General features: G+C 55.4%; 106 protein-coding genes, 7 tRNA genes and 1 other RNA gene (1 of these 114 cut by a window edge). 37 read left to right on the forward strand and 77 right to left on the reverse strand.

Going from position 1 to position 115,343, the window contains the following annotated elements; genetic code table 11:
* Together rcsC and gyrA are read right to left on the reverse strand one after the other, a co-directional pair.
* Positions 1-1,664, reverse strand: partial view of a two-component system sensor histidine kinase RcsC gene (gene rcsC, locus BY447_RS04890; protein WP_013358559.1) — the 5' portion only. The gene continues 1,189 nt to the left of window position 1, outside the view; only the first 1,664 of its 2,853 coding nucleotides appear in the window; it begins with the start codon at positions 1,662-1,664; the stop codon falls past the left edge of the window.
* A gap of 423 nt (positions 1,665-2,087) precedes the next feature.
* Positions 2,088-4,760 carry a DNA topoisomerase (ATP-hydrolyzing) subunit A gene (gyrA, locus tag BY447_RS04895; protein WP_013358560.1) on the reverse strand — a complete coding sequence of 891 codons (2,673 nt, stop codon included), beginning with the start codon at positions 4,758-4,760 and terminating at the stop codon, positions 2,088-2,090.
* Positions 4,761-4,937: 177 nt separating this feature from the next.
* Here gyrA and ubiG point away from each other — a divergent pair, with 177 nt between their 5' ends.
* The 4 genes from ubiG to yfaE all read left to right on the forward strand — a co-directional run bounded on the left by ubiG (position 4,938) and on the right by yfaE (position 9,942).
* Complete coding sequence (gene ubiG / locus BY447_RS04900) at positions 4,938-5,663, forward strand: bifunctional 2-polyprenyl-6-hydroxyphenol methylase/3-demethylubiquinol 3-O-methyltransferase UbiG (RefSeq protein WP_013358561.1); 726 nt, start codon at positions 4,938-4,940, stop codon at positions 5,661-5,663.
* A gap of 527 nt (positions 5,664-6,190) precedes the next feature.
* Positions 6,191-8,476, forward strand: coding sequence for a class 1a ribonucleoside-diphosphate reductase subunit alpha (gene nrdA / locus BY447_RS04905; protein ID WP_013358562.1), 2,286 nt, complete (start codon positions 6,191-6,193; stop codon positions 8,474-8,476).
* A 72-nt stretch (positions 8,477-8,548) separates the two neighbouring features.
* On the forward strand, positions 8,549-9,679 hold the full coding sequence (gene nrdB, locus BY447_RS04910) for a class Ia ribonucleoside-diphosphate reductase subunit beta (protein WP_110330673.1): 1,131 nt from the start codon (positions 8,549-8,551) through the stop codon (positions 9,677-9,679).
* A 2-nt stretch (positions 9,680-9,681) separates the two neighbouring features.
* Positions 9,682-9,942 carry a class I ribonucleotide reductase maintenance protein YfaE gene (yfaE, locus tag BY447_RS04915; protein ID WP_013358564.1) on the forward strand — a complete coding sequence of 87 codons (261 nt, stop codon included), beginning with the start codon at positions 9,682-9,684 and terminating at the stop codon, positions 9,940-9,942.
* A 274-nt stretch (positions 9,943-10,216) separates the two neighbouring features.
* On the opposite strand, the gene BY447_RS04920 is transcribed toward yfaE, so the two are convergent.
* Positions 10,217-11,413 carry a nicotinamide mononucleotide deamidase-related protein YfaY gene (locus tag BY447_RS04920; RefSeq protein ID WP_095706859.1) on the reverse strand — a complete coding sequence of 399 codons (1,197 nt, stop codon included), beginning with the start codon at positions 11,411-11,413 and terminating at the stop codon, positions 10,217-10,219.
* Positions 11,414-11,659: 246 nt separating this feature from the next.
* Entirely contained in the window at positions 11,660-11,971 is a 312-nt protein-coding gene (gene elaB / locus BY447_RS04925) for a stress response protein ElaB (protein WP_013358566.1), read from the reverse strand.
* Positions 11,972-12,306: 335 nt separating this feature from the next.
* Between elaB and BY447_RS04930 the strand changes: the two genes are divergently transcribed.
* The gene (locus BY447_RS04930) at positions 12,307-13,965 is read left to right on the forward strand and encodes a glucan biosynthesis protein D (protein ID WP_013358567.1); all 1,659 of its coding nucleotides are present in this window, start codon (positions 12,307-12,309) and stop codon (positions 13,963-13,965) included.
* 32 nt (positions 13,966-13,997) lie between these two features.
* On the opposite strand, the gene BY447_RS04935 is transcribed toward BY447_RS04930, so the two are convergent.
* From BY447_RS04935 to lrhA, 15 genes are all read right to left on the reverse strand, one after another.
* The gene (locus BY447_RS04935; protein WP_110330674.1) at positions 13,998-14,456 is read right to left on the reverse strand and encodes a GNAT family N-acetyltransferase; all 459 of its coding nucleotides are present in this window, start codon (positions 14,454-14,456) and stop codon (positions 13,998-14,000) included.
* Between the two features lie 130 nt (positions 14,457-14,586).
* Positions 14,587-16,044, reverse strand: a complete 1,458-nt coding sequence (gene nuoN / locus BY447_RS04940) for an NADH-quinone oxidoreductase subunit NuoN (protein WP_110330675.1) — start codon at positions 16,042-16,044, stop codon at positions 14,587-14,589.
* A gap of 6 nt (positions 16,045-16,050) precedes the next feature.
* Positions 16,051-17,571 (reverse strand): NADH-quinone oxidoreductase subunit M, encoded by a 1,521-nt coding sequence (gene nuoM, locus BY447_RS04945; protein ID WP_033733363.1) that lies wholly within the window; start codon positions 17,569-17,571, stop codon positions 16,051-16,053.
* A 210-nt stretch (positions 17,572-17,781) separates the two neighbouring features.
* A complete protein-coding gene (gene nuoL, locus BY447_RS04950) occupies positions 17,782-19,617 on the reverse strand; it encodes an NADH-quinone oxidoreductase subunit L (protein WP_061063000.1) in 1,836 nt (611 codons plus the stop codon).
* Positions 19,614-19,916, reverse strand: a complete 303-nt coding sequence (gene nuoK, locus BY447_RS04955) for an NADH-quinone oxidoreductase subunit NuoK (RefSeq protein ID WP_003854236.1) — start codon at positions 19,914-19,916, stop codon at positions 19,614-19,616. Before nuoK ends, nuoL begins: the two co-directional genes overlap by 4 nt.
* Positions 19,913-20,464: an NADH-quinone oxidoreductase subunit J gene (gene nuoJ / locus BY447_RS04960; RefSeq protein ID WP_003854237.1), complete on the reverse strand. Its 552-nt coding sequence runs from the start codon at positions 20,462-20,464 to the stop codon at positions 19,913-19,915. The genes nuoK and nuoJ overlap by 4 nt, the downstream gene beginning before the upstream one ends.
* A 10-nt stretch (positions 20,465-20,474) precedes the next feature.
* Positions 20,475-21,017, reverse strand: a complete 543-nt coding sequence (nuoI, locus tag BY447_RS04965) for an NADH-quinone oxidoreductase subunit NuoI (protein WP_003854239.1) — start codon at positions 21,015-21,017, stop codon at positions 20,475-20,477.
* An 11-nt stretch (positions 21,018-21,028) separates the two neighbouring features.
* On the reverse strand, positions 21,029-22,006 hold the full coding sequence (gene nuoH / locus BY447_RS04970) for an NADH-quinone oxidoreductase subunit NuoH (RefSeq protein WP_003854240.1): 978 nt from the start codon (positions 22,004-22,006) through the stop codon (positions 21,029-21,031).
* Positions 22,003-24,726, reverse strand: a complete 2,724-nt coding sequence (nuoG, locus tag BY447_RS04975) for an NADH-quinone oxidoreductase subunit NuoG (protein WP_110330676.1) — start codon at positions 24,724-24,726, stop codon at positions 22,003-22,005. The genes nuoH and nuoG overlap by 4 nt, the downstream gene beginning before the upstream one ends.
* Before the next feature lie 112 nt (positions 24,727-24,838).
* The gene (nuoF, locus tag BY447_RS04980; protein ID WP_175501446.1) at positions 24,839-26,179 is read right to left on the reverse strand and encodes an NADH-quinone oxidoreductase subunit NuoF; all 1,341 of its coding nucleotides are present in this window, start codon (positions 26,177-26,179) and stop codon (positions 24,839-24,841) included.
* Between the two features lie 2 nt (positions 26,180-26,181).
* Positions 26,182-26,697, reverse strand: coding sequence for an NADH-quinone oxidoreductase subunit NuoE (nuoE, locus tag BY447_RS04985; protein ID WP_033783731.1), 516 nt, complete (start codon positions 26,695-26,697; stop codon positions 26,182-26,184).
* Positions 26,698-26,699: 2 nt separating this feature from the next.
* Positions 26,700-28,499, reverse strand: a complete 1,800-nt coding sequence (gene nuoC, locus BY447_RS04990) for an NADH-quinone oxidoreductase subunit C/D (RefSeq protein WP_013358573.1) — start codon at positions 28,497-28,499, stop codon at positions 26,700-26,702.
* Between the two features lie 113 nt (positions 28,500-28,612).
* Positions 28,613-29,290 (reverse strand): NuoB/complex I 20 kDa subunit family protein, encoded by a 678-nt coding sequence (locus BY447_RS04995; protein WP_013358574.1) that lies wholly within the window; start codon positions 29,288-29,290, stop codon positions 28,613-28,615.
* A 15-nt stretch (positions 29,291-29,305) separates the two neighbouring features.
* Positions 29,306-29,749, reverse strand: a complete 444-nt coding sequence (locus BY447_RS05000; RefSeq protein ID WP_010258058.1) for an NADH-quinone oxidoreductase subunit A — start codon at positions 29,747-29,749, stop codon at positions 29,306-29,308.
* A gap of 638 nt (positions 29,750-30,387) precedes the next feature.
* Positions 30,388-31,311 (reverse strand): transcriptional regulator LrhA, encoded by a 924-nt coding sequence (gene lrhA / locus BY447_RS05005; protein WP_013358575.1) that lies wholly within the window; start codon positions 31,309-31,311, stop codon positions 30,388-30,390.
* A gap of 963 nt (positions 31,312-32,274) precedes the next feature.
* Between lrhA and BY447_RS05010 the strand changes: the two genes are divergently transcribed.
* Both BY447_RS05010 and yfbR read left to right on the forward strand, forming a co-directional pair.
* The gene (locus BY447_RS05010) at positions 32,275-33,492 is read left to right on the forward strand and encodes a pyridoxal phosphate-dependent aminotransferase (RefSeq protein WP_033733369.1); all 1,218 of its coding nucleotides are present in this window, start codon (positions 32,275-32,277) and stop codon (positions 33,490-33,492) included.
* A 69-nt stretch (positions 33,493-33,561) separates the two neighbouring features.
* A complete protein-coding gene (gene yfbR / locus BY447_RS05015) occupies positions 33,562-34,161 on the forward strand; it encodes a 5'-deoxynucleotidase (protein WP_013358577.1) in 600 nt (199 codons plus the stop codon).
* A 29-nt stretch (positions 34,162-34,190) separates the two neighbouring features.
* On the opposite strand, the gene BY447_RS05020 is transcribed toward yfbR, so the two are convergent.
* The 3 genes from BY447_RS05020 to yfbV all read right to left on the reverse strand — a co-directional run bounded on the left by BY447_RS05020 (position 34,191) and on the right by yfbV (position 35,956).
* Complete coding sequence (locus BY447_RS05020) at positions 34,191-34,850, reverse strand: sugar phosphatase (protein ID WP_110331912.1); 660 nt, start codon at positions 34,848-34,850, stop codon at positions 34,191-34,193.
* Between the two features lie 13 nt (positions 34,851-34,863).
* Positions 34,864-35,358, reverse strand: coding sequence for a YfbU family protein (locus BY447_RS05025; protein WP_033783734.1), 495 nt, complete (start codon positions 35,356-35,358; stop codon positions 34,864-34,866).
* Positions 35,359-35,503: 145 nt separating this feature from the next.
* Positions 35,504-35,956 (reverse strand): terminus macrodomain insulation protein YfbV, encoded by a 453-nt coding sequence (gene yfbV, locus BY447_RS05030; protein ID WP_033783735.1) that lies wholly within the window; start codon positions 35,954-35,956, stop codon positions 35,504-35,506.
* A gap of 337 nt (positions 35,957-36,293) precedes the next feature.
* On the opposite strand from yfbV, the gene ackA reads away from it, so the two are divergent.
* Positions 36,294-37,496 (forward strand): acetate kinase, encoded by a 1,203-nt coding sequence (gene ackA, locus BY447_RS05035; RefSeq protein ID WP_033733374.1) that lies wholly within the window; start codon positions 36,294-36,296, stop codon positions 37,494-37,496.
* An 86-nt stretch (positions 37,497-37,582) separates the two neighbouring features.
* The gene (gene pta, locus BY447_RS05040) at positions 37,583-39,712 is read left to right on the forward strand and encodes a phosphate acetyltransferase (RefSeq protein ID WP_033733375.1); all 2,130 of its coding nucleotides are present in this window, start codon (positions 37,583-37,585) and stop codon (positions 39,710-39,712) included.
* Between the two features lie 109 nt (positions 39,713-39,821).
* On the opposite strand, the gene yfcD is transcribed toward pta, so the two are convergent.
* Complete coding sequence (yfcD, locus tag BY447_RS05045) at positions 39,822-40,346, reverse strand: NUDIX hydrolase YfcD (protein WP_003854255.1); 525 nt, start codon at positions 40,344-40,346, stop codon at positions 39,822-39,824.
* A 108-nt stretch (positions 40,347-40,454) separates the two neighbouring features.
* A complete protein-coding gene (gene yfcF / locus BY447_RS05050) occupies positions 40,455-41,096 on the reverse strand; it encodes a glutathione transferase (protein WP_013358583.1) in 642 nt (213 codons plus the stop codon).
* Positions 41,097-41,278: 182 nt separating this feature from the next.
* Here yfcF and BY447_RS05055 point away from each other — a divergent pair, with 182 nt between their 5' ends.
* A complete protein-coding gene (locus BY447_RS05055; protein ID WP_110330677.1) occupies positions 41,279-42,178 on the forward strand; it encodes a TIGR01777 family oxidoreductase in 900 nt (299 codons plus the stop codon).
* Positions 42,179-42,213: 35 nt separating this feature from the next.
* Here the strand turns inward: BY447_RS05055 and hisP are convergent, their stop codons facing one another.
* From hisP to BY447_RS05130, 15 genes are all read right to left on the reverse strand, one after another.
* A complete protein-coding gene (gene hisP / locus BY447_RS05060; RefSeq protein WP_013358585.1) occupies positions 42,214-42,987 on the reverse strand; it encodes a histidine ABC transporter ATP-binding protein HisP in 774 nt (257 codons plus the stop codon).
* An 8-nt stretch (positions 42,988-42,995) separates the two neighbouring features.
* Entirely contained in the window at positions 42,996-43,712 is a 717-nt protein-coding gene (locus BY447_RS05065) for an ABC transporter permease (RefSeq protein WP_013358586.1), read from the reverse strand.
* The gene (locus BY447_RS05070; protein WP_110330678.1) at positions 43,705-44,394 is read right to left on the reverse strand and encodes a histidine ABC transporter permease HisQ; all 690 of its coding nucleotides are present in this window, start codon (positions 44,392-44,394) and stop codon (positions 43,705-43,707) included. The genes BY447_RS05065 and BY447_RS05070 overlap by 8 nt, the downstream gene beginning before the upstream one ends.
* Before the next feature lie 179 nt (positions 44,395-44,573).
* On the reverse strand, positions 44,574-45,356 hold the full coding sequence (gene argT, locus BY447_RS05075) for a lysine/arginine/ornithine ABC transporter substrate-binding protein ArgT (protein WP_110330679.1): 783 nt from the start codon (positions 45,354-45,356) through the stop codon (positions 44,574-44,576).
* 259 nt (positions 45,357-45,615) lie between these two features.
* Complete coding sequence (locus BY447_RS05080) at positions 45,616-46,185, reverse strand: UbiX family flavin prenyltransferase (protein ID WP_013358589.1); 570 nt, start codon at positions 46,183-46,185, stop codon at positions 45,616-45,618.
* A gap of 113 nt (positions 46,186-46,298) precedes the next feature.
* Entirely contained in the window at positions 46,299-47,816 is a 1,518-nt protein-coding gene (gene purF / locus BY447_RS05085) for an amidophosphoribosyltransferase (protein ID WP_110330680.1), read from the reverse strand.
* Positions 47,817-47,853: 37 nt separating this feature from the next.
* On the reverse strand, positions 47,854-48,339 hold the full coding sequence (gene cvpA, locus BY447_RS05090) for a colicin V production protein (RefSeq protein ID WP_003854265.1): 486 nt from the start codon (positions 48,337-48,339) through the stop codon (positions 47,854-47,856).
* Positions 48,340-48,603: 264 nt separating this feature from the next.
* Entirely contained in the window at positions 48,604-49,386 is a 783-nt protein-coding gene (dedD, locus tag BY447_RS05095; RefSeq protein ID WP_110330681.1) for a cell division protein DedD, read from the reverse strand.
* The gene (folC, locus tag BY447_RS05100) at positions 49,376-50,644 is read right to left on the reverse strand and encodes a bifunctional tetrahydrofolate synthase/dihydrofolate synthase (protein ID WP_110330682.1); all 1,269 of its coding nucleotides are present in this window, start codon (positions 50,642-50,644) and stop codon (positions 49,376-49,378) included. The genes dedD and folC overlap by 11 nt, the downstream gene beginning before the upstream one ends.
* A 94-nt stretch (positions 50,645-50,738) precedes the next feature.
* Positions 50,739-51,653 carry an acetyl-CoA carboxylase, carboxyltransferase subunit beta gene (gene accD, locus BY447_RS05105; protein ID WP_013358592.1) on the reverse strand — a complete coding sequence of 305 codons (915 nt, stop codon included), beginning with the start codon at positions 51,651-51,653 and terminating at the stop codon, positions 50,739-50,741.
* A gap of 144 nt (positions 51,654-51,797) precedes the next feature.
* Positions 51,798-52,460 (reverse strand): DedA family protein, encoded by a 663-nt coding sequence (locus BY447_RS05110; RefSeq protein ID WP_013358593.1) that lies wholly within the window; start codon positions 52,458-52,460, stop codon positions 51,798-51,800.
* 29 nt (positions 52,461-52,489) lie between these two features.
* Positions 52,490-53,293, reverse strand: a complete 804-nt coding sequence (gene truA, locus BY447_RS05115; protein WP_013358594.1) for a tRNA pseudouridine(38-40) synthase TruA — start codon at positions 53,291-53,293, stop codon at positions 52,490-52,492.
* Between the two features lie 2 nt (positions 53,294-53,295).
* Positions 53,296-54,303, reverse strand: coding sequence for an aspartate-semialdehyde dehydrogenase (locus tag BY447_RS05120; RefSeq protein WP_013358595.1), 1,008 nt, complete (start codon positions 54,301-54,303; stop codon positions 53,296-53,298).
* 174 nt (positions 54,304-54,477) lie between these two features.
* A complete protein-coding gene (gene pdxB / locus BY447_RS05125) occupies positions 54,478-55,611 on the reverse strand; it encodes a 4-phosphoerythronate dehydrogenase PdxB (RefSeq protein WP_110330683.1) in 1,134 nt (377 codons plus the stop codon).
* 55 nt (positions 55,612-55,666) lie between these two features.
* Positions 55,667-56,446, reverse strand: a complete 780-nt coding sequence (locus BY447_RS05130) for an AraC family transcriptional regulator (protein ID WP_013358598.1) — start codon at positions 56,444-56,446, stop codon at positions 55,667-55,669.
* A gap of 108 nt (positions 56,447-56,554) precedes the next feature.
* Between BY447_RS05130 and BY447_RS05135 the strand changes: the two genes are divergently transcribed.
* Together BY447_RS05135 and flk are read left to right on the forward strand one after the other, a co-directional pair.
* Positions 56,555-57,454, forward strand: a complete 900-nt coding sequence (locus BY447_RS05135) for a DMT family transporter (protein WP_013358599.1) — start codon at positions 56,555-56,557, stop codon at positions 57,452-57,454.
* A gap of 213 nt (positions 57,455-57,667) precedes the next feature.
* Positions 57,668-58,714, forward strand: coding sequence for a flagella biosynthesis regulator Flk (flk, locus tag BY447_RS05140; RefSeq protein WP_110330684.1), 1,047 nt, complete (start codon positions 57,668-57,670; stop codon positions 58,712-58,714).
* Between the two features lies 1 nt (position 58,715).
* Here the strand turns inward: flk and BY447_RS05145 are convergent, their stop codons facing one another.
* Positions 58,716-59,159 carry a rhodanese-like domain-containing protein gene (locus BY447_RS05145; RefSeq protein ID WP_110330685.1) on the reverse strand — a complete coding sequence of 148 codons (444 nt, stop codon included), beginning with the start codon at positions 59,157-59,159 and terminating at the stop codon, positions 58,716-58,718.
* A gap of 87 nt (positions 59,160-59,246) precedes the next feature.
* Here BY447_RS05145 and BY447_RS05150 point away from each other — a divergent pair, with 87 nt between their 5' ends.
* Entirely contained in the window at positions 59,247-60,671 is a 1,425-nt protein-coding gene (locus BY447_RS05150; protein WP_110330686.1) for a PLP-dependent aminotransferase family protein, read from the forward strand.
* An 85-nt stretch (positions 60,672-60,756) separates the two neighbouring features.
* Here BY447_RS05150 and fabB read toward each other — a convergent pair whose 3' ends face one another.
* Positions 60,757-61,977 (reverse strand): beta-ketoacyl-ACP synthase I, encoded by a 1,221-nt coding sequence (fabB, locus tag BY447_RS05155; RefSeq protein WP_013358603.1) that lies wholly within the window; start codon positions 61,975-61,977, stop codon positions 60,757-60,759.
* A 154-nt stretch (positions 61,978-62,131) separates the two neighbouring features.
* On the opposite strand from fabB, the gene mnmC reads away from it, so the two are divergent.
* Positions 62,132-64,138 (forward strand): bifunctional tRNA (5-methylaminomethyl-2-thiouridine)(34)-methyltransferase MnmD/FAD-dependent 5-carboxymethylaminomethyl-2-thiouridine(34) oxidoreductase MnmC, encoded by a 2,007-nt coding sequence (gene mnmC, locus BY447_RS05160; RefSeq protein WP_110330687.1) that lies wholly within the window; start codon positions 62,132-62,134, stop codon positions 64,136-64,138.
* 33 nt (positions 64,139-64,171) lie between these two features.
* On the opposite strand, the gene BY447_RS05165 is transcribed toward mnmC, so the two are convergent.
* Genes BY447_RS05165 through prmB form a run of 6 tightly spaced genes read right to left on the reverse strand, consistent with a single transcriptional unit; the run spans position 64,172 to position 68,758 of the window.
* Positions 64,172-64,456, reverse strand: a complete 285-nt coding sequence (locus BY447_RS05165; protein WP_003854283.1) for a YfcL family protein — start codon at positions 64,454-64,456, stop codon at positions 64,172-64,174.
* Between the two features lie 32 nt (positions 64,457-64,488).
* Positions 64,489-65,034 (reverse strand): elongation factor P hydroxylase, encoded by a 546-nt coding sequence (locus BY447_RS05170; protein WP_041457001.1) that lies wholly within the window; start codon positions 65,032-65,034, stop codon positions 64,489-64,491.
* A gap of 19 nt (positions 65,035-65,053) precedes the next feature.
* The gene (locus tag BY447_RS05175; RefSeq protein ID WP_013358606.1) at positions 65,054-65,857 is read right to left on the reverse strand and encodes a sulfite exporter TauE/SafE family protein; all 804 of its coding nucleotides are present in this window, start codon (positions 65,855-65,857) and stop codon (positions 65,054-65,056) included.
* 8 nt (positions 65,858-65,865) lie between these two features.
* Complete coding sequence (gene mepA / locus BY447_RS05180) at positions 65,866-66,690, reverse strand: penicillin-insensitive murein endopeptidase (protein ID WP_098052724.1); 825 nt, start codon at positions 66,688-66,690, stop codon at positions 65,866-65,868.
* 4 nt (positions 66,691-66,694) lie between these two features.
* Positions 66,695-67,780 carry a chorismate synthase gene (gene aroC, locus BY447_RS05185; RefSeq protein ID WP_013358608.1) on the reverse strand — a complete coding sequence of 362 codons (1,086 nt, stop codon included), beginning with the start codon at positions 67,778-67,780 and terminating at the stop codon, positions 66,695-66,697.
* Positions 67,781-67,825: 45 nt separating this feature from the next.
* On the reverse strand, positions 67,826-68,758 hold the full coding sequence (gene prmB, locus BY447_RS05190) for a 50S ribosomal protein L3 N(5)-glutamine methyltransferase (RefSeq protein WP_033783751.1): 933 nt from the start codon (positions 68,756-68,758) through the stop codon (positions 67,826-67,828).
* Positions 68,759-68,917: 159 nt separating this feature from the next.
* Between prmB and smrB the strand changes: the two genes are divergently transcribed.
* Complete coding sequence (gene smrB / locus BY447_RS05195; RefSeq protein WP_013358610.1) at positions 68,918-69,466, forward strand: endonuclease SmrB; 549 nt, start codon at positions 68,918-68,920, stop codon at positions 69,464-69,466.
* A gap of 28 nt (positions 69,467-69,494) precedes the next feature.
* On the opposite strand, the gene sixA is transcribed toward smrB, so the two are convergent.
* The 4 genes from sixA to BY447_RS05215 form a co-directional block, all read right to left on the reverse strand.
* Entirely contained in the window at positions 69,495-69,977 is a 483-nt protein-coding gene (gene sixA, locus BY447_RS05200; protein WP_013358611.1) for a phosphohistidine phosphatase SixA, read from the reverse strand.
* 224 nt (positions 69,978-70,201) lie between these two features.
* Entirely contained in the window at positions 70,202-72,298 is a 2,097-nt protein-coding gene (gene fadJ / locus BY447_RS05205) for a fatty acid oxidation complex subunit alpha FadJ (protein WP_110330688.1), read from the reverse strand.
* The gene (gene fadI / locus BY447_RS05210; protein WP_013358614.1) at positions 72,298-73,608 is read right to left on the reverse strand and encodes an acetyl-CoA C-acyltransferase FadI; all 1,311 of its coding nucleotides are present in this window, start codon (positions 73,606-73,608) and stop codon (positions 72,298-72,300) included. Before fadI ends, fadJ begins: the two co-directional genes overlap by 1 nt.
* Positions 73,609-73,766: 158 nt before the next feature.
* Entirely contained in the window at positions 73,767-74,063 is a 297-nt protein-coding gene (locus tag BY447_RS05215) for a YfcZ/YiiS family protein (protein ID WP_081093852.1), read from the reverse strand.
* Between the two features lie 358 nt (positions 74,064-74,421).
* Between BY447_RS05215 and fadL the strand changes: the two genes are divergently transcribed.
* Complete coding sequence (gene fadL, locus BY447_RS05220; protein WP_013358616.1) at positions 74,422-75,705, forward strand: long-chain fatty acid transporter FadL; 1,284 nt, start codon at positions 74,422-74,424, stop codon at positions 75,703-75,705.
* A gap of 62 nt (positions 75,706-75,767) precedes the next feature.
* On the opposite strand, the gene mlaA is transcribed toward fadL, so the two are convergent.
* From mlaA to ccmA, 10 genes are all read right to left on the reverse strand, one after another.
* Positions 75,768-76,532, reverse strand: coding sequence for a phospholipid-binding lipoprotein MlaA (mlaA, locus tag BY447_RS05225; RefSeq protein ID WP_013358617.1), 765 nt, complete (start codon positions 76,530-76,532; stop codon positions 75,768-75,770).
* A 147-nt stretch (positions 76,533-76,679) separates the two neighbouring features.
* Positions 76,680-77,891, reverse strand: a complete 1,212-nt coding sequence (ccmI, locus tag BY447_RS05230) for a c-type cytochrome biogenesis protein CcmI (RefSeq protein ID WP_110330689.1) — start codon at positions 77,889-77,891, stop codon at positions 76,680-76,682.
* The gene (locus BY447_RS05235) at positions 77,891-78,343 is read right to left on the reverse strand and encodes a cytochrome c-type biogenesis protein (RefSeq protein WP_013358619.1); all 453 of its coding nucleotides are present in this window, start codon (positions 78,341-78,343) and stop codon (positions 77,891-77,893) included. Before BY447_RS05235 ends, ccmI begins: the two co-directional genes overlap by 1 nt.
* A complete protein-coding gene (locus tag BY447_RS05240) occupies positions 78,340-78,897 on the reverse strand; it encodes a DsbE family thiol:disulfide interchange protein (RefSeq protein WP_013358620.1) in 558 nt (185 codons plus the stop codon). Before BY447_RS05240 ends, BY447_RS05235 begins: the two co-directional genes overlap by 4 nt.
* Positions 78,894-80,852, reverse strand: coding sequence for a heme lyase CcmF/NrfE family subunit (locus BY447_RS05245; protein WP_110330690.1), 1,959 nt, complete (start codon positions 80,850-80,852; stop codon positions 78,894-78,896). The genes BY447_RS05240 and BY447_RS05245 overlap by 4 nt, the downstream gene beginning before the upstream one ends.
* Positions 80,849-81,334: a cytochrome c maturation protein CcmE gene (gene ccmE, locus BY447_RS05250; RefSeq protein WP_013358622.1), complete on the reverse strand. Its 486-nt coding sequence runs from the start codon at positions 81,332-81,334 to the stop codon at positions 80,849-80,851. The genes BY447_RS05245 and ccmE overlap by 4 nt, the downstream gene beginning before the upstream one ends.
* The gene (ccmD, locus tag BY447_RS05255) at positions 81,331-81,564 is read right to left on the reverse strand and encodes a heme exporter protein CcmD (protein ID WP_110330691.1); all 234 of its coding nucleotides are present in this window, start codon (positions 81,562-81,564) and stop codon (positions 81,331-81,333) included. The genes ccmE and ccmD overlap by 4 nt, the downstream gene beginning before the upstream one ends.
* Positions 81,561-82,301 (reverse strand): heme ABC transporter permease, encoded by a 741-nt coding sequence (locus BY447_RS05260; RefSeq protein ID WP_013358624.1) that lies wholly within the window; start codon positions 82,299-82,301, stop codon positions 81,561-81,563. The genes ccmD and BY447_RS05260 overlap by 4 nt, the downstream gene beginning before the upstream one ends.
* Positions 82,302-82,367: 66 nt before the next feature.
* The gene (ccmB, locus tag BY447_RS05265) at positions 82,368-83,027 is read right to left on the reverse strand and encodes a heme exporter protein CcmB (protein WP_033733419.1); all 660 of its coding nucleotides are present in this window, start codon (positions 83,025-83,027) and stop codon (positions 82,368-82,370) included.
* A complete protein-coding gene (gene ccmA, locus BY447_RS05270; RefSeq protein ID WP_110330692.1) occupies positions 83,027-83,644 on the reverse strand; it encodes a cytochrome c biogenesis heme-transporting ATPase CcmA in 618 nt (205 codons plus the stop codon). The genes ccmB and ccmA overlap by 1 nt, the downstream gene beginning before the upstream one ends.
* Positions 83,645-83,886: 242 nt before the next feature.
* Here ccmA and BY447_RS05275 point away from each other — a divergent pair, with 242 nt between their 5' ends.
* From BY447_RS05275 to BY447_RS05285, 3 genes are all read left to right on the forward strand, one after another.
* Positions 83,887-84,822, forward strand: coding sequence for a formate/nitrite transporter family protein (locus tag BY447_RS05275; protein ID WP_013358627.1), 936 nt, complete (start codon positions 83,887-83,889; stop codon positions 84,820-84,822).
* 292 nt (positions 84,823-85,114) lie between these two features.
* Positions 85,115-85,189 (forward strand) — tRNA-Arg (locus BY447_RS05280).
* A 465-nt stretch (positions 85,190-85,654) separates the two neighbouring features.
* Positions 85,655-85,981: a hypothetical protein gene (locus BY447_RS05285; protein ID WP_146210985.1), complete on the forward strand. Its 327-nt coding sequence runs from the start codon at positions 85,655-85,657 to the stop codon at positions 85,979-85,981.
* On the opposite strand, the gene BY447_RS05290 is transcribed toward BY447_RS05285, so the two are convergent.
* The gene (locus tag BY447_RS05290; RefSeq protein WP_110330694.1) at positions 85,969-86,760 is read right to left on the reverse strand and encodes a DUF4225 domain-containing protein; all 792 of its coding nucleotides are present in this window, start codon (positions 86,758-86,760) and stop codon (positions 85,969-85,971) included. The two genes, BY447_RS05285 and BY447_RS05290, sit on opposite strands and share 13 nt — an antisense overlap.
* A gap of 82 nt (positions 86,761-86,842) precedes the next feature.
* On the opposite strand from BY447_RS05290, the gene BY447_RS05295 reads away from it, so the two are divergent.
* Entirely contained in the window at positions 86,843-87,325 is a 483-nt protein-coding gene (locus tag BY447_RS05295) for an Hcp family type VI secretion system effector (protein WP_110330695.1), read from the forward strand.
* A 309-nt stretch (positions 87,326-87,634) separates the two neighbouring features.
* Here BY447_RS05295 and BY447_RS05300 read toward each other — a convergent pair whose 3' ends face one another.
* Positions 87,635-88,504, reverse strand: a complete 870-nt coding sequence (locus tag BY447_RS05300) for a helix-turn-helix domain-containing protein (protein WP_110330696.1) — start codon at positions 88,502-88,504, stop codon at positions 87,635-87,637.
* Positions 88,505-88,682: 178 nt separating this feature from the next.
* Here BY447_RS05300 and BY447_RS05305 point away from each other — a divergent pair, with 178 nt between their 5' ends.
* Positions 88,683-89,582, forward strand: coding sequence for a DMT family transporter (locus BY447_RS05305; protein ID WP_110331913.1), 900 nt, complete (start codon positions 88,683-88,685; stop codon positions 89,580-89,582).
* 36 nt (positions 89,583-89,618) lie between these two features.
* Here BY447_RS05305 and BY447_RS05310 read toward each other — a convergent pair whose 3' ends face one another.
* A complete protein-coding gene (locus tag BY447_RS05310) occupies positions 89,619-89,852 on the reverse strand; it encodes a hypothetical protein (RefSeq protein WP_033733431.1) in 234 nt (77 codons plus the stop codon).
* A 295-nt stretch (positions 89,853-90,147) separates the two neighbouring features.
* Between BY447_RS05310 and BY447_RS05315 the strand changes: the two genes are divergently transcribed.
* On the forward strand, positions 90,148-91,374 hold the full coding sequence (locus tag BY447_RS05315; RefSeq protein ID WP_110330697.1) for an OFA family MFS transporter: 1,227 nt from the start codon (positions 90,148-90,150) through the stop codon (positions 91,372-91,374).
* A gap of 47 nt (positions 91,375-91,421) precedes the next feature.
* Here BY447_RS05315 and BY447_RS05320 read toward each other — a convergent pair whose 3' ends face one another.
* From BY447_RS05320 to BY447_RS05340, 5 genes are all read right to left on the reverse strand, one after another.
* Complete coding sequence (locus BY447_RS05320) at positions 91,422-92,297, reverse strand: SMP-30/gluconolactonase/LRE family protein (RefSeq protein WP_110330698.1); 876 nt, start codon at positions 92,295-92,297, stop codon at positions 91,422-91,424.
* 512 nt (positions 92,298-92,809) lie between these two features.
* Entirely contained in the window at positions 92,810-93,091 is a 282-nt protein-coding gene (locus BY447_RS05325; protein WP_033783799.1) for a lipoprotein, read from the reverse strand.
* A gap of 264 nt (positions 93,092-93,355) precedes the next feature.
* The gene (locus BY447_RS05330) at positions 93,356-94,162 is read right to left on the reverse strand and encodes a hypothetical protein (protein ID WP_110330699.1); all 807 of its coding nucleotides are present in this window, start codon (positions 94,160-94,162) and stop codon (positions 93,356-93,358) included.
* Between the two features lie 9 nt (positions 94,163-94,171).
* Positions 94,172-94,624: a universal stress protein gene (locus BY447_RS05335; protein ID WP_013358635.1), complete on the reverse strand. Its 453-nt coding sequence runs from the start codon at positions 94,622-94,624 to the stop codon at positions 94,172-94,174.
* Between the two features lie 7 nt (positions 94,625-94,631).
* A complete protein-coding gene (locus BY447_RS05340; protein WP_010257875.1) occupies positions 94,632-95,417 on the reverse strand; it encodes an IclR family transcriptional regulator in 786 nt (261 codons plus the stop codon).
* A 149-nt stretch (positions 95,418-95,566) separates the two neighbouring features.
* Here BY447_RS05340 and BY447_RS05345 point away from each other — a divergent pair, with 149 nt between their 5' ends.
* The 3 genes from BY447_RS05345 to ypdK all read left to right on the forward strand — a co-directional run bounded on the left by BY447_RS05345 (position 95,567) and on the right by ypdK (position 98,472).
* Entirely contained in the window at positions 95,567-97,165 is a 1,599-nt protein-coding gene (locus tag BY447_RS05345; RefSeq protein ID WP_110330700.1) for an MFS transporter, read from the forward strand.
* A gap of 2 nt (positions 97,166-97,167) precedes the next feature.
* Positions 97,168-98,196, forward strand: coding sequence for an HlyD family secretion protein (locus tag BY447_RS05350; RefSeq protein ID WP_107319993.1), 1,029 nt, complete (start codon positions 97,168-97,170; stop codon positions 98,194-98,196).
* 201 nt (positions 98,197-98,397) lie between these two features.
* Complete coding sequence (ypdK, locus tag BY447_RS05355; protein ID WP_099257831.1) at positions 98,398-98,472, forward strand: membrane protein YpdK; 75 nt, start codon at positions 98,398-98,400, stop codon at positions 98,470-98,472.
* Positions 98,473-98,523: 51 nt separating this feature from the next.
* Here ypdK and alaC read toward each other — a convergent pair whose 3' ends face one another.
* Together alaC and BY447_RS05365 are read right to left on the reverse strand one after the other, a co-directional pair.
* Positions 98,524-99,756, reverse strand: coding sequence for an alanine transaminase (alaC, locus tag BY447_RS05360; RefSeq protein WP_110330701.1), 1,233 nt, complete (start codon positions 99,754-99,756; stop codon positions 98,524-98,526).
* Positions 99,757-99,872: 116 nt separating this feature from the next.
* Positions 99,873-100,397 carry a GNAT family N-acetyltransferase gene (locus BY447_RS05365; RefSeq protein WP_110331914.1) on the reverse strand — a complete coding sequence of 175 codons (525 nt, stop codon included), beginning with the start codon at positions 100,395-100,397 and terminating at the stop codon, positions 99,873-99,875.
* A gap of 277 nt (positions 100,398-100,674) precedes the next feature.
* On the opposite strand from BY447_RS05365, the gene BY447_RS05370 reads away from it, so the two are divergent.
* Positions 100,675-102,345, forward strand: a complete 1,671-nt coding sequence (locus tag BY447_RS05370) for a LytS/YhcK type 5TM receptor domain-containing protein (protein ID WP_110330702.1) — start codon at positions 100,675-100,677, stop codon at positions 102,343-102,345.
* The gene (locus tag BY447_RS05375; RefSeq protein WP_003848909.1) at positions 102,342-103,070 is read left to right on the forward strand and encodes a LytR/AlgR family response regulator transcription factor; all 729 of its coding nucleotides are present in this window, start codon (positions 102,342-102,344) and stop codon (positions 103,068-103,070) included. Before BY447_RS05370 ends, BY447_RS05375 begins: the two co-directional genes overlap by 4 nt.
* Before the next feature lie 133 nt (positions 103,071-103,203).
* Here the strand turns inward: BY447_RS05375 and glk are convergent, their stop codons facing one another.
* Together glk and ipdC are read right to left on the reverse strand one after the other, a co-directional pair.
* Entirely contained in the window at positions 103,204-104,169 is a 966-nt protein-coding gene (gene glk / locus BY447_RS05380) for a glucokinase (RefSeq protein WP_013358641.1), read from the reverse strand.
* Between the two features lie 160 nt (positions 104,170-104,329).
* Positions 104,330-105,982 (reverse strand): indolepyruvate decarboxylase, encoded by a 1,653-nt coding sequence (ipdC, locus tag BY447_RS05385; RefSeq protein ID WP_110330703.1) that lies wholly within the window; start codon positions 105,980-105,982, stop codon positions 104,330-104,332.
* Between the two features lie 219 nt (positions 105,983-106,201).
* Here ipdC and mgrA point away from each other — a divergent pair, with 219 nt between their 5' ends.
* Both mgrA and BY447_RS05395 read left to right on the forward strand, forming a co-directional pair.
* The gene (gene mgrA / locus BY447_RS05390; RefSeq protein ID WP_110330704.1) at positions 106,202-107,191 is read left to right on the forward strand and encodes an L-glyceraldehyde 3-phosphate reductase; all 990 of its coding nucleotides are present in this window, start codon (positions 106,202-106,204) and stop codon (positions 107,189-107,191) included.
* 170 nt (positions 107,192-107,361) lie between these two features.
* On the forward strand, positions 107,362-107,766 hold the full coding sequence (locus BY447_RS05395) for a DUF2502 domain-containing protein (RefSeq protein WP_033783810.1): 405 nt from the start codon (positions 107,362-107,364) through the stop codon (positions 107,764-107,766).
* Between the two features lie 47 nt (positions 107,767-107,813).
* Here BY447_RS05395 and BY447_RS05400 read toward each other — a convergent pair whose 3' ends face one another.
* A complete protein-coding gene (locus BY447_RS05400) occupies positions 107,814-109,055 on the reverse strand; it encodes an Nramp family divalent metal transporter (protein WP_013358645.1) in 1,242 nt (413 codons plus the stop codon).
* A gap of 369 nt (positions 109,056-109,424) precedes the next feature.
* Here BY447_RS05400 and BY447_RS05405 point away from each other — a divergent pair, with 369 nt between their 5' ends.
* Entirely contained in the window at positions 109,425-110,615 is a 1,191-nt protein-coding gene (locus BY447_RS05405; RefSeq protein WP_013358646.1) for a NupC/NupG family nucleoside CNT transporter, read from the forward strand.
* 322 nt (positions 110,616-110,937) lie between these two features.
* Here BY447_RS05405 and BY447_RS05410 read toward each other — a convergent pair.
* Together BY447_RS05410 and BY447_RS05415 are read right to left on the reverse strand one after the other, a co-directional pair.
* Positions 110,938-111,013 (reverse strand) — tRNA-Ala (locus BY447_RS05410).
* 44 nt (positions 111,014-111,057) lie between these two features.
* A tRNA-Ala gene (locus tag BY447_RS05415) sits at positions 111,058-111,133 on the reverse strand.
* A 359-nt stretch (positions 111,134-111,492) separates the two neighbouring features.
* Here BY447_RS05415 and BY447_RS05420 point away from each other — a divergent pair.
* Together BY447_RS05420 and BY447_RS05425 are read left to right on the forward strand one after the other, a co-directional pair.
* On the forward strand, positions 111,493-112,281 hold the full coding sequence (locus BY447_RS05420) for a formate/nitrite transporter family protein (protein WP_013358647.1): 789 nt from the start codon (positions 111,493-111,495) through the stop codon (positions 112,279-112,281).
* A gap of 111 nt (positions 112,282-112,392) precedes the next feature.
* Positions 112,393-112,746, forward strand: a complete 354-nt coding sequence (locus BY447_RS05425) for a YfeC-like transcriptional regulator (RefSeq protein ID WP_013358648.1) — start codon at positions 112,393-112,395, stop codon at positions 112,744-112,746.
* A 35-nt stretch (positions 112,747-112,781) separates the two neighbouring features.
* On the opposite strand, the gene gltX is transcribed toward BY447_RS05425, so the two are convergent.
* On the reverse strand, positions 112,782-114,197 hold the full coding sequence (gene gltX / locus BY447_RS05430) for a glutamate--tRNA ligase (RefSeq protein WP_013358649.1): 1,416 nt from the start codon (positions 114,195-114,197) through the stop codon (positions 112,782-112,784).
* Between the two features lie 272 nt (positions 114,198-114,469).
* Here gltX and BY447_RS05435 point away from each other — a divergent pair.
* The 5 genes from BY447_RS05435 (at position 114,470) to BY447_RS05455 (ending at position 115,028) form a co-directional block, all read left to right on the forward strand.
* Positions 114,470-114,545: transfer RNA gene (locus tag BY447_RS05435), tRNA-Val, on the forward strand.
* 40 nt (positions 114,546-114,585) lie between these two features.
* Positions 114,586-114,661 (forward strand) — tRNA-Val (locus tag BY447_RS05440).
* Between the two features lie 34 nt (positions 114,662-114,695).
* Positions 114,696-114,771 (forward strand) — tRNA-Val (locus BY447_RS05445).
* Between the two features lie 4 nt (positions 114,772-114,775).
* Positions 114,776-114,851, forward strand: a tRNA-Lys gene (locus tag BY447_RS05450).
* 43 nt (positions 114,852-114,894) lie between these two features.
* A non-coding RNA gene (locus BY447_RS05455) (RtT sRNA) lies at positions 114,895-115,028 on the forward strand.
* The last annotated feature ends 315 nt before the right edge of the window (positions 115,029-115,343 follow it).

A 115,343-nucleotide genomic window follows, 5' to 3' on the forward strand; every position in this document is an offset into this window, starting at 1 on the left:
CCGACGATGTGGGTGACGATTTCGCGCGGTGCAAACGGACGTGGCTCGATTTTCAGCTGCTCGGACTCAATTTTCGAGAAGTCGAGAATATCGCTGATAATCTTCAGCAGCAGGCTGGAGGAGTTGTTCATCGCCGTCACCAGCGAGTCGATGCCGCTGGGCAGCTCTTTGGTCTGTAACAGGTCGAGATTACCGATAATGCCATACAGCGGCGTGCGCAGCTCGTGACTGACGGTAGCCAGGAACATCGATTTAGACTGGCTGGCCTGCTCTGCCGCGTGGGCCATCTCCTGCAGAGACTGCTCCATTCGTACGCGCGCCGAAACATCGACCAGCACGCAAATCGCCACGTTCTCATTACGATAGCGCGAATGCACAAAGCTGATCTGCAGGTTAGTATTACTGCCGGTCAGCACATCGACAAAGTTGACCTGCTGCCCGCCAATAATCTCATTCAGTCTCAGACGATCTTCCTGCGTCAGCAACGTCAGATAGTTGTGCGCCAGCTCGTTACTCAGAATATTGGTGCCGTCGCTGGTACGTAAGATACAGATCCCGACCGGCGCAGAGGCAACAATCTTACGGTTAAACTGCTCATGCTCTTCCAGCCGGTGCGCATTCTCCTCCGCCGGCAGGAACATCCGTCGCTCAAACACCCATGCGAGAGTAAACAGGATCACGGCGCTGAAAATATTAAGCAGCAGCGCATTGATAATCATCAGCTTAAGCTGATCCACCATGACGTCGGTGGGTATCGACCACACCACGTTAAGATCGGACGGCGGCAGCGGTTTCTTCAGCACCAGCTGACGATACCCATTCAGATAACCAAACCAGGTTTTATCATCCGGCAGATTATCCAGCGAGAAGCCCAGCCCGCCGCGCCGCGAGTTAAGCAGTGGACGGTAATTTTCGTCGGTAATAGACGCAATAATCGGCAGGCTGCCCGGCTGAATAAACTCATCCAGCCGGATGTTCTGCTCAACACCCAGCAGCGCCTGTAACTTATTGGCGACATAAACCGGCACTACCATATAGAAGGTGCCGACGCCGGGCTGCGCACTGCTATTGATCCAGTACATTGGATTGCGGCGATCTTCTTCGCTGCTATTGCGATAGCGCAGTACATTCTCACGCAGCGATTTCAGGCTGCGTTCCCGATCGGCATTACTGCTGCCAATGGTAAAGTCCGCCAGACACTGACTCTCGCCACCGATAAAGAACACCCGATTAAGCTCATATGACGAGGCGAAGTTGCTCTTCCAGTAATTGATGTAGTAGCTGAGGGAATCGAGCGAGTTGCGCCAGGTATTGCTCATTGAAGTACAGTCGCCATCCGAAAAGAGTGGCGTAAACTGCGGCTGCGTAGTTTTGCCCGGCATCATGCCGGTCAGCACATCCAGACCACTGCTGGCGTTGGTCAGGCGGTTCTCGGTGATATATTTCAGCTCACGCATCATGTCCGCCGAATGGCGCACATACCACTGAATCGTGCCGTAGTTGCTGGCGAACTCCTGCCGGACCTGCGTCTCTTTATTGTGCAGCACGCTGATGATGTAAAACGCCGTCAGAACAGCGCCCAGCGTCCAGATTAGCAGCGCCAGCGCGCGGAAAAGATAGCGCGAGATGCGAAGCGTAGTGCGGAAAGAGACAGGATATTTCAAAGGTAACTCGCAGTTGGCAAGGTTAGTCGCATCATCGATTTTTAATGCCCATACACTAGCTTTATCAGGCGAAAAAAGCCAGCCAGCCGCAGGCTTAGCGGAAGGTTTGGGAATCTTTTAAGATAGCGAAAGCAGCCAGCTATCAGTGAACAGGAAGGCTTGCGTACAGGCCTGCCCGTAAGAACTCAAAGCGACACCGTAATCCCAGCGAGAAAGGCTGGCTATGCCCGAAGAGCAAAGCGTCCACGCCACGGATGGCGTGGCCGATCCGCAGGGATGCGGGAATCCTTTGCGATCGGGCATAGCGGGTCTTTCGTCGGCTCCCGACTCACAGCCACCCACACCCGACCTCAAAAAAAACGGCAGGCCGGGTTTCCCCTGACCTGCCGTTTCTGCAACGAACCTCAGCTCACTTCAGACAAATTACTCTTCGTCTTCTGCTGCGTCGTCTTCGTCTTCAGCATCCGCTTCCGGTGCAATCTCTTCATCGTCGATCTCAGCTTCCGGCGCAATATCATCTTCACCTTCCGCCACGCTGCCGTCGATTGAATCCAGCTCTTCCTCTTCAACCGGCTCGGCAACACGCTGCAGTCCGACGACGTTCTCATCCTCAGCGGTACGAATCAGAATCACACCCTGGGTATTACGACCCACGACGCTCACTTCTGACACGCGGGTACGCACCAGCGTACCGGCATCGGTGATCATCATAATCTGATCGCCATCGACAACCTGAACCGCGCCAATCACCGGACCATTACGCTCGGTCACTTTGATTGAGATAACACCCTGCGTCGCACGCGACTTCGTCGGGTATTCGCTGTTGGCCGTACGCTTACCGTAACCATTCTGCGTCACGGTCATAATGGCACCTTCTTCACGCGGCACAATCAGCGACACCACACGATCGCCTTCAGCCAGCCTGATGCCGCGCACGCCAGAAGCGGTACGACCCATGGCACGAACTGCGGACTCTGCAAAGCGAACCACTTTACCGGCTGCGGAGAACAACATCGCTTCATCGTTGCCATTAGTCAGCGCCACGCCGATCAGCTCATCGTCATCACGCAGATTCACGGCAATAATACCGGCGCTGCGTGGACGGCTGAACTCTTTAAGCGCCGTCTTCTTCACGGTACCCAGCGCGGTCGCCATAAAGATATTGAAGCCTTCGGTATACTCACGTACCGGCAGAATCGCCGTAATACGCTCGTTAGCTTCCAGCGGCAGCAGGTTGACGATTGGACGTCCACGCGCGCCACGACTTGCTTCCGGCAGCTGATAAACCTTCATCCAGTACAGACGGCCACGGCTTGAGAAGCAAAGAATCGTGTCATGGGTATTGGCCACCAGCAGACGATCAATGAAGTCCTCTTCTTTGATACGCGCGGCTGACTTGCCTTTACCACCACGACGCTGCGCTTCATAGTCGCTCAGCGGCTGATACTTCACATAGCCCTGATGCGACAAGGTCACGACAACATCTTCCTGATTGATCAGGTCTTCGATATTAATATCGGCGGTGTTTGCGGTGATCTCGGTACGACGATCGTCACCAAACTGATCGCGCATCAGCTCCAGCTCTTCGCGGATCACTTCCATCAGACGCTCAGCGCTCGACAGAATGTGCAGCAACTCAGCGATCTGCTCCAGCAGCGCCTTATACTCATCCAGCAGCTTCTCGTGCTCAAGGCCGGTCAGTTTCTGCAGACGCAGATCCAGAATCGCCTGAGCCTGCTGCTCTGTCAGATAGTACTGCCCATCACGGATACCGTACTGCGGATCCAGCCACTCAGGACGCGCGGCGTCATCACCGGCACGCTCCAGCATCGCTGACACGTTACCGAGATCCCACGCCTGGGCAATCAGACCCGCTTTCGCTTCTGCCGGGTTTGGCGCACGACGAATTAGTTCGATGATCGGATCGATATTCGCCAGCGCAATCGCCAGACCTTCCAGGATATGCGCGCGGTCACGGGCCTTGCGCAGTTCAAAGATGGTACGACGCGTTACGACTTCACGACGATGGCGAACGAAGGCGTCCAGAATCTCCTTCAGCGCCATAATCTTCGGCTGGCCCTGATGCAGCGCCACCATATTGATACCAAACGAGGTCTGCAGCTGTGTCAGTGAATAGAGATTATTCAGGACCACTTCACCGACCGCATCACGCTTGATCTCAATCACGATGCGCATGCCGTCTTTATCAGACTCATCGCGCAGTGCGCTGATGCCTTCGACACGCTTCTCTTTCACCAGCTCCGCAATCTTCTCAATCAGGCGGGCTTTGTTCACCTGATACGGCAGCTCATGAATGATGATGGTCTCGCGGCCCGTTTTCGCATCGGCTTCCACTTCGCCACGCGCGCGAATGTAAATCTTGCCGCGTCCGGTGCGGTACGCTTCTTCGATGCCACGGCGACCATTGATAATGGCGGCGGTCGGGAAATCAGGCCCCGGAATGTGCTCCATCAGCGCTTCAATGCTGATGTTCTCATCTTCAATGTACGCCAGGCAGCCGTTGATCACTTCACGCAGGTTGTGCGGTGGAATGTTGGTTGCCATACCCACGGCGATACCGGACGAACCGTTCACCAGCAGGTTAGGGATTTTGGTTGGCAGAACTTCAGGGATCTGCTCAGTGCCGTCATAGTTCGGTACGAAATCGACGGTCTCTTTTTCCAGGTCAGCTAACAGGTCGTGGGCGATTTTCGACATGCGAATTTCGGTATAACGCATCGCTGCAGCGGAGTCGCCGTCGATGGAACCGAAGTTGCCTTGTCCGTCCACCAGCATGTAACGCAGGGAGAAAGGCTGGGCCATACGTACAATGGTATCGTAAACGGCAGAATCACCATGCGGGTGATATTTACCGATAACGTCACCGACAACGCGGGCAGATTTTTTATAGGGTTTGTTCCAGTCGTTACCCAGTACGCTCATCGCATAGAGTACGCGACGATGAACCGGCTTCAGGCCATCACGCACATCGGGTAAAGCTCGGCCAACGATGACCGACATGGCGTAACCGAGGTAAGAATTTTTTAATTCTTCTTCGATATTGACCGGTGTAATTTCTCTCGCAAGGTCGCTCATGGAGCCGCTATCCCTCTACTTAATCCCGGATTTTAAAGGTGCGAAAGTATATCACACTGCAATGCCCGGGTGAACGTTAACCACCGATATCGCCCGCTTTTCCTTACGCCTGAAAGGTGTGCCATCCGCGGTTAAGCGTTTATACTGTGGGCACATTTTGTCAGGAGTTACGATTCAATGAATGCACAACCGCAGAATCATCAGCAGAACGTCGATGCGCAGGAAATTGCCAAGTTTGAGGCGGTGGCCTCGCGCTGGTGGGATCTGGAGGGTGAATTTAAACCTCTGCACCGCATCAACCCGCTGCGCCTGGGCTATATCGCGCAGCACAGCAACGGTTTATTTGGTAAAACCGTGCTCGACGTGGGATGCGGCGGCGGCATTTTAGCGGAAAGCATGGCGCGTGAAGGCGCAGTGGTGACGGGCCTGGATATGGGCGCTGAACCGCTGGCCGTGGCACGCCTGCATGCCCTTGAGAGCGGCGTGACGCTGGACTACGTACAGCAGACCGTTGAAGAGCATGCCGAACAGCACGCCGGAAAATATGATGTGGTGACCTGCATGGAGATGCTGGAGCATGTGCCGGATCCGCGCTCGGTGATTCACGCCTGTGCGAAACTGGTCAAACCCGGCGGCGAAGTCTTTTTCTCAACGCTGAACCGCAACCCTAAAGCCTGGCTGCTGGCGATCTTTGGCGCAGAATATGTGCTCCGCATGCTGCCACGCGGTACGCATGACGTGAAGAAATTCATCCGCCCTTCCGAACTGCTGGGCTGGGTCGATGAAACGACGCTACGTGAACGTAATATCATCGGCCTGCACTACAATCCTGTGACCAACCGCTTCAAACTGGCCCCGGGTACGGATGTCAATTATATGGTGCACACGCATCGCGCGGTATAAGTGATTGGCCCGCCTGAATCAGGGCGGGCTTGCTCTTCCCTTTCCGCTTTTCATCGCCTGCTGACCCCGAAATCATCCGCAACAGAGGCATAGTGTTATCTGCCAGTGGGTTACGTCACACCCACTCTCTTCTGCCTCAGATTTCAGTCCGCGCCATCTGGCAACGCCCCGGGCAGGTAGTCTCTTTTCGCCTTTTTTCCTCCCCTGCAGGGCCGAAAAGGAAGGATTGAATAAGAAATACGCGTCCGATCAAAGTTAGAAAAAAAAGTGTGATCTGGTTGACATGTTGCCAGGCCTTACAAGGCATGGCCTAAGAATTTTCGCCAAAAATACAACCCCTCTATCCATCATTTTTTGCTCTTGTTAAGCGGCCGTAAAATACTAAAATAAGCCCCCATGTAGTTATGGTACTTCCCATCACCCCCAAGATGTAGTGTTTATCCACACATTATTCACAATGAATATGCTGTGCATAAGCCGGGATTTCTTTTAATTTTTGGATACTCACGCAAAGGTAAAAACGCGACATGAACCAGAGTCTGCTCGTTACTAAACGCGATGGCCGCCAGGAGCGCATTGACCTCGACAAAATTCACCGTGTGCTGGACTGGGCAGCTGAAGGGCTGAACAACGTCTCAGTTTCACAGGTGGAGCTGCGCTCCCACATTCAGTTCTATGATGGCATCAGAACCTCTGACATTCATGAGACCATCATCAAGGCCGCAGCAGACCTCATCTCTCGCGATGCCCCTGACTATCAGTACCTGGCTGCCCGCCTGGCGATCTTCCACCTGCGCAAAAAAGCGTATGGTCAGTTTGAGCCGCCGAAGCTTTATGACCAGGTCGTTAAGATGGTCGACATGGGCAAATACGATCGCCACCTGCTGGAAGATTACAGCCAGGAAGAGTTCGCACAGATGGACGAATTCCTCGACCACTGGCGTGACATGAACTTCTCCTACGCCGCGGTGAAGCAGCTGGAAGGCAAATATCTGGTCCAGAACCGCGTCTCGGGTGAAATCTACGAGAGCGCGCAGTTCCTCTACATTCTGGTTGCTGCCTGCCTGTTCTCTGGCTACCCGCGCGACACGCGTATGGATTACATCAAGCGTTTCTATGATGCGATCTCCACGTTTAAAATCTCGCTGCCGACGCCAATCATGTCGGGCGTGCGTACCCCGACACGTCAGTTCAGCTCCTGTGTGCTGATCGAGTGCGGCGATAGCCTGGACTCCATCAACGCCACCTCCAGTGCGATTGTGAAATATGTCTCTCAGCGTGCCGGTATCGGCATCAACGCCGGTCGTATCCGTGCGCTGGGCAGCCCGATTCGCGGTGGTGAAGCGTTCCACACCGGCTGTATCCCGTTCTATAAGCATTTCCAGACCGCAGTGAAGTCCTGTTCTCAGGGTGGCGTACGTGGCGGCGCAGCGACGCTGTTCTACCCGATGTGGCATCTGGAAATCGAAAGCCTGCTGGTGCTGAAAAACAACCGTGGCGTTGAAGGCAACCGCGTGCGTCACATGGACTACGGCGTTCAGCTCAACAAGCTGATGTATCAGCGCCTGCTGAAAGGCGAAGACATTACTCTGTTCAGTCCGTCTGACGTGCCTGGCCTCTATGATGCGTTCTTCGCCGATCAGGATGAGTTTGAGCGTCTCTACACCAAATATGAGCAGGATAAGAGCATCCGCCAGCAGCGTGTTAAAGCGGTCGATCTCTTCTCGCTGATGATGCAGGAACGTGCTTCAACTGGCCGTATCTACATTCAGAACGTCGATCACTGCAACACCCACAGCCCGTTTGATCCGCGCATCGCGCCGGTTCGCCAGTCTAACCTCTGCCTGGAAATCGCCCTGCCGACCAAACCGCTGGAAGATGTTAACGACGAAAACGGTGAGATCGCGCTTTGTACGCTTTCTGCGTTTAACCTCGGTGCCATCGAAAGCCTGGACGATCTGGAAGAGCTGGCTACCCTGGCGGTGCGTGCACTGGATGCCCTGCTCGACTATCAGGATTACCCGATTCCGGCTGCCCAGCGTGGTGCCATGGGTCGTCGTACCCTGGGTATCGGCGTCATCAACTACGCCTACTATCTGGCGAAGCACGGTGTGCGCTACTCCGATGGCAGTGCTAATGGCCTGACCCACAAAACCTTTGAAGCGATTCAGTACTACCTGTTGAAAGCGTCAAACGAGCTGGCAAAAGAGCAAGGTGCCTGCCCGTGGTTCAATGAAACCACCTATGCGCAGGGCATTCTGCCAATCGACACCTACAAGAAAGACCTGGACGCGATCAGCAACGAACCGCTGCATCTCGACTGGGAGAGTCTGCGTGAAGAGATTAAAACGCACGGCCTGCGCAACTCGACCCTGTCTGCGCTGATGCCGTCTGAGACCTCGTCGCAGATCTCCAATGCCACTAATGGCATTGAGCCGCCACGTGGCCACATCAGCATCAAAGCATCGAAAGATGGCATCCTGCGTCAGGTAGTGCCGGAGTATGAGCGTCTGAAAGATCAGTACGAGCTGCTGTGGGAAATGCCGAACAACGACGGCTACCTGCAACTGGTGGGTCTGATGCAGAAATTCATCGACCAGGCGATTTCGTCCAACACCAACTACGATCCGTCACGCTTTGCCAACGGCAAAGTGCCGATGAAACAGCTGCTGAAAGATCTGCTGACGGCGTACAAGTTCGGCGTGAAAACGCTCTACTATCAGAACACCCGTGACGGTGCGGAAGATGCGCAGGATGACCTGGCCCCTTCTATCCAGGATGATGGCTGCGAAAGCGGCGCCTGTAAGATCTAATGGTCAGGCGGGAGATTCTCCCGCCTCATTCATTTCACGAGGCCTGGCTTCGTCTACTTTTGGACAACTTTTATGGCTTACTCCACTTTCTCACAGAACAAAAATGATCAGCTGAAAGAGCCGATGTTTTTCGGTCAGTCAGTCAACGTGGCGCGCTTTGACCAGCAGAAATATGACATCTTTGAAAAGCTGATCGAAAAGCAGCTCTCCTTCTTCTGGCGTCCGGAAGAGGTGGACGTCTCGCGCGACCGTATCGACTACCAGGCGCTGCCGGACCACGAAAAGCATATCTTCATCAGTAACCTGAAGTATCAGACGCTGCTGGATTCGATTCAGGGTCGCAGCCCGAACGTTGCCCTGCTGCCGCTGATTTCCATTCCTGAACTGGAAACCTGGATTGAAACCTGGGCGTTCTCTGAGACGATTCACTCCCGTTCTTACACCCATATCATCCGTAACATCGTGAACGATCCGGCGGTGGTGTTTGACGACATCGTCACCAATGAGCAGATTCTGGCGCGTGCCCAGGATATCTCACGCTATTACGACGATCTGATCGAGATGACTAACTACTGGCATCAGCTGGGCGAAGGCACCCATCAGGTCAACGATAAAGAGGTTGTGGTCAGCCTGCGCGCCCTGAAGAAGCAGCTTTATATCTGTCTGATGAGCGTCAACGCGCTGGAAGCGATCCGTTTCTATGTCAGCTTCGCCTGTTCCTTCGCTTTCGCTGAGCGCGAGCTGATGGAAGGCAACGCCAAAATCATCAAGCTGATCGCCCGCGATGAAGCGCTGCACCTGACCGGCACCCAGCACATGCTGAACCTGCTGCGCAGCGGTGAAGACGATCCGGAAATGAAAGAGATTGCGGCAGAGTGCCGTGAAGAGTGCTTTGAGCTATTTAAGAAGGCGGCGCTGCAGGAGAAAGAGTGGGCAGAATATTTGTTCAGCGGCGGCTCGATGATCGGCCTGAACAAAGACATTCTCTGCCAGTACATTGAGTACATCACCAATATCCGTATGCAGGCGGTGGGTCTTGATCTGCCCTTCCAGACGCGCTCTAACCCGATTCCATGGATCAACTCCTGGCTGGTGTCTGACAACGTGCAGGTTGCGCCGCAGGAAGTGGAAGTGAGCTCTTATCTGGTCGGTCAGATCGACTCTGAAGTGGGCGCTAACGACTTCGACGACTTCCAGCTTTAATCATGAGCCGTGACGTTGTTATTCTGCGCACTTCCGGCACCCGGCTGGAATGCACAGACGAGCACACTAACCTGCTGACGCTGCTGGAAGCCAACAATCTCTGCGTGGAGTTTCAGTGCCGCGAAGGTTACTGCGGCTCCTGCCGGATGCGGCTGCTGAAAGGCGAAGTGCATTACCCACAGCGGCCGCTGGCCTTTGTGCAGCAGGATGAGATCCTGCCCTGCTGCTGCAAAGCTAAAGGCGAGATTGAGCTTGAGTTATAACTGAGGCGGCGTTCGTCAGATTGCTGCCCAGGTCAAATGCGGGTGAACCTGACAGCAATTGATCAGCCAGAAGCGCAGGGAACACGGTCAGAAGAGGAAAGCGTCCCACGCCATGGATGGCGTGGGTAGAGCAGGTCAGGGATGACGGGTTTTGCGTCTTTCCGATCTGACCGTGTTCCCTTCGCAGGCTCGGTCTGAAAGCCACCAAGGCTAAACTGGTCAGCATTCTGAAGTAAAACGGGCGCCTCAGGCGCCCGTTTTATTTTCACTGACATTACTGTCTGACAGTTTCAACCACATCAATCCAGCCGTGACCGGTGCTGACTTCACTGCCGTGCAACCAGCGACGCAGCATGTTCATCGCCATCATCGCCACCACCTTCTGCCGCGTTTCAAGGTTATAGCGACCGGTGCTGAACTTCACGCGCTGACCAAAACTGCCCTCTGGCGTATGCAACGCCACCGAAATCTCTTCCTGTTCCAGGCTGCCAACAGAGAGTGCCAGCGCTGCCTGCTGCTGCGCGGCAAGATCGCGGGTGCGGCTCACCTGCTGCTCCAGCGTCTCCTGCCGGGCAGGCAGGATGTCCGCGCCACGCAACGGCACGCTGGCGGCCGCCAGTTGCCAGTAAAGCAGACCGGCGGTGTATTGCTCGCTGACCGCCAGTTGTTCACCGCGCTGCTCCAGCTCGCGGGCCAGCAGTGCCGGCAGACCTTCGGTGCCTTCAAAAATGGTGCACTCCGCCAGAAGCAGACGCACCTGCTGCCACACCTGCTCCATCGCCACCCGCTGGCTGGCCGGACCGGTAAGCTTGATCTCGATGATTGGCATCGATGAGCGATACCCCATCACCACCCCTTCCGGCAGGGCGAGTGGCTCCAGTTCGGCGGCTATATCACTTTCACCGCGACCAAAGGTGGTCAGCCGCAGACAAACCGGCGGTTCGGGCGGCGAGAATTTTGTTTTCAGACGCGGAATGATCTGTTGCTCCACCATCACTTTAAATTCAGACGGCACGCCAGGCGTGAAGAACATCCAGCAGCGATTAAGTTGCAGGGCAAAGCCACAGGCGGTTCCGACCGGATTATCAATCAGCTCCGCATTGGCCGGGATTTCAGCCTGCTTGCGATTGCTGGCCGCCATCACCCGTCCACGGCTGGCGAACCAGGCTTCCATCTGCTCCAGCCACTCCTGCTGCATCGCCAGTTCAACCCCACAGGCGCGGGCTGCAGCCAGCGCACTCAGATCGTCACTGGTTGGCCCCAGACCGCCGTTGACGATCAGCACATCGGCTTCATGACTGCGCGCCTGCAGCGTAGCGATCAGCGACTCGAGTGAATCCCCTACCGTGGTGCGACTGGTCATGGGCAAACCCTGCTGGAACAGCATATCCGCCAGCCAGGCTGCATTGGTGTCGACGATTTGGCCATGCAGCACCTCATCCCCGGTTGACAGCATCTCTACTCTAATCACGTCGGATTCTCCTTTTCACGTTTGCTTCACTGTATGAAGTCCACCCGGGAAACACAATCGGCATGACCAGCGATTGTGATTGTTGCGGCTAAGGCAGCACGTTGCGCTTAAATGTCAAAGGGTTGAGCGGGATTCAATGGCGCAGATGAGTGAATTCAGGGCAGTAAGAAGTCAACAAAAACGGCGGGATTTCCCCGCCGTTTTTTTACTGCAGTTGTCTGCTACATCTGAATGAGCAGGTCGCGATTAGCGACGGGCCAGCAGCAGACCGAGCACCAGACCGGCAGTTGCGCCAATACCGACGCCCTGCCACGGTTTTTCATGCACGTAATCGTCAGCGCGGTAAGCCGCCTGCTTAGCGCGATAGTAATAGCTATCTGACGCCTGGCTGACACGGGATTTCACATCGTTCAGCGCCTGTTCGGCTTTGCTTTTGAGCTCAATGTATTTCTGATCGGCCGGATCGCCTGATGCCTTAAGCACTTCTTCCAGCGTTTCGGTCAGTAACGCAATATCGTCATCGAGGTTCGTTTCGAATTGATTTGTCTGGTTTACCATCGTTTCCTCCGTGTGAATTGCAAAGCAGTTCATTAACTATAGTCATAATCTGGCGCTCTGCTGTTTTCCTGATCCAGGAATCACCTGATTTTTCATCTGCTAAAGTTGCTCAGCTCAGGCGGTGCACCGTTTCACTGAGCAAAGAAGTGTAAGACGCCACGGCAACCGCCGAATTTCGCTTCGCTTCTTTGATTAATCTGATAAATTTTGTCGGGACTGAATTTTCCAGTAACCCTACTGTCGTACCCCTCTGTTGCCTGTGATTATCGGGCCATAAAAGTGCATTTGGCACAACAGTCACGACACCCTCGAACAGCTAAGGAATGATCTCTGGCATGAATCGAAGAATGTTTATGAAAGCGTCAATGGCCTTCTCCGCCGTCAGCGGCATGACCGGCCTGTCAACGCTGTTTGCGCAATCCGCATGGGCAGAAGATGGCATTGCTGACGGAACCGCCGTACGCTTCGATTTTGACGTACTGAAGAAAAACGCGGCCGCGCTGGCTAAAAAACCCTGGGGCGGTGCACCAGGCGCGCTGCCCGAGACGCTGGCTACACTGACCCCGCAGGCGTACAACGAAATTCAGTATGACGCTAACCACTCGCTGTGGAATAACCTGCCTGACCGTCAACTGGATGTGCAGTTCTTCCATGTTGGTATGGGCTTTAAGCGTCGCATCCGTATGTTCTCTGTTGACGGCGCAAGCCGCGAGGCGCGCGAAATTCATTTCCGCCCCGAGCTGTTCAACTACAACAACGCCCACGTGGATACAAAGCAGCTGGAGGGCAAAACTGACCTCGGCTTCGCCGGTTTCCGCGCCTTTAAAAAGCCGGAGCTGGCCCGTCGCGACATCGTCTCTTTCCTCGGCGCAAGCTACTTCCGTGCCGTTGACGATACCTTCCAGTACGGTCTCTCGGCGCGTGGCGTGGCGATTAACACTTTCAGCAACGGTCAGGAAGAGTTCCCGGACTTCACCGCCTTCTGGTTTGAAACGCCAAAAGCGGAAGATACCACTTTCACCTGTTACGCCCTGCTGGATGGTGCCAGCCTTACCGGTGCTTATAAGTTCATCATTCATTGCGAAGAGAAACGCGTGGTGATGGAAGTAGAAAACCACCTGTTTGCCCGTAAAGAGATCCGTCAGATCGGCATCTCGCCAATGACCAGCATGTTTAGCTGTGGCACCAACGAACGTCGCATGTGCAACACTTACCATCCACAGATCCACGACTCCGATCGTCTGGCAATGTGGACCGGTAAAGGCGAATGGATTGCCCGCCCGCTGAATAATCCGCAGCGTCTGCAGTTCAACGCCTATGAAGATGAGAATCCACGTGGCTTTGGCCTGCTGCAGCTGAATCACGACTTCAAAGATTACCAGGATGTGATTGGCTGGTATGACAAACGTCCGAGCCTGTGGGTTGAGCCGGTCGGCAAGTGGGGCAAAGGCGCGATCAACCTGATGGAGATCCCAACCACGGGTGAAACGCTGGATAACATCGTCTGCTTCTGGCAACCGGCGGAACCGGTCAAAGCGGGTAGTGAGCTGAACTTCTCCTACAAACTCTACTGGAGTGGTCTGCCGCCAGTGCGAAGCGGTCTGGCGCGTGTGGATGCCACCCGTACCGGTATCGGTGGCTTCCCGGAAGGCTGGGCGCCTGGCGAGCACTTCCCTGAAACCTGGTGCCGTCGCTTCGCCATCGATTTTATTGGTGGTGATCTGCAGGCTGCCGCGCCGAAAGGCATTGAGCCGGTGATTACTGTCTCATCCGGCAGCGTGAAGCAGGTTGAAATTCTGTATGTCGATCCGCTGAAGGGATACCGCATTCTGTTTGACTGGTATCCGAACAGTGATTCCACTCAGCCGGTGGAAATGCGTCTGTTCCTGCGTAGCAAGGATGAGACGCTGAGTGAAACGTGGCTTTATCAGTATTTCCCGCCTGCGCCGGATCAGCGCAAATATGTCGATGACCGTCAGATGACGGTGGGTTGATGGAAACAGGCGAGGCTCAGGCCTCGCCTTTTTTATAGCGCAGTTTTCACCATATCAATATGCGGAATGCCATCTTCCAGGTAGCTCTCCCCTGACGCCACAAAGCCATACTGCCCGTAAAAATTTTCCAGATGTGCCTGAGCGGAGAGAAACAGATCGTGACCCGGCCAGTGCAGCTGACAACGGCTGATCGCCTTCTCCATCAGACGGCTGCCCAGCCGCGCACCACGCACCCGATCGGACACAATCACCCGTCCGATTTTTACCGGGCTGGTCTTATCTTCCGGCGAGAGAAGTCGCGCATAGGCCACCAACTGGCCATCCGCTATCCCCAGCAGATGCCGGTTTCCTGCCTGCAAATCTTTGCCATCCACATCCTGATACGCGCACTGCTGTTCCACGACGAACACGGCACTGCGCAATGCCAGTAAGTCATAAAGTTCCCGGGCGGTGAGTTCGCTATGGTGTTTATCCTGCCAGTCAATGTTCATGGTCTCTCCTTGCTAATCACAACACGCTACATCAGAACGGTGTCGCCATCCAGCATCGGCAGGGTTACCTCGTCTTAAAGGTAAAAAAAATCAGGCCCGGAGGCCTGATTCATCAGTTGCAGATACCTGCTTACATCAGCGGCTGAGCCATCTGCACCAGTTTGATCAGCGGCTGCGGGTAAACCCCTAACAGCAGCACCAGAATGGCGGAGATCAGCACGACCACACCACCGGCCGTAAATGCCCAGTTAGCCGGGGTGTCACGGGTATGCAGTTCCGGCGGGCTGAGGTAGAGACTGACCGTCACGCGCAGATAGTAATAGAGGCCAATCGCGCTGCCCGCGACCACGGCACCGGTCAGCCACCACAGGTGAGCACTGACACCTGACGCGATAACGTAGAATTTACCGATAAAGCCCAGCGTCATCGGGATACCTGCCAGCGACAACATCATCACCGTCATGACCGCAGACAGGATAGGACGATGCCAGAACAGGCCACGATAGGAGTAGAGCGAGTCGGCATCCGGGCCACGATACGGGCTGGACATCAGGCTCACCACACCAAAGGCACCCAGGCTGCTGAACAGATAACCCGCCAGGTAAACACCCGAGGTTTCCAGCGACAGCTGATGATCTTTCACCGCAATCAGCGCGACCAGCAGATAACCGAGATGGGCGATAGAGGAGTAACCCAGCAGACGCTTGATGTTGCTCTGCGAAATCGCCATCAGGTTACCGAACAGAATCGACACAAACGCGATCATGGCCAGTACCGTTCGCACCGCTTCGCTGTCGGTCACTGGTGCGTACATAAACAGACGCATGATGACACCGAAGATGGCAATCTTGCTGGCGGTGGCCAGGAAGGTTGAAACCGGTGCAGGCGCCCCCTGATAAACATCGGGCGTCCAGAGGTGGAACGGAACCAACGACAGCTTGAAGCCCAGACCGATGATCATCATGCCCAGACCCACCAGCAGCAGTGGCTCGTGGATCATGCTGTCTGTCAGGCTCTGACCCAGCGCAACGAAGCTCAGGTTACCGGAATCAGCGTAGATCAGCGCAATGCCAAACAGCAGGAACGATGAGGCCGCCGCAGAAAGAATGGTGTATTTCAGCGCCGCTTCCAGCGAGCGTTTCTGGCGGAAAGCGTAACCAATCAGACCAAACAGCGGCAGCGACAACAGCTCAATGCCGATGAACAGCGAAGCCAGATGGTTAGCACTGGCCAGCACGATGCCACCCAGCGCCGCAATCAGCACCAGCAGGTAGAACTCATCTTTGTTGTCCGGGTAACCCGCCAGCCATGGATAGGCAAAGGTACAGGTCGCCAGACTCGCCAGCATTACCAGCGCGGTATAGAACATCGAATAGCCATCGACGCGCAGCAGCGGCGTGACATCCATTGCCCCGACCTGACCGACAAAGTAGAGCGAGAGCAGCGCCAGGTTCAGGCCAACTACCGTTAGCGTGGCGTTAACGAAGTGGTTGCGTCGCCAGGCAATGGACAGCATCACAACCACCACCGTCAATCCGACGATTAACAGCGGTAGCAACGCAATCAATTGGTGAGGAGTTATTGTCATGGCGAATTACGGCCTTGTAGTTGAAATTGAAGCGGTAAACCACTGCTGAATATTGCTCATGGCAGCGTGCGAAGTATCCAGAATCGGCTGTGGATAGACGCCCAGCAGCACCAGCAGCACCACCAGAACACCGATGGTCATAAACTCACGCGGTGACATGCCTGGCAGCGGATCTTTAGATTTCGCTTCGCCGTAGTAAGCGCGCTGCATCATCACCAGCGAGTAGACGGAGGCGAACACCAGACCAAAGGTTGCGATGACAATAATCATCGGCACCACCTGGAAGCTGCCGGTCAGAATCATAAATTCGCCGACGAAGTTACCGGTGCCCGGCATACCGAGGTTGGCAACCGCAAAGAACAGCGACAGGCCCGGAATCCATTTGATGCGCGACCACAGGCCACCCATCTGACGCATATCACGGGTATGCAGACGCTCATACAGCTGACCACACAGAATGAAGAGTGCCGCAGCGGACAGACCGTGTGCAATCATCTGGATCACTGCACCCTGCAGCGCCAGCTGGCTGCCGGTGTAGATGGCAATCAGCACAAAGCCCATGTGCGAAATCGAGGTATAGGCAATCAGACGTTTGATGTCGGTCTGCGAGAAGGCCATCCAGGCACCGTAGAAGATACCGATGATGCCTAACCACATGGCAATCGGCGCAAACTCGGCTGACGCGTTCGGGAACAGCGGCAGGCTGAAACGGAGTAAGCCGTAAGCCGCGGTTTTCAGCAGGATACCCGCCAGGTCAACAGAACCGGCCGTTGGAGCCTGACTGTGCGCATCCGGCAGCCAGCCGTGCAACGGTACTACCGGCATCTTGACCGCAAAGGCGATAAAGAAGCCCAGCATCAGAAGATATTCAACCCCGCTCGACATTGGCGTCTGCAGCAGCTGTTCGTAGTTGAATGTCCAGACGCCGGTCGCGTTGTAGTGAACAAACACCAGGCCCAGAATCGCAATCAGCATCACCAGACCCGAAGCCTGGGTATAGATGAAGAATTTGGTCGCGGCGGAGATACGGGTTTTACCGTCCGATGCTTTATGACCCCAGAGCGCGATGAGGAAGTACATCGGCACCAGCATCATTTCCCAGAAGAAGAAGAACAGGAACAGGTCGATGGAGAGGAACACACCGATTACGCCGCCCAGGATCCACATCAGATTCAGATGGAAGAAGCCCTGATACTTTGAAATCTCATTCCAGGAACAGAGCACCGCCATCAGACCGAGCAGACCGGTCAGCACCACCATCAGCAGCGAAAGGCCATCGATGGCTAAATGGAAGCTAATGCCGAAGCGTGGGATCCACGGAACGGAGAAACTTGACTGCCACTGCGGAATGCCCGCTGCCTGCGTCAGTGAATAGCCTCCCTGCAACCAGAGTTGCAGTGAAAGCGCCAACGTCAGCCCCATGGTGATCAGCGCGATCCAGCGTGGCACCTTCGCGCCAAGGCGCTCAGTGAGCCAGCAGATCAGACCGCCGACGAAGGGTATGATAATTAGCCAAGGTAATAACACGGCACACTTCCCTTTTCTTTGTCTTAGTTCGGGCTATCTTACTTGCCATTTTGATTCCCGGCAGTGCTCGCAATCCTCACATACCTCGGTATGCTCCGGTTGCTGCGCGCTGGCGGTAACCAAACTGGCTGCGACGATAACGCCCTTGCTCAGGACAATTTTTGACATTCTCAATGGGCAGATTAACTAACCTGCCCCGCTCATCAATCTTTAAATCACCAGCAGCAGAGCCAGCACCAGCACGGCACCCACGCTCATTGACGCCACGTACCAGCGCAGGTAGCCATTTTCACTGACCACCAGACCTTTGTTGGCAATGCGTGACAGCAGCGCAGGCAGGTTCATCAGACCATTCAGTGGGTCGCGCTTCAGCAGCCACGCAATACCCAGATAAGGTTTGACGAACACTTTATCGTAGAGCCAGTCGAAGCCCCAGGCCGCAAACCACCAGGTGCCGAAGAAGCGGCCTGGTGCACTGTTTGCGATACGGGTAACCAGCTCACGTTTGCCCAGCCACAGTGCGGCAGCGATCAGAATGCCGACAATCGCGACCACGCCCGAGGTGATTTCCAGTCCCACTTTGCCCGCTTCACCGAACTCATTGGCTGGCAGTACACCCGCCAGCGGTGGCGTAATCAGCGCACCAATAAAGGTGGAGAGCAGCAGCAGCACAATCAGCGGCAGATGATGGGTAATGCCTTTACCGGCGTGTGCATGAATTTTCTCTTCGCCATGGAACACGATGAAGATCATGCGGAAGGTATAGATAGAGGTCAGGAACGCCCCGACCAGACCCGCTACCATCAGATTGATGTGACCGTTAGCCAGCGCACCAAACAGAATTTCATCTTTACTGTAGAAGCCCGCCGTAATCAGCGGCAGTGCCGCCAGCGCCGCGCCACCGACCAGGAAGCAGGTATAGACCAGCGGAATGCTCTTACGCAGGCCACCCATTTTGAAGATGTTCTGTTCGTGATGGCAGGCCAGAATCACTGAACCCGAGGAGAGGAACAGTAATGCTTTAAAGAAGGCGTGCGTCATCAGATGGAAAATCGCCGCATCCCACGCCTGAACGCCCAGCGCCAGGAACATATAGCCAATCTGGCTCATGGTGGAGTATGCGAGAACACGTTTGATGTCGGTCTGCACCAGCGCAGCAAAGCCTGCCAGCACCAGGGTAATTGCCCCAATGATGCCGACCAGATGCAGCACTTCTGGCGTCAGCAGGAAGAGACCGTGGCTGCGGGCAATCAGGTAAACACCCGCCGTCACCATGGTCGCGGCGTGGATCAGCGCCGAAACCGGTGTCGGACCGGCCATCGCATCGGCCAGCCAGGTCTGTAACGGCAGCTGTGCCGATTTACCGACCGCGCCACCCAGCAGCATCAGCGTTGCCCACTGCAGCATATGGTTGTCTGCGGCAAAGTGCGCCGGAGCCAGTTCCATCATCTCGCGGAAATTCAGCGTGCCCAGCTCGTTGTAGAGAATGAACAGACCGAATGCCAGGAAGACGTCGCCGACACGGGTGATGATGAAGGCTTTCATCGCCGCTTTGCCGTTTTCCGGATTGCTGTAGTAGAAACCGATCAGCAGATAAGAACAGAGCCCTACCCCTTCCCAGCCCAGATACATCAGCATCAGGTTATCGGCCAGCACCAGAACCACCATGCTGGCGATAAACAGGTTGGTATAGGCGAAGAAACGGGAGTAGCCCTCTTCTCCACGCATGTACCAGGAGGCGAACATGTGAATGAAGAAGCCGACGCCGGTGACCACCGACAGCATGGTCAGCGACAGGCCATCCAGCGTCAGGTTCACCTTCATATCGAAGTTGCCGACATGCATCCAGGTCCAGAGTGACTGAGTATAAGCTTGCTGACCACTGGCGAAGAACTCGAAACCGATCAACGCCGTCGTCAGTGCTGCCAGACCCACCGATCCCATACCCACCGTGGCCGACAGGTTCTCTGACCAGCGACCGCGGGAAAACGCTAACAGCAGAAAGCCGATCAGCGGAAACAAGACAGTTAAATAGAGAAGATTCATCCGCGCATCTCGCTCACAGTATCAATGTTCAGCGTCTGACGACGACGATAGAGCTGAAGCAGCAGTGCCAGACCAATACTGGCTTCCGCTGCCGCCAGGCTGATAGCCAGGATATACATCACCTGTCCATCGGCCTGACCCCAGTAGCTCCCGGCAACCACCAGAGCTAAAGCGGCGGCGTTGATCATGATTTCAAGGCCGATCAGCATAAACAGCAGATTGCGGCGTATCACCAGCGACGTCAGTCCAAGGACAAACAGCACGGCAGCAAGAATCAATCCATGTTGTAACGGGATCATGCGTTCTCCTTTTTCACCTGAGCGGCGTCAGCATTACGGTTACTCAGGACTTCGCCCTGACGCTCTTCACGACCGATATGGAACGCCACGACCAGACCCGCCAGCAGCAGCATCGAAGCCAGTTCAACCGCCAGCACGTAAGGACCAAACAGACTGATGCCGACCGCTTTGGCGTCGATGATGGTGCCATCAATGCCCTGGTCATTGGCTGTCAGGATGGCGTAGATCATTACCACCAGCAGCAGTAATGAAACGATGCCCGGTCCAATCCATAGCGACGGACTGAGCCACTCACGCTCCTGCTTCTCGGTCTGTTTGCCCAGGTTCAGCATCATGACCACGAAGACGAACAGCACCATGATGGCCCCGGCGTAGACGATGATCTCCAGGGCACCGGCAAAATAGGCCCCCATCGAGAAGAAGACGCCCGCAATCGACAACAGCGAAACGATCAGGTACAGCAACGCATGTACCGGATTAGTGTGGGTAATGACGCGCAACGTCGTCAGCACCGCCACCAGTCCGCAAAGGTAAAACGCAAATTCCATGCCTTGCTCCTTAAGGTAATAAGCCTTTGACGTCGATAGGCTTGGCTTCGTTTTCCGCTTCGCCCTTATCTTTACCGTCAATCGCCATACCTGCCATGCGGTAGAAGTTGTACTCCGGATATTTACCCGGCCCCGAAATCAGCAGATCGTCCTTCTCATACACCAAATCCTGACGCTTAAACTCACCCAGTTCGAAATCCGGGGTCAGCTGAATCGCCGTGGTCGGACAGGCTTCCTCACACATGCCGCAGAAGATGCAGCGTGAGAAGTTGATGCGGAAGAACTCCGGATACCAGCGGCCATCTTTGGTTTCGGCTTTCTGCAGTGAAATACAGCCAACCGGACAGGCAACCGCACACAGGTTGCAGGCAACGCAACGCTCCTGGCCGTCCGGATCGCGGGTTAACACGATACGGCCACGATAGCGCGGTGGCAGATAAACCGGCTCTTCCGGGTACATCTGCGTTTCACGTTTGGCGAAGGCGTGCAGCCCGATCAGCCAGATACTGCGAACTGTCGTGCCGAAACCTACGACAATATCTTTCAAAGTCATTTGTTAACCCCTTACGGCGCTGTGTAGAGAATCACTGCGGCAGTCGCCAGCAGGTTCAACAGCGTCAACGGCAGACACACTTTCCAGCCGAATGACAGCACCTGGTCGTAGCGTGGACGCGGAAGCGCAGCACGGATCAGGATGAACATCATCATAAAGAACGCCGTTTTCAGGGCGAACCAGATGAACGGCGGCAGGAAAGGTCCATGCCAGCCACCAAAGAACAGCGTTACGATCAGCGCTGAAACGGTGGTGATCGCTACATATTCGCCGACAAAGAACAGGCCGAACTTCATACCGGCATATTCAATGTGGTAGCCGTCCGCCAGTTCCTGCTCCGCTTCTGGCTGGTCAAACGGATGACGGTGACACACCGCCACACCCGCAATACAGAAGGTCACAAAACCGAAGAACTGCGGAATGATGTTCCACAGATGTGTCTGGCTGTTGACGATATCGTTCATATTGAACGAGCCCGCCTGCGCTACCACACCCATCAGCGACAGACCCAGGAACACTTCGTAGCTCAGGGTCTGCGCCGAGGCGCGCATCGCACCCAGCAGCGAGTATTTGTTGTTACTCGACCAGCCAGCAAACAGCACCGCGTAGACCGCAAGGCCCGCCATCATCAGGAAGAACAGCAGACCGATATTCAGGTCTGTTACCATCCAGGTGGGCGAAACCGGCACGATAGCAAAGGCCAGCAGCAGTGAAACAAAGGCGATAACCGGCGCAAGGGTAAAGATAAAGCGGTCAGTAAACGGCGGGACCCAGTCCTCTTTGAAGAACATTTTAATCATGTCCGCCACCAGCTGCAGCGAGCCGCCCCAGCCTACGCGGTTTGGCCCGTAACGGTTCTGGAACAGGCCGAGCAGACGACGCTCGGCGAAGCTCATGAACGCGCCGCAGGCCACCACCACCAGCAGAATCACGATGGCTTTAACAATGGCCAGCAGAATGTCGATAACGTCCGGTGTTAACCAGCTCATTGCGCCGCCTCCTGCAGAGTGTCGATTTTACCGTTCGCCAGGAATGGTGGAACGCCCGGCATACCCAGCGGCAGACCAATCTGTCCCGCCTGCAGTGACGCCGAGAAACGGACCGGCAGACGCACTGTCTCACCGGCACAGCTGAACTCCACCGCCGCGCCATTGTTGACGCCCAGTTTTGCCGCATCCTCCGGGTTAATCACCAGCGCAGGCTCAGCCATGCGCTGCTGGAAGACCGGTGAACGCTGTGACATCTCTTCGCTGCCGAACAGCCGATATAAAGGTGCCACGCGCCACTGCGCATCACTGACAAAGGCTTTTGGTACAGTAGTGAACCACGGTAACTCACCTGCGCTGGCTTCAAACAGGCGCACGCCCGGATCGCCATGACGCAATTTGCCGCCCACTTCCGCCTGGAACTTGTTCCACGCCTGCGGTGAGTTCCAGCCTGGTGCCCAGGCAAACGGAATCTGTGAGCGCGGTGCAGAGGGCTGATTGTTACCTTCCATTGAGAAGGCGAACATCGTGTCCTGGTCCTGCGGCTGACGCGGTTCATGAACGCTGATATTCGCGCGCGCGGCAGTACGTCCACTGGCACGGATCGGAGAGCGTGACAGTTTCTGACCACGGATGCGGAAGCTGGCGTCAGGTGCGGCTTCTTTAATACCCGCGAGCTGTGGCAGACGGGTGACTACCGCATCGATCACATGATCGAGCTGCGTCCAGTCCACATGACGACTTTCCAGCGTGCTGTGCAGCGAGTGCAGCCAGCGCCAGCTTTCCAGCATCACAATGTTGTTGTCGTAATAGGCAGGGTCGTAAACCTGGAAGAAGCGCTGAGCGCGGCCTTCATGGTTAATCGAGGTGCCATCACTTTCAGCAAAGCTGGCGGTAGATAACACCAGACCCGCTTTCTCGAGCGTTGCAGTACGCTGATGATCAACCACAATCACGTTAGTGGTCTGAGCCAGTGCCGCATCTACCAGTGCTTTCGGCGCATGGCGATAAAGGTCATTTTCCAGCACCACCAGCGCATCGGCTTCACCGTTGCTCAGCTGCTCCAGCGCCTGCTCCAGCGGATTGCCGCCAATCATGCCCAGGCCGAAGCTGTTCGCGTGACCTGCCAGCAGAGTAATGCCGACATCTGCACCGCGTGCCTTCAGGGCTTTCGCCACGTTAGCCGCGGCTTCAATCACTGCGCTGCTGCCTGAGTGGGTACCGGAGATAATTAAGGGCTTTTTCGCGCCGGCCAGCGCCTGCACGACAACATCCATTTTCCCGCTGAGTTTGCTGTCGAAATCGGTGACCGCAGGTGCAGACTCATCCAGTGCACTGGCGATAGCGAAGCCGAGGCGCGCCTGATCTTCAACCGGCGCACGATAGCTCCATGCCGCGATATCATCCAGACGGGTTTCATCAACGTGGGTAACAAACAGCGGATGTTTGGCGTTCTGACCGATGTTCATGATGGCGGCGATCTGCCAGTCTGCGACTTTCTGCGCAGCGGCCATATCACGCGCTTTGCCTTTCACTGCCTGACGCACAGAGAGCGCCACGCGTGCGCCCACCTGTGTCAGGTCTTCACCCAGCACCAGCACCGCATCGTAGCTTTCAATTTCACGTAGCGATGGCGTATAGATACCGCCCTCGCGCAGGACGTTGAGCATCAGTTCAAGACGAGCCTGTTCGCCCGCTGCCATGCCGGTTGAGAAGTTCTCTGCACCCACCAGTTCACGCAGGGCGAAGTTACTTTCAATACTGGCGCGCGGCGAGCCGATACCGATCACTTTCTTCGCCTGACGCAGCAAATCTGCACCAGCGTTAACCGCCTGCTCTGCGTTCAGTGTGACCCAGTCGTTGCCGCGCAGCAGCATCGGCTGACGTGGGCGATCTTTACGGTTCACGTAGCCATAGCCAAAGCGGCCACGGTCACACAGGAAATAGTGATTTACAGTGCCGTTATAACGGTTTTCGATACGGCGTAACTCACCATAACGTTCACCCGGGCTGGTGTTACAGCCAACGCTGCACTGCTGGCAGATGCTCGGCGCAAACTGCATATCCCATTTACGGTTATAGCGTTCGGAGTGGGTTTTGTCGGTGAAGACGCCGGTCGGGCAGATTTCAACCAGGTTGCCGGAGAATTCGCTCTCCAGCGTGCCATCTTCCGGGCGACCAAAGTAGACGTTGTCGTGCGCGCCGTAGACACCCAGATCTTTGCCATCGGCATAATCTTTGTAGTAACGCACGCAGCGGTAACAGGCGATACAGCGGTTCATCTCATGGGAGATGAACGGGCCGAGATCCTGATTACGGTGGGTACGCTTAGTGAAGCGATAGCGGCGGAAGCTATGGCCGGTCATGACTGTCATATCCTGCAGGTGACAGTTACCGCCCTCTTCACACACCGGGCAGTCGTGCGGGTGGTTGGTCATCAGCCACTCCACCACGCTTTCGCGGAACTCTTTCGCTTCGCCATCATCGATGGAGATGAATGTGCCGTCAGAGGCCGGCGTCATGCAGGACATGACAAGACGGCCGCGGGTATCTTCGGCATTCTGGAATTGCTTTACCGCACACTGGCGGCAGGCCCCAACGCTTCCCAGCGCCGGATGCCAGCAAAAGTAAGGAATATCAAGGCCCAGAGAGAGACATGCCTGTAGCAGGTTGTCCGCTCCGTTCACATCATACTCTTTACCGTCTACATGAATTGTAGCCATAGTGACATGCTTCCGTAAGGCTCGTCAGAGACGAGCGTTAATCATATTCTTGCCCCGACGCACGACATTGTCGGGGCGGCGGCACCAGGCCTGTTCCGTGTGCTGCGGCGAATTACCAGCGCGCTTTCAGCAGGTTTGGCTGGATCCCGCCAATGGCGCGGGTATTGCCAAACACCTGCGGAGCCATGCCAGCTTCAAACTCTTCACGGAAATATTTAATCGCACTCTGCAGCGGCTCAACCGCACCCGGCGCATGCGCGCAGAAGGTTTTACCCGGGCCAAGCTGACGGCAAAGTTGCAGTAAGGTTTCGATGTCCCCTGGCTGACCCTGCTTCTGCTCCAGCGCACGCAGAATTTTCACGCTCCACGGCAGGCCATCGCGACACGGTGTACACCAGCCGCACGACTCTCGGGCAAAGAACTCTTCCAGGTTGCGCACCAGCGAGACCATATTGATTTCGTGATCGACCGCCATCGCCAGCGCGGTGCCGAGACGGCTGCCTGCTTTGCCGATGCTGGCAAACTCCATCGGCAGATCCAGATGCTGGTCGGTGAGGAAATCGGTGCCTGCGCCGCCCGGCTGCCAGGCTTTAAACTTCAGCCCATCACGCATGCCGCCCGCATAATCTTCCAGGATTTCACGCGCGGTGATACCGAATGGCAGCTCCCAGACGCCAGGATTTTTCACCCGTCCTGAGAAGCCCATCATTTTGGTACCGGCATCTTCGCTTTTAGAGATGTTTTTGTACCACTCCACGCCATTGGCCAGAATCGCCGGGACGTTGGAGAGGGTTTCCACGTTGTTCACGCAGGTCGGTTTGCCCCACGCGCCCGCACTTGCCGGGAATGGCGGCTTGGAACGCGGGTTAGCACGACGGCCTTCCAGTGAGTTAATCAGCGCCGTCTCTTCGCCGCAGATATAACGCCCTGCGCCGGTGTGGACGATCAGCTCAAAGTCGAAACCGGTGCCAAGAATATTTTTACCGAGATAACCCGCTTCCGTCGCTTCAGCAATCGCACGGCGCAGATGCACCGCGGCTTCAATGTATTCGCCACGTAAAAAGATATAGCCACGGTAAGCCTTCAGTGCAAAGGCACTGATCAGCATCCCTTCCACCAGCTGATGAGGCATCTGCTCCATCAGCAGGCGGTCTTTATAGGTGCCGGGTTCCATCTCATCGGCGTTACACAGCAGGTAACGGATGTTCATCGACTCATCTTTCGGCATCAGGCTCCACTTCAGACCGGTAGAGAAGCCAGCACCGCCACGCCCTTTCAGGCCGGAATCTTTCACTGCTGCGACGATTTCATCCTGTGACATGCTTTTCAGCGCTTTTTCCGCACCGGCATAGCCGTTTTTGCTGCGGTATTCATCAAGCCAGACAGGTTGCTTGTCGTCACGCATCCGCCAGGTCAGCGGATGGGTTTCAGCAGTACGAATGATCTGTTTAATTGTCATTGATACTGCTCCAGCAAAGAAGGGATGCCTTCCGGCGTCAGATGCACATGCGTGTCTTCATCCACCATCATCGTTGGGCCCTTGTCGCAGTTGCCCAGACAGCAGGTTGGCAGCAGCGTAAAGCGGCCATCAGCCGTGGTCTGACCCGGTTTGATATTGAGCTGCTGTTCCAGTGCGGACTGGATGCCCTGATAACCGGTGATGTGACAGACCACGCTGTCACAGTAACGGATCACATGACGACCCACCGGCTGACGAAAGATCTGGCTGTAAAACGTCGCCACACCTTCAACATCACTTGCCGGGATACCCAGGACTTCGGCAATCGCGTTGATCGCGCCGTCTGGCACCCAGCCGCGCTGTTTCTGCACGATCTTCAGCGCTTCAATCGAGGCTGCACGCGCATCTTCGTAGTGGTGTTTTTCGTGCTCAATAGCGTGATGCTCTTCCGCGCTCAGCACGAAGACCTCGTTAGGGTCGATCGTTTTAATGGCAATGTGTTGATCGTGCATAATTAGCGGTCCACGTCTGACATAACAAAATCGATACTACCCAGATATACGATCAGGTCGGATACCAGGCTGCCACGGATTACGGAAGGAATCTGCTGCAGATGCGGGAAGCTCGGCGTACGCACGCGGGTGCGGTAGCTCATGGTGCTGCCATCGCTGGTCAGGTAGTAGCTGTTGATCCCTTTCGTCGCTTCAATCATCTGGAACGATTCATTGGCTGGCATCACCGGTCCCCAGGACACCTGCAGGAAGTGGGTAATCAGCGTTTCAATGTGCTGCAGCGTGCGCTCTTTCGGTGGCGGCGTGGTCAGCGGGTGATCCGCTTTAAACGGCCCCTCTGGCATATTATTGAGACACTGCTCAAGAATACGCAGCGACTGCCACATCTCTTCCATCTTCAGCTGAACGCGGCTATACGCATCGCTGACGCCGTCGCCGACCGGGATTTCGAAATCGAAGTTTTCGTAGCCTGAATAGGGACGCCATTTACGCACGTCAAAGTCGAGACCCGTTGCACGCAGACCGGCACCGGTCGTGCCCCATGCCAGCGCCTCTTCCATGTTGTACGCAGCCACGCCTTTAGAACGACCAATCAGCACGGTGTTACGCAGTGCAGCTTTGTCATATTCCTTCAGACGCTTCGGCATCCAGTCCAGGAAGTCACGCAGCAGACGCTCCCAGCCACGCGGCAGGTCGTGTGCGACGCCACCGATGCGGAACCAGGCCGGATGCATACGGAAACCGGTAATGGCTTCAACTACGTCATAGATTTTCTGGCGATCGGTAAAGGCAAAGAACACCGGTGTCATGGCACCGACGTCCTGAATAAAGGTGGAGATATAGAGCAGATGGCTGTTGATGCGGAACAGCTCAGAGAGCATGACACGGATCACGTTAACGCGATCGGGCACCACGATACCGGCCAGTTTTTCCACTGCCAGCACGTACGGCATTTCGTTTACGCAACCGCCGAGGTATTCGATACGGTCTGTGTAAGGAATATAGCTGTGCCACGACTGACGTTCACCCATCTTTTCGGCACCACGATGGTGATAACCGATGTCAGGCACGCAGTCGACAATCTCTTCACCATCCAGCTGCAGAATGATGCGGAATGCACCGTGCGCCGACGGGTGGTTAGGCCCGAGGTTGAGGAACATGAAGTCTTCGTTGGTAGTACTGCGCTTCATGCCCCAGTCTTCGGGCTTAAAGGTCAGCGCCTCCATCTCTAAATCTTCTTTCTGCTTAGTCAGCGTGAAAGGATCGAATTCGGTGGCGCGCGCCGGGTAATCCTTACGCAGCGGATGGCCTTCCCAGGTCGACGGCATCATGATGCGGGTCAGGTGCGGGTGGCCATCAAAGGTAATACCAAACATCTCCCAGGTTTCACGCTCATACCAGTTGGCATTCGGGAAAAGACGGGTGATGGTCGGCAGATGCATGTCGTTTTCAGAGAGTGCCACCTTGAGCATGATGTCGCGGTTGCGCTCGATCGACAGCAGGTGGTAGAAAACGGAAAAATCCGCCGCAGGCAGGCCTGCACGGTGGGTACGTAAACGCTCATCCACGCCATGCAGGTCATACAGCATGACGTAAGGCTTGGGTAATTTACGCAGGAACTCGGTAATTTCCAGTATCTGTTCACGCTTAACCCAGACCACCGGAATGCCGGTGCGGGTTGGCTGTACAGTGAAGGCATCCGGCCCAAAACGGTTACGCAACTCGCCGATCACCGGGTCATCAAGGTGATCACGGGTTTGCCATAGAGGCTGAGCGAGATCTTGCGTGGTCAAATCTGTCATACGTTACTCACCATTCCGGCCTGGTCTCAGGCACTCAAATGAAGGCGTCAGGATGGGGCCATGCATTAAATTGTGATGTTCTGCTGCAGGCGCGGTTTTCCATCCATACGGTTTTAAACTTCGTCCGGGCTGCGCAGGTTTGTGACTGCGATGCGCTCTGAGCGTTTTCTTTCACGCTCTGAAGGCATGTTGGCGCGGTAAACGCCCTGGTCGCCAACAACCCACGAAAGCGGACGGCGCTCTTTGCCGATCGACTCCTGCAACAGCAGCAGTGCCTGCATGTAGGCTTCAGGACGTGGCGGGCAGCCAGGAATGTAAACATCGACCGGCAGGAATTTATCGACGCCCTGCACCACCGAATAGATGTCATACATGCCGCCCGAGTTGGCGCAGGCACCCATGGAAATCACCCATTTTGGTTCCAGCATTTGATCGTACAAACGCTGAATAACCGGGGCCATTTTAGTAAACGGCGTACCGGCAATAACCATGAAATCCGCCTGACGTGGCGAGGCGCGCATAACTTCCGCACCAAAACGCGCCACGTCGTGAACCGCGGTGAACGACGTTGTCATCTCTACGTAACAACAGGACAAGCCGAAGTTGTAGGGCCAGAGGGAGTTTTTACGTCCCCAGTTCACCATGTCATGCAGGGCATTTTCGAGTTTGCCCATATAAACGCTGCGATGAACGTGCTGCTCCAGCGGATCGCTGACGATTTCCTGCTTTTGCAGAGGATAACGGTCGTTCTCACCACCGTTCGGGTCTATGCGGGTGAGCGTATAGTCCATCTTATTGCCTCTCTTTTACTGCTTATGAGGATTGGTGTGGCTGACCGTAGTGGTTTTCACCACCACGCGACGACGAGCTGGCGCCCAGTCCAGTGCGCCAATGCGTACCAGATAGACCAGACCCGCCAGGAGCACCAAAATGAAAATTGCGGCTTCCACAAAGCCGATCCAACCGCTTTCACGGATTGAAGTCGCCCATGCGTATAAAAAGAGGGCTTCGACGTCGAAAATGACGAAAAACATCGCAACCAGATAAAATTTCGCCGACAGGCGGATATGGGTATCACCAACGGATTCGATGCCCGATTCGAATGGCGTGTCTTTGTAGCGGGCGCGCGCTCTGCCGCCAAGCAGCCATCCTCCGGTCAGCATGAAAGCACACAGGCCAAAGGCAATAACGATAAATACGATAAACGCCCAGTGCTGAGCGATGATTTCGGTGGTAGTTGACATACTCATTGCTTACTCATCAAAAGTGGCGCTGGCATCCTGCACGCGTTTCCCGCAGCAAACTGACCACATCGATTCAAGGGAAGGGTAAAAACCTTTTAAATGTTGCTGTTATCAGGTAATAAGCAGCCATTTTATGGGGTTTTTTACTCCTTTCTATAACCTTTTGTCAACTTTGACAAAAGTATCCAAACATTATTTCACACCTGCATCATATTATTAACAAATGATGCCCCGCTTTCCAGCTAAATCGCTTCAGTCTGTAGGGTTAATTTTAGTGTAGCGGGTATTCACATGCATGGATCGTGCATTTAACAAACATATTTTGACAGGTATCATCCTGTTTTCCTTCCCCTTCTCAGGGGTATTTTCTTGATCCAGAACACACTTCTGTCCTTTGTGCGCTAATTTTCTCCACTTCAAACAGCGATCCAGAACAAATGATTCGTTTTTTCGGTCTTTACGTTTCAGTTCATTGCAGGATGAAATTATTCAGGAGGGTAACGTCAGGGAGAAGAGCTGGTGAGGAGAGTCGGGCGAGGCGCAGACACAAAAAAGCCTCTCGTTCTGTTCAGGGAATGAGAGGCCTATTTATAAGCGTTTGTTAAGGCAACTATGCCTGTGTTGAGTACAACACGTTAGCGAAATTACTCTTCGTCATCCAGCAACAGCGTACCATCTGGATTATTGCTCAGGTTATACGGGTCGTTGGTGGACTGCATGGCGTTAAAGATAGCCAGTGCCAGCTCATTATCGCTGTCAGGATTGCGGCACAGCAGATATTGCGTATCCGGCAATACCGGCAGCCCTTCCGCCGCACCCATAACACGCAGTTCCGGGCTCATCATCTCTACCGGACGCGCTGTCACGCCCAGTCCCGCTTTCACCGCGGCGCGTACTGCAGCCAGTGTGGAAGCGACGTATGAGATACGCCACGGTATGCCAGCTTCATTGAGATGATCAATCGCCATATCGCGGTAAGGACTTGGCTCATCCAGCAGCACCAATGGAATAGCTTCGCCGCGCTGGAAGATATAATCCGCTGCGCAGTACCACAAGGTAGGTGAAGTACGCAGTACCTGATAGGTAAAGTTACCCGGGCTTGAGGTCGTCACAACCAGGTCCACTTCACCCTGATTGAGCATTTCCATCATAAACGGATTACGTTTAACCCGAACATCGATTGCCAGTTTCGGATAAACCGAGGTTACCCGGTTTAACAGGAAAGGCAGAATAGTGTCAGAGGTGTCATCAGAGGCACCAATGGTCAGCACGCCCTGAATATTACTGTACATCAGCGAAGTGCAGGCTTCGTCGTTGAAACGAAGGATTTTTCTGGCATAGCCTAAAAGCTGGATCCCGTGCTCTGTTAACAGCTTATTACGTCCATGTCTGGCAAACAGCTCTTTACCTACCAATTGTTCCAGACGCTGCATCTGCTGACTGACTGCTGACTGGGTTCTGCAGACCGCTGCAGCGGCCGCTGCAAAGGTATTCAAATCCGCAACGGCAACGAAAGTTCTCAGCAGATCGAGGTCGAGATTGAGTATCGGACGATTTGCATTAGTCATGTTTTTTCTTCACTTATAAGATTTTTACGAACTACTACCCTGGTGTTATTACAAGCTTATCAAAGTGATAAGCAGTAATGGTGCTTAATGACAGTCCTGTGTGAAGACTGACACAAAAAAAATTCATCTGGAACCGGCACTGCTGACTCAACTGAAAGGGTCACGGTGCTCTCAAGACAGATACAACTTCTGAACCGATGGCGCTGGGGTGCGCAAATGCAGGAAGCTGCGTAGTTGTCTTATTCCCACCAGAAATTATCGGGCGGGATAAAAATCGCACTTTTCAGGCCAGCAAGACGAAGCGGCTATGTGCATTAAATAATAAATTATACTTAATCATTTTTGACTTCAAAATGGAAATGATTTTGTGAAAAGCGCTGTAAATTTTGTGCTAAAGGCATTTCCGGACCCTTATGCCACATTATTGATCACTTTTTAAGCCTTCAGCGTTCCGAAATTTAGTGAAGAAGTGTTAAGTACTGCTCACAATCCTGATAAAAGCGTGCCAGAAACACCTCTTCATTTGGTACTTTTCCGGCGATCACAAGGCCTTAAACAGGCCACTCTTAAGCAGTGTTAAGGCGTAGTCGTTGCACGCGTCATAAAATTGTCCACAAAGTGAACGTTTATAAAATATCCTTTAACTATTTACCTGAGTGTATATTTCAGGTGCAAAGAAAAGCGTCCTTTCCATAACGTTCATATTTCATTTCACAATACCCAAGCCATATGTTGTCTCAGCCCCGCTTTAGATAGTTTAAAATATTCCTATATGCATCATTTCTGGTTTTATCAACCGCATCATGTACTGGTAAATATTTTTTACGCTACTCACCGTCTAAAAAGTTGTCGAACCCGCCAAAACGGGGCGGCACCCTTCATTTGTGAGCGGCAGGAGAGTACATTGTGCTGGTTCGATTTCAGTGGCAGCCAAAAAGGATTCTGCCCGTTAAGGCGGTAACAATGACTTTTCAAATAGATAAATCCGGAAAACTCGATAACGTCTGTTATGACATCCGTGGCCCGGTCCTGAAAGAGGCGAAGCGCCTCGAAGAAGAAGGCAATAAAGTTCTTAAGCTGAACATCGGCAATCCGGCGCCGTTTGGTTTCGAAGCACCGGATGAGATTCTGGTCGATGTGATTCGTAATCTTCCCAGCGCTCAGGGCTATTGCGACTCCAAGGGTCTCTATTCCGCCCGTAAAGCGATCATGCAGCACTATCAGGCGCGCGACATGCGTGATGTCACGGTAGAAGATATCTACATTGGCAACGGCGTTTCAGAGCTCATCGTGCAGGCGATGCAGGCGTTACTGAACAGCGGCGACGAAATGCTGGTGCCAGCGCCTGACTATCCGTTGTGGACGGCTGCGGTTTCCCTTTCCAGCGGAAAAGCGGTGCACTATCTGTGTGATGAGTCAGCAGGCTGGTTCCCTGATCTGGATGATATCCGCAGCAAGATCACCCCGCGTACCCGCGGTATCGTGATTATCAACCCGAATAACCCGACCGGTGCGGTCTACAGCAAAGAGCTGCTGTTAGAGGTGGTTGAGATTGCGCGTCAGCATAACCTGATTATTTTTGCCGATGAGATCTACGATAAGATCCTTTACGACGAGGCACAGCACCACTGCATCGCAGCCCTGGCCCCCGATCTGCTGACCGTGACCTTCAATGGCCTTTCTAAAACCTATCGTGTAGCCGGTTTCCGTCAGGGCTGGATGGTACTGAACGGGCCAAAGAAACATGCGAAAGGCTACATTGAAGGGCTGGAGATGCTCGCGTCTATGCGCCTGTGTGCCAACGTACCGGCCCAGCATGCCATCCAGACGGCGCTGGGCGGCTACCAGAGCATCAGCGAATTTATCATGCCTGGTGGTCGTCTTTATGAGCAGCGCCAGCGTGCCTGGGAATTGATCAACGATATTCCCGGCGTCAGCTGTGTGAAGCCGCAGGGCGCGCTCTACATGTTCCCGAAAATTGACGCCAAAAAATTCAATATTTTTGACGATCAAAAAATGGTGCTGGATTTTCTGCTTCAGGAGAAGGTGCTGCTGGTACAGGGTAGCGCGTTCAACTGGCCATGGCCCGATCACCTGCGCATTGTTACGCTGCCTCGTGTGGATGATCTGGAGATGGCGATTAATAAATTTGGTCGCTTCCTGCAAGGCTATCGCCAGTAATCACGCCCGCGTATACTGACGCTATTTGGGGAGAGCCTGTCTCTCCCCTGCCTGCTAACAGGAACGCTCATGACACAAAGCCACTTCTTTGCTCACCTCTCCCGTCTTAAGCTGATCAACCGCTGGCCACTGATGCGCAATGTGCGTACCGAGAATGTTTCTGAACACAGTCTGCAGGTCGCCATGGTGGCGCACGCGCTGGCCGTCATCAAAAACCTTAAATTCAGTGGCTCGCTTAACGCCGACCGCATCGCCATGCTGGCGCTTTATCATGACGCCAGCGAAGTGCTCACCGGCGATTTACCCACCCCGGTTAAGTATTACAACGCACAGATTGCCCACGAATATAAGAAAATCGAGAAGATTGCCCAGCAGAAACTGATTGAGATGCTGCCTGAAGAGTTTCAGGCGATCTATCGTCCGCTGATCGACGAGCATCTGCATAGCGAAGAGGAGCAGGCCGTGGTGAAACAGGCAGATGCACTCTGTGCCTATGTAAAATGTCTTGAGGAGCTGTCTGCCGGCAATAACGAATTTCTGCTGGCCAAAGCGCGGCTGGAAAAGACCCTGGCACAGCGGCGTTCGCCAGAGATGGATTACTTCGTTGAGGTGTTTATTCCAAGCTTCAGCCTGTCGCTGGATGAAATTTCGCAGGATACACCACTGTAAACCCGACGGCATGGCCGCCGGGCGGATCTTTAAGCCTGCTGGCTGAAGGTAAAGCTGCCGTCAGACTCACGGGTGACAACCAGAGACGCCAGTGAGTCGAGCCGAAGCGCCACCTCATCCAGCCGTGGTGTCTCTGCCGGGGCGTTGATGGCAATCACCGCACAGCCGGCGTTCAGGCCGGACAGAATACCGGCGGGTGCATCTTCTGCTACCACGCATGACGTCGCCGCTAACCCCAGCCTCTCTGCACCAAGCAGATAAGGATCGGGCTCAGGTTTGCCTTTAGCGACCTGCTCAGCGGTAATGAAGACGGCGGGCTTCGGTAATCCTGCGGCTTTGTGACGAGCATGAGCGACCGGCACAGAACCTGAAGTGACGATCGCCCAGGGAATCTGCAGTTCGTTCAGCCGGTTCAGCAGCGCATGGGCACCTGGCAGCGCCTGCACACCGTCGGTGTCTGCCGCTTCAGCCTGCTCCAGCGCGACAAACTCCGCCTGAATAGCCTCTTCCGACTGGCCTGCCATGAAATGACGCAGAGAGGTAATCGCCTGTTTGCCATGGATGAAATCCAGGATCTCATCAGCGTCGATACCATGACGGGCACCCCACTGGCTCCAGGCTCGTTCAACCGCTGGCAGTGAGTCCACCAGCGTGCCGTCTAAATCAAATAGAAAACCTCTGTAGGTCACGCGCTCCTCCTCATCAGGCATTAATCACTTGCGCAATTTCGTTTGCACTTAAATGGTACTGGCGCGGACAAGTCTGCCACAAAGCTAACATGCGTTGATACTTTTCCCACATCGGAGTCTGCGCGTTAAAACCGTGGGTACCGGAATCAAAGTGGGTATAACGCCCTTCGGTATTGACCATAAAACGGACGTAACCCAGCAGGCGTGCTTCCGTTGCTGCATCAAAGCCCAGAAAGGCGAGACGGCGCTCTTCCAGCTGACCTTTATCCTTCAGGTTTGACCAGGAGACGTGGAGCGCATGATGCATTTCCATTATATCGATCACGGTCCGGCAGATCGCTTCACTCAGTTCGCCAAACTCTTTATCCAGCTCGCGCATCTGCAACGCATAACCGCGTTCGATAATGGTCTGGTAACGGCGAAAACGTTCTGCATTTTCCGGCTCAAGCATGGCCATGATTTTGTACTGGTTGGTAAGAATCAGACGCTGCGCATGGGTCATTTCCATCATTCACTCCCGGTCAGAGACCGCTCAGTTAATCGACAATGGAGAAATGATTGCACAGCGTTAGCGACACGGAAATCGCCGTATCGCCTTTCTTTGATTTGGCCGCAGGTTAGCGGTAATTATTTTACCGCCAGCCCGGGAGGAGTCAGAGATCGTCCAGGAAAGTGCGGTCGAGTTGTTTAAACGCCCGCTTAAGCAGATCGGCCAGCGCCTGATAGGTCGGCTTGCCTTCAACCGGCGCTATCGCCTGCCCCGCTTCTTCCAGCCGGGCACGCACTTCATGAAACCAGTTAAGCAGCGTCGGCGGCAGCGGCGTGACTGAACGCTTGCCCAGCCACCACAATCCCTGCATCGGCAGGCTGCAGGCAAACATCGCCGTCGCCACGGCAGGACCTAACTGACCGCCCATCGCGATCTGCCAGGTCAGCGTAAAAATCGCCAGCGGTGGCATAAAGCGAATGGCGAAACGCGTTGCTGATGAAACGCGGTTTTCTGGGAACACCGGGGCCAGGCGCTTATCAGCAGGCCAGGTCTTCATATAGTGCTGGCCGCGCTGAAACATCCGAAACCAACTGGTACTGCCAGATTCATTCGCCATGGCTCACCTCAACTAATACTGCAAAAATTAAAAAATAGTTATAACCACACAACTTTACGTAACATCCTTCAATTATTTTTGTCTTTAAAGATGACTCCAGCTATTCTGACGCCGTTTTAACACCTTTCCGCACGCGGGATGCGCCGTTGGGAAGAGGCCTGAGCCATATTTCGACAAGGCAATCTTCAAATTTTCGCGTAAGATTGCTGAAATTTTTTGCGGAAATGCAGGTTTCTGTCTACCGCATGATGTTTGTCATTAATCTACCAGCTTTCATGGGCTACGCTGTTAGTCTGATTGCGTTTTATTTAGCCACTCTCAAAAAATAGGTACTTCCATGTCGAGTAAGTTAGTTCTGGTTCTGAACTGTGGCAGCTCTTCCCTGAAGTTTGCCATTCTCAACCCTGCCAGCGGTGAAGAGTTCCTGTCAGGCCTGGCGGAATGTTTCCACCTTCCTGAGGCCCGCATCAAATGGAAGCTGGAAGGCGAAAAACAGGAAGCGCCTCTGGGTGCTGGCGCAGCGCACAGCGAAGCGCTGAACTTTATTGTTAAAACCATTCTGGCACAAAAACCTGAGCTTTCGGCACAAATTGCTGCAATCGGCCATCGTATCGTTCATGGCGGCGAGAAGCTGACTCAGTCAGTCATCATTACTGAAGACGTGGTACAGGGCATCAAGGACGCCTCTTCTTTTGCACCGCTGCACAACCCGGCTCATCTGATCGGTATTGATGAAGCGATGAAAAACTTCCCACACCTGTCAGATAAGAATGTCGCGGTATTCGACACGGCTTTCCATCAGACAATGCCGGAAGAGTCTTACCTCTATGCGCTGCCGTACAAATTATATAAAGAGCATGGCGTTCGTCGCTATGGCGCGCATGGCACCAGCCATTTCTATGTGACTCACGAAGCCGCTAAAATGCTTAACAAGCCGCTTGAGTCACTGAACATTATCACCTGTCACCTCGGTAATGGTGGTTCAGTTTCTGCTATTCGTAACGGCGAGTGCGTAGACACCTCTATGGGTCTGACTCCGCTGGAAGGTCTGGTGATGGGAACCCGCAGTGGCGACATCGATCCGGCCATCATCTTCTTCCTGCACGATACGCTGGGTATGAGCGTTGACGCCATCAATAAACTGCTGACCAAAGAGTCTGGCCTGTTAGGGCTGACCGAAGTCACCAGCGACTGCCGCTACGTAGAAGACAACTACACCACCAAAGAAGATGCGAAGCGCGCAATGGATGTCTTCTGTCATCGCCTGGCGAAATATATCGGCAGCTACACCGCGCTGATGGATGGCCGTCTTGACGCCGTCGTGTTCACTGGCGGCATCGGTGAAAACGCCGCGATGGTCCGTGAACTTTCACTGAAAAAACTGGCACTGCTGGGCTTTGACGTCGACCACGAGCGCAACCTGGCAGCCCGTTTCGGCAAATCAGGCTACATCAATAAAGAAGGCACCCGCCCGGCGCTGGTGATTCCGACCAACGAAGAGCTGGTCATCGCCCAGGACGCCGCGCGTCTGACTGCGTAAAACACTTCTCTCCGTCAGCTCAGGCTGACGGAGTTGTTTCTGACACCCTGCCATTACTGAGAGGTTCAAACGTGTCACGTACAATTATGCTCATTCCGACCGGCACCAGCGTCGGCCTGACCAGCGTCAGCCTTGGCGTTATTCGCGCCATGGAGCGCAAAGGTGTTCGCCTTAGCGTCTTTAAGCCGATTGCTCAGCCACGTGCTGGCGGCGACACTCCGGATCAAACCACCACCATCATCCGTAAGAACTCCTCGATTCCTGCCGCTGAACCGCTGCAGATGTCGCGCGTTGAGTCACTGCTGGGTTCCAACCAGCAGGATGTACTGATGGAAGAGATCATCTCCCGATACCACGCCAACACCCAGGATGCGGAAGTGGTGCTGGTTGAAGGTCTGGTGCCGACCCGTAAGCATCAGTTCGCCAACGCGCTGAACTATGAAATCGCCAAAACCCTGAACGCGGAAATCGTCTTCGTGATGGCGCTGGGCAATGACTCTCCGGCGCAGCTGAAAGAGCGCATTGAGCTGACGCAAAGCAGCTTCGGCGGTCAGAAGAACAAAAACATCACTGGCGTGATCATCAACAAACTCAACGCGCCGGTCGACGATCAGGGACGTACCCGCCCTGACCTGTCAGAAATCTTTGATGATTCCTCAAAAGCCAGCATCGCCAACATTGATCCTAAGCAGCTGTTCTCAGACAGCCCGTTGCCCGTGCTGGGCTGCGTGCCGTGGAGCTTTGATCTGATAGCCACCCGCGCGATCGATATGTGCCGCCACCTGGATGCACGCATCATTAACGAAGGCGAGATTCAGACCCGCCGGGTTAAATCCGTTACCTTCTGCGCCCGCAGTATCCCGCACATGCTGGAGCATTTCCGTCCTGGCTCACTGCTGGTGACTTCGGCTGACCGTCCGGATGTGCTGGTCGCCGCCTGTCTGGCTGCGATGAACGGCATTGAGATTGGCGCAATCCTGCTGACCGGTAACTACGAGATTGACGATCGCATTGCCCGTCTCTGCGACCGTGCCTTCCAGACCGGCCTGCCGGTGTTTATGGTGAAAACCAATACCTGGCAGACCTCACTGAGCCTGCAGAGCTTTAATCTTGAAGTGCCTGCTGATGACACACAGCGCATCGAGAAAGTGCAGGAATATGTCGCCAGCTACATTAATGCAGAGTGGATTGAGTCACTGACCGCCACATCTGAGCGCAGCCGTCGCCTGTCACCACCTGCCTTCCGCTATCAGCTTACCGAGCTGGCACGTAAAGCGGGCAAACGCGTGGTACTGCCAGAGGGCGATGAGCCGCGTACGGTTAAAGCGGCCGCTATCTGTGCCGAGCGCGGTATTGCGACCTGCGTACTGTTAGGCAACCCGGAGGAGATTCAGCGTGTCGCTGCGGCTCAGGGTGTTGAACTGGGCAAAGGCGTTGAGATTGTAGACCCGGAACAGGTTCGCGAAAACTACGTGCCGCGTCTGGTTGAGTTGCGTAAGAGCAAAGGCATGACCGAAGTGGTTGCTCAGGAGCAGCTGGAAGATAATGTGGTACTTGGCACCATGATGCTGGAGAGCGGCGAAGTGGATGGCCTCGTGTCAGGTGCCGTTCACACCACGGCCAATACCATTCGTCCGCCGCTGCAGCTGATCAAAACCGCGCCTAACAGCTCACTGGTTTCCTCGGTGTTCTTTATGCTGCTGCCGGAGCAGGTGCTGGTTTACGGTGACTGCGCAATTAACCCGGATCCGACCGCGGAGCAGCTGGCTGAGATCGCTATCCAGTCAGCCGATTCTGCCAGCGCCTTTGGTATCGATCCGCGTGTTGCGATGATCTCCTACTCTACCGGCACGTCAGGTGCGGGCAGCGACGTTGAGAAAGTGCGTGAAGCAACGCGCATTGCGCAGGAGAAACGGCCTGATCTGGTGATCGATGGTCCGCTGCAGTATGACGCCGCGATCATGGAAGATGTGGCGAAATCCAAAGCGCCGAATTCTCAGGTTGCCGGCCGCGCTACTGTGTTTATCTTCCCGGATCTCAACACCGGTAACACCACCTACAAAGCGGTACAGCGTTCAGCCGATCTGATCTCCATCGGACCGATGCTGCAGGGTATGCGTAAGCCGGTCAACGACCTGTCTCGCGGTGCGCTGGTGGATGACATCGTTTATACCATCGCCCTGACGGCGATTCAGTCCCAGCAGGCTGAAGGCTAAGCGGCGGGTCATAACGAAAAAGGCATGCCCCAGAGCATGCCTTTTTTTCGCCGGTAACAAAGCGGCTCTGTCTGATGCGGATGAATAACCTGAAGTAAAATGCCTGTTTTCAGGCCCGGTTATCGCCGTTGCGGCTCATCCACAGAGAGAGCGCTTTCAGCGAATCGTCGGTGAACTCATCACAACGTGCGGTGATCTCATCGGGCGTCATCCAGATAATCTCATCGACTTCCGATTCCTGCATGGCGAATGGCCCGTGTGATACACAACTGAACAGACCGCCCCAGACACGACAGTGCTGATCTTCGAAGTAGAATTTGCCATGTTCAGCAAACGGCACCGCGGCAATCCCTAACTCCTCTTCTGCTTCACGTCGCGCAGATTCCAGCATATCTTCACCGCTCTGCACCACGCCGCCCGCGGTTGCGTCCAGTTTGCCCGGCATAAAATCTTTTATCTCGGTGCGACGCTGTACCAGAATCTTACCCATACCGTCATGAACCACAATATAGGTAGCGCGGTGACGCAGGCACTGAGCACGCATCTGCGCACGTGTCGCCTGAGCAACGACTTCATTCTCTTCGTTTACGATATCGACCCACTCGATGCCGTCACCCGCAGTTTGATCCACCATCAGTAACCCTTTCCTGTTTGGCGTACAGTTATGTACGCAGTTTGCCACGTCGTTATTTTTATGTGGCGTAAGGTAATCACTTCCGACAGCCTGAGCAAGCCCTGGCTGTTACCGATTTTTACCACTTTCTGCTAACCACAGTTGTACCGAGGCTCGCTGCCACTGAAACTCAGCATAATGCCGCAGGCGGACGGGCAAAGGATCGCCATGTAATACCAGTCGGTTAAGCATTACTGCCAGATCGGTATCTGCAATGGACCACTCACCAAACAGGTTCTGTTGCCCCTCAGGCAGCAGACGATCGACAGCGGTAACCAGTTTATCCACCGCCTGCTGCGCTGACGCAGTCAGTGGCGCAAAACGTTCACCGGCAAACAGCACTTCTGTGGGACGCTCCTGACGGATCCACAGGAAGTCACTGCGCAGCCAGGCCTGAATCTCACGGGCACGGGCGCGCTTTTCCCGGTCGCGCGGATAGAGGCGCTCAAATTCGGGTGCCGGAAAACGCTCTTCGAGATATTCGGTAATCGCCGAGGATTCGCTTAACAGGAAGTCATCAATCTGGAGAGTTGGCACGCGGCAGGTCAGCGACAGCTCGCGGTATGCTGCGGCGTATTGCTGATTCTGCGACAGATCGACACGTTTTAGCTGGAATGGGATCCCTTTTTCGGTAAGAGCAACATAGGCAGACATAGCGTAAGGACTGAAAAATGATGAATCTGACCAAAGAGTGATGGACGGATAATTCATCGGTTACCTCAATTGGCTGTCAGGGTTGCATCATGTTTACCGATTTTTTTTTGCGAAGGCAACGCTGAGCTGCTCCGATCTCTGCCACCGGAACGAGAAAGCGCGACGCGACTCACTCTGGAATGGCTCGACTCTTCTATGCTGAAAGGTGCAAATAACAAAAACATCAAGGGAGCCGCAACATGCACATTCTAATTACCGGTGGCACGGGACTGATTGGCCGTCACCTGATCCCGCGCCTGCAGCAGCTGGGGCATCAGATTAGCGTGGTGACACGTGACGTGGTCAGCGCGCGTGAAAAACTGGGCGAGAACGTCGCACTCTGGTCAGGCCTGGCGCAACAGTCGAATCTGGATAACATCGATGCGGTGATTAACCTGGCGGGAGAACCCATCGCCGACAAGCGCTGGACGGAGCCGCATAAACAGCAGCTGTGCGAAAGCCGCTGGCAGATCACTGAGCAGATCACCTCACTGATCAATGCCAGCGCTACGCCGCCCTCTGTATTGATCTCAGGTTCGGCAACCGGCTTTTATGGCAATACCGGCGATCTGGTGCTGACTGAAGAGGATCAGGGGCAGGATGAGTTTACGCATCAGCTCTGCGCCCGCTGGGAGCAGCTGGCGCTTGCAGCAGAAAGTGAGCGCACCCGCGTCTGCCTGCTGCGGACCGGCGTGGTGCTGGCCCCCGAAGGTGGCGCACTCAGCAAAATGAAGTTGCCCTTTAAGCTCGGCATCGGCGGACCTATCGGCAGTGGCAAGCAATATATGCCGTGGATCCACCTTGATGACATGCTTAACGCCATTATCTGGCTGCTGGAGCATGATGATCTGCGTGGTCCATTCAATATGGTCGCGCCTTACGCCGTGCGCAATGAGCAGTTTGCCGCCACGCTGGGCCAGGTTATGCACCGCCCGGCCTTTATGCGCACGCCAGCCAGCGCCATTAAACTGATGATGGGCGAATCGTCGGTGCTGGTGCTGGGAGGACAGCATGTGCTGCCAAAGCGGCTGGAAGCCTCAGGTTTTAGCTTCCGCTGGTACGATCTGCAACAGGCGTTGCAGGATGTGGTGAAGCATTAACCTGACGCCCGCGCCTGTCAGACGCGGGCGCTGGATTATTTCAGCGATCCCTTGAGGAACTGCTGTAAACGCGGGCTTTTCGGGCTGCCGAACACCTCCGAAGGTGGCCCCTGCTCTTCGATTTTACCCTGATGCAGGAAAATTACGTGGTTTGAGACATGGCGGGCAAACTCCATCTCATGCGTTACCACCACCATCGTTTTGCCTTCTTCCGCCAGCTTTTGCATGATGCGCAGCACTTCACCGACCAGTTCCGGATCCAGCGCCGAGGTCGGCTCATCAAACAGCAACACCTCCGGCTCCATCGCCAGTGCGCGCGCAATCGACACACGCTGCTGCTGACCCCCGGAGAGGTGCACCGGATACTTCGCCTGCGCCCGCGCATCAATGCCCACTTTATCGAGGTAGCGGATGGCCCGCTCACGCGCCTCCGCTTTGCTCAGCCCCAGCACCTGAATCGGCGCTTCCATGACGTTTTCCAGCACCGTCATGTGGCTCCAGAGATTGAAATGCTGGAACACCATGGTCAGACTGGTGCGCAATGCGCGCAACTGCTCTTTGTCAGCGACTTTCAGCTGACCATCTTTGTCACGGACCAGCGTAATGTGTTGGTTATTGACCACGATGGTGCCTTCACTCGGTTTTTCGAGGAAGTTGATGCAGCGTAAAAAGGTACTTTTCCCTGAACCGGACGATCCAATGATACTGATCACATCGCCCGCTTTCGCAGTTAACGAGACCCCTTTCAGCACTTCATGTTCACCGTAACGTTTATGCAATTCGGTGACGCTTAATTTATTGTCAGCCATAGTTCTACTCAATGCGATGAAGAGGGTTTCACGTGGGCCAGCCAGCGACGTTCCGCCAGGCGGAACAGGCTGATTAACACGTAAGAGATAATCAGGTACAACACTGCTGCCAGACCAAAGGCGGTAAACGGCTGATAAGTTGCTGAGTTAATATCTCGTGCCACTTTCAGCAGATCCGGCACCGTGGCGGTGAAGGCTAATGCCGTGGAGTGCAGCATCAGAATCACCTCGTTGCTGTAGACCGGCAGAGCCGTACGCAGCGCGGAAGGCAGGATAATGCAGCGATAGAGTTTGAAGGTGGAGAAGCCGTAAGCCCGCGCTGCCTCAATCTCACCGTGGGGTACCGAGCGAATCGCACCCGCAAAGATTTCCGTGGTGTAAGCGCAGGTATTGAGCGTAAAGGCGAGCAGCGTACAGTTCAGGCCGCTGCGGAAAAAGGCATTCAGCAGTTCTGTGCCTTTGACAATTTCCAGCGTATACATGCCGGAGTAGAAGACCAGCAGCTGCACATAGAGCGGCGTGCCGCGAAATACGTAGGTAAAGAGCCAGACCGGAAAGCTGATAAACCGGTTTGGCGAGACCCGGGCTATCGCCAGCAGAATGGCCAGACAGCCACCAATAGTGACTGAGAGAATTAACAGCCACAGGGTGATCGCCACACCGGTAAAACGGTAACCGTCCGTCCAGAGCAGCGATTTCCAGTATTCCTGAATAATCTCAATCATAACTCGCCCTCTTCACTCCGACCGTATAGCGACGGTTCAGCCACCACAACACGCCGTTCGACAGCGTGGTAAACACCAGATAGATCACACCGGCGACGATGGCGAAGTAGAACGGCTGCCAGGTACTTTTCCCCGCCAGCTGCGTCGCCTTCACCACATCTTCCAGTCCCAGCAGCGAAACCAGCGCGGTGGCTTTCAGGATCACCTGCCAGTTATTTCCGATGCCCGGCAGCGCATAGCGCATCATGGCCGGAAACAGAATGCGGCGGAACACCTGCGCGCCGGTAAAGCCAAACGCAGTGGCCGCTTCAATCTGCCCTTTTGGCACCGCCATAAAGGCGCCGCGGAATGTTTCGGTGAAATAGGCACCATAAATAAAGCCGAGCGTAATGATACCGGCGACCATCGGGTCGATATCAAACTGCGCCAGGCCCAGTGCGTCGGTAACCTGGTTGAGGACAATCTGCAGACCGTAGAAGATCAGCAGCATCAGTACGAGATCTGGCACGCCACGAATCAGCGTGGTGTAGCCTTCAAAAATCATCGCCAGTGGCCGGCTGCGCGACAGTTTCGCGCCTGCGCCAATCAGGCCCAGCAGCACTGCCAGCACGACGGAAGTGAGCGCCAGCTCCAGCGTCACCAGCGTGCCCCGAAGAATTACATCAGAATAGCCATACAGCATTGAGAGGGTCCTGTCGTGGGGTGAAAACGAAACGCTGCCCGCCAGCGAGACGGGCAGTTTAGCTTTACCTCTCCGTTGCAGATGCCATCCGCCATTAGCGGGTCGGCTCCGGTTTCTGCACCAGGCAGAACCGGCTCAGTCCCGGTAAAACGGACACAGAGGGTAAAGCGACAGGATGGTTAGTCGCCGTACACATTGAAATCGAAGTATTTCTTCGCAATCTTGTCGTAGGTGCCATCTTTACGCATGTCAGTAAAGGCTTTGTCGATGGCGGCTTTCAGTTCGCTGTCATCTTTACGCAGTCCCATCCCGGTTCCGACGCCAAAGATCTTGTCATCCTTCACCGAAGGACCGGCGAAGGCGTAGTTTTTACCCACCGGCTGCTTCAGGAAACCTTCGCTGGCCTGCACTTCATCCTGGAAGGCCGCATCAATACGACCGGCGTTCAGATCCTGATAAACCAGATCCTGGTTAGCATAAGGGGTGACGTTAACTCCTTTTGGCCGCCAGTTCTGATTGGCATAGGTTTCCTGCGTGGTGCCCTGCAGCAGACCGATGTTTTTGCCTTTCAATGACTCGATAGTCGGCTGAATTTTCGATCCCTTCGGTGCGACTAAACGCGCGTTAGCGGCGTAAAGTTTTTCCGAGAAGGCGATCTCTTCCTGACGTTTTGCCGTGATGGAAAGTGAGGAGATGATGGCATCAATTTTCTTCGCTTTCAGTGAAGGGATCAGCGCATCAAAGTCGCTTTCAACGTAGGTACATTGGGTATGAATGCGTTTACAGATTTCGTTAGCGAGGTCGATATCGAAGCCCACTAACTTGCCTTGCGCGTCTTTCGACTCAAACGGCGGGTAAGTTGGATCTGTGCCGATACGGATTGAACCCGGAACTGCCGCGAAGACGCTGGCAGCACTGGTTAAGCCCAGCATCAGGGAAAGAGCCAGAACACGCTTTTTCATAGATTACCCTCAAGTGAAGTGCTTTTTGTTATGTGGTTCGTGATGTGTTTGCGCAAAGTAATTTGCATGTTTCATGCCAGTTCTGCAAGTTATCCACGCCGTTAACGTGATGACAGACAGGCGAAAACGCTGTGTTTGTGAGGGGAATATAGCAGTGAAGTAAAAGAGAAAAAGCGACGTTGTTAACTTTTGGTGCGTCAAATGCACGAAGAGTGATCCCAGGCGCGCTTATGCACTAAATAAGTGCGCCAGCGGAACTTTATGCACCCTGCCAGCGCATAAAGAGATCTTCCGGTAATTCGATATCGAACTGATCGATTACCCGATTCACAGTCTGGTCGATGAGCTGATCGATGGTTTCAGGCCGATGATAAAACGCTGGCACGGGCGGCATGATAATGGCACCCAGTTCAGCCGCGGTGGTCATCATCCGCAGGTGGCCGACGTGCAGCGGGGTTTCGCGTACGCACAACACCAGCTTACGCTGCTCTTTTAATACCACATCAGCCGCACGGGTCAGCAATGAGTCACTGTAGCTGTGCACAATGCCTGAAAGCGTTTTCATCGAGCAGGGTAAAATCGCCATGCCCAGCGTTTTGAACGATCCCGACGAGATATTTGCTGCAATATCGCGCACGTCATGCACCACATCGGCCAGCGCCTGCACATCACGCAGCGAATAGTCGCTCTCCAGCCCCAGCGTCTGACGTGCCGCCTGGCTCATGACCAGATGCGTTTCTACCTCTTCTACCTGCTGCAACACCTGCAGCATGCGCACGCCATAGATCACCCCGCTTGCGCCAGAGATGCCAATGATGAGTCGTTTCATATTCCAACCTTATGTCAGCTAATGCGCCATCATACGCGGCCAGCGGGTTTCTGAAAACAAACAGGGCGGGATTGCTCCCGCCCTGTTCTATGCTGCCCGACTATGGATGGGTATCAGCCTTCGTTGTGCAGCTCAAGATTTTCGACTTCATTCTGGCGCTGAAGCGCTTTGGCATCATCATTACGCAGCGACTCCAGATACTCCAGATACTGCTGGTCGACATCTTTCGTCACGTAAATACCGTTGAATACCGAGCACTCAAATTGTGCAATGTCCGGATTCTCTTCACGCACCGCTTCGATCAGATCGTCGAGATCCTGGAAAATCAGTGCATCGGCTTTAATCAGCTGGCGAATCTCTTCCACTTCGCGGCCGTGCGCAATCAGTTCCGTGGCGCTCGGCATATCGATGCCGTAGACGTTCGGGAAACGAATTTCCGGTGCCGCTGAGGCCAGGTAAACGCGTTTTGCACCCGCTTCACGCGCCATCTCAATGATCTGCTCTGAAGTCGTACCGCGCACGATAGAGTCATCCACCAGCAGCACGTTTTTATCGCGGAATTCAGCGCGGTTCGCGTTGAGCTTACGGCGTACCGCGCTGCGACGTAACTGCTGTCCCGGCATGATAAAGGTACGGCCAACGTAGCGGTTTTTCACGAAGCCCTGACGATAAGGCTTGTCGAGAATACGGGCGATTTCCAGCGCGATATCGGTGGAGGTTTCCGGAATCGGAATCACGACATCAATATCCAGATCTTCCCATTCGCGGGCAATTTTCTCGCCCAGCTTGGTGCCCATGCGGACACGGGCGCTGTAGACGGAGATTTTGTCCAGGAAGGAATCCGGACGCGCAAAGTAGACATACTCGAACAGGCACGGATTGCTTTTCGGGTTTTCAGCACACTGGCGGGTCGAAAGCTGGCCGGCTTCAGTGACATAAACCGCTTCACCCGGTGCAACGTCACGGATGAACTCAAAGCCCAGCGTATCCAGCGCGACACTCTCGGAGGCGACCATATATTCGGTGCGGCCATCAGAGATAACGCGCTTGCCCAGCACCAGCGGACGGATGCCGTTAGGGTCGCGGAAGGCCACCATGCCGTGGCCGATAATCATCGCTACGACGGCGTAGGCACCGCGAACCTGCTGATGTACCGCAGCCACCGCAGCAAAAATGTTGTCAGCTTCCAGCGGATCGTTTTGAAAACGATCTAACTCCTGCGCAAAGATATTCAGCAGAATTTCAGAATCTGAGGTGGTATTAACGTGACGGCGACCCTTTTCGAACAGGTGCTTACGCAGCACATGGGCGTTGGTCAGGTTACCGTTGTGCGCCAGGGTGATGCCATACGGGGAGTTTACATAGAATGGCTGCGCTTCAGAGGCACTGGAGCTGCCCGCGGTGGGATAACGCGCGTGACCGATCCCCATATTGCCCTGCAGTCGCTGCATGTGGCGTGCTTCGAAAACGTCGCTGACCAGGCCGTTTGCCTTTCGCAGGCGAAAACATTTCAGCGCATCGATAGTACAAATGCCTGCGGCATCCTGCCCGCGGTGCTGGAGCACCGTTAACGCGTCATAGATCGACTGGTTGACCGGCATGAAACCGGTGATACCGACAATACCGCACATGTTGTCATTTCCTCATTTAGCCGCACACCCGGTCACATCACCGGGGTAAAAAACTCGACGTGCTTTTCAGGTAATCAAAGAACCACCTGATGATATAACTGAACTCGGGAATGAGTTGAGACTGTTGCCAGTCCGGACTTTTGGAAAAGCCAGTGAATGTATCAAGGAAGAACAGCAAAGCGGCTACGATCAGCACACCACGCAACGCCCCGAAACAGACGCCCAACACCCGGTCGGTTCCCGACAGGCCGGTTTTTTCCACCAGCGTGCCGATAACGTAGTTCACAATGGCGCCCACAATCAGGGTCGCCACAAACAGCACACCGATGGCGATACCGTTACGAACCAGTTCGTCGTCAAAACCTGTAAACCAGACTGCAAGGTAGGCGTAGTAATGACTGGCGACAAAAAACGCGCATCCCCAGGTAACGAGAGATAAGGCTTCCCGGACAAACCCACGAACCAGGCTGACCAGAGCCGAAAAACCAACTACCGCAATAATGACGTAATCAATCCAGATCATGAACTCTTCCAGCGCCAGCGCAATTGCACCCCTGCATCCAGTTCGGGGCGCATTCTAACAGAAAAAGAAAACGTTTGCGTAGCGGTTTTCTTTTTCTGCATCCATAAAAAAGGCGATGAAAAAAACCGCAATCGCCCCGGTGATTCTCAGCCGGACAGGCCGTTGAAAATCGTCACTATTTTATGCGGCAGTGCGCGTTAAGCGTACTGCCTGCCCGGCAAAAGACGCTGCCTGTTACTGCTATCGGCAGCGCCAATCGCCGGTTTAGCGGGCGCTGTACGGCTTAACGACACCGCCCAGTCCTGAGATGCTTTTCAGTTCACCCACCGCGCCTTGCATTTTAGCTTTCGAAGCATCAGGGCCAACGTAGATACGGGTAATCTGCCCCTGAACCGGCGTTGACGGCACGGTAAAGGCGCGATAGCCCGACAGCCGCAACTGCGCGACAATCTCATTTACTTTGCTGGCGTTCTTCAGCGCACCTAACTGCACCACATAAGCCTGCCCCGCCGGAGCCGTGGTCTCTGCCGCTTTTGGCGCTTCTTCCTGCTTCGGCTGCTCAACCGCTTTAGGTTGCTCAACTGGCTTCGGTTTAGGCTGCTCCACGACTTTTGGCTTCTGCTGTTCAACCGGCTTCTGCTTAGGCTGCTCGGTGGCCTTCGGTTTCTGCTGCTCTGCCGCTTTCGGCTTCGTCACCGTCTGCGCAGGCACAGACTGATGAACCGGCGGCGGCGAGACCACGACCGGATCGCTCTCTTCATCCGGCTGCGTCCGTCCCTGCTCCGCCGTGGCGCTGGTTTTACCATTGCCATTGCTGCTATTGACGGCACTGCCTGCGCCTTCCGGCGGCTGAGCGGGCAGCGACTGGGTTACCGGCGGCACCATTTCGCTGTCCTGCTGATCGTCAGGTTTCGGCACCAGCGGAATGGCGGCGAACTCCTCTTTGTAATGCTTTTTCTGACCATCCAGCAGCCCTGGCAGCACAATTACGCCAACGGCGACCAGAATAACGGTGCCGACTAAACGGTTCTGAAACTTACTTGCCACGTCCTTTCTCCGTTTCAATCGATTCCATGACCTGTGCCACCGTGTGGAATGAACCACAGACCAGCACAGTGTCCTGCGGCGCAGCCCGCTCGCGCGCCTGCTGCCAGGCGAGTTCAACCGAATTAAAGGCCTCGCCCTGCGGCAGCACATCAAGCAGCTGCTCTGCACTGGCACCGCGCGGACCGTCAAGCGGTGCACAGTACCAGGCATCAACCATTGGAGCCAATGCGGCGAGCGTTCCGGCGATATCTTTATCATGCAACATGCCTACCACGGCATGTACTTTGCCGCGTTTCGGCAGCGTCGCCAGACGCGACGCCAGATAACCTGCCGCGTGCGGGTTATGAGCGACATCCAGAATCACGCGCGGTGATTCACTTATCGTCTGGAACCGCCCTGGCAGCATCGCCAGCGGCAGGCTGGCACGAATCTGCATCTCACTGACCTCAAGCCCTGAGACCCGCAGCGCCACCAGCGCGGTCGCCGCGTTAGGCAGCGGCACCTGAAGCAGCGGAAGATCGTTCAGCTCGCCCTGCGCATCACGCAGCGACCAGCTTTCGGCCTGCGCATGCCAGGACCAGTCGCGGTTGCGCTGTAATAGCTGAGCGCCTTTTTCCTGTGCGACCACAGCGATGCTGTGTGGCATATCAGGTTCACCCACGACTGCCGGTTTCCCTGCCCGGAACACACCCGCTTTCTCGCGCCCGATGCTTTCGCGATCCGGGCCCAGCCAGTCGGTGTGATCCAGCGCGATGCTGGTGACCACGGCGACATCGGCATCCACGATGTTGGTGGCATCCAGTCGTCCGCCGAGGCCGACTTCGAGGATCACGACATCCAGTTGCGCCTGGCGGAACAGATTCAGCGCGGAGAGCGTGCCGAATTCGAAGTAGGTCAGCGAAATATCAGCCCGTCCGGCTTCAATCTCCGCAAAGCTGGCGCAGTGCTGCGCTTCACTCAGCTCCTCGCCCTGGACCCGGACGCGTTCGGTATAACGCACCAGATGCGGCGAGCTGTAGACGCCAACGCGGTAACCCGCAGCGATCAGCAGCGTTTCCAGGGTGCGACAGGTGGTGCCTTTGCCATTAGTACCGGCCACGGTAAAGACAAACGGAGCGGGTTTCAGCAGGTCGAGACGAAGTGCTACCTGACGAATACGGTCCAGACCCAGTTCGATGGCCTGAGTATGCAGGTGCTCAAGATAATAAAGCCACGTGGCCAAAGGCGACGTGGCTTGAGGAAGGTGAAGATTGTCCATATGTCCCGTTTTGCTTATTTATACCTGGCAGACTGGTGCTGCGGTATACGGTGCATTGGTAAGAGGCGCGACAGGCGCGCCTCTCTATCTCCTGTCAGGCCTCGTTGCTTTCCGATTCAGTCGTCGCGGGAGCGGACGGTTCACCGTCATGCAGCGGTGCCGGCAGGTTCATCATTTTAGCCAGCAGGCTTGCCAGTTTGTAGCGCATTTCCGGACGGCGGATGATCATATCAATCGCGCCCTTCTCAATCAGGAACTCACTGCGCTGGAAGCCCGGCGGCAGTTTTTCACGCACGGTCTGCTCGATAACGCGTGGGCCGGCAAAGCCGATGAGCGCTTTAGGCTCCGCGATGTTGAGGTCACCCAGCATGGCGAAACTGGCCGAAACACCGCCCATGGTCGGGTCAGTCAGCACGGAAATGTAGGGCAGACCGCGCTCGCGCATTTTGGCCAGAGCCGCACTGGTTTTCGCCATCTGCATCAGCGACTGCAGCGCTTCCTGCATACGGGCACCGCCGCTGGCGGAGAAGCAGATCAGCGGACAGTTATCTTCCAGCGCCTGCTCAACTGCACGTACAAAACGTGCACCGACGACAGAGCCCATTGAACCGCCCATAAAGGCAAATTCAAAAGCTGCCGCAACCACCGGCATACTGTGCAGCTGACCTTTCATCACGATCAGCGCATCTTTCTCGCCGGTATCTTTCTGTGCGGCGACCAGACGATCTTTGTACTTCTTGGAGTCGCGAAACTTCAGCAGATCTTTGGGTTCAAGTTCACTGCCAAGCTCAACCATCGTTCCCTGATCGAGGAAACTGCCGAGGCGCTCACGCGCGTGCATACGCATGTGGTGGTCACACTTCGGGCAAACCTCAAGATTACGCTCCAGCTCGGCGCGGTAGAGAACCTGGCCACAGCTGTCGCACTTGGTCCAGACCCCTTCCGGGATGCTGGCTTTGCGCGTTGGCGTCGTGGTGCTTTTATTAAGAATGCGTTCAATCCAGCTCATTGATGACCTTTCTGTTTAAAACTGACCTGGTCCAGTCGTCTTGATACTGCTGAAAACCGCTTCAGCAGACGGTAAATGTCGCTCATTAAACCACAACCTGTTCAGACTGTGGATAAAAATCTGGTCTTACCCCTGAGCGAAACCTTACGGCAGCTTCTGCTGCTTCGCCTGACGGCGATGACGCCAGACTTCAATTACACCCGGCAGAATCGAGACCAGGATAATGCCCACAATCAGCAGCTTCAGGTTTTCCTGCACCACCGGCAGATCGCCAAACAGGTAGCCGGCATAGGAGAACAGCAGCACCCATAACAGCGCACCGGTCACGTTGAACAGCGCGAAGTGGCGATAGGACATATGGCCCATACCGGCAACAAACGGCGCGAACGTGCGGACAATCGGCACAAAGCGCGCCAGGATAATGGTTTTTCCGCCGTGACGGGCATAAAACGCATGGGTTTTATCCAGATGGCTGCGACGGAAAATCTTCGAGTTCGGGTTACTGAACAACCGCTCGCCAAACAGGCGGCCAATGGTGTAGTTCACTGCATCGCCCAGTACCGCGGCCACTACTAACAGTGCCGCCATCACATGCACATTGAGATCGTTACCCGGCAGTGCAGCCAGTGCACCCGCCACAAACAGCAGCGAATCGCCTGGCAAGAATGGCGTCACAACCAGCCCGGTTTCGCAGAACAGAATCAGGAACAAAATAGCGTAAATCCAGATACCGTACTGTGCAACCAGCTCGGCCAGATGCACATCGATGTGCAGAATAAAATCGACCAGAAAATGGAGAAACTCCATAGCGCGCCCTTTTAAGTCCTGAAAGTGAATTAATCCGCGAGGAACAACGGTCCCATCAACGGCTGTGGTAACGCAAAGTGGGATGGGTAATCCACCGCCACCAGATACAACCCCTCTGCCCGGGCTGTGGCTGCGGCTAATGTCCGATCCTTCGCCGCCAGCAGCGTTGCCATCCATGACTCCGGCTTATTGCCGCAGCCTATCTCCATCAGGCTGCCCACGATATTGCGCACCATGTGATGCACAAACGCGTTGGCTTTAATATCCACAATCACGTAGGGACCCTGACGCGTCACGTTGAGGTGAATCACGTTGCGCCAGGGTGTGCGTGACTGGCACTGCACCGCGCGGAATGAGGTGAAATCATTCTCGCCTAACAGACATTGCCCGGCGCGCTGCATCTTCTCTGCATCCAGTGGATGGTAGAAGTGCGTCACGCCCTGCGCCAGCACCGCCGGACGCAGACGCTGATTGTAGATCAGGTAGCGATAGCGTCGGGCCGTGGCGCTGAAGCGGGCATGGAACTCATCCGGCACCGCTTTCACCCAGCGCACGGCAATATCTGCCGGCAGATTGGCGTTGACGCCCAGCGTCCATGCGCCATCAGGGCGCTGCGAGGTGGTTTCGAAATGGACCACCTGCCCCGTGCCGTGCACGCCCGCATCGGTGCGGCCAGCACAAAAAATGCTGACCGGATGATCGGCGACTTTCGACAGCGCGCGCTCTACCTTCTCCTGCACGCTGCGGACTTCATTCTGGCGCTGCCAGCCGTAGTAACGACTGCCGTCATACTCAATGCCGAGCGCCAGTTTTTGCGTCTGACCATCGGACATGCTTACAGATACTCCTGAACCAGTTTCTCAGCGGTTTTCACCGCCATTAGCGCGCCGCCAAAACGAATGTTGTCCGCCACTGACCAGAACTGCAGCAGCTCCGGAATACCGTAGTCGTTGCGCACTGCGCCGATGCTCAGTTCGCCGTTGCCAGAAGCATCCGTCACCGGCGTCGGCACGTCATCTTCTTCGCTCAGACGAATATCTGACGCCAGCGCCAGCTCGGCACGTGCTTCTTCCGCAGAGAGCGGGCGCAGATTTTCGATATGCACAATCTGCGCATTACCGTAGAACACCGGGGCCTGAACGCTGCTGACCGCAATCGGTAAGCCTTCGTCCTGCAGGACTTTGCGCACCTGATCAATCAGTCGGCGTTCACTTTCCACGCTGCCTTCTGCGTCGGCCTGTTGTGGCATCAGGTTAAACGCGAGCTGACGACCAAAGTGATGTTCATCAGCCGGAATACCATTCAGCAGGCGGGCACTTTCCCCCGCCAGCGCATCGACCGCCACTTTGCCGTAGCTGGAAACCGAGATCAGATTCGTCACCTGTAAACGGCTCAGCCCGGCAGCATCTACCAGCGGTTTAATTGCGGTCAGCAGCTGGCTCACCAGGTTGTCCGCCACGCTGATGATGTTGCGATTACGATAATCGGCCAGCACCTGCGGGTTCACATCCGGCACCACCAGCGGCACATCAGGTTCCAGCGCAAACAGCTCACTGCTGTCGATCACCAGACAACCCGCATTGGCCGCTTCATCGGCAAAACGTGCTGAGGCGTCACGGCCTGCCACAAAGAAGGCCAGCTGCGCCTGTGACCAGTCGAACGTCTCTGCATTGTCGACCCGCACCGAGCGGCCCTCGTAACGCTTGATTTCGCCCGCGCTGTTTTCGCTGGCCAGCAAATATAATTCACCAACCGGGAACTGGCGTTCCGCCAGCAGTTCCAGTACAGCGTTCCCTACTGCGCCTGTCGCGCCAAGTAGCGCAATATTCCAGCCGTCAGACATGTTGGTTTACTCCAGACAATGACATAAAAACAGAAGGCGGTGATATTCACCGCCCAGGGATTCAGATTTATCCCCCCCCGAAACCTGCCGCCACACTGGCAGGCATGGATTAGGCGCGTTTTCTGGTCACCGACTGATTCAGTGCAGAAAACGGTGCCATGCCTGCAGCGCCCGTTACTTCGGAGAGTAGATTGCGTTAAAGCCCAGCTGGTTCAGCATCTCAGCCGTTGAGGCGTCATCACAGTTGACCTGCAGCGAAGACCATTCGCGGCGCTCCAGATACTGCTTGCGCAGGCGATCAAACTCGCCGGGTTTCGCCGCCACTTTACGTAGCGGGGCATCATCGCGGCGCACATCATACACCAGATGCGCCAGGCGTTTCAGTGTTGGCTGATCCAGCGGGCCATTCAGGGTAATTTCACTGAATTCCGGCTCCGGCAGTAAGGTGCTGAGCGGCACCTCCTGCTGCTGACCGATAAAGTCACACCAGGCTTCAAAGACCTGGGTGGTGCCGCGTGCTTTGCCTTCCAGCGTGTAGCCCGCAATGTGCGGCGTGGCGATGTCGACCTTATCCAGCAGCGCCAGCGAGAGATCCGGCTCCGGCTCCCAGACGTCCAGCACCACGCTGAGGTCGTGGCGCATTTTCAGCACCTCCAGCAGCGCGCCGTTGTCCACGACCGGGCCGCGACAGGCGTTGATCAGGATGGTGTTGGGCTTCAGCACCATCAGCAGCGCGGCATCTGCCAGATGCCAGCTTTTGTAGGGGCCGTCTTTAAACAGCGGCGTGTGGAAGGTCAGAATATCTGCCTGCTCTGTCACCGCCTCCAGTGACAGGAAATCGCCTTCATCACCGCGATCGGCGCGTGGCGGATCGCACAGCAGGGTTTTGATGCCCCAGGCTTCCAGCCGCTTCTGCAGCCGCCCGCCAACGTTACCGACGCCGACAATGCCGACTGTGCGGTCACGCAGCTCAAAACCATCGCGCTCCGCCAGCAGCAGCAGCGCAGAGAAAACATATTCCACCACCGCGATGGCGTTACAGCCGGGAGCGGCAGAGAACGCAATGCCCGCCTGCTGCAGCCAGTTCTCGTCGATATGATCGGTGCCCGCCGTCGCGGTGCCGACAAATTTCACCGGCTTTCCAGCCAGCAGCGATTCATTCACCTGGGTGACAGAGCGCACCATCAGGCCATCGGCATCGGCCAGTTCAGCCACCGGCAGCGGACGCCCTGGCACCGCGATCACGTCGCCGGTGCGGCTGAATAACTCACGGGCATAAGGCATATTTTCATCGACCAGAATTTTCACCACGGCTTTCCTGTCTGTTACATGTGAGGCAATTATTCTGGCACAAAGCGACGCGTTAACCTAACCGCGCACGGTAGCGATCGGGCGTGGTGCCTGCCTGTTGCTGGAACATCACAATCAGCGCCGAGGCGGAACTGTATCCCAGCTCATGGGCGATACTCTGTACGCTTTCTCCCTGCTCCAGCAGCACGATGGCGCGCAGAAACCGCAGGCGCTGCCGCCACTCACCAAACGTCATATGCAGATGCTGCTGGCAGCGTCGCGCCAGCGTCCGTTCGGTGGTAAAGACCCGCGCCGCCCAGCCCGCCAGCGTGGTGTTATCGCCAGGATGCGCTTCCAGTGCATGTAACACCGGTGCGAGAAATTTATCCTGCGAGGTGGGCAGATAGCTCTCCTGCACCTGCGCCACCTGCAGGCGATCGCGCAACACCTCGCACAGCCGCCACTGCGCATCCGTTGCGGGTTGCTCGATTTGCTGCTCAGCGAAATCGTCCATGATGGCGTGTGCAATGGGATCCACCAGCATCAGACAGGCGCGCCGGGGTAAATCGGCGCAGAGCGAGGCCGCCAGATTAAAGGTGCGGAACTGCGCCTGACGATGGTTATAGCTACTGTGCAGCTGACCTGGCGGGATCCAGACCGGAATGTCGGCGGGCGTCAGCAAGCGCTCGCCCTCGACCTGCATCTCCAGCACGTGACTTTTCACCATGATCAGCTGGCCCCAGGCATGTGAATGTGGCAGATATTCGGTGCGGGCATTGGCCTGTTCATAGCGCATAAAGTAGCGTAGCTGCGGTGCATTCACTGGCGGCTGGTAGGTCACTTTCAGGCTCATTCTGTCCGCTCATTTGCTCATTTTGTCCGATATTAACTATCTGGATAAATCCGGACAAGCGTACACTGCGCCTCATTAATGGTGTGTGATGATGTATGGAGAGTCAGCATGTTTTTCCTGTACCCACTCTTTGCGGTGATGATCTGGTCGATCAACTCAATTGTCAGCAAACTGTCGGCCAGTGCGATCGATCCGGCAGCGATCTCCTTCTATCGCTGGCTGCTGGCGCTGCTGGTGCTGACCCCCTTTGTGCTGCCTGGGGTGTGGCGCATGCGTAAGATCATCAGACCGCACCTCTGGCGGCTGGCGATCCTTGGGCTGCTCGGCATGGTGCTCTATCAGAGCCTCGCCTATTACGCCGCGCACAGCGTCAGTGCGCTCTTTATGGGCATTATCGGCGCGCTGATCCCGCTGCTCACCGTGCTGCTGAGCGTGGTTATCCTGCGGATTGCGCCAACGCTCGGTATCCTGCTCGGCAGTGTCATCTCTTTTTGCGGGCTGGTGTGGCTGGTCAGTGAGGGTGACGTGATGCAACTGCTGAATCACGGGATGGGAAAAGGTGAACTGATGATGCTGGCCGCTTCCACCTCTTATGCGCTGTATGGCGTCCTGACCAAACGCTGGGCGCTGCCACTGCCAATCTGGCAGAGTCTCTATGTGCAGATCGTATTTGGCGTACTGCTGTTGCTGCCCGGCTTTTTACTGGCACCAGACGTGTCGCTAAACTGGCATAACCTGCCACTGGTGGCATTTGCCGGACTGTTCGCCTCCATCATCGCGCCCTTTTTATGGATCCATGGCGTGCAGCGCCTGGGGGCCAGTACCACCAGCATCTTTATGAATCTGACGCCACTGTTCACCGCGTTGATCGCCGTGCTGTTTCTGCATGAACAACTGCACAGTTATCACTGGATTGGCGGGGGTCTGACGCTGGGCGGTGTGATACTGGCGCAGCGGCTGCGTACACCTTTAACCCGGCATAAACCGGTAACTCAGCCACCATCCTGAATCGCACCCTCTGCGGATGACGGAAGATGGCTGCGGTGAGTAAAGATGCAGCTGAAGGTAGTAGTAAATAAAGGCGGCTGAGGTTCACAACTGAAGCGTAAATCTCGCGCCGAAACGCGAGTCCCCCGTGGGATTTCCCGGGGGGTTTTGCTATCATGGCCTATTCGTTTTCCGGCGCACCCCACGCTGTTCTGTTTTCCCAAGGAATCCGCCATGCAACCTCTCAGCGGCCCCGGTGCGCCGGTCGATCGTTCATCAGTCAATCCGCAAACCGGCGTGCCCCGTCACGGTTTTGTGGCGGGCGAACAACCTCTCTCCCCTGCCCAGCGCACGACGTTAGAGCGCCTGATCGTGCGTATCTTATCGCTCAGCAATCTTAAAGCGCCTGAACTCTGGGCGGGCGTCCGTCATGAAGTGGGTGTAAAGAGTGAAGCCGAGTTACAGTCGCGTCATTTTCCGGCGGCAGAACAGTATCTGAATAGTCGCCTGACACAGGCGCAGAACGGGCATGGCACCCGCCAGCTGATGACTCAGCTCACCGAGCTGCTGCCGAAAGGTAATAACCGCCAGGCCGTCAGCGATTTTATCCGTCAGCAGTTTGGTCAGACCGTTCTGAGCGCGCTGAGCCAGGATCAGCTGCGCCAGGTGCTGACGATGCTGCAGAACGGGCAGATGACAATTCCCCAGCCGCAGCAGATCCGCGTCAGCGATCGCACGCTGCTGCCTGCTGAGCACCATACCCTGAATCAGCAGGTGGTGCGCCTGGCCGCCGCCACCGGCGAATCCACCGGTAAGCTGTGGTCGGCGGCGCTGAAACTGGTGAATCTGACCAGCGGCGACCCGATCCCCTCACGCCACTTCCCGCTGCTGACACAATACCTGCAGGTGCGCCAGACGCTGAGTCAGCACAGTGCACCGACGCTGCAACTGCTGGAAGCATCTCTGAAGCAGCCGCTCGATCAGCAGGAACGGCAGCAGCTGGAGGATTACAGCCAGCAGCGTTTTCAGGCGACGCCGCAGATGGTTCTGACCACGGCACAGACGCAGGATCTGCTGAACTTCCTGTTCAGTCGTCGCGCTGACCGGGCAGAAAAACTTCTCGAGCAGCCGTTGGCACCCAGCGAGATTAAACCTCAGCCGATCTGGTCACCCTTTGTTGCATCGCTGCCGCCCGCGATACAGCCGCTGGCGCAGCGTCCCCTGCTGGGATTCTTTGTCGCACTGGTAGTCATCACCCTTTTACTCTGGCTGGTACTCTGAGTCAGCAGCCGCAGGATGCTATGGGCGCGGCGGCAGGCCATTCGCCCACTGCATCACCCCAGGTCAGCGGATGACCGTCACGTTTCCAGAAATCCAGCCCGCCAATTAACTCCTTCACCTGAAATCCCAGCGATGCCAGTTTCCAGGCCGCTTTCGTCGATCCGTTACAGCCAATGCCGTCACAATAGGTGACATACACTTTATTGCGATCGAGCCGCGCCGTCGTGGTGGCGTCCATCCCTCGATGCGGAAAGCTTATCGCACCGCAGATATGCCCGGCGCGATAAGCCTCCGGCGCACGGGCATCGATCACCACAATTTCTGGTGCCTGCCGGGCCAGATCTTCCGCCAGATCCCAGGCGTCGGTGTAATAAGCGAGTTTTGCCTGCAGATAGTCGAGGCTTTGCTGCGGCGTGGCGGCCGGAATCTGTAAAACCGATGACATAGCGATTCTCCTGTTGTGGTGAAGTCGCAGTTTACGGCAAAGTGGACTGCTTACTGATACCCATTATCCAGCAGGGTTAAGACCCATATGCCTTCACCACTGTTACAACTTTTCCAGCACCAGGCCAGTGGCGGCGTGCGAGAGCGGCTCTGCTCTACCCTGCGGCTGGCGATCAACCGTCACCATTTGCACGCCGGTCAGCAGTTACCCTCCAGCCGGCAGCTGGCGCAGGATCTGCAGGTGTCTCGTGTGACGGTGGAAGCCGCCTATGGCCAGCTGGAAAGTGAGGGCTACCTTCGACGCGAAACCGGTCGCGGCACCTTTGTCGCTATCATCATGCCCGCCAGTCCTTCAACCTTACCGGCCCGGCCTCAGCCCGCCCGCTTTTCGGCGCGGGGCCAGCAGGTGCTGGCAACCGGCGGCTGTCAGGATCCCCCTTTTCCGCATGCATTTGCCGCCGGTTCACCGGAGTTACGCGCTTTTCCTCACGACACCTGGCGACGCCTGAGCAACAGCGTGCAGCGTTCACTGGGCAGCGTGGCAATGGGATACGGCGATCCCTGCGGCTATCTGCCGTTACGCAGCGCACTCGCTGATTATCTGGCGCTCTCACGAGGCGTAACGTGCCAGCCGGAGCAGGTCATCATTCTGACCAGTTCACAACAGGCGCTGCAGTTGCTGGCGATGATGTTCGTCGATCCTGGTGATGAGGTATGGATGGAGGAACCAGGCTATCCCGGAGCACGTAATGCCTTTATGGCCGCAGGTGCACAAGTGCGCGGGATTGCGGTCAATGCCGAAGGTGCTATCCCTGCCAGCGGCAGTCCGAAGCTGATGTATCTGACGCCCTCGCATCATTATCCAACCGGCGTCACGCTCAGCCTGCCCCGGCGTCTGGCGTGGCTCGACTGGGCGCAGCGCAACCAGTGCTGGTTAATCGAAGATGACTACGACAGTGAGTTTCATTACGACGAACGGCCTGTTCCTGCGCTGCAGGGACTGGATCGTCAACAGCGGGTGATCACGCTGGGCACCTTCTCGAAATCGCTGTTTCCCTCTCTACGTCTGGCGTGGATGGTGGTGCCGCCCGCGCTGATTACGCCCATCGGTCAGGCACGCAGCGTGCTCGATGGGCATAGCGCCCTGCTGCCACAGGCCGTCACTGCCGCCTTCCTGCAGCAGGGACATTTCGCCAGCCATCTGCGGCTGATGCGTCAGCTCTATCGCAGCCGTCGCGATCGGTTACTTGAGCAGATTGAGCAGCGGCTCTCGCCATGGCTCACGCCGATAGCCAGCGGCGGTGGATTACAGCTGACGGTGAAATTGCAGAAGGATGAAGCGCGCTTAACCGCGCTGGCGGCACAAGAGGGTTTGCTGCTGCCGCGTCTCAGTCCGCTCTATGCCGGATCAGTGTCGCAGCAAGGCTGGATACTGGGCTTTGCCGCGCTGACGCCTGACGAGATTGTGGCAGGATGCGATACCTTGCTGCGGCTGCTGCTGCGGGAGGCTTAATACCGAGGGGTAAACGAGGTCACGCAGAGGAGCTGAAAAACAAAAAGGGCCGGCAAGCCGGCCCTTCAGCGTACTGACGTAATGATTATGCCTGATATTTACGCATGGTCAGGGTGGCGTTGGTGCCGCCGAAACCAAAGCTGTTAGACATCACGGTGGTCAGCTCTTTTTCCATCGGCGCAGTGACGATGTTCATACCGGTTGCAGCCGCATCCAGCGAGGTAATGTTGATGCTTGGCGCAATAAAACCATGCTCCAGCATCAGCAGCGAGTAGATCGCTTCCTGCACGCCAGCGGCACCCAGTGAGTGGCCGGTCATCGCTTTGGTCGCTGAGATGTAAGGCGTGTTATCGCCAAACACTTCACGAATCGCACCCAGCTCTTTCACATCACCTACCGGAGTAGAGGTTCCGTGGCTGTTCAGATAGTCGATTGGCGTATCGACACCGTGCATCGCCATCTTCATGCAGCGCACTGCGCCTTCACCTGATGGGGCGACCATGTCTGCACCGTCTGACGTCGCACCGTAACCAACGATTTCGGCATAGATGTGCGCACCACGTGCCAGCGCATGCTCCAGCTCTTCAACCACCACCATGCCGCCGCCACCGGCGATAACAAAGCCGTCGCGCTCATTGTCATAAGTACGTGACGCTTTCTCTGGCGTGTCGTTGTAACGGGTAGAGAGCGCGCCCATGGCGTCGAACTCACAGGCCATTTCCCAGCACAGCTCTTCGCCGCCGCCTGCAAAAACGATATCCTGTTTGCCGAGCTGAATCTGCTCAACGGCATTACCGATACAGTGCGCAGAGGTGGCACAGGCGGAGCTAATCGAGTAGTTTACGCCATGAATTTTGAATGGCGTGGCGAGGCAGGCAGAAACGCCAGAGGCCATCGCTTTGGTGACCACATAGGGGCCAACCGCTTTCAGGCCGCGTGGGCTGCGCATAGCATCCGCACCAAACACCTGGAAGCGTGGAGAACCGCCGCCTGAACCTGCAATCAGGCCCACACGTGGGTTGCTCTGATACATTTCAGTGGTGAGGCCGGAATCTTTAATCGCTTCTTCCATGGAAAGATAAGCATAGATGGACGCATCACTCATAAAACGCACAACTTTGCGATCGATGAGGCCGGTGGTATCTAATTTAACGTTACCCCAGACGTGACTACGCATGCCGGAATCTTTCATCTCTTCAGAAAAGGTGATGCCAGAGCGTCCTTCACGCAGAGATGACAGCACCTCTTGCTGGTTATTACCAATACTGGAAACGATCCCTAAGCCAGTAATCACAGCACGTTTCATTCAATCTTCCTCATCCACTTCTTCTTAATTGGCATGCACTCTAGCGTACACTTGTACGCCGAACAAGTCCGATCAGCTATTTCCTTTTGTAAATTTGCGTCATGTCACGTGGGTCGTTAGAATCGCGCCACTGCCTGAAAAACGAGCCTTTACCGTGAAATTAACCCCGGTTGAACATGCACAGCTAAACTGGAATGAACAGGGTACACCTGTTTCCCGAGCGTTTGGCGACGTCTATTTCTCTAATGACAATGGTCTGGAAGAGACACGCTATGTCTTCTTAGGCGGCAACGGTTTTCCCGGGCGTTTTGCAGCGCATCCGCGCGATCTGCTGATCGTGGCGGAAAGCGGTTTTGGCACCGGCCTCAACTTTCTGACGCTGTGGCAGGCGTTTGATGCGTTTCAGCGCGAACAGCCCGATGCCACGTTAAAACGTCTGCACTTCATCAGCTTTGAGAAATTTCCGTTAACCCGTGAAGACCTGGCTGCTGCGCAGCAGCACTGGCCGGAACTGGCTCCCTGGGCCGAAGCGCTGCAGGCGCAGTGGCCTGCGGCCCTGCCCGGCTGTCAGCGCCTGCTGTTTGACGGCGGACGCATCACGCTCGACCTGTGGCTCGGCGATATTAACCAGCTGATGGGAGAGCTGGATGAGAGCCTGCATCGTCAGGTGGATGCCTGGTTCCTGGATGGCTTCGCGCCGTCGAAGAACCCGGATATGTGGACGCCGGAACTGTTCGGCATGATGGCAAAGCTGGCGCGTCCACAAGGGACCTTCGCAACCTTTACCGCCGCAGGCATCGTCCGGCGCGGCCTGCAGGAGGCAGGCTTTACCGTCATCCGCCGCAAGGGATTTGGCCCGAAGCGCGAAATGCTGTGCGGACCATTGCAGGATGCGCCTCCGTTACCCAGCCCGCAGCCCTGGTATCATCGTCAATCTGCGGAGCAGCGTGATGTTGCCCTGATTGGCGGCGGCGTCGCCAGTGCCACTTTAGCGCTGGCGCTGCTACGTCGCGGCTGGCGGGTCACCCTTTACTGTGCCGACGAAGCCCCCGCGCTGGGCGCGTCCGGTAATCGTCAGGGCGCGCTCTATCCGCTGCTCAACCAGCACGACCCGGCGCTCGCCACCTTTTTCCCGGCGGCCTTCAGCTTCGCCCGTCGGCTCTACGATCAGTTAACCGTCACCTATGAGCATCACTGGAGCGGCGTGCTTCAACTGAGCTGGGATGAGAAAAGCCGTAAGAAGATTGATCAGATGCTGGCGATGGGCCTGCCCGAATCCATCGCTCGTGGCGTGGATGTCGCAGAGGCGGAGAAACTGGCAAATGTTGACCATGGCTGTAGCGGCATTTTCTACCCGGAAGGTGGCTGGCTCGCACCGGCCGAACTGACCACCGCGATGCTGGCTTATGGCGAAACCCAGGGCTTACGCATTCACTGGCTGCACCGGGTGAGCAGCCTTTCACGGGATGATGATCACTGGACGCTGACGTTCAGCGATAGCCCGGCGGTCCGTCATCCGACGGTGGTGCTGGCTAACGGACATGCGATGGCCGACGTTGCGCAGAGCGCCCCGCTGCCGACCTATCCGGTGGCCGGTCAGGTGAGCCATGTTCCGTCAACCCCGGGCCTCGACGCGCTGCAGACCGTGCTCTGTTACGACGGCTATCTGACGCCCGTCAGCCCGCAGTTCGGCACCCACTGTATTGGTGCCAGCTATCATCGTGGCGACACCACAACCGATTACCGGGAAGAGGATCAGCAGGAGAACCGCAGCCGACTGCTGGATTGCCTGCCTGACCGTCGCTGGGCAGAGAGCGTGGATGTCAGTATCGGCGAGGCGAGAATGGGTGTGCGCTGCGCCACGCGGGATCACCTGCCGATGGTGGGCGGCGTGCCGGATTATGACGCTACGCTTCTGCAGTACGCTGATTTACCGGCTCAGCTGGCCGCAAGTCACGATATCGCTGATGCACCCGATCTGGCGGGCCTGTATCTGTTTGGTGCGCTGGGATCGCGCGGCCTGTGCAGTGCGCCGCTGGCAGCCGAAGTGCTGGCAGCCCAGCTGACGGGCGAGCCGCAGCCGCTGGACGCGAGTACGCTGGCAGCGCTTAATCCGAATCGTTACTGGGTGAGGAAATTACTGAAGGGAAAAGCAGTTTAGCCGATGCTGAGGGCGGCACGCCGCCCTGCAACGTTATGCGGAGAGCTGGCGTGCCTGAACAAACAGGTTGTCCCACATTCCGACCACTAATGCCTGGTCGCGCGGTGAGAGTTCTCCGGCAGCGATAGCATTTTGCAGGCTGCGGGAGACCTGAATCTGCAGCGCTTCTGGCGTATGTTCGCCCAGTTGCTCCACTTCGGCCACAGCCAGTGTCAGATGCCCGCGCAGATAACCGCTGGCGAACAGCTCATCGTCACTGGCATGCTCGACCATGTCGTCAATCAGGGCCAGAATACGCGCTTCAAATTCTGCGATCATCTCAATTCCTCTATTAATAATGCCTTCCTGCATCACAGATCGTCCGGCCAGGGAAACTGCGACGCGGTGAGTGAAGGCCTGCCATAAAATTCCGCCAGAGCGGTAATAAAACGCGCGGGACGGTCGGGAATGCCCGACGTTAGATAGCTCATGACCTGAGCATGCACTTTACGCTGGAACGCAATGCGATCCGGCTCACAATCTCCGTCGAGATTGTCACAACTCACGTTGAAGGGAAAGCCTGCCGCCATACAAAACATCCACTCCAGTGCCTGCGGCTTCACTTCAACCGCTTCAAACTGACTCTGGGTCAGCGCATCGCGGCCATCCGGGCAGTACCAGTAGCCAAAATCGACCAGTTTGCGGCGTGCTTCACCGGCAATGCACCAGTGAGAGATCTCATGCAGGGCGCTGGCGTAAAAGCCGTGGGCAAAGACCACACGGTTCCACGGCGACTCCGCATCAGCAGGAAGATAGATCGGTTCATCGTCGCCTTTAATCAGGCGGGTCTGAAATTCATCGCTGAAGCAGCGATCAAACAGCGTGATCAGCTGTTCATAATGATGGGTCGGGTTCATGACGGTATCGCGTTTCAGGTTACGAATGCAGCGTGGCAAGCCAGGCCATAACTTCGCTGCCGTGGCTATCCCACAATAATTTAATGCTCATGACGGCAGAAACAATCACCACCATCGGGCGGATCAGTTTCTGTCCGCGGCTCAGCACCAGCCGTGCGCCCAGACGCGCACCACAGAAGGCACCGAGCATCATGATCAGACCGGTTCCCCACACCACTTTGCCGCCGAACATAAAGAACAGCAGGCTGCCCATGTTTGAGGTGAAGTTGAGTACCTTGGCATGCGCGGTCGCTTTGGCCAGGTTGTAGCCGCAGAGGGTAACGAAAGCCAGCGCATAAAACGAGCCTGCGCCCGGCCCGAAAAATCCGTCATAAAATCCCACTGCCCCGCCGCCCACCAGCGCATAAGGCAGGCCATGAAGGCGGCGCGCCTGATCGACTTCGCCCAGTTTTGGCATCAGCAGGAACCACAGGCCAATCGCGATTAAAAACAGCGGCAGCATCTGGCGCAGGAAGTCAGCCTGCAGGCGCTGAATCAGTATCGCGCCCAGAATGGACCCCAGCAGCGTCATGGCGATGTTCAGCCACTGCTCATTCAGATTGACCGCACCGCGCCGCACAAAGTAGAGGCTTGCGGAAAACGAGCCGCCGACCGATTGCAGTTTATTGGTCGCCAGCGCCTGCGCCGGAGAGAGGCCCGCTGCCAGCAGTGAAGGTACCGTCAGTAACCCCCCGCCACCGGCGATGGAGTCAATAAAACCAGCCAGCATGGCGATTAAAAACAGCAGCCCGACCAGTAGCGGGCTGACAACAAACCACTCCATGGAATCCCTTACAGTAGATGTTTATCCAGCAGAGCCTGACAGGCAGGCGGTAATGGCGGCGGCTCACGTTTCACCGGTGCGCCTGACCCAGGCTGTTTCGGCAGGAACCAGCTCTGCAACTCGGCGCCACAACCATCGCCAGCCGGCGGTGCGGGCTGATCTTCACAGCCGATACTGCCCGCCGGGCAGCGCAACCGAACATGCATGTGGGCACGATGCGCGAACCACGGGCGCACTTTCCGCAGCCAGTCGCGATCGTTACCCGCGTCTGCACAAAGCTGCTTTTTAATCGCCGGATTGACGAAGATACGCGTAACATCGTCGTCTTTTGCGGCCAGTTTAATCAGGCTGTCGATTTCCGGCTGCCAGTGACGCGCAATCACATTTTTATCGCCCGGCCCGACCAGATCCAGCGGCTGCGGCTTCAGCAGCTGCTGCGCGCTCCAGCGTGTTTTTGGCAGTTGCAGCCAGATATCGACATCCAGCCCGGTCTGATGACTGGCGTGACCGCTGCTGAAGCGCCCACCTGCGGCCATGCCCATATCGCCAATCAGCACGTTACCCAGTTGAAGATTATGCACCTGGGTGCTGAGCCGCTGAATAAACTGAATCAGATCGGGATGGCCAAAGAAGCGCCGCTGATCCTGACGCATCACCTGATAGTGCGGTGAATTCAGCGGCAGTGCCTGTGCGCCGACAATACAGCCGTTGGCAAAGCCACCAATTGACTGCGGTGCGCCGCTGATCGGCTGCTGAATCTGTTGCCACGGCGTTGCGGCCAGGCTGGAGGCGCTGATCAGCAGCGCACTCAGCGTAAGCAAAATAGCCTTCATGCCATCACCAGCGCGGTACAGAGCTGTTGACGTCACCGTTCTGCGCCCGCTGGCGCAGCAGATGATCCATTAGGACGATCGCCATCATCGCCTCGGCGATCGGCACAGCGCGGATCCCGACGCAGGGATCGTGGCGACCTTTAGTGATCATCTCCACCTCTTCGCCGTCGCGGGTAATGGTTTTACCTGGCACGGTGATGCTGGAGGTCGGTTTCATCGCCAGATTGGCACTGATGGTCTGCCCGCTGCTGATGCCGCCCAGAATGCCGCCCGCGTGGTTGCTCTGGAAACCATCGTGGCGGATCTCGTCACGATGCTGACTGCCGCGCTGGTTAACCACCGCAAAGCCGTCGCCAATTTCGACGCCTTTCACCGCATTGATGCTCATCAGCGCGTGCGCCAGATCGGCGTCCAGTCGGTCAAAGACCGGCTCGCCCAGGCCTGGCGGCACGTTGTCTGCCATAACCGTGACTTTGGCACCGATGGAGTCGCCCTCTTTTTTCAGGCCACGCATCAGTTCATCCAGCGCCTCGAGCTTGTCGGCATCCGGGCAGAAGAACGGGTTCTCTTCCACGATGCTCCAGTCTTTCAGCTCACAGGCGACATCACCAATCTGTGACAGATAGCCACGTACCACTACACCGTGTTTCATCTGCAGATATTTCTTGGCAATCGCACCAGCCGCTACACGCATCGCGGTTTCACGCGCCGATGAGCGGCCACCGCCACGATAGTCGCGCTGACCATATTTCTGCTCGTAGGTGTAATCAGCATGGCCCGGACGGAAGAGATCTTTGATGGCACCGTAATCCTGCGAGCGCTGATCGGTGTTCTCAATCAGCAGGCCGATCGAGGTGCCGGTGGTCACACCCTCAAAGACACCGGACAAAATTTTCACCTGATCCGGCTCGCGGCGCTGCGTGGTATAGCGCGACGTGCCAGGACGGCGGCGATCAAGGTCATGCTGAATATCTGCTTCAGTCAGCGGGATGCCTGGCGGCACACCGTCAACGATACAGCCCAGTGCCAGACCGTGGGACTCGCCAAAGGTCGTTACTCGAAAAAATTGCCCGATGCTGTTTCCGGCCATGCTGTTTCCTTGTCAGAGTTCGGCGGGCGAGGCTTCGCCCCACTTTTAGTCTTTGTAAAAAGAGAAATGGTGTTGTGCGTCGACAATCTGCTGGCGCGTCAGCGTGAAGACGCCGTCGCCGCCGTTGTCGAATTCCAGCCAGGTAAAGGGCACATCGGGATACTGCTCGATCATGTGCACCATGCTGTTGCCCACTTCGCAGACCAGTACGCCCTGCTCGCTAAGATAGTCGGGCGCGCAGGCCAGAATGCGGCGCACCAGCTTCAGGCCGTCGCTGCCCGCCGCCAGACCCAGCTCCGGTTCGTGGCGATATTCGTTCGGCAGATCGTCCATATCTTCCGCATCAACGTACGGCGGATTGGTGACGATCAGATCATATTTCAGCTGTGGCAGTTCGCGGAACAGGTCAGCACGAATCGGCGTCACCTGGTGGATGAGTCCATGCTCTTCAATGTTCTGTTCGGCTACCGCCAGCGCACCGGTGGAGATATCCACGGCGTCCACTTCGGCTTCCGGGAAGGCATAAGCGCAGGCAATCGCGATACAGCCGCTACCGGTACACATATCCAGAATATGACGCGGTGGTGTGCTGACCAGACCGGCAAAGCGGTTCTCAATCAGCTCGCCAATCGGTGAACGCGGTACCAGCACGCGCTCATCGACAAAGAATTCGTGCCCGCAGAACCAGGCTTTATTGGTCAGATAGGCGACAGGAATACGCTCGTTAACGCGACGGATGACACGCTCAACAATCAGCAGACGTTCGCTGGCGGTGAGACGCGCACTGCGCATATCTTCAGGAATATCCAGCGGCAGCCAGAGTGACGGCAGGACCAGTTGAACGGCTTCGTCCCAGGGATTGTCTGTGCCATGTCCGTACCAGATTCCGGCAGCGGAAAAGCGGCTTACCGCCCAGCGCAGCATGTCCTGAATGGTGTGCAGTTCGTTCACTGCCTCATCGACGAAAATTTTGTCCACGTAGCCCTCCGCAGGCCTTTTGCTAAATCGGCCAGTAGTGTGCCATGAAGCCGGGGAGAATTCAGCGCAGCAAGGTGAAAAAGCTGACATTTAATGACATTAATCGGTAAGGTATCGCCTATGCTGTGTAGCAAACTTTTTTTAGATAACTGACCCGTCATGAGTAAAAAAACACCCTTAAGCCCGGATGACCAGGCGCTGTTCCGACAGTTAATGACTGGCACACGTCAGTTGAAACAAGATACTTTCGTGCACAAATTACCGGTTAAAACCCGCGAACTGCCGGTAAAACGTCTGCTTTCAGAGCAGGCGGACAACAGCCATTACTTTTCGGATGAGTTTCAGCCGCTGCTCTCCACCGAAGGGGCCACCCGTTATGTGCGCGCCGATGTCAGCCACTTTGAGCTGAAAAAACTGCGTCGTGGCGACTATACGCCGGAGATTTTCCTCGATCTGCATGGCTTAACGCAGCAGCAGGCCAAGCAGGAACTGGGCGCACTGATCGCCGCCTGCCGCCGTGAACATCTGTTCTGCGCCAGCGTCATGACCGGTCATGGAAAGCATATCCTGAAGCAGCAGACGCCGCTGTGGCTGGCCCAGCACCCGTGGGTGATGGCTTTTCACCAGGCCCCGAAGCTGTTTGGCGGTGATGCCGCGCTGCTGGTTTTGATTGAGATTGAGGAGTGGCAACCGCCTGAGTTGCCCTGAAAGGGGCCGGAGGATCGGCCCACAGACGTCAGATCGCTTTCGCCAGCTTTTTGGGACTAACCTGCCACAGGAGTTTACCGGCATGCTGTGCCGGATCGAATTCCACGCAGGCAATAGCGGAAGTGGCAAACATAGGGGGGGCTTCCTGCGGGCACAGTTCAGAGACTAAATACCCCACCAGCGGTAGGTGAGAGATCACCAGTGCCGATTTCACGCCTTCATTTGCCAGGGTCTGCAGATAGCACCCGACCATTTCCGGATCGCCGCCCGGCGTTAACTCCGGCAGAACATCCTGGTTTTCCGGCAGTGGAAAAGCTTCACGCACGGTCGCGAGGGTTTGCTGCGCGCGTAAATAGGGACTCACCAGGACACGCTCTATGTCCGGCGTCTGGCTGTTGAGCCAGTTGGCCATCTGGCGTGATTCATTGCAGCCACATAAGGTTAAAGGCCTGACTGAATCACTGGCTGCTTCCAGAGCCGCATCGCCGTGACGCATGATAAAAACTTGCATAAAGCACCGCTGTTGTTTGTCGACATCGCCCGACGCCTGGCGCCTGACTCTTCACTCTGCGAATGAACGCTGTGTTTTACCCTAATGGCTTCAGTATAGTCAACCGGTTGTTTATTAAATAAGCGCTTCTCAGAATCATGCTGCGCCGCACACTCTGGCGGCGCTTTTCTAACCCGCTGAATCGGATTGGTTATTCCATTTACAGCAGAAATGTAAAATTTCGTCTACTTCCTGGTCGCTTCAATCAGTGCTTCGCAGGGCGTAAATCGCTCGCCATGCTGCTGCGTAAGGCGGGTTAATCGGTTGACCACCTCCGCCGCACCCAGTTTGTCCATATAGTGGAACGGCCCCCCCAGAAAAGGCGGAAAGCCGATACCAAACACCGCACCGATATCGCCATCGCGGGCACAGCGAATGACCTGCTCATCAAGGCAGCGGGCCGCCTCATTCAGCATCATCATCATGCAGCGTTCCGCAATCTGCGCTTCGCTCTGTCTGGCCTGCGGCGTGACTTTCAGCAACGTATACAATGAAGTGTCAGTTTTTTTTCGCTGCCAGCGCGGCTGGTCATAGCGATAGAAGCCTTTACTGTTTTTACGACCCTTGCGGCCATCTTTCAGCACCGCATCAAAAGCAGCGGGCGCGGCAAAGCGTTCACCATAAGCCTGATGCAGGATGGGACTGATTTTGCTGCCGACGTCGATGCCTACCTCATCCAGCAACTGAATCGGACCCACCGGAAAACCAGCCTTTACCAGCGCCCGATCGATATGGTCAATCGGCTCGCCCTCTAGCAGGCAACGCATCGCTTCATTTATATAGGGCGTCAGGATGCGGTTAACATAGAAGCCAGGCTTGTCCGCCACCACTATCGGCGTTTTGCCCTGGCTGCGCGCCAGCGCCACAATCGTCACCACCGTTGCGGTGGAGGTGTTCAGATGGGGAATCACTTCCACCAGCGGCATTTTATCGACCGGGCTGAAGTAGTGCAGCCCGATGACGTTCTGCGGACGCTGTGCTTTGGCGGCAATCTCTTCAATCGGCAGCGAAGAGGTGTTAGAAGCAAACAGCGTATGCGGCTGACAGTGGGCTTCCACTTCGCTGACCATCTGCTGCTTGAGTGCTAAATCTTCGAACACGGCTTCGATCACCACATCGCGCTGTGAGAAACCCTGATAATCGATGCCGCCCGTGATCCGGGCCATCTGCTGCTGACGCTGTGCCGGAGTGAGCTGGCGTCGTTTGACCTTTTTGCTCAGCAGTTCCCAGCTGGTTTTCAGCGCATGGTTAACGCCTTCCAGGCTGATATCTTTGATGCGCACCGGCAACCCGGCATTGATTGCGGTGACGCTGGCGATGCCACCGCCCATCAGACCGCCGCCGAGAATTGCGACACGCTTCACCGCAGCGGGTTCCGCCTCACCACCCCGCTCCTTCTTCATGGCGGTGGTCGCGAAAAAGATCCCGCGCAAAGCAACAGATTCCGGCGTCATCGCCAGTTCACCGAAGGCACGCGCTTCAGCATCATGTCCGGCCCGGCTGCCCTGCTCCAGCCCGATGCGCACCACCTCAATAACGCGGTTTGCTGCCGGATAGTTACCCTGAGTTTTGGCTGCAGTCTGCCGGGTCGCAAGCGCAAACAGCGCCTGACGGCCCACCGGACCGTGCAGCAGACGGTCGCGCAGCGGCAGCGTTCGACCGCTGACTTTGCCCTTTTTCACCCGTGCGATAGCCGTCTCCAGCAAAATCGCCTGAGGTACCGCGTCATCGACCACTCCCAGCTTACGTGCCTGTTTCGCCCGCAGCGTTTTGCCGGTCAGAATCAGCGGCAGCGCCTGCTGCACGCCAATTAACCGCGGCAGTCGCTGAGTGCCACCGGAGCCGGGCAGTAAGCCGAGTTGCACTTCCGGTAATCCGAGACGGGTTTTATCATCAAGCGAGCAGATGCGCGCATCGCAGGCCAGCGCCAGTTCCAGCCCGCCGCCCAGACAGGCACCATGGATTGCGGCCACTACCGGGAATGGCAGCGCATCAAGCGCAGCCATCACTTCCTGCCCCTGTTTTGCCAGCGCTTCGGCTTCCTGCGCGCTCTGACAACGATCAATCATGCTGATGTCGGCGCCCGCGATAAAGTTGTCCGCTTTGCCAGAAATCAGCACCAGTCCTGCCAGCTGAGGATCGCGTCGCGCCTCCGCAATGATGGCGGTAATCTGCCCGGCAAATTCTGCTTTCAGGGTGTTCATCTTCTCGCCAGGGACATCGATTGTGATGATGCCAACGTGATCCAGTCGCATCTTCAGGTGAAACGCATTCTGCTCCATTATTCGGCCTCCAGAACCATTGCCGCACCCAGACCGCCCGCCGCACACGCTGTGACCAGTCCTAACCCGCCACCGCGACGGCGTAATTCATTCAGCGTCTGGGTGATCATACGCGCGCCCGTGGCAGCAAAAGGATGACCATAGGCGATTGAACCACCCAGCACGTTAAAGCGCTCTTCATTCACTTCGCCCAGCGCATGCGGACGATTGAGCACCTCACGGGCAAAGCGCTCGTCGCGAAACAGTTGCAGATTGCTCAGCGTCTGGGCCGCAAACGCTTCGTGCATATCGATTAGCGTCAGATCGGACAGCGTAATCCCGGCGCGATCCAGCGCCAGCGGGGAGGAGTACGCCGGGCCCAGCAGCATATCCTGCTGTACACCAATCGCGGTAAACGCGTAGCTGCGCAGATAGCCCAGCGGCGTGACACCGAGTTCACGGGCGCGGCCTTCGCGCATCAGAATCACGGCGGCCGCACCGTCGGTGAGTGGCGTGCTGTTGGCCGCCGTGACGCTGCCGTGCTGACGATCAAACGCCGGGCGTAAGCGGGCATAATCCTCTGCTCTGGCGTTCATGCGGACGTTATTGTCCTGGTCGATAGCGGTTTTCCACGGCGGCACAAAGGCTGCCATCACTTCCTGATTGAGTACCCCGGATTGCCAGGCGCGGGCGGCATGCTGATGAGATCGCAGCGCCAGCGCATCCTGTGCCTCACGGGTGATGCCATGACTCTTTGCCATCTGCTCGGCGGTGTCACCCATGCGCAGGCCGGTTGAATACTCGGCCACCGCGGGCGGCACCGGCAGCAGATCGCGCGGACGCAGACGTTTAAGGATGTGCAGTTTTTGCCCAAGGCTGCGGGCTTTATTGAGATCCACCAGCGCGCGAGCCAGTGTTTTACTGACGCCGATTGGCAGCACTGAAGAGGAGTCTGCGCCTCCGGCAATGCCCGCAGATATCGTGCCAGCCAGCAGGCTTTCTGCCACATTCGCTACCGCCTGGAAACTGGTGGCGCAGGCACGGCTGACGCTATAGGCATCGGTGTGCACATCAAGTCCGCTGCTCAGTACAATTTCACGCGCAATGTTCGGCGCTTCCGGCATCTGCACCACCTGACCAAAGACCAGTTGCTCGATCACCTCAGCCGGCAGTTCACTGCGCGCCATTAATTCGCTGATTACCATCCGCCCCAGCTCAATGGCGGGAATGCCATGAAAGCCGGTCGCCTGGCGCAAAAAAGGGGTGCGTAACCCGTGGGTTATTGCGATGCGTTCACCATCACGCGTCAGCAGCGGCTGCGCTTTGCTCATTGTTCTCACCTGTGGCTGGGACTGGGGCATCATTGCCTGAAGAGGTCTGACCTGATCAGTGTTAACCACAAGCGGGTGAGCCGCCAATACCGGAAAGGAAAAAGTGCGAAGGGAAACACGAAAATGAAAAACGCCGCATTAACGCGGCGTTATGAGACTTAACGCAAACCGAGCTGAAAAATCATCGTTTCAGCCTGGCAGCTGAAAGTAAAATCGATGTCCAGCTGCACACCCTGATCCACTTCACTGAAGCGCGACTCAATCACACAGGGTTCCGATTCAACTTCACGTGCACGTTCGGTGAGGAGCGCTAATTTGGCTTCCGCATCGGCACGCTGAGCAAACCACTCCGACCAGCTGGCGGTGCAATCGGTATTATCCATTACCGTGCCCACATCAACACAACAGCAGGCTGCTGTTTCGGTCGCACTGCATTTTTTAATGGCATCAGTCATTTCATTCTCCTGACCAGCGATCTGGTGGGTTGAGCGATTTTATGACCGAAATTTTACCTGCTCGCGTAAAGATGCGCCATGTACACGGCGCTAAGTGACGAATATCACAATAAAAATTGATCCAGAACAAACTGGAATCGGTATGCTGTGCAGAATCAGGGCAGTTTTGTTATGCAGATCGAATTTTAAGCGATCAACCCTGAAATATTTTAAAAACAATATTGCAACATGCACACAGGTCGGACCTATACTCTCCGCACTGGTCTGATATGTGCGTTTTACATCAGTCCCTACAATCCGCCGTCCTTTGTTACGCGACGTTATAGCGTTAAATAATAATTCACATGAGGTTGTGGTCATGAACCATAAAAACCTGTTTGCAAAGTCAGCCGTGGCGGCTGCAGTGGCGCTTGTCTCTTCACACGTTTACGCAGCTGGATTTCAGTTAAATGAGTTTTCTACGATTGGTTTAGGTCGCGCATATTCAGGCGAAGGGGCAATGGGTGATACGGCGGCATCAGCCAGCCGTAACCCGGCGACGATGGCGTTGATGGATCGTCCGGAATTTTCTATCGGTGCGGTTTATATTGCGCCAGACGTCAATATCAGTGGTCGCAGTCCCAGCGGACGCAGCCTGGATGCTAATAATATTGCACCGAATCAGTGGGTCCCCAATATTCATTATGTTCAGCCCATCAACGATCAGTGGTGGATCGGCGCGTCTGCAACCTCTAACTATGGCTTAGCAACAGAGTTTAATAATGGTTACACCGCGGGGGGTTACGGCGGTAAAACCGATCTGGTAACCGGCAATTTTAATCTCAGCACCGCGTACCGCTTAAATGAACATTTTAGTTTTGGCGTCGGTTTTGATGCGGTTTATGCGAAAGCTAAAATTGAACGCTATGCCGGTGAGTCAGGCGCAAGACTGGGCGTTCCGGCTGATACGCAGGTTGCCCATCTGAAAGGCGATGAGTGGGGATATGGCTGGAACGCCGGTATTCTGTATGAAGTAGATGAGAATAACCGCTTCGGCTTTACCTATCGTTCCGAAGTGAAAGTCGACTTTGATGGCGATTACAAGAGCAGCCTTTCATCCCGGCTGAATGCGGTGAATAACCCGGAAGTATCAGGCGTGCCGTTTGGCACCAACGGCACCACCGTTCCAGGTGCATTAACCCTGAATCTGCCAGAGATGTGGGAAGTATCGGGCTGGCATAAAGTGGCTCCGCAGTGGGCGGTTCACTACAGCATGGCGTATACCAGCTGGAGCCAGTTCCAGGAGCTGAAAGCCACGGGTTCAAATGGCCAGACGCTATTCTATAAAGATGAAAGCTTCCGCGATGCTTATCGCATTGCCCTGGGCACCACCTATTCCTACGACAAGAACTGGACATTCCGCACCGGTATCGCGTTTGATGATAGCCCGGTACCGGCTGACAAGCGTTCTATCTCTATTCCGGACCAGGATCGTTTATGGCTGAGTGCCGGTACATCCTATGCCTTTAACGATGATGCCTCGGTCGATTTGGGCATCTCTTATATGCATGGCCAGAAAGTGACGGTGAAAGAAGGTCCTTATACCTTTACCTCTGAAGGTAAGGCCTGGCTTTACGGCGCGAACTTTAACTACAAGTTCTGATTGTCCGGCGGGATCAAAAAGGGCGACTATGATAAGTTGCCCTTTTTGTCACTGCGGATCGCTTACTGCGAATCGATATCCTTCAGGTCATCCTGAATCGCGGCTGCGTTAGGATTGTCTTCCGGCTTGAGCTTACCGCCACGCGCCAGGAAGTCGTGACGCTGGAAGTAGGCGTTACGGATAAAGGCGTATGGATCGCTCTGCTGTTTCAGGATGGCATCAGAATCCAGCAACTGAGCGCGGGTCTCGATACCTTCCAGCGTCCATTTACCAATCGACATTGGCCAGGTCAGCCAGCCGAGGATCGGATAGAGCGTATCAACATAGTCGCCGCCATCCTGACGAACCGTGAAGCTGCCGTAAGCAGGCAGTTCAACATAAGGCCCGTAGCCGACGCCATAGTGACCCAGCGTGGTACCGAAACGATGCGGCTCTTCACGCGCCAGTTCCGGGTTGGCTTTACCGGCAACGTCGATGAAACCGCCCAGTCCCAGCACGCTGTTCAGGAAGAAACGGGTAAAGTGAATGCCCGCATCACGTCCGTTACCGACCAGAATGGCGTTGACCATACTGGCTGGCTCTTCCAGGTTGCCGAGGAAATTGCTCAGGCCGGTACGTGCCGGGACCGGCACATAATCACGCCATGCGACAGCGACCGGACGAAGCACGTACGGATCCAGCACGTTGTAGTTAAAGTTAAACATCGTGCGGTTAAAGCCTTCGAATGGATCGCTGCGCTGCGCAGGATCGCTATTCGCCGGCTTTGAACTGGCACAACCCACCAGAAGGACGCTGGCCATAGCCAGGCTGGTCAGGCGATAATTCATTCCAATCTCCCTGTGCGGATGAAAAAGGTCAGCCCATCGTTCAGGTCACAGCCCTGTCGTATCGGCTTATCCGATGAGCATAGCTGACTTTGTGCCAGAGGCAGCAGGCAATGGCATGCATCATTTTAACGTTATCAATTTTGACGTTCAGGGTAGCTGCTTATTGATCTCCACCGCGATCGGCTGATGGCCATCCCAGGGCGTCACCGCGCTCAGACCCAGCCAGTCACCCGGCTGCGGATTGGCGCTGCCATCGCGGGAAATCCGCACCCGAACCTCAACCTGATGCTGCGCCGAAAGCAGGCGATCCGGCATCATGGCATTGCTGTCATCCAGCGTCAGCGACAGCGGGAAGTGGCTGAGCGGTATACGCTTAACCGCCACCGGTACCGGTGAATCCCCGTCAGAAACCGAAATATACAACACTCCGTCCTGAGGTAACATTTTTTCTGCCTCTGGCGTCAGCGTCACTGTCAGCGCCAGCTGACGACTCTGCTGCCCCGCATCACTTCGGGCCTTTTCAATGCTGCGGGCGATCATCGCGTGTCGCGAATCACCGGCAGGCAACAGACCCAGCAGGGTCTGCCATGCATCGATAGCCTGATCGTAGTGCTGCTGACCGTAAGCGTTATACGCCAGCAGGCTCAGCGTCCGCAGGTTTTGCGGATCCACTTTAAGCAATGATTGCAGCAGCAGTGATGCCTGACGGTTATCCTGCGGATCGGAGGATCTTGTCAGCACCTCTGCATAATCCTGCTTCAGAGCCAGATCGTTGGGCGAAAGCTGAAGTGCACGCTCAAAGGCCTGGCTGGCCATCTCCGCATTATTCAACACCATGCCGAGCCGTCCCAGCATCGTCCAGTCGGCCAGATTATCCGGTTCGGTTTGCAACGCGGTACGCAATCCGAGCTGTAAACGCGCCAGCTCCTCCATACTCAGCGGTTTCGCGCCGGGATCCATCAGGCGGGCACGTAGCTCAGGATACGCCTGCTGCACCTGCATCCAGCCGGTGAATTGTGCCAGGCCGCCGGTTTTCAGATAAGTGCCCAGCGAAACCGCAACCAGCACAATCAGGCCTGGCAGCAGAATCCAGCGGTTGCTGCTGTGTGATTGCAGCGTCTGTGCCGGCGGGATATCTGCCAGCAGCGTCTGCTGTAGCTCCCGTTCCATCAGCGGACGCTCAGCAACGACGCCCTGCGCTTCATCCTGCGCCAGCTCCTCTATCCGCTGGTGGTAGAAACGCTGATTAAGGCGATCGCGATCGCCTGCGCTGGCCTGAAGCTGCCGCCAGCCTGCGGCCAGAAACAGCGTGCAGGCCGCCAGCAGTAACAGAAAAAGGGTAATCCAGAATGCACTCATTACGGCTTCCTGTCTGACTTCAGTAGCGCATTAAGACGCTGTTGCTCATCTTCATCCAGCTCACTGCGGGTTTTGCGCTGACGGCTACGCAGGATGATCACCACGCCACCCAGCAGCGCAAACAGCGCCGGACCCGCCCACAGAATAAGGGTCGACGGCGTAACCGGTGGCGAATAGCTGACGAAGTTGCCGTAGCGCGCCACCATGTAGTCGATAATCTGCTGGCGACTCTGGCCCTGCTTCATCAGTTGATAGACTTTCAGCCGCATATCGGCGGCAATCATCGCATTCGAATCGGCAATGCTATTGTTCTGGCATTTCGGACAGCGCAGTGACGCGGTCAGGTCGCGGTATTGCTCTTCCTGGGCCTCCGAGTCAAATTGCAGCGTGTCGATGCTTGCCCACAGGTTAATGCTGAACAGCAGGCCGCAGAGCAGTAACAGCATTCTCATGATCCCGCCTCCGCACTGTATTTCATCCACAAGGGTTTCACTTCCTGCTCCCAGACGCGCGCATTCAGATCGCCCGCATGGCGATAACGGATGATCCCTTTACCGTCGATCAGGAAAGTTTCCGGCGCGCCATAAACGCCGAGATCCAGTCCCAGCATGCCGTTGCCATCGTAGAGGCTCAGCGCGTAAGGGTTACCCAGCGTATTCAGCCAGTTAACCGCCTTTTGACGATCGTCTTTGTAGTTCAGCCCGACGACACGAATGCCCTGCTCTGCCAGCGTATTCAGATAGTGATGCTCAGCGCGGCAGGTCGGACACCAGGTCGCCCAGACGTTGAGCAATATCGGTTTGCCATCCGTCAGCACGCGCTGATCATAAGTTTTGCCCGGCTGATCCAGTGCTTCCAGCCGGAACAGCGGCACCGGTTTGCCAATCAGGGCCGATTCGAGGCGGGTCGGATCGTCGCCATCGGCATTGCGCGTCAGCTGCCACAGCAGCGCCGCCGCCAGCAGCAGAAACAGCATCAGGGGAATAAACAGGATTTTCTTGTTCATGTCCGCACCTCCGTTTCTGCTTTTTTGCGCGAACGGTAACGGGGATCAAACAGGCAGAACAGCCCGCCCACCGCCATTAGCGCGCCACCGAACCAAATCCAGCGGACAAAGGGTTTGTAGTAGATGCGCACAGCCCAGCCGCCATCCTCCAGCTCTTCGCCCAGCGCCGCGTAGAGATCGCGGCTGAAACCGCCATCGATCGCCGCTTCGGTCATCATGGTGCGTGCGGCGGTATAAAAACGTTTTTCCGCCTGCAGCGTCGCTTCATGTTTACCATTGCGCGTAACATCAATGATACCCATGCCGCCGCTGTAGTTTGGCCCCTGCAGATTCTGCACGCCACGGAAGACAAAGTGATAATGATGAATATCGACGCTATCGCCCGCCTTCATCCGCACATCGCGTTCGACGCTGTACTGCGTGCTGAACGCAATGCCAATCACCGTGACACCGACACCCAGATGGCCCAGCACCATGCCCCAGTGACTGCGCGACAGATGACGTAAACCCGCAAAGAACGGATGACGATGGGTGGCGCGCTCATGCAATTCCAGCAGCGTCAGCACGATAATCCAGAGTGACATCAGCAGACCAACCACCGTCATCGCTTCAATACGATCCTGCAGCCACCACGGAATGATCATGGAACAGGCCAGTGTCACCATCAGCGCCAGCGCCAGCCGTTTTGCCAGCTTCTGCGGTTCATCGCGACGCCAGCGCACCAGCGGCCCGATCCCCATCAGCAACGCAAACGGTGCCATCAGCCAGCTGAACATCGTGTTGAAGAAGGGTTCACCGACCGAAATGCTGCCCAGCCCCAGTTGCTTGTGTACCAGCGGCAATAGCGTGCCGAGCAGCACCACCAGCATCGCGGCAATCAGCAGCACGTTATTACCCAGCAGGAACGATTCCCGCGACCAGGTTTCATTCTGAACCCGGCCACGCACCTGCCCGCCTTTAATGGCGTAGAGCAGCAGTGAACTGCCGATGACAATCACCAGAAATGCGAGGATAAACATGCCGCGCGCCGGATCGGAGGCAAAGGAGTGCACCGACACCAGCACGCCGGATCGCACCAGGAACGTCCCGAGCAGGCTCAGCGAAAACGCCGTAATCGCCAGCAGCACGGTCCAGGCCTTAAAGGTGCCGCGCTTTTCGGTGACCGCCAGCGAGTGCATCAGGGCGGTGCCCGCCAGCCATGGCATAAACGAAGCATTCTCAACGGGGTCCCAGAACCACCAGCCGCCCCAGCCCAGTTCGTAATAGGCCCAGGCAGATCCAAGGACAATCCCGATGGTCAGAAAGACCCAGGCCGCCGTCGTCCAGGGACGCGACCAGCGCGCCCAGGCGGTATCGAGCCGTCCGGCCATCAGTGAGGCGATTGCAAAGGCAAACGCCACTGAAAAGCCGACGTAGCCCATATAGAGCAGCGGCGGATGGAAGATCAGGCCGATATCCTGCAGCATCGGATTCAGGTCATGCCCGTCTATCGGGAAGTCCGGCAATGTGCGGCCAAACGGATTGGAGGTCAGCAGGATAAACAGCAGGAAGCCGAGGTTGATCATTCCCATGACGGCAAGCACGCGGGCCAGCGCATCCTGCGGCATCCCGCGGCTGAAGATCGCTACCGCCAGTGTCCAGGTGCTGAGCAGCAGCACCCACAGCAGCAGTGAACCTTCGTGTGCGCCCCAGGTGGCAGCGATGCGATAGTAGACCGGCAGCAGACTGTTGGAGTTCGTGACGACATAAGCAACGGTAAAGTCGTTGCTGATAAAAGCCCAGACCAGCAGCGCAAACGCCGCCGCGATGCAGACAAATAAGCCGCAGGCCAGCGGACGCGCCATCGCCATCAGACGGGCATCCTGACGTACTGCGCCCCACAGCGGATAACTGCTCAGCAACAGGGAAAGCCCTAGCGCCAGGCAGAGCAGAAAGGTACCGATTTCGGGCATCATGATGATTTATTTCCCGCCTGATAGAGCGACTGCGGGCCGGTGTGATTACTCTTCATCGCGTCTTCAATCTCCGGCGGCGTGTATTTCTCATCATGTTTCGCCAGCACTTCTTTGGCGATAACCTGGTTGCCCGTCGTCAGCACGCCCTGCGCGACAACGCCCTGCCCTTCCCGGAACAGATCCGGCAGGATGCCTTCAAAACTGACGCTGACCACGCCGCGTGCATCATAAAGTTTGAACGATACCGCCAGCGTATTGGGATCGCGCCGGACGCTGCCGGGCATCACCATGCCACCGACGCGCAGTCGCTGGCCCGCCTCAGGCTTCTCGTGCGCCTCGCCTTTGCCGTAGAGGATTTCACCCGGGGTATAGAACAGATCGATGTTTGAGCGCAGCGCATACATCACCAGCGCAGTCGCCAGGCCAAGGCCGAGCAGGATCGCCACTGCCGCATAGAGGCGGTTGCGTCGACGGATATTCACAGTGTCTCTCCTGCCGCGTCAGCCGCGGCTTTTTTCGTTTTCGCCGCCCGGATGCGGCGTTCCCGCGCATCACGCTGGCGGATCTCAGCCATCAGGCGGCGGCGCAGCAACAGGGTATGCAGCGTCAGACCGATAAGCGGAAGCAACGTGCAGGCAACCGCCAGCCAGACGTAAAAGGCGTAACCGCCCATCGCAAAGAAGGCGTGCCAGGAGGTAAATGCCGGGGTCATGCCTGCTCTCCCTGCTTCGCCACATCTATCGCCCAGGGACGATGACGTTCAGTTAACAGGATCAGGTTGCGCAGCCGCATCAGGGTCAGCGTGATAAACAGCAGCAGATAACCGAGGATCGACCAGCGTAGCGGCGTGCGCATGACCGGCGCAATCGCCTGCTGAAGAATGCCTGACGAACCCTGATGGAGGGTATTCCACCACTGCACCGAGAAGTGAATGATGGGCAGATTGACCACGCCAACCAGAATCAGAATACCGGCGGCCCGGCCTGCGGTGCGGCGGTCATCAAAAGCGTGATAAAGCGCGATCACGCCCATATAGAGGAACAGCAGCACCAGTTCCGATGTCAGACGCGCATCCCAGATCCACCAGGTGCCCCACATCGGCTTGCCCCATGCGGAACCGGTGACCAGCGCAATAAAGGTAAAAACCGCGCCCACCGGAGCCATCGCAGCGGAAACCAGATCGGCCATCTTCATCTGCCACACCAGACCAGTAAAAGCGGCGATAGCCATGGAGGCATAGATGCCCATCGACCACATCGCGGCGGGTACATGGATATACATGATGCGAAAACTGTCGCCCTGCTGATAGTCAGCAGGGGCAAATCCGAATCCCCAGACCCAGCCCAGCAGCAACGATGCCAGCCCTGCAACGGCAAACCAGGGCACCAGTCGCCCCGAAAATTGATAAAGCCGTTCGGGCCTGGCCAGCTGATGTAACGCTTTCCACATATCAGATGCTCACATTAACGATAAAAAGTGTTGCCGCGTCTTTTACGCGCGGTGGATACAAGCCGGTTACTGCAAAGTAATGCGTAGCGCCGCTGCCGTGGCAAAGGGCGCGAGCGTGGCGCTGCCCAGCAGCATCGCGCCGAGAATCGCCAGATAGCCACCAATCGGCAATCCCTGACTGGCCGCCTCCATCGCCGCACTGGCGAAGATCAATACCGGAATCGCCAGCGGCAGTACCAGCAGGCTCAGCAGCACACCACCGCGTCGCAACCCCACCGTCAGACCCACGCCAATCGCACCAAGGAAACTCAGCGTTGGCGTGCCGAGCAGCAGCGTCAGGGCCATCGCCCGCCAGCCATTAAAATCCAGCGACAGCAGTAGCGCGGCCAGTGGCGACAGAATGATCAATGGCACGCCGGTGACCAGCCAGTGCGCCACCACTTTGCCAATAACCGTTACCGGCAGTGGCGTCGGCAACAGAACCAGCTGCTCCAGCGAGCCATCACTGAAGTCATCGCGAAACAGCCGCTCGAGCGCCAGCAGTGACGCCAGCAGCGCAGCAACCCAGGCCACGCCCGGCGCAATGCGCGCCAACTGTTGCGGGTCCGGTCCGATGCCCAATGGAAACAGAGTGATGACAATCAGAAAAAACCAGAGCGGATTAACCACATCCGCACCGCCGCGAAAGGCAATGCGCAATTCACGCTGGATGAGGCGAAACAGCATCACTCTGTCTCCACGTCGCCAAGGCGAATTTTACGCACCCGCGCCGCATCCGCAGGTAAATCCTGGTGAGTTGTCAGGATCACGGCACCGCCGTTATCGGCATGCCGGGCGAATTGCGCCATTAATTTTTCAATTCCCGCTTTGTCGATGGCGGTCAGCGGCTCGTCGAGAATCCAGATGCGGGCCTGACTGAGCCACAGCCGCGCCAGCGCCACCCGACGCTGCTGACCTGCCGACAAGCGGCTGACCGGCACCTCTTCATCGCCCGTAAGGTCGACACTTTCGAGTGCTGCAAAGATCTGCGCATCAGTGCAATCGGGATGGTAGAAGCGCAGATTTTCCAGCGGCGTGAGCACGCCTTTGATACCGGGACAGTGGCCCAGATAGAGCATCGCCTGATGCCAGGTTTCACGCTGTCGCAGGATCGGCTGCTGCTGCCAGCGTATTTCACCCTCTTCCGGACGGCTCAGACCCGCCAGCAGGCGCAATAACGAGGTCTTTCCGGCACCGTTGGGGCCTTCAATCTGCACAATGTCACCAGCAGAGACGCGAAAAGAGAGCCGCCGAAATAGCGATCGTTCGTCGTATGCACAAGTAAGCGTAATGATTTCCAGCATCGAGGGGGGAATCGCACCAGCTAAAAGTGGCCGGGATATTACCACAATGTTGCTGTGGGCCGAAGTGTGAGCCAACGCTCAGTTTCGCTGCCAGTAGCTTATTCGTGCGGTATCGACGGAAGTCTGAATAAAAATGCAGTTCCGAAAAACGTTGTTACGCTTATTCGCACTGGTCGTTACATTATCAGCAAATAAAAAACGGCTACGCTTATTACGCTACAGCACTATCACCAGGAGAAAATATGAAGCCTTCATCAGGTAATGAACAGGGTCCTAACGACGTAGAGAGCGAAGAGAAGGACAAGGGCACTGACATCGAAGTCGATGAGGAGGCATTACCCTCCCGCGCTGCGGCGATCCATGAAGAGATTCGTCAGGATGGTGAAAAGGAGCTGGAGCGCGACGGGATGGCGCTGCTCTGGTCAGCTATCGCGGCAGGCCTGTCTATGGGCGCCTCGCTGATGGCTAAGGGAATATTTCAGGTGCATCTTGATGGCGTACCGGGTGCGTTTCTGCTGGAAAACCTCGGTTACACCTTTGGTTTTGTTATCGTCATTATGGCGCGCCAGCAGCTCTTTACCGAAAACACCGTTACCGCCGTCTTACCGGTGATGCACAAACCGACCTGGAGCAATGCGGGTCTGCTGTTACGTTTGTGGGGCATTGTGTTGCTGGGTAACCTGATCGGTACCGCGCTGGGTGCGCTGGCGTTTAATGAGATGCCGATATTTGACGATGCCACCCGTCAGGCCTTTACCCATATCAGTATGAAGGTGATGGAACATACCCCTGGCGAGATGTTTGCCAATGCGGTGATTTCCGGCTGGATTATCGCCACCATGGTCTGGATGTTCCCGTCTGCGGGCGGCGCTAAACTGCTGGTCATTGTGATGATGACCTGGCTGGTTGCGCTGGGCGATCTGGCGCATATCGTGGTGGGCTCGGTCGAAGTGCTTTATCTGGTATTTAATGGCAGCATTAGCTGGCATGAGTTTTTGTGGCCGTTTGCCCTGCCGACGCTGCTCGGCAACATTACCGGCGGCACCCTGATTTTTGCCCTGATCAGCCATGCGCAGATTCGCAATGACATGAGTGAGGCGGCCGTGGCCAAAGCGAAAGCGGAAAAACGGAAGCAGGAGAAGCGCCGCCAGCGTGAAGAGCAGGAAGGCACGGAGTAAATGGCAAGGCAGACAATTAACTCTGTCTGTTTTTCAGGTCTGTTGGCTAAAGGCAATATGCTATGCGGGCAGCTGAAAAACGTTTACCGGAGTGTCTGCTGTAACCGGAAGTGAAGATTCAGAGCCGGGGTGCCGCTTCAGTCTGGGTGGCATCCTGGACTTCAGAACAACTGCTTTCCGCTTTCTGTACGTAATGTTCGCGAGTTCAGAAAGCCGGATTGCTGACGGAATGAGCAAACAGACGGCGATGTAGTGAATCTCATAGCCTGTTTGCGCTATACTGCGCGCCGCAGTCCTCTTAGTTAAATGGATATAACGAGCCCCTCCTAAGGGCTAGTTGCAGGTTCGATTCCTGCAGGGGACACCAAATATTAGTCTCTCAAAGTCTGCTTTATCTATTACATCCAGTCATTTAACTTAGTTTCATAACTCACCTGAGTCTCCAGCAGGCTCACAAAATCCATAGCGTCATGCTGGTACAATTGTTGGTATGTTTGGTTCGATAATGCAGGGATATTTACATATATACTTCTGTAAAATTGATACAGACGTTACCATGCCATAACATGGAGAAAAGCACACTATAGCTAAATTCAAATTCACTAAAAATCATGGTAACTGGAAAGTGTCACCTTAATTAAGGCCAATAATTAACACACTAAGTTTTCATCGAAATTTCAAATTTCATACTTTAAGCTCAAGTATTAGCGTAAGGGAAGCATTTCTAAAAAATAAAAAAACAAGGCGCCTTTCATAGGCCTGTCCGGTTTGTATAGGGCTTAGGTAATGAGTTACAATCAGGCTATCTTAAGACAAATGAATGACGCTTATTATGAACAAAATGCAAATCGAAGAAATGCTTTTAAAAGAGGGATTTACACCAAAAGAAGTCTCTGTGATACGTCAGCATGCTGAGATAGACGGTTATCCTTATCCCTGGCTCCTTTCACAGTTAAAGAAAAGATTCATAGTTGCAATGATATTAATAGCAATCCTTCTCGCAGGACTCATCTATACCATTCGCAGTGGCACACAAGAAAACCTTGTTTCTTATTCAATCACGCTTGTAGCAGGTTTCGTTATTTTATATATATTTGTACCTTTGAAACCTGCATTTAAAGCTTACAGATTCATGAAAAAACATGGTCACTCTTTGTAAGTATCAGAGATTGATTTAATGGCTGAAGCGTCATTATAGACTTCTATGAATAGCTCTTTTCTGCTCATTTCCTTAATACCGCGAACGTAGTCGGTATTAAGAAAATAGTAGAGCCGCCAGGCCTCAGGTTTTTGTACCAGACGCACGATGCCATAGAGAGACAGTGCCAGGTCCATTGAACTGTATGCTAACTGCCCAACCCTCTGATCGAACCCCAAAAACTCAGCTGTTACTACATAACCCTGTTTGAGTAATCCCACACTATCAGTTTTGCCATACACCAGGTTCTCAACAGACTCCTGAAAACCGTTGAGTCCATGCAGAACCAACATTCCTCCAAAGGCAGAACCTATGATTGTCCCTGACGCAAGGGAAGCACCGATCACTGATACACCGGCTATTACCTGCATACCGCTCAGCACTACCCCAATGCCATTGATCACATAGCCCCAAAAATCTCCATTCCTGACCAACTGCACCGAAGCATGAACGGCAGCTGTTCCAGCTCTGAGCATTCTGTCCTGAATCGTAAGGTACTCATTTTCCTTTTTGAGATTTTGGATGCACTCCTGGCATTGATCATCAGTGGAGCCAGAACGGATGACGTTAAGCTGAGCGTTAACAAAAGCTTTAACGTTATCCTGGAACTGTAATCTATTAAATCCGTCTTTAAGGTAGATGTGAGAAAGGTGATTAGCATTGCTTAGCAGCTGATTTGCCTCAGCATGAGCCATAGTCAGAAAGTAATCCTTGAATCGGTCTGGTTTCCAGTAGTCCATGACTGTGCCTTTATGTCATTATACGCATCGTTAAGTTTATTTAATCAGATTCCCCTTCTCAGGGAAAGCAAAAGGACCAGCTATGAGTACAGATCTCTTCTTAAAAATCGATGGCATTACAGGCGAATCACAGGACAGCAACCATAAAGGCTGGATTGCTATTGAATCTTTCACGTGGGGTGCAAACCAGCCAGGGAACATGTCGGTTGGGGGTGGTGGCGGTGCAGGAAAGGTTCAGTATCGCGACCTATCAGTTCAGGCACTCATTGACAAAGCTACTCCAGCAATTATGCGCTATGTATCCAACGGCAAGCATGTAGGCAAGGTTGAGCTTTCGGTATGTAAAGCCGGAGGAAGCCAAATTGAGTACTGTCGCATTACGCTTGAAGACGTTCTTATCACTAATGTGATTTTCAATGGCACTACAAATCGTGATCTGATCGGAGTCTCATATCAGTTCCAGGCATCAAAAGTCAGGACACAGTACTGGGAACAATCAGCGAATGGCGGCAAAGGCGCTGAAACTCAGTCAGGGTGGGATATTAAAGGTAACAAAGAACTGTAATATCTCAGGAACGTTGGGTATTTTAGCACATGCTAAATCTTGTTATTTATTTAAGGTGTCATTAAAAATGGCAACTTCGTATTTTATCAGGCAGTAATTACGTCTCTAAAATTATAATTATTAATCCGATAAGGCAGTCTTAAAGAAAGTTATTAATCATTATAAAAGTTAAAATTCACATATTAAGACAAAGTTAGAATAAATTTTTATGCTCTGAAAAAATCATTAAACATTGGTTCAATGTTAATTCAAAAATCAGATAGTTTATTCGGCTTAATATCAGTATTTATAACGGCAAGTTCAGAAATTTCATCGACTCCCCTGCCGACATGCCGAAGCCGTCATGCCATAAACCTGCCGAAAACGATGGCTGAAGTGCGCAGAAGAGTGAAAACCACACTGAAGCGCTATCTCAGTCAGCGTCAGATCGGGCCGAGCAAGCAATGTTCGCGCACGATCCATACGACGACGCATTACAAACTGATGCGGTGCTTCGCCCGTGGTGTGACGGAACATGCGGGCAAAATGAAACTCACTCAATGCCGCTTCCTGCGCCAGCACAGCCAGGGTTAGAGGCTGATCGAGATGGGTTTCAATAAATCCCAGAACACGCCGTAATACCGCCGGAGCCAGTCCACCTCGCACTTGGGGTAATTGCCACTTTACTTCGCTGTAATGCTGCAAAAGATGGGTCAGAAGCAGTGTTGATGCGCTGCTCAATGTCAGCTGACTGGCGGGCTGTTGCCAGTCGCTGCTCAGCAGAAAGTGTCGATAAAGCTGGGTAATGCGGTCATCAGCGGAAAAGACTTTCTCATGCAGATTTAACTGCGCCGGGCTGCGATCCCACACCTGTTCGGCCAGATGCCGCAGCTGATTCTCGCTGCAATAGAGATGAACAAAAGCGAGGTCGGCACGCAAATCCCAGGTTGATTCCGTGCCTGCGGGCATCAGACAGAAGCGATCCGGTGCGCCACCGTTACGCCAGCCGTGCACTGTTTTATGCCAGGTATCGTAGCCGCCCGCCACATAAAGACTCAGCGTGTGATGATCGCTCAGGTTGGTAACGCGATCGCCACTATTAAACCAGGCGGCCAGCTGAATGCCATTATTGAGTTGTACCTGATCGCGCAGTTGTGCTTTGTGGCGTTGCAACATTTCAAAGGTCTGATAGGTACGCATCGGGGTATCAGTTCAGGTAAACAGAGGGCCAGTTTACGGATTGTGGGGGACAGAAAACAGGTCACATCGGGACAGATGTATAAAAATGCGCAAGATTTTGCAAACCCGGCGCAATCCGCAGCAAGACCCATGCGCGTTACCAGTGCAGACTCGGCGTTTTGTGGTGGAGAACCTGGCAATGAACCTGTTTTTGTATCTCTCTGTCGTGTTCATCTGGGGTACAACCTGGATTGCGATCTATGCACAACAGACTGCTGGCATGGGGGCCGTGACTGTTGCCGTGTTCTGGCGATTTTTACTGGCTTCACTGGTCATGTTATTGCTGCTTAAGCTGATAAAACGACTGCACAGGCTGACGCTGCGCGATCATCTTTTCTGCATGCTGCAAGGCTGCTGCGTCTTTGGCTTCAATTTTGTCTGTTTCTATTACGCTTCAGGCTATATCAGCAGCGGACTGGAGTCGGTCATTTTCTCTATGGCGGTGATGTACAATGCAATAAACAGCTGGATCTTTTTCCATCAGCGCCCTTCTCCGCGTCTGATTCCGGCGATCGTGCTGGGCATGGCAGGCATCGTTGCGCTGTTCTGGCACGATCTGCGCAGCACGCAGGCCTCTGCCGGGCTGATGTGGGGCATTGGTTTAAGTGCGCTGGGCACGCTGGGATTTTCATTTGGCAATATGATCAGTCAGCGGCATCAGCGTCTGCAACGCGACGTACTGACAACTAACAGCTACGGCATGTTGTATGGCGCGCTGATGATGGCACTGGTCTCACTGCTACAGGGTGTTTCACTACAGCCAATATGGAATGTCCAGTGGATTGGCGCATTAACCTATCTGGCTATCGTGGGATCGGTGATGGGTTTCGGTGCCTACTTTACACTAGTGGGACGTATCGGCGCCAGTCGGGCTGCCTATACAACGGTTCTGTTTCCACTGGTTGCGCTGGCACTCTCGACCCGCTTTGAGGGGTATGAGTGGCATGTCAGCGCCATCCCTGGCCTTGTCATGATTCTGCTGGGCAATATCGTCATGTTTGCCCGCTGGCCGGCAAGCCGTCGCCGGATAATCATCTGACGCGGAGGCGGGCTCCGGCCCGCGTCCGAACAGGCATTATGCCCACTGCTGCTGAAGAAGTTTTTGTGGTTGATTGATCGCTTTACGCGCAATCCAGTAGAGCAGAACACGCTCATCGTCACTATCACGATCGGCCATCGACAGCAGTTTTAATGCCAGCGTCGATTTGGTCACAGGCTGTTGTTCTGTACTGAGTTCAATCACCGCCTGACCGATGATGCAGCAAACTTCGTCCTCACTGGTGGTGGATTCATATGTCCGGTCTTTCATATTTCCTCCTGATAAGTGAATTATCAGCCTGGCAAAAGATCCGGAAGGCTGCTCACATAACCGGCTCGCTGAAACATTCTATTACGGGTGGTTACGCTTATTTATTAAGCTGCCGCTTTGGTTACTTTTAACGCAACGCTGCGTTATCGCTGCAGACCTGCGTTGTGTCATTCATACCGCCTGAATGGCATTTCATTCCCTGAGACGTTCCGTTCATACCTTTGTTGCTCACGCGCGCGAACCACTGCTTTATTCTGACCGCAGTTTCCAGATTCCCGAACGGGAGAGATAAATTATGAACCAGACTCAACAGGCGTCTTACCAGCGTTCCCGCTGGCTTACATTGTTCGGAACGGTAATCACTCAGTTTGCGCTGGGGTCAGTTTATACATGGAGTTTGTTCAACGGCCAGTTGTCACAGAAGCTTGATGCGCCGATCAGTCAGGTCGCATTTTCCTTTGGCCTGCTGAGTTTAGGTCTGGCTATCGCCTCTTCACTGGCCGGAAAATTACAGGAACGTTTTGGCGTACGCCGCGTCACAATTGGTGCGGGTGTACTGATGGCTTTGGGCTTCTGGCTCACCGCGCACGCAAATAACCTGGTGATGCTCTACTTCAGTGCCGGGCTGCTGGTCGGTCTGGCCGATGGTGCCGGTTACCTGATGACGCTGTCAAACTGCGTGAAATGGTTCCCTGAACGTAAGGGGATGATCTCGGCCTGTGCAATTGGCGCTTACGGCCTTGGCAGTCTGGGATTCAAGTTTATCTGCGGAGCACTGCTGGCAACGGTCGGTCTGGAGCAGACCTTTATGATCTGGGGCGTGCTGGCCATGTCGATGATTATTCTCGGTGCGCTGCTGATGCGTGAAGCGCCACTGCAGCAGACCGGGACCACCGCCCAAGGTCAGCAACATGCGCGGGATTACACGCTGGCACAGTCAGTGCGTCTGCCGCAGTACTGGATGCTGGCGCTGATGTTCCTGACCGCCTGTATGAGCGGCCTCTATGTGATAGGGGTTGCCAAAGATATCGGCGAAGGTCTGGTGCATCTCTCCACGCAGACTGCTGCCAGCGCGGTAACGGTGATTGCGATTGCCAATCTGAGTGGTCGTCTGGTGCTGGGTGTGCTCTCCGACAAAATGCTACGTATCCGGGTCATTTCGCTGGCGCAAATTGTGTCGCTGATCGGTATGAGTGTGCTGCTGTTTACCCGGATGAATGAGGTCACCTTCTTCCTGTCACTCGCCTGTGTGGCCTTTAGCTTTGGCGGGACCATCACGGTGTTCCCATCACTGGTCAGTGACTTTTTCGGCCTCAACAACCTGACAAAAAATTATGGCCTGCTCTACCTGGGCTTTGGTATCGGCAGCGTGCTGGGTTCGCTGGTCGCCTCACTGTTTGGTGGTTTCACTGTCACCTTCAGCCTGATTATGACATTGCTGGTCATCTCCCTGTTCCTGTCGCTCACCATCCGACTGCCACAGAGTTCCGTCACAGCAGAGCCGGTGTTGCAGCGCCACTAACTTCACGGACAACGACCACGGGCCGCCATTGCGCGGCCCGTTAACATTCAGCCGCGGAATAGCGGCTCTGCTATTCCCGCCACCGCGACGTCCACGGCAAAGATATCGCCTGACTGCGGATAGCGTGCCAGTTCCTCTTCCGTGCGATCTTCCCGTGAACTGGTGATAAACAACGTTTTAAGATCGGCACCGCCAAAGGCCACCATGGTTGGCCACTTCACCGGCAGCAGGATCTCATCAACGATTTCGCTGCTCTGCGGATCGATACGTACCACGCGTCCGCCATCAAACTGTGCTGACCAGTAAAAACCTTCGCTATCCACCGCGGCACCATCCGGTAAACCCCCTTTCGCGTCAAAACGACGGAACAGCATGCGCTCACCCGGTTCGCCCTGCTCGCTTAACGGATAACGATAGAGCGCCTCATTCGGCGTATCGCTGTGATACATCCATTGCCGGTCCGGAGAGAATGCCAGTCCGTTGGAAATTTTAATGTCCTGCGCCTTCACTTCCAGCTTCAGGTCGGGCGTCACGCGGCATAACAGACCGCCATTTTTATCTTGCGGTTCCCACAGGCTACCGCACCAGAAATTACCCCACGGATCCACACGGCCATCATTAAAGCGACTTTGCGCGGCTACACCTGGATTCTCTGCGACCTTTTTCTCTGGTTTACCCTGCGCATCCAGCAGCCAGACACCATTGCGCAATGCGGCTATCAGCCCGCCCTGCTCACGCAGACCGATGCACCCTACCTCTTCCGCCTGCGGGAAGGTCTGCAATTCACCGCTGACCGGATCAAAACGGTGAATGGCCGGAGCCAGAATATCGACGCAATAGAGCACCTGTTCTTCTGATGACCAGAGCGGGCATTCCCCCAGTTCAGCCTGTAACGCCAGAATATTTTTTACGTTATGCGCCATGTTTCTCTCCCATTGAAATGACATGCTAATAATGTAGTGGTAAAAACTTTCAAATGAGAATTATTTTCGCCTGATTTTAAGACTATTCTCTTTGATAGTATTTATTATTCAGCTCATTCCGATTTTCTTATTTCCTGCCGCGGAAAAATACAGCGCGCTGAAATATTCCGTCATATCTTCTTAAATAACTCTACAAAGCCTGCATCTTCACTCCACTTTTCCAGCGTAATGTCGTAGTCATTGAAAAAGAGGAGAGGCTTCCGATGAAGAGATTAATTAAAGTCGCTTCGGTGGTTGCGCTGATGACATTACTAAGCGGTTGTATCATCAGCCCCAGACACGACAATGGCTGGCACCGCGGGGGTGGCGGCGGATATCATGGAGGCTACTACGGAGGTTATCACGGTGGGTATCATGGCGGTCACCATCGCCACTAATGGGCAAAGATGTCACACAGCATAAAATAAAAGCAGTAAACTTTAAGGGCGGGATAATTATCCCGCCCGTTTCATTTAGCTTTTCAGCGCATAATTACACTGGAACCAGACTTTCTTCAGCCCCGGAATATGACTTTCCTGGGCAGGCAGCGCCTCAACTTTATCAAATCCTTTATTACTGCAGTAATTCGCCAGATCGATATCCATTGCATCACGATTGACCTTTACCGGGTCAAAACGGTACTGCACGGTATTCGAGCTGGGATCTTCATCAACGCGTTCAAATGCCCCGGGTTTGCTGGCAGTACATCCACTCAGCAGAATCAGCGCCAGTGCGCCGGTAATTAATTTTTTCATTTAGTTATCCTCACGTTGCCGCGCAGTGTATGACGCAGCATGCCACGCATCCATAGGATTAATGCGCGAAAATCAAAACTTGATAAGATTTTACCAATTAATGCAATACGATTAAACGGCTATCACTATCATGCCGGAAGTGACAGGATGTAATCAGACCAAACGAAGACTGCACCACACCAGGAAATGCCAAAAATAAAAATCTGTTCCTCTCTCTTCCCTGCCCGCGCTTAGCGGGCTTTTTTTCGCCTGCTAAGCGCGGGTTTACTGAACGGTCAGTGCCACCATTCTACGTAACAGGTTAGCGGCGCGCTTGTCAGGTAATGCCAGAATGGCACTGTAGAGGTCAATTGACATGGCACAGAGCGAGGAGCGATCCACCACCGTATCGGCAGGCATATTCAGCTGCTGCAGTTTGTCGCCCCACTTCAGATAAAGCCGGCCGACAATCTTTTGCAGATCATCCTGCGCCTGCGTCTTATCAAGGGGCTGTTCGGGCGGCGGGCTATTGAGCAGCAGCAGCTCCATGGCATCGGCCTCTTTGCGATTCAGCGACGCTGGGAGTGTGGTCTGCAAATTGATGCCACCACTCACCTGCGGATAGAGATAACGGAAGCAGAGGCCCGGATCGATGTGGTTCAGCGCCCGCATCTCTTCCACCGAGATGCTGATATAGTTAACGACCGCCGCATCGGTTCCGCGCATCAGTCGCTGATTGATCACCTCAATCAGCCAGCCACGCAGTTCACCTGTCGCCCTGTCAGGCTGCTCGCCCGCACGGATCCGCCGGGTCAGCTCCTGAGTCAGCAACAGCCATAATGCCGGTTCCTGCGTCTGCAATACCCGATAGCCAGGCATCTTTGCCAGCTGATTCACCGCCTGCTCATGCTGAGCAGTCTGCTGCTGATGCGGCGCGACCCAGCTGAACCAGAGCAGATTTGCCAGTATCAGTGGCAGCAGAAAGAGGATCAGCCCCTGCCACAAACGCAGCCGGGTGGTTTTGATCAGCACAATGACGATCAGCGCCAGCAGCGCAAACGCGGCCAGCGTAATAAAAAGCAGAGAATTCATGCTGCGGGATCAATCCTTACGCACATCGATCAGCACAGGGCAGTGAGCACGCTCAATAACTGAAGCGCTAACCGAGCCTTTTAATAGCCGATTAAAAGAGGAGAGATGGCGACGTCCCATGATAATCATACTGGCCTTAAGCTGTTGCGACTGGGCAACGATGGTGTCTGCTGCATCCCCCGCCAGGATCATGCCACGCGCATTAATGCCCGCGCGCAATAACGGTGCCAGCGCATGGCGCACCACCATTTCCGCCGTATTCTGCTCATCCTGCGCCGCCACAAAATCGGCAGGGTCTTCACCCGCATCGATTTCCATCGGCTGATTACAGGAGGAGTAGGCAGGATCCACGCAGCACAGCACCACTACATCAGCGCGATGCGCCAGCGCTTCTTCAATGGTTAAGGCGACCACTTTCTCCGCCACCGGAGAGTGATCAATGGCCATCAGCAGGGTTTTCATCAGATGCTTATCCTTCTATCGCGGCGACTTTGCCGATTTCACGCACCAGCGCCTCTTTGCACTTCAGCATCTCGTCACGAAAACGGGCTTCGTGACGCAGAAAACGTGCAGAGGGCACCAGCAAAGAGACAGAAAAGCGACCAAACAGCGTATCCAGCGCAAACGCCATCGTCGAGATACCTTCCAGCGTTTCACCGCGATCCACGGCGATACCGGTTTCGCGCACTTCCCTGATAAGTTGCAGCAACTGCGGCAGGGTTTTCACCGTCATATCGGTCAACTCCTGCCAGGCGTCACCGACGATCGTCCGCACATCTTTTTCACACTCCAGCGCCAGCAGTGCCCGTCCACCTGAGGTGCTGTAGAGCGGCAGATTGAGTCCCATATGCGGAACGACCCGCAGCTCCCGCGACGCCACCACGTGGTGAATAATCGCCAGTTGGCTGCCGCTGGCGCGCGCCAGTGAAACCGTCTCATTGGTGTCGGAAGAGAGTTTTTCCAGCAGCGGACTGACCAGATCGACCACATCGGTATGCACGCTGGAAATCAGTTTTAACAGTGCCGGCCCCAGGCGCAGTCCGCCTGCCCCGCTGCTGCGCACCAGCTCGGCGCTGTCGAGCGCGGCAACGATGCGCTGCACCGTTGAACGGGGCAGTTCTACTGCCTGAGCTATCTCGCCGAGGCTCATGCCGCCCGGCTGTTCGCCCAGCGCATTAAGAATTTTTGCCGCACGGGCGATGACCTGAATGCCGCCCGTTTTTTCATCCTCACGGCTGGAGGGTTGATGTGCCATAGCGTCGTCCTGTTTGAGCTGCCTTACTGTAGCGCGAAAGCCGCACTTTTTACAGCCTGTACCACATTGCAATACAGCATACCGGGATGTAATATTACGCCCTGTATCACATCGCAGTACACTGCATCATAATAACGAGATCGCCTGCAATGAACGCTAAGCCTGCCGCCGCGCCGGCCCCTCATCCTTTTACACTACGGCTGGCGCTTGGCCTGGTCGGCGTGCTCATTGCTGCCCTGACCTCCGGGCTGAACGATCGCGTCAGTGATATCGCGCTGGCAGATATCCGGGCTGCTATCGGCATCGGTTACGATCAGGGTAGCTGGATTATTTCCGGTTATCAGGCGGCAGAAGTCGCTGCCATGATGATCGCGCCCTGGTTTGCCGTCACTCTGTCGCTGCGGCGTTTCACCCTTGGCGTATCGGCAGGATTTATGCTGACCGGCATTCTGCTGCCGCTGGTGCCGGATCCGACGCTTTTTATCAGCCTGCGCGTACTGCAGGGTCTGTTCGGTGGTGCACTGCCGCCAATGCTGATGACCGTCGCCCTGCGCTTCCTGCCGCCGCCTTTTAAGCTGTTTGGCCTGGCGGGCTATGCCCTGACCGCGACGTTTGGCCCCAATATGGCGGCCTCACTGGCGTCGTTATGGACCGATCATGTCAGTTGGATGATGGTATTCTGGCAGGTCGTGCCATTAATGCTCATTGCCATGGTGCTGATTAGCTGGGGGATGCCGCAGGACCCGCTGCGTCCGGAACGCTTTCAGCAGATCGATCTGTTTGGCATGGTGACCGGCTGCAGCGCGGTTGCGCTGCTGGTTCTGGTGCTGACTCAGGGTGAGCGTCTCGACTGGCTGAACTCGCCCCTGATCGCTGGTATGCTGCTGACCGCGCTGCCGCTGCTGCTGGTTTTCCTGATTAATGAGTGGTTTCACCCGCTGCCCCTGTTTAAATTGCAGATGCTGCGGCGGCCCAATCTGGCGCACGGCTTGCTGGGACTGGCCTGCGTGCTCATCCTTGGTCTGTCAGGCTCCGCCCTGCCGTCGGCCTATTTTGCTCAGGTCAGCGGTTTTCGCACCCTGGAGTTTGCCCCGCTGGCATTGACGGTCGGCCTGCCACAACTGCTGATCGCACCGCTGATTGCGGCCCTGCTGAATATCCGCTGGATTGACTGCCGCTGGATGCTGACGGCGGGCGTCGGCATGCTGGTAACGTCCTGTCTGCTGGGCTCGCAAATCACCAGTGAGTGGGCGCGCCAGAATTTCTGGCTGCTGCAGATTCTGCAGGCGTTCGGGCAACCGATGATTATTCTGCCGATACTGATGAGCGCCACCAGCGTGGTGGCCCCGCCAGAAGGCCCGTTTGCCTCAGCGATGTTCAATACGGTGCGCGGCTTCTCCAGCATTACCGCCTCCACGCTGGTTGAGGTTTTCCTCTCCCATCGTGAGCAGTTTCACTCCAGTGTTCTGATTGATCAGGCCGCCAGCCGCAGCTGGCTGATGACCGCGCCAGCGGCCGATCAGGCCAGCCGCAGCCTGCCGCTGTTGCCGGATGGCAGCATCAGCGTCAGCGATAATCTCAGCGGATTTGCCATGCTGGTTCGTCATCAGGCCACAGTACTGAGTCTGAGCGACAGCTGGCTGATGCTGACCGGTTTTGCCGCCTGCCTGTTACTGCTTACCGCCATCCTGCCAAAACGGGTCTGGCCGCCTCAAACTTTGCTTCAAAACCCCTCCCGGAATAACTGAATATGCGTGCTTTCGAAATGAAAAGAACTCTGGTGCTCACACTGCTGCTGCTGGTGTTACTGGCCATCGCTTTTGCAGTCTGGTCACTGATGAGCGGCAACGATCACCGCACCAACGACGCTTACGTCAATGCGGATTACACTCTGGTCGCGCCAAAAGTCTCCGGCTACATCAGCAATGTGCAGGTGCAGGATAATCAGCAGGTCAAAGCCGGTCAGCTGCTGGCAACGCTGGACGACCGTGACTATCGTGTGGCACTGGAGAGTGCCGAGGCTGACCTGCAGGTGAGTCAGGCGAAACTGCTGAGCAGCCAGGCCCAGCTGGAACAGCAGCAGTCAGTGATTGATCAGCAGAAAGCCAGCGTAGCGGCCAGCCAGGCGTCCGCGCAGTATGCCGGACAGAGCGCCGATCGCTACAACCGACTCTATAAGAGCGGTACCGTAGCCGCTGACGATCAGCAGAAATCCAGCGCTAACCAGCGCTCGGCGCTGGCAGCGGTGCATCAGAGTCAGGCTGCGCTGGCGTCGGCAGTGAAACAGGTCGGCGTATTACAGGCTGCGGTACGTTCAGCGGAAGCGGATGTCGCAGCGGCTAAAGCCAGCGTCGATCAGGCCAGGCTGAACCTCTCCTACACGCGAATCACGGCGCCCGTTGACGGCATGGTCGGTCAGCGCTCAGTGCGGATCGGCGCTTATGTGTCAGCCGGAACCCGTCTGCTGGCGGTAGTGCCCCTGCAGCAGACCTACATTACGGCTAACTACCTTGAGACGCAGTTAAGCGATGTGCGTCCGGGTCAGCGGGTGCAAATCCGCATCGATGCCCTGCCAGGCAAGACCTTTACCGGCCATGTGGACAGTATCGCACCGGCCACCGGCGCAACTTTTTCCGCAATTGCTCCCGATAACGCCACCGGCAACTACACTAAAGTCGTTCAACGTCTGCCGGTTAAAATTGTGCTGGATAGTGACCAACAGCATCTGGCTCAGTTACGTGTCGGCATGTCGGCGATCCCGGAAATCCAGGTGCCGTAAAATTGTGAGCAATATCTCAGAACGGACCTATTTCATTTAGGCAGGATTACGCGTAAATTAGCGCCTGATCCTGTTCTGAGTTATTCAGATCGACCCGGAAATGAGCAGACCATTACTGAAATGGCGATCTCTTTTCCACAGCTGTTCGCGTTGCACTGGTTTGGGATCGCCATCATCGTAACCGCTCAGAGGAGTTGCTTTGTGAAATATGCCTTGATGGGAATATCTTTTTTCGCGTTACTTTGGTTCGGAACCTTTGTTCTGCTGCTGAAGTAATGGCGTGACAGTGCCGCCACGGGGCGACCATTGCGTCGCCCCTGCTGGCTGTCAGTGCTCTTCTTCTGTTTTCATGCCGCCTGGCAATACGCCATCGGCGCGAAACATCGCTTTAATTCCTCGTACTGCCTGACGAATGCGATCGCTGTTTTCAATCAGCGCAAATCGTACGTGCGTGTCACCATAGTCACCGAATCCGATGCCGGGCGAGACACAGACTTTTGCCTCCTGCAGCATATGTTTGGCAAACTCCAGCGACCCCAGATGCGCATAGTGGTCCGGAATTTTTGCCCAGACGTACATCGAGGCTTTCGGGTTATCTACCATCCAGCCCGCTTCATGCAAGCCCTTGACCAGCACATCACGACGGCGTTTGTACTGCTCTGCAATGTCGCGAACACACTGTTGATCCCCTTCCAGCGCGGCAATTGCCGCCACCTGCAACGGCGTAAAGGTGCCGTAGTCATGGTAACTTTTGATCCGTGCCAGCGCGGCGACCAGCTCTTTGTTGCCCACCATAAAACCGATGCGCCAGCCCGCCATGTTGTAGCTTTTTGACAGGGTAAAGAACTCGACGGCGACATCACGCGCACCTGGCACCTGCATAATCGACGGCGCTTTCCAGCCATCGTAAACGATGTCGGCATAGGCCAGATCGTGGATCACCAGCACGTTGTATTGTTTTGCCAGCGCAATCACCCGCTCGAAAAAGTCGAGTTCCACACACTGTGCGGTGGGATTGGACGGGAAGCCAAGGATCATCATTTTTGGCTTGGGGTAGCTCTCACGAATGGCGCGTTCCAGCTCATTGAAGAAGTCGACACCTGCCACCAGCGGCACCGAGCGTACCTGCGCTCCGGCAATCACCGCACCGTAGATATGAATCGGATAGCTAGGGTTCGGTACCAGCACGGTATCACCATGATCCAGCGTCGCCAGCATCAGGTGCGCCAGTCCCTCTTTGGAGCCGATGGTGACAATCGCCTCGGATTCGGGATCGATCTCCACCTGGTAACGATCGGCGTACCAGCGCGAGATCGCCCGGCGCAGACGCGGAATACCGCGTGAGGTGGAATAACCGTGGGTGTCGTCGCGCTGCGCTACCTGGCATAACTTTTCGACGATGTGCGGCGGGGTCGGGCCATCAGGATTCCCCATTGAAAAGTCGATGATATCTTCGCCGCGCCGGCGCGCAGCCATCTTCAGTTCAGCAGTGATGTTGAAAACGTAAGGGGGTAAACGTTCAATACGTGAGAAACGACGGGGGGTGCTGTTATCAGCCATGATGTCCTCTGGATTACGTAAGCGCCCGGACCGTCCGAGCGACGCGGGTCACTGCGGTGACCCGTTACGAACATAACGCGGTGAGGATCATTTTGTCGAGGGGGCAGAAAATATTTTTATTTTTGCGGATTCAGTCGTCCCAGCAGCCAATCGTTCACCCAGCAGCCGTTCAGCAGATAATTATCCCGTAGCGTGCCCTCCAGCTGGAAGCCGTTTTTCTCCAGAATCCGGCGTGACGCCCAGTTACCTTCAACCACCATCGCCTTGAGTTTATGGAAGTCGGCTTCGAGCAGAAACTGACACAGCGCCGCCAGCGCCTCGCTGCCATAGCCCTGTCCGCAGTGGCGATGCAGCAGCATATAACCCACCTCGGCCTGACGGTGTGGCTCCCATTCCGGGCTGCAGCCAAACAGGCCAATCGGCTCACCGCTGTCGCGTCGTCGTGCCACCAGGCAGAGCATATGAAAATTGCCTGGCTGCCATGGAGCCAGACGCTCGGTGAAGCGCTGGCGAATATCCGCTTCATCGGGGATCTCGCTCACCCAGGTCATGGTGTCACGATCTTCATGGACGGCACGAAACAGTTGCCAGTCTTCTGGCTGTAATTTATTCAGGGTTAATCTGGCGGTGACAAGTTGCATCTGCTGCTCCCGATGGGCGCGGTTTTCCAGCGGTCGCTGGCGCGCGTCATCGCGCAACATAGCAAAACGGCATCACAGCGACCAGCACTGGCAGGATGAAAAGTGTTCCCCTTTATTGCACTCAACCTTTCCTCTTTTTATGCCCAGGCCATAAAAATTGATCTTAAACACGAAGTCCCGGCGTGATTGTGTGGGGCGCTAGCGGTTCGCGATCACATTTTTTATCATAGGGACACTTTCCATTGCCGACGAGCCGCCTGTGTCCTCCCACTTCACGATGTTACTGGCAGTATTTGACCGCGCCGCCCTGATGTTGATCTGCCTGTTCTTCCTGACGCGCACCCGCCCGTTTCGTCAGCTGCTGCAAAAAGATGAACATACCCGCGCGGAGAAAGTGGCGGTAACGGCCATCTTTTCTCTGTTTGCGCTGTTCAGTACCTGGTCTGGCGTTAATGTCGACGGTTCGCTGCTGAATGTGCGGGTGATTGCCGTGATGGCGGGCGGCATTCTGTTTGGTCCCTGGGTTGGCATCGCCACCGGTGTGATTGCGGGGCTGCACCGTTTTCTGATCGATATTCACGGCGTGACCTCGGTGCCCTGTCTGATTACCAGCATCATCGCCGGTATCGTCGCGGGCGGCATTAATCGCCGGGTGCTGAAAGAGCATCGCTGGCGTGCCGGTATCGTCGGCGGCATGCTGTGTGAAGCCCTGACGATGGTGCTGATCGTCCTGTGGGCGCGCCCAACTTCACTCGGGCTGGCGATTGTGTCGGAGATTGCGCTGCCCATGATCCTCGGTGCCTCCAGCATCGGTATCATTGTGTTGCTGGTGCAGAGCGTCGAGGGAGAGAAAGAGGCGATTGCCGCCCGTCAGGCCAAGCTGGCGCTGGAGATCGCCAACAAAACCCTGCCGCTGTTTCGTCAGGTGAACAGCGACTCCCTTCGCAACATCTGTGACATTATCCGGCGGGAGATCAAAGCCGATGCGGTGGCGATGACCGACAAAAAACAGATTCTGGCCTACGTCGGCTATGGCGAACATAACTATCAACATGGGGATGATGGCATCAGCCCCACCACGGCACAGTCGATCGCCAGCGGTAAAATTATCATTAAGAACAATGACGAAGCGCACCGCACCAAAGATATCCATTCGATGATCGTTATCCCGCTGTGGGAAAAAGGCAAAGTCACCGGCACGCTGAAAATCTACTATCGCCGTGCGCACCGTATCACCGGCTCGCTGAAGGAGATGGCCATCGGCCTGTCACAAATCATCTCTACACAGCTTGAAGTGTCGCGCGCCGAGCAGCTACGTGAGATGGCCAATAAAGCGGAACTGCGCGCGCTGCAAAGTAAAATAAATCCCCATTTTCTGTTCAACGCCCTGAATGCCATTTCCTCTTCTATCCGGCTTAATCCCGATACCGCCCGCCAGCTGGTGATTAACCTGTCACGCTACCTGCGCTACAACCTGGAGCTGAACGATGATGAGCTAATCGATATCCGTAAGGAGCTATGGCAGGTCAAAGATTACATCGCCATTGAGCAGGCGCGGTTTGGCGATAAGCTGACGATGATCTATGACGTCGACGAAGATCTGCATTTTCTGCTGCCAAGTCTGCTGATCCAGCCGCTGGTGGAGAATGCGATTGTGCATGGCATCCAGTCCTGTAAAGGTAAAGGCGTAGTGACGCTGAGCGTGCGGGATCTGGGCGATCGGGTGCGGGTTTCAGTTCGGGATACCGGCCAGGGCATCAGTGACCAGGTAATGGAGCGAGTAGCACGCAATGAGATGCCCGGTAATAAAATTGGGCTGCTCAATGTGCATCATCGGGTAAAACTTCTGTCGGGTCAGGGACTGAACATCGTGCGGCACCAGCCGGGCACCGAGATTTCCTTTACGCTGAGTAAGAATGGCCAGCGCCTGGCGGAGAATCTGTTATGAAAGCCATTATTGTGGAAGATGAATTCCTGGCGCAGCAGGAGCTGAGCTGGATGATTCAGCATCACAGCAAAATCGAGATTGAAGCCTGCTTTGACGATGGCCTCGACGTGCTGAAGTATCTGCAACAGCATCGGGTTGATGTGATTTTTCTCGACATCAACATTCCTTCGCTGGATGGCATGCTGCTGGCACAGAATATCCATCAGTTTGCGCACAAGCCGCTGATTGTCTTTATCACCGCGTGGAAAGAGCATGCGGTGGAGGCGTTTGAGCTGGAGGCGTTTGACTACATTCTCAAGCCTTATCAGGAGTCGCGGATTGTCACCATGCTGAACAAGCTGGAAGCCACGGCGCAGGCGCAGCAGGCGGTCAGCCATCTCAGCGCCACGCCAGCCCCGCAGACGGTCAACCTGATTAAAGATGAGCGCATTATCGTCACGGACGTGAATGACATTTACTACGTAGAAGCCCATGAAAAGCTGACGTTTGTGTATACACGGCGCGAGTCTTACGTGATGTCGATGAATATTACCGAATTCTGTTCACGTCTGCCGGAGCAGCAGTTCTTCCGCTGCCACCGCTCTTACTGCGTCAGCCTCAGCAAGATTCGCGAAATTGAGCCGTGGTTTAACAACACCTATCTGCTGAAGCTGCGCGATCTGGAGTTTCAGGTGCCGGTGAGCCGCAGCAAGGTGAAGCAGTTTCGGCAACTGATGCGCCTGTAGCGCTGGAGTGGTGAATGTTTCAGGAGAACGTGTGGTGAAGCCGAGGATGATTCCCGAACCCGCCCAGCTGAAGCAGGCAGGCCAGGAAAATCAAACGCGCGCAAAGTGGACGTGCGCGCGAGGTGTAACTGAATCAGATAATGCGACCCAGCGTCTGACGCAGATGCGCGCCCGCGCCCAGCAGGCCAGGCTGATCGTGCGTGATCATATAGACCGGTATGCTGGCAACATAGTCACGAAAGCGGCCTTTGTCTTCGAAAGCGGCACGGAAACCTGACGCCTTAAAGAACTCCAGGAAACGTGGCACGATGCCACCCGCAATGTAGACGCCACCAAAAGTGCCGAGGTTCAATGCCAGATTGCCACCGAAACGGCCCATGATGACGCAGAACATCGACAGCGCACGACGGCAGTCGATGCAGCTATCATCCAGCGCACGCTGGCTGACATCTTTTGGCTTCAGGTTTTCCGGCACACGATTATCGACTTTAACAATCGCACGATAGAGGTTAACCAGACCGGCACCGGACAGGATACGTTCTGCTGAAACATGGCCCAGCTCCTCACGCAGCACTTCCAGAATCTGATCTTCTTCTTCGCTGTTAGCGGCGAAATCGACATGACCGCCCTCACCTGGCAGGCTGACCCAGCGTTTGTCCACGTGCACCAGATGGCTGACGCCTAATCCGGTACCGGCACCATAAATCGCGATAGGCTTGTCTTTCACCGGGGCTGTGCCGCCAAACTGAATCACGTTGTCGGCGGTCAGCATCGGAATCGCCATGGATACCGCAGTGAAGTCGTTAATGATTTCCAGGTGTTCAAAACCGATGTTCTCTTTGAGCTTGCGCGTAGAAAACGCCCAGTCATGGTTGGTCATTTCAACCCAGTCATCGGTAATCGGGCAGGCGATAGCGATACAGCCATCTTTAACATCCTGCTGTTGTTCATCAAGATAGTGGCGGATGACGGCTTCGAGGCTGTCGTATTCTGATGTTGAGAATGTTTTGGCCTGGGTGATGCTGCCGCTTTCCACCTCACACAGGGCGAGGCGTGCGTTAGTACCGCCGACATCGCCGACCAAGGCATAGGTTGTCATTCTTCTGTTGCTCCGCTTGGGGTCTTAAGAGTTGGAGGACACTATAAATTTCTGCCCATAAAACAACAACGCTCACCGGTGCGATTGGTGAGCGTCTTACTCAGGTGTGCTACAGCCTAACCGCGATAGTCCACCCTGCACAGCGGCAACTATCTGAATCTTAGCCGCCGTTGCGTTGATTCAGGCAGGCGGTGACTTTTCGTAACAGTGGCGGCAAATCCTCTTTCTGCATGACCACCTCAACCAGCGACAGCCATTGAGGTGCGGAAAGTCGCGCCATCACCTCGTCTAACTGCACCGTTTCACTGATGCGCCAGCTCTGCGCCTGGCCCTGCAGACTCAGTGCGTGCGGTAAGGCCGTCCAGTTCCACTGAGCAATATCATTATAACGCTGTGTTGCGCCATGAATGGCCCGTTCGACGGTATAGCCTTCATTATTCAGCAAAAAGAGTGTCAGTCGCTGCTCATCCCGCAGCATTGAACCCAGTTCCTGAATCGTCAGCTGTGCCGAACCGTCGCCGATAATCAGGATAACCCGGCGATCGGGGTCAGCGGTCTGTGCGCCAAACGCTGCCGGAAGAGTATAGCCGATTGATCCCCATAATGGCTGAACCACCAGCTGCGCCTGCGAGGGCAGTCGCAACGCAGCGGCACCAAAAGCGGCTGTCCCCTGTTCCGCCAGAATCAGGTCACCGGGTTGCAGAAAAGCCTGCATCGCCTGCCAGAAAGCCTGCTGACTGATCACGGCGGCCGGTTCAGCCGGTTGCACGGCAGACGGTGCTATGGCGGGCTGCCACTGCTGGCCGTAGTGTTCAAACAGCGGTTGCAGCTCGCTCAGCGCATCCGCCATCGACAGCGGTGCAAAATGCTCACCGCCCACGCTGGCGCTGAAGGGTTGCAGATCGATCAGTCGCTCAGGCGCAAACTGCTGCGTAAATCCTGCTGTAATCGTGTCAGTGAAACGCACCCCGACGCAGATCGCCACATCCACCAGCTCAATCTGTCCGCACACCTGACTCGCACTGGCTTCACCGGCATAAGTCCCCACATAACCCGGCTGCTGCTCGTCCAGTACGCCTTTGCCCATCAGCAGGCTGGCGCAGGGAATCGCACTCTTTTCACGCAGCGCGGCCAGGGCAGATTGCTGCTGCCAGCGCAGCGCCAGAAAATCGGCCAGCAGTGAAACGCGCTCTGCCGGTGCCAGCAATTGCTCCGCCGCGTCGCGGAAAGCGCGGCGCGCAGCGGGCGAAGAGGATTGATGACGGTTCAGGGGCTGAACAGGTGGCTGCACCTCAATGGCTGCCACGTCAACGGCCAGCGACAGATAGCCGGGACGACGGGCCTGTAACGCGTGCTCTATTACCCTGTCAATTTCAGCAGTTGCATTGTCGGCAGTAAGTTGCGCCGTTGCGGCACTGACTTCGGCAGCCATGCGTATGAAATGCCGGAAATCGCCATCGCCCAGCGAATGGTGGACACAGTCACCCTGTAATTGCGCTGAAGTCGCTGGCGCGCCAACGATATGGATCACCGGCAGATACTCGGCAAAACTGCCTGCAATGCCATTAATCGCACTGAGTTCGCCAACACCAAAAGTCGTTAACAGCGCGCCAGCACCGTTGCAGCGTGCGTAACCGTCCGCCGCATAAGCGGCATTAAGCTCATTGGCACAGCCCACCCAGCTGATTTCCGGATGGTCGATAACGCAGTCAAGAAACTGCAGGTTATAGTCGCCCGGCACGCCAAACAGATGCTTTATACCCATCTCCTGCAGACGGGTCAGCAGGTAGTCTCCAACAGTGAATGTGGACATTGCGCAATCCTTTCAGGGAAGAGTTGGGTTAAGTATCTGACAGCCGATGAAATTAGCGAGGAGTGCCACGCTTTCCGCCAGCCACAATGGCTGGAAAGCCGGCGTTACGCTGGCGGAATATTCTGTAAAAACGCGATCTGCTGCGCGCTGTCACTGAGTGTAACCGTATACACTGATAGACTTTTGGCACATATCCCCATTTTTACTCAGGAGCGCTGAATGTCCTCTTTCCCCCATCCCGATCGCTATCAACAGATGGAATACCGTCGCAGCGGCCGCAGCGGCATTAAACTGCCCGCCATTTCGCTGGGACTGTGGCACAACTTTGGTGACAGCACCCGGGTCGATAACAGTCGTGAGCTGCTGCGTCATGCGTTTGACCTTGGCATCACCCACTTCGACTTAGCGAATAACTACGGCCCGCCACCAGGCTCAGCGGAGGAGAATTTCGGGCGTATTCTGCGGGAAGATTTTCGTGCCCATCGTGATGAGCTGATTATCTCCACTAAAGCGGGCTATACCATGTGGCAGGGGCCGTATGGCGACTGGGGTTCGCGCAAGTATCTGGTTGCCAGCCTGGATCAGAGCCTGAAGCGCATGGGGCTGGAGTATGTGGATATTTTCTATCATCACCGCCCCGATCCGGAAACGCCGCTGGAAGAAACCATGCGCGCGCTGGATCATGTGGTGCGCCAGGGCAAAGCGCTTTACGCTGCCCTTTCAAATTATCCGGCCGATCTTGCTGCCAGGGCAATTGCTATCCTGCGCGATCTCGGCACGCCTTGTCTGATCCACCAGCCGCGGTATTCGATGTTTGAGCGAACGCCTGAACAGGGATTGATTCAGACGCTGGGTGATGAGGGCGTCGGCTGTATTGCCTTCTCGCCGCTGGCGGGCGGCGTGCTCACCGATCGCTATCTGCAGGGCATTCCGGAAGATTCGCGTGCGGCCAGCGGCAGCAAATTCCTGACGGAGAATCAGTTGACGGATGAGAAGATGGAGAAGGTCCGAAAGCTGAATGTGATTTCGCAGCAGCGTGAGCAGAAGCTGGCGCAGATGGCGCTGGCGTGGGTGCTGCGCGATGATCGCGTCACCTCCGTGCTGATAGGGGCCAGTAAAACGGCCCAGATCGATGACGCGGTGGCCATGCTCGCCCGACGTCAGTTCAGCGACACGGAGTTAGCGGCGATTGACGCGGCCCTGCTGTAATTTTTCCCCGCCCGGCGCAGGCCGGGTGTTTTCTCGCCAGAATAGTCTCAATCCCCTTTCTCTCCCCAATTTCCTCACAATCTTCCGACACAATGATGCGGTAACGACAGCATTACGCAGGCATAATCACTGCGCCGCAACAGCATCAGACTGTTGATGAGGAGAATATAATGAAAAGAGCTCTTATTTTTGCTGCCCTGCTGGCGGTGTTGTCGCCGCTGGCAAACCACACAGCTGAGGCCTCCAGTGCCTCTATTACTCTGGCCCCCGGCGTTACGCTGAATCTGGGTGATCGCGACAATCGTGGTTATTACTGGGATGGCGGTCGCTGGCGTGAACCGCGCTGGTGGAATGATCGTTATTCCTATAACGAACGCCGCTGGTGGCGACACGAAGAGTGGCGTCGTCAGCAGCAGTGGGAGCGTGAACGTCGCTGGCATGAGCGCGACCGTGAGCGCCGCTGGGAACATCAGCATCGCCGCGATCGTGACTGGGATCGTCATGACCGTCGCGGGCCAGGCCCGCGTGGTTTTGGGCCTGGTGGTCCCGATCATCACGGACACGATCGCCACTAACAAAAAACGCCCGGCAAAAGCCGGGCGTTTTTTGTTTCCAATTACCCTTACAGCCCCAGCGCTTCGCCCACCAGCAGATAAAGATTCAGCGCAATCACCAGCAACACGATCAGTCGTCCGGTGTTCTGCATCAGGCGCGAGTTAACCATATCATCACCCATCAGCTCACGGTTGCCGGTAAAGGAGAGCAGCGGAATCAGCGCCAGCGCAATACCGAAGCTCAGCAGCACCTGACTCATGACCAGCACCTTTGTCGGATCCCAGCCTGCCCAGATAACAATAAAGGAAGGCAGCATGGTCACGGTACGACGCACCCAGAGCGGAATATGGAAACGGATAAAGCCCTGCATCACCACCTGTCCCGCCAGCGTGCCGACCACCGTTGAGGAGAGGCCGGCAGCCACCAGGCTCAGACCAAATACCGTCGCCGCTGCCTGACCTAACAACGGTTGCAGCGTCAGATAGGCCTGGTCAAGCTCAGCGATTTTGCTGTGGCCGCTGAAGTGGAAGGCCGCCGCCGCGGTTGCCATCATCGCCAGGTTCACGAATCCGGCGATGGTCATGGCAATCGCCACATCCAGTTTGGTTGAAGAGTAACGCTGGCCTTTGCTGTCCTCGCTTTTGCCCTGCGTCAGTGCGGAGTGCAGATAGATTACGTGCGGCATAATGGTCGCGCCCAGCACACCGGCTGCCAGGAAGACGGCATCCGACGTCGGTAGCGCGGGCAGCGCCATGCCAACCACCAGCTCTTTGACGTTGGGCTGAGAAAAGAAGAGTTCGACGATATAGGCCGCCGCCACAAACAGCAGCAGTCCGCCAATCACCAACTCCAGCGGTTTCTGACCGCGGCTCTGTAACATCAATATCAGGAACGTGGCGATGCCGGTCAGTACCGCGCCCTGCATCAGTGAGATACCGAGCAACAGCTTGAAGCCCAGCGCCGCGCCGATAAACTCCGCAAGGTCGGTGGCCATCGCAATAATTTCTGCCTGCACCCAGTAAAACCAGACGGCGGGACGAGGAAAGCGATCGCGGATATGCTCGGCGAGATTTTTGCCGGTGGCGATACCCAGCTTAGCGGACATCAGCTGGATCAGCATGGCCATGATGTTGGCCCACACCACTACCCACAGCAATTTGTAGCCGTAAGCAGCGCCCGCCTGAATGTTGGTCGCAAAGTTGCCCGGATCGATATAGCCGATAGCGGCAATAAAGGCGGGGCCCAGCAGTGCGAGTTTGACTTTTCTGACTCCGCGAGCGGCGCGCTCGGCGGTACGACTTTCAAACATATCCGGTACCCTGTCTGAACATTTGCCTGCCCCGCCAGCTTAGGGGTTAGCATGTGCAAGTGAAATTCGTTTCTTGTTATCGGTGTAATAGATGCTGCTATAAAGTATAGCCATTGCTATATCTTACAGTAAAGGAGGTGATTGCTAAAAATGTGAGCAATAGTGTCACTCTACGCCCCGTGTAAAATATAGACAATAATTATGTGGTTATCTGGCGTGAATAATTTGTAAACAGGACGTGATCTCTGGAACTTTTCTGGAAAATATAGCGATAGCGAATACTTATATTGTGGTTCAGATCTCGTTTTTAAGTAACGCGTTACATAGAATACGCAACAAAATACAACCCTCCTCAAATTTGGAGCAACCATGTCCCATATTTTGCAATTTCTTTTAGCACTGGTGGTGGTCGGGATACTCTCCTTGCTGGTCAGTCACGATCGTAAAAGCATTCGCATTCGCTACATTATACAGCTACTGGTGATTGAAATTGTGCTCGCCTGGTTCTTCCTGAACTCAGAAGCGGGACTGGGTTTCGTCAAAGGCTTCGCGGGCTTCTTCGATCATCTGTTGAAGTATGCGGCTCAGGGAACCAACTTTGTCTTCGGCAACATGAGCGACAAAGGTCTGGCCTTCTTCTTCCTCAACGTACTGTGCCCAATCGTCTTTATCTCTGCCCTGATCGGTATTCTGCAGCACTTCCGTATCCTGCCGTGGGTGATCCGCGGTATCGGTACCGTGCTGTCGAAAGTGAATGGCATGGGAAAACTGGAATCTTTCAACGCCGTGAGTTCTCTGATACTGGGACAGTCAGAAAACTTCATCGCCTATAAAGATATCCTGGGCAAGATGTCACAGCGCCGCATGTACACCATGGCCGCTACCGCAATGTCCACCGTTTCGATGTCTATCGTCGGCGCCTACATGACGATGCTGCAGCCAAAATATGTGGTCGCTGCACTGGTGCTCAACATGTTCAGTACCTTTATCGTGCTGTCGCTGATCAACCCGTACCGCGTTGAGAACGAAGAAGATCTGCAGCTGCAGGATCTGCATAAAGGTCAGAGCTTCTTCGAGATGCTGGGCGAATATATCCTGGCCGGTTTCCGCGTCGCGATTATTGTCGCCGCCATGCTGATTGGCTTTATCGCGCTGATTTCAGGCCTGAATGCGCTGTTTGATCTGATCTTCGGCATCAGCTTCCAGGGCGTTCTCGGCTTTGTCTTCTATCCGTTTGCCTGGATGATGGGTGTGCCTTCTGGCGAAGCGCTGCAGGTCGGCAGCATTATGGCGACCAAGCTGGTGTCGAATGAGTTTGTAGCCATGATGGATCTGCAGAAAATCGCGGGTCAGTTGTCGCCAAATTCAGAAGGTATTCTGTCCGTGTTCCTGGTGTCATTCGCCAACTTCTCTTCAATCGGCATCGTGGCCGGTGCGATTAAAGGTCTGAACGAAGAACAGGGTAACGTGGTTTCCCGCTTTGGCCTGAAGCTGCTGTACGGCTCTACGCTGGTCAGCGTGCTCTCCGCCGCTATCGCCGGTCTGGTTCTGGCGTTCTGATACGGTTCTGAGCAATAAAGGGCGAGCCTGGCTCGCCCTTTTCATTTTGCGCCATCCCTGCTCAGCTTCCGCTGATTCGCCCTTTCCGTTTTAGCGTTTCTTTCCTCTCTGCTTCCATTGCATACCCCGGTCACGTGTGGAGTTAAACCGTGCGCAACGGACAGCACAATGTCCCGCCAGGGGCGCTGGAGGCGTCACAGAAAGTATTGACATTAAATAGCTTACGCAGCAGCGTAATGTAAATCGCAATGAATATAGATTCGCAGGAAAAGGCGAATGAAAGATAAATCGGAAAGGAATTTGACAGCAACGTGTCAGAAAATGGTGGAGATAAGCGGGATCGAACCGCTGACCTCTTGCATGCCATGCAAGCGCTCTCCCAGCTGAGCTATACCCCCACATCTGGAATCGTTTTTCAGTGCCAAACTTCTGGTAAGAAGTTTGGTGGAGCTAAGCGGGATCGAACCGCTGACCTCCTGCATGCCATGCAGGCGCTCTCCCAGCTGAGCTATAGCCCCGAACCGAAAAACTGTCGCGTTAAGCGACGGACGGCATAATATGAAACCGCCTCCAGGGTGTCAACGGCAAAATGACATTCTCTGTTTGATCGCTGAAAAAGGCGGCAACCTGCGAAGTTTCAGCAGCATGCCGCAGCTGAAAATCATGTCTGTTCCGGCAGGGCCGTTTTTTAACTGTTATTCAGTCTGCCGTCAGGTTAATTCCCGGTTAAATATGTTATAGGAATTTTCTTGTCTTCGTCTTTTTCGCGTGCAAAACTTAGCCCGCTAATTTAGTGGTCACCGGGACCCTCTCCCGCACACCACGCGTCCACCAGGCGTTATCGTCCCATTAATCATAAAAAAACTATTGAGATACTATGTCGCTGCATACACCTAAAGAAATCGCACAACTGGCGATCCAGTCAGGCGTGGCAAAAAGCCGTGCGCCTGTCAGCATCCTTCTGATTCTCGGCTTCATGGCGGGCGCATTTATTGCGACCGGCTTCCTGCTGGATCTTCACGTCATCAACACCCTGCCGGCTGAATGGGGCTCATTTGGTGGCCTGTTAGGTGCCGCTGTCTTCCCGGTAGGTATCATCATGACCGTGCTGGCAGGGGGTGAGCTGCTGACCGGTAATATGATGACCCTGCCGGTAGCCTGGTTCGCCCGCCGCATCAGCTTTATGAGCGTGGCGCGGAACTGGTTCTGGGTGACTCTGGCGAACTTCCTCGGCAGCGTGGCTGTCGCCTGGTTCTTTGGCCATATGCTGGGCATGACCGAAGGCGATTACCTGAAAAAGACCGTTGCGATTGCCTCTGCAAAAGTCCATGCCGATTTCCTGCACGCCTTTATTTCAGGCATTGGCTGTAACTGGCTGGTGTGCCTGGCAGTGTGGCTTGCGTTTGCCAGTAAAGATGTGGTCGGCAAGATCTTCGGCATGTGGTTCCCGGTGATGGCGTTTGTTGCCATTGGCTTCCAGCACGTTGTCGCCAACATGTTTATCATCCCGGCCGCCATTTTTGCCGGTCAGATGAGCTGGGCAGAGTATCTGCCTAACTTTGTTGCCGTCTTCCTGGGCAATGCCGTAGGCGGTGCCGTCTTCGTTGGCCTGGCTTACTTCCTTGCCTTCCGCCCAGCCGCAGAACCTGCCAGCAACCCGCAGTAATCCTGTTTTGCCTTTTGTCAAAAGACAAAAGGCAATTTCAGCCTCAGTTACTTTCCCCCGTTACGTTTTGCTGTAATATGTACCGCTAATGTATTTAACAGGGATAGCATCGTGAAAAAGGAATGGCTTACTCCCGAAGAGCTGGCTGCAGAAACGGGTTACAGTCGGCAAACGGTGAATAAATGGATTAAGCGAGAGAACTGGACAACCACGCCAAAGCCCGGTGTACAAGGCGGTAAGGCGCGTCTGATTCATATTGATGAACGCGTAAAAAGTTTTATTCAGTCGACACGCAATCTCAACGAGCCCGCAGCGACCTATGGTGCAGTGGCGAATTCTTTACCTGCGTTATTGATAAGTTCCATCCAGCAAATGAGTCAGGATGAACAGGATCAGTTCACCGCGTTAATCTTACGTGAAGGGATTAAGGGCGTCATGCAGCGTCTGGGAATTGGTGAAGAGTAAAGAAACCGGAAGCGTGACGCTTCCGGCTAAGTTTATTAAGCCTGTGCTTCCCGCTCACTGATAAAGGCCAGAGCCTGCTCAATACGTGCCACACTGCGGCTGCGGCCAATCGCTTCAACAGTGACATCCAGACCCGGTGACTGACCGGCACCGGTCACCGCCACACGCAGCGGCATGCCGACTTTACCCATCCCCACTTCCAGCTCATCGGCGGTGCTCTGAATCGCCTGATGGACGTTTTCAGCGTTCCACTCAGTGATTGCGGCCAGCTTATCGCGCACCACTTCCAGCGGCTGACGCGCCACCGGACGAAGATGTTTCTTCGCGGCATCAGCATCAAACTCTGCAAAATCTTCATAGAAGTAGCGACAGGACGCCGCCATCTCTTTCAGCGTTTTGCAGCGCTCGCCCAGCAGGCTAACCAGTTTCGCCAGTTCAGGCCCGGTGCGGGTGTCAATTTTCTGCTCTTCAATATGCCACTGCAGATGCGTCGCCACATATTCTGGCGGCAGCGTATTGATGTAGTGATGATTCAGCCACTGCAGCTTCTCGGTGTTGAACGCACTGGCAGACTTGCTGACAGCGTCCAGAGTAAACAGCTCAGTCATTTCAGGCACGCTGAAAATTTCCTGATCGCCATGTGACCAGCCCAGACGAACCAGGTAGTTGAGCAACGCTTCTGGCAAATAGCCATCATCACGATACTGCATCACCCCTACCGCACCATGACGCTTGGAGAGCTTTTTGCCATCATCGCCCAGGATCATTGAGACGTGGGCATAGACCGGAACCTGCGCGCCAATGGCTTTGAGAATGTTGATCTGACGTGGTGTGTTGTTGATGTGGTCTTCACCGCGAATAACGTGCGTGATGCCCATATCCCAGTCATCCACCACGACGCAGAAGTTATAGGTTGGCGAACCATCGGTACGGCGGATAATCAGATCATCCAGTTCCTGGTTGCTGAACTCAATCGGACCACGGATCTGGTCGTCGAAGATGACCGATCCTTCCTGCGGGTTGCGGAAGCGCACCACACACGGCTCGTCATCGGCATGATGTTCATGGCTGTCACGGCAGCGGCCGTCGTAACGCGGCTTTTCGTTGTTGGCCATCTGCTCTTCACGCAGGGCTTCCAGACGCTCTTTAGAGCAGTAGCATTTGTAAGCCGTGCCCGCTTCCAGCATTTCATCAATGACCGCGTTGTAGCGATCAAAACGTTTAGTCTGGTAGTAAGGGCCTTCGTTCCAGTCCAGACTGAGCCAGTTCATGCCATCCATGATGGCTTCGATAGCTTCCGGCGTGGAGCGTTCCAGATCGGTATCTTCAATACGCAGCACAAACTCGCCCTGGTTATGACGGGCAAAGAGCCAGGAGTAAAGTGCGGTACGGGCGCCACCGACATGCAGATAGCCGGTCGGGCTGGGCGCGAAGCGTGTTTTGATTTTCATTGAGTATTGCCTTAGATGCGCGGGTTCTCTGTCTGGATGACAAAAAACAGGTTAGACGCGAAAAAACAGTGGGCACATTCTAGCATCTGACGGTGAATCCTCAATGCATGCCCGCCGGTTGCCCTCCGGGAAAAGGGGCTTTTCTGCCAGTAAAACCAGCACATTGACTAAAAGCGCGACAGGATGTTTAAAAATAAACCGAACGCACATTTATGTTTTAAAAAGCGTTGACTCAAAATCAACTATCCCTATAATGCGACTCCACACAGCGGGGGTGATTAGCTCAGTTGGTAGAGCATCTCCCTTACAAGGAGGGGGTCGGCGGTTCGAACCCGTCATCACCCACCACTCTTAACAGGGTGCCCGCAGTGAACAGGTATGAAGATATGGGTGATTAGCTCAGTTGGTAGAGCATCTCCCTTACAAGGAGGGGGTCGGCGGTTCGAACCCGTCATCACCCACCATATCTTGCCTGTTAGCAGTATCGAAGTACGAAGTGGGTGATTAGCTCAGTTGGTAGAGCATCTCCCTTACAAGGAGGGGGTCGGCGGTTCGAACCCGTCATCACCCACCACTTCGGGTCGTTAGCTCAGTTGGTAGAGCAGTTGACTTTTAATCAATTGGTCGCAGGTTCGAATCCTGCACGACCCACCAATTCAGAATAAAGCGCCTTTGGGGCGCTTTTTTCGTTTCCGGGGCACGGACTCTACCGTGCAGGATGAGAACCTGCTGCAGGTTCGACTGAATCGCCGGGCGATTCAGGCTGATGCGACAGCATCACCCGGAGGGCGAGGCCCAGGATGGGCCGAGGCTATCCTGCACGACCCACCCATTCAGAATAAAGCGCCTTTTGGGCGTTTTTTTCGTTTCCGGGGCACGGACTTCACTGTGCAGGATGAGAACCTGCGACAGCATCACCCGGAGGGCGAGGCCCAGGATGGGCCTAGGCTATCCTGCACGTCCCACCCATTCAGAATAAAACGCCTTTGGGGCGCTTTTTTCGTTTCCGGGGCACGGACTCTACCCTGCAGGATGAGAACCTGCGACAGCATCACCCGGAGGGCGAGGCCCAGGATGGACCTAGGCTATCCTGCACGTCCCACCCATTCAGAATAAAACGCCTTTTGAGCGCTTTATTCGTTTCTG

It is taken from the genome of Pantoea sp. JKS000250, from assembly GCF_003201065.1.
Lineage (GTDB): Bacteria > Pseudomonadota > Gammaproteobacteria > Enterobacterales > Enterobacteriaceae > Pantoea > Pantoea vagans.

What these genes read in the sequence shown, in the direction of transcription:
- gyrA (WP_013358560.1), bottom strand. Translation starts at nt 4,760, where the DNA reads ATGAGCGACCTTGCGAGAGAAATTACACCGGTCAATATCGAAGAAGAA.
- ubiG (WP_013358561.1), top strand. Translation starts at nt 4,938, where the DNA reads ATGAATGCACAACCGCAGAATCATCAGCAGAACGTCGATGCGCAGGAA.
- nrdA (WP_013358562.1), top strand. Translation starts at nt 6,191, where the DNA reads ATGAACCAGAGTCTGCTCGTTACTAAACGCGATGGCCGCCAGGAGCGC.
- nrdB (WP_110330673.1), top strand. Translation starts at nt 8,549, where the DNA reads ATGGCTTACTCCACTTTCTCACAGAACAAAAATGATCAGCTGAAAGAG.
- yfaE (WP_013358564.1), top strand. Translation starts at nt 9,682, where the DNA reads ATGAGCCGTGACGTTGTTATTCTGCGCACTTCCGGCACCCGGCTGGAA.
- elaB (WP_013358566.1), bottom strand. Translation starts at nt 11,971, where the DNA reads ATGGTAAACCAGACAAATCAATTCGAAACGAACCTCGATGACGATATT.
- BY447_RS04930 (WP_013358567.1), top strand. Translation starts at nt 12,307, where the DNA reads ATGAATCGAAGAATGTTTATGAAAGCGTCAATGGCCTTCTCCGCCGTC.
- BY447_RS04935 (WP_110330674.1), bottom strand. Translation starts at nt 14,456, where the DNA reads ATGAACATTGACTGGCAGGATAAACACCATAGCGAACTCACCGCCCGG.
- nuoN (WP_110330675.1), bottom strand. Translation starts at nt 16,044, where the DNA reads ATGACAATAACTCCTCACCAATTGATTGCGTTGCTACCGCTGTTAATC.
- nuoL (WP_061063000.1), bottom strand. Translation starts at nt 19,617, where the DNA reads ATGAATCTTCTCTATTTAACTGTCTTGTTTCCGCTGATCGGCTTTCTG.
- nuoK (WP_003854236.1), bottom strand. Translation starts at nt 19,916, where the DNA reads ATGATCCCGTTACAACATGGATTGATTCTTGCTGCCGTGCTGTTTGTC.
- nuoJ (WP_003854237.1), bottom strand. Translation starts at nt 20,464, where the DNA reads ATGGAATTTGCGTTTTACCTTTGCGGACTGGTGGCGGTGCTGACGACG.
- nuoI (WP_003854239.1), bottom strand. Translation starts at nt 21,017, where the DNA reads ATGACTTTGAAAGATATTGTCGTAGGTTTCGGCACGACAGTTCGCAGT.
- nuoH (WP_003854240.1), bottom strand. Translation starts at nt 22,006, where the DNA reads ATGAGCTGGTTAACACCGGACGTTATCGACATTCTGCTGGCCATTGTT.
- nuoG (WP_110330676.1), bottom strand. Translation starts at nt 24,726, where the DNA reads ATGGCTACAATTCATGTAGACGGTAAAGAGTATGATGTGAACGGAGCG.
- nuoE (WP_033783731.1), bottom strand. Translation starts at nt 26,697, where the DNA reads ATGCACGATCAACACATTGCCATTAAAACGATCGACCCTAACGAGGTC.
- nuoC (WP_013358573.1), bottom strand. Translation starts at nt 28,499, where the DNA reads ATGACAGATTTGACCACGCAAGATCTCGCTCAGCCTCTATGGCAAACC.
- BY447_RS04995 (WP_013358574.1), bottom strand. Translation starts at nt 29,290, where the DNA reads ATGGACTATACGCTCACCCGCATAGACCCGAACGGTGGTGAGAACGAC.
- BY447_RS05000 (WP_010258058.1), bottom strand. Translation starts at nt 29,749, where the DNA reads ATGAGTATGTCAACTACCACCGAAATCATCGCTCAGCACTGGGCGTTT.
- lrhA (WP_013358575.1), bottom strand. Translation starts at nt 31,311, where the DNA reads ATGACTAATGCAAATCGTCCGATACTCAATCTCGACCTCGATCTGCTG.
- BY447_RS05010 (WP_033733369.1), top strand. Translation starts at nt 32,275, where the DNA reads ATGACTTTTCAAATAGATAAATCCGGAAAACTCGATAACGTCTGTTAT.
- yfbR (WP_013358577.1), top strand. Translation starts at nt 33,562, where the DNA reads ATGACACAAAGCCACTTCTTTGCTCACCTCTCCCGTCTTAAGCTGATC.
- BY447_RS05025 (WP_033783734.1), bottom strand. Translation starts at nt 35,358, where the DNA reads ATGGAAATGACCCATGCGCAGCGTCTGATTCTTACCAACCAGTACAAA.
- yfbV (WP_033783735.1), bottom strand. Translation starts at nt 35,956, where the DNA reads ATGGCGAATGAATCTGGCAGTACCAGTTGGTTTCGGATGTTTCAGCGC.
- ackA (WP_033733374.1), top strand. Translation starts at nt 36,294, where the DNA reads ATGTCGAGTAAGTTAGTTCTGGTTCTGAACTGTGGCAGCTCTTCCCTG.
- pta (WP_033733375.1), top strand. Translation starts at nt 37,583, where the DNA reads ATGCTCATTCCGACCGGCACCAGCGTCGGCCTGACCAGCGTCAGCCTT.
- yfcD (WP_003854255.1), bottom strand. Translation starts at nt 40,346, where the DNA reads ATGGTGGATCAAACTGCGGGTGACGGCATCGAGTGGGTCGATATCGTA.
- yfcF (WP_013358583.1), bottom strand. Translation starts at nt 41,096, where the DNA reads ATGAATTATCCGTCCATCACTCTTTGGTCAGATTCATCATTTTTCAGT.
- BY447_RS05055 (WP_110330677.1), top strand. Translation starts at nt 41,279, where the DNA reads ATGCACATTCTAATTACCGGTGGCACGGGACTGATTGGCCGTCACCTG.
- hisP (WP_013358585.1), bottom strand. Translation starts at nt 42,987, where the DNA reads ATGGCTGACAATAAATTAAGCGTCACCGAATTGCATAAACGTTACGGT.
- BY447_RS05065 (WP_013358586.1), bottom strand. Translation starts at nt 43,712, where the DNA reads ATGATTGAGATTATTCAGGAATACTGGAAATCGCTGCTCTGGACGGAC.
- BY447_RS05070 (WP_110330678.1), bottom strand. Translation starts at nt 44,394, where the DNA reads ATGCTGTATGGCTATTCTGATGTAATTCTTCGGGGCACGCTGGTGACG.
- argT (WP_110330679.1), bottom strand. Translation starts at nt 45,356, where the DNA reads ATGAAAAAGCGTGTTCTGGCTCTTTCCCTGATGCTGGGCTTAACCAGT.
- BY447_RS05080 (WP_013358589.1), bottom strand. Translation starts at nt 46,185, where the DNA reads ATGAAACGACTCATCATTGGCATCTCTGGCGCAAGCGGGGTGATCTAT.
- purF (WP_110330680.1), bottom strand. Translation starts at nt 47,816, where the DNA reads ATGTGCGGTATTGTCGGTATCACCGGTTTCATGCCGGTCAACCAGTCG.
- cvpA (WP_003854265.1), bottom strand. Translation starts at nt 48,339, where the DNA reads ATGATCTGGATTGATTACGTCATTATTGCGGTAGTTGGTTTTTCGGCT.
- folC (WP_110330682.1), bottom strand. Translation starts at nt 50,644, where the DNA reads ATGGACAATCTTCACCTTCCTCAAGCCACGTCGCCTTTGGCCACGTGG.
- accD (WP_013358592.1), bottom strand. Translation starts at nt 51,653, where the DNA reads ATGAGCTGGATTGAACGCATTCTTAATAAAAGCACCACGACGCCAACG.
- BY447_RS05110 (WP_013358593.1), bottom strand. Translation starts at nt 52,460, where the DNA reads ATGGAGTTTCTCCATTTTCTGGTCGATTTTATTCTGCACATCGATGTG.
- truA (WP_013358594.1), bottom strand. Translation starts at nt 53,293, where the DNA reads ATGTCCGATGGTCAGACGCAAAAACTGGCGCTCGGCATTGAGTATGAC.
- BY447_RS05120 (WP_013358595.1), bottom strand. Translation starts at nt 54,303, where the DNA reads ATGTCTGACGGCTGGAATATTGCGCTACTTGGCGCGACAGGCGCAGTA.
- BY447_RS05130 (WP_013358598.1), bottom strand. Translation starts at nt 56,446, where the DNA reads ATGAGCCTGAAAGTGACCTACCAGCCGCCAGTGAATGCACCGCAGCTA.
- BY447_RS05135 (WP_013358599.1), top strand. Translation starts at nt 56,555, where the DNA reads ATGTTTTTCCTGTACCCACTCTTTGCGGTGATGATCTGGTCGATCAAC.
- flk (WP_110330684.1), top strand. Translation starts at nt 57,668, where the DNA reads ATGCAACCTCTCAGCGGCCCCGGTGCGCCGGTCGATCGTTCATCAGTC.
- BY447_RS05145 (WP_110330685.1), bottom strand. Translation starts at nt 59,159, where the DNA reads ATGTCATCGGTTTTACAGATTCCGGCCGCCACGCCGCAGCAAAGCCTC.
- BY447_RS05150 (WP_110330686.1), top strand. Translation starts at nt 59,247, where the DNA reads ATGCCTTCACCACTGTTACAACTTTTCCAGCACCAGGCCAGTGGCGGC.
- fabB (WP_013358603.1), bottom strand. Translation starts at nt 61,977, where the DNA reads ATGAAACGTGCTGTGATTACTGGCTTAGGGATCGTTTCCAGTATTGGT.
- BY447_RS05165 (WP_003854283.1), bottom strand. Translation starts at nt 64,456, where the DNA reads ATGATCGCAGAATTTGAAGCGCGTATTCTGGCCCTGATTGACGACATG.
- BY447_RS05170 (WP_041457001.1), bottom strand. Translation starts at nt 65,034, where the DNA reads ATGAACCCGACCCATCATTATGAACAGCTGATCACGCTGTTTGATCGC.
- BY447_RS05175 (WP_013358606.1), bottom strand. Translation starts at nt 65,857, where the DNA reads ATGGAGTGGTTTGTTGTCAGCCCGCTACTGGTCGGGCTGCTGTTTTTA.
- mepA (WP_098052724.1), bottom strand. Translation starts at nt 66,690, where the DNA reads ATGAAGGCTATTTTGCTTACGCTGAGTGCGCTGCTGATCAGCGCCTCC.
- aroC (WP_013358608.1), bottom strand. Translation starts at nt 67,780, where the DNA reads ATGGCCGGAAACAGCATCGGGCAATTTTTTCGAGTAACGACCTTTGGC.
- smrB (WP_013358610.1), top strand. Translation starts at nt 68,918, where the DNA reads ATGAGTAAAAAAACACCCTTAAGCCCGGATGACCAGGCGCTGTTCCGA.
- sixA (WP_013358611.1), bottom strand. Translation starts at nt 69,977, where the DNA reads ATGCAAGTTTTTATCATGCGTCACGGCGATGCGGCTCTGGAAGCAGCC.
- fadJ (WP_110330688.1), bottom strand. Translation starts at nt 72,298, where the DNA reads ATGGAGCAGAATGCGTTTCACCTGAAGATGCGACTGGATCACGTTGGC.
- fadI (WP_013358614.1), bottom strand. Translation starts at nt 73,608, where the DNA reads ATGAGCAAAGCGCAGCCGCTGCTGACGCGTGATGGTGAACGCATCGCA.
- BY447_RS05215 (WP_081093852.1), bottom strand. Translation starts at nt 74,063, where the DNA reads ATGACTGATGCCATTAAAAAATGCAGTGCGACCGAAACAGCAGCCTGC.
- fadL (WP_013358616.1), top strand. Translation starts at nt 74,422, where the DNA reads ATGAACCATAAAAACCTGTTTGCAAAGTCAGCCGTGGCGGCTGCAGTG.
- mlaA (WP_013358617.1), bottom strand. Translation starts at nt 76,532, where the DNA reads ATGAATTATCGCCTGACCAGCCTGGCTATGGCCAGCGTCCTTCTGGTG.
- ccmI (WP_110330689.1), bottom strand. Translation starts at nt 77,891, where the DNA reads ATGAGTGCATTCTGGATTACCCTTTTTCTGTTACTGCTGGCGGCCTGC.
- BY447_RS05235 (WP_013358619.1), bottom strand. Translation starts at nt 78,343, where the DNA reads ATGAGAATGCTGTTACTGCTCTGCGGCCTGCTGTTCAGCATTAACCTG.
- BY447_RS05240 (WP_013358620.1), bottom strand. Translation starts at nt 78,897, where the DNA reads ATGAACAAGAAAATCCTGTTTATTCCCCTGATGCTGTTTCTGCTGCTG.
- BY447_RS05245 (WP_110330690.1), bottom strand. Translation starts at nt 80,852, where the DNA reads ATGATGCCCGAAATCGGTACCTTTCTGCTCTGCCTGGCGCTAGGGCTT.
- ccmD (WP_110330691.1), bottom strand. Translation starts at nt 81,564, where the DNA reads ATGACCCCGGCATTTACCTCCTGGCACGCCTTCTTTGCGATGGGCGGT.
- BY447_RS05260 (WP_013358624.1), bottom strand. Translation starts at nt 82,301, where the DNA reads ATGTGGAAAGCGTTACATCAGCTGGCCAGGCCCGAACGGCTTTATCAA.
- ccmB (WP_033733419.1), bottom strand. Translation starts at nt 83,027, where the DNA reads ATGCTGTTTCGCCTCATCCAGCGTGAATTGCGCATTGCCTTTCGCGGC.
- ccmA (WP_110330692.1), bottom strand. Translation starts at nt 83,644, where the DNA reads ATGCTGGAAATCATTACGCTTACTTGTGCATACGACGAACGATCGCTA.
- BY447_RS05275 (WP_013358627.1), top strand. Translation starts at nt 83,887, where the DNA reads ATGAAGCCTTCATCAGGTAATGAACAGGGTCCTAACGACGTAGAGAGC.
- BY447_RS05285 (WP_146210985.1), top strand. Translation starts at nt 85,655, where the DNA reads ATGAACAAAATGCAAATCGAAGAAATGCTTTTAAAAGAGGGATTTACA.
- BY447_RS05290 (WP_110330694.1), bottom strand. Translation starts at nt 86,760, where the DNA reads ATGGACTACTGGAAACCAGACCGATTCAAGGATTACTTTCTGACTATG.
- BY447_RS05295 (WP_110330695.1), top strand. Translation starts at nt 86,843, where the DNA reads ATGAGTACAGATCTCTTCTTAAAAATCGATGGCATTACAGGCGAATCA.
- BY447_RS05300 (WP_110330696.1), bottom strand. Translation starts at nt 88,504, where the DNA reads ATGCGTACCTATCAGACCTTTGAAATGTTGCAACGCCACAAAGCACAA.
- BY447_RS05305 (WP_110331913.1), top strand. Translation starts at nt 88,683, where the DNA reads ATGAACCTGTTTTTGTATCTCTCTGTCGTGTTCATCTGGGGTACAACC.
- BY447_RS05310 (WP_033733431.1), bottom strand. Translation starts at nt 89,852, where the DNA reads ATGAAAGACCGGACATATGAATCCACCACCAGTGAGGACGAAGTTTGC.
- BY447_RS05315 (WP_110330697.1), top strand. Translation starts at nt 90,148, where the DNA reads ATGAACCAGACTCAACAGGCGTCTTACCAGCGTTCCCGCTGGCTTACA.
- BY447_RS05320 (WP_110330698.1), bottom strand. Translation starts at nt 92,297, where the DNA reads ATGGCGCATAACGTAAAAAATATTCTGGCGTTACAGGCTGAACTGGGG.
- BY447_RS05325 (WP_033783799.1), bottom strand. Translation starts at nt 93,091, where the DNA reads ATGAAAAAATTAATTACCGGCGCACTGGCGCTGATTCTGCTGAGTGGA.
- BY447_RS05330 (WP_110330699.1), bottom strand. Translation starts at nt 94,162, where the DNA reads ATGAATTCTCTGCTTTTTATTACGCTGGCCGCGTTTGCGCTGCTGGCG.
- BY447_RS05335 (WP_013358635.1), bottom strand. Translation starts at nt 94,624, where the DNA reads ATGAAAACCCTGCTGATGGCCATTGATCACTCTCCGGTGGCGGAGAAA.
- BY447_RS05340 (WP_010257875.1), bottom strand. Translation starts at nt 95,417, where the DNA reads ATGGCACATCAACCCTCCAGCCGTGAGGATGAAAAAACGGGCGGCATT.
- BY447_RS05345 (WP_110330700.1), top strand. Translation starts at nt 95,567, where the DNA reads ATGAACGCTAAGCCTGCCGCCGCGCCGGCCCCTCATCCTTTTACACTA.
- BY447_RS05350 (WP_107319993.1), top strand. Translation starts at nt 97,168, where the DNA reads ATGCGTGCTTTCGAAATGAAAAGAACTCTGGTGCTCACACTGCTGCTG.
- alaC (WP_110330701.1), bottom strand. Translation starts at nt 99,756, where the DNA reads ATGGCTGATAACAGCACCCCCCGTCGTTTCTCACGTATTGAACGTTTA.
- BY447_RS05365 (WP_110331914.1), bottom strand. Translation starts at nt 100,397, where the DNA reads ATGCAACTTGTCACCGCCAGATTAACCCTGAATAAATTACAGCCAGAA.
- BY447_RS05370 (WP_110330702.1), top strand. Translation starts at nt 100,675, where the DNA reads ATGTTACTGGCAGTATTTGACCGCGCCGCCCTGATGTTGATCTGCCTG.
- BY447_RS05375 (WP_003848909.1), top strand. Translation starts at nt 102,342, where the DNA reads ATGAAAGCCATTATTGTGGAAGATGAATTCCTGGCGCAGCAGGAGCTG.
- glk (WP_013358641.1), bottom strand. Translation starts at nt 104,169, where the DNA reads ATGACAACCTATGCCTTGGTCGGCGATGTCGGCGGTACTAACGCACGC.
- ipdC (WP_110330703.1), bottom strand. Translation starts at nt 105,982, where the DNA reads ATGTCCACATTCACTGTTGGAGACTACCTGCTGACCCGTCTGCAGGAG.
- mgrA (WP_110330704.1), top strand. Translation starts at nt 106,202, where the DNA reads ATGTCCTCTTTCCCCCATCCCGATCGCTATCAACAGATGGAATACCGT.
- BY447_RS05395 (WP_033783810.1), top strand. Translation starts at nt 107,362, where the DNA reads ATGAAAAGAGCTCTTATTTTTGCTGCCCTGCTGGCGGTGTTGTCGCCG.
- BY447_RS05400 (WP_013358645.1), bottom strand. Translation starts at nt 109,055, where the DNA reads ATGTTTGAAAGTCGTACCGCCGAGCGCGCCGCTCGCGGAGTCAGAAAA.
- BY447_RS05405 (WP_013358646.1), top strand. Translation starts at nt 109,425, where the DNA reads ATGTCCCATATTTTGCAATTTCTTTTAGCACTGGTGGTGGTCGGGATA.
- BY447_RS05420 (WP_013358647.1), top strand. Translation starts at nt 111,493, where the DNA reads ATGTCGCTGCATACACCTAAAGAAATCGCACAACTGGCGATCCAGTCA.
- gltX (WP_013358649.1), bottom strand. Translation starts at nt 114,197, where the DNA reads ATGAAAATCAAAACACGCTTCGCGCCCAGCCCGACCGGCTATCTGCAT.